Annotated in this window: 103 protein-coding genes and 1 pseudogene (1 of these 104 only partly in view); 59 read left to right on the top strand and 45 right to left on the bottom strand. The window is 59.0% G+C overall.

Annotated features, from left to right (window positions below):
* From QCBJ_RS08270 to QCBJ_RS08250, 5 genes are all read left to right on the top strand, one after another.
* On the top strand, positions 1 to 1,022 hold the 3' end of the coding sequence (locus tag QCBJ_RS08270; protein WP_145994225.1) for a hypothetical protein. 2,932 nt of this gene lie to the left of the window's left edge; 1,022 of the gene's 3,954 nt are visible here — the last part of the coding sequence; the start codon falls outside the window, past its left edge; the stop codon is at positions 1,020 to 1,022.
* A gap of 92 nt (positions 1,023 to 1,114) precedes the next feature.
* Complete coding sequence (locus QCBJ_RS08265; protein ID WP_102060510.1) at positions 1,115 to 3,163, top strand: ATP-dependent endonuclease; 2,049 nt, start codon at positions 1,115 to 1,117, stop codon at positions 3,161 to 3,163.
* The gene (locus QCBJ_RS08260; RefSeq protein ID WP_102060509.1) at positions 3,160 to 5,187 is read left to right on the top strand and encodes a UvrD-helicase domain-containing protein; all 2,028 of its coding nucleotides are present in this window, start codon (positions 3,160 to 3,162) and stop codon (positions 5,185 to 5,187) included. Before QCBJ_RS08265 ends, QCBJ_RS08260 begins: the two co-directional genes overlap by 4 nt.
* 683 nt (positions 5,188 to 5,870) lie before the next feature.
* The gene (locus QCBJ_RS08255) at positions 5,871 to 9,941 is read left to right on the top strand and encodes a P-loop NTPase fold protein (protein WP_102060508.1); all 4,071 of its coding nucleotides are present in this window, start codon (positions 5,871 to 5,873) and stop codon (positions 9,939 to 9,941) included.
* Between the two features lie 193 nt (positions 9,942 to 10,134).
* Positions 10,135 to 11,238, top strand: a complete 1,104-nt coding sequence (locus QCBJ_RS08250; RefSeq protein WP_102060581.1) for a hypothetical protein — start codon at positions 10,135 to 10,137, stop codon at positions 11,236 to 11,238.
* A 267-nt stretch (positions 11,239 to 11,505) separates the two neighbouring features.
* On the opposite strand, the gene QCBJ_RS08245 is transcribed toward QCBJ_RS08250, so the two are convergent.
* The 5 genes from QCBJ_RS08245 to QCBJ_RS08230 all read right to left on the bottom strand — a co-directional run bounded on the left by QCBJ_RS08245 (position 11,506) and on the right by QCBJ_RS08230 (position 17,427).
* The gene (locus QCBJ_RS08245; protein ID WP_102060507.1) at positions 11,506 to 12,747 is read right to left on the bottom strand and encodes a hypothetical protein; all 1,242 of its coding nucleotides are present in this window, start codon (positions 12,745 to 12,747) and stop codon (positions 11,506 to 11,508) included.
* 190 nt (positions 12,748 to 12,937) lie between these two features.
* Positions 12,938 to 14,701: a chemotaxis protein gene (locus QCBJ_RS08240; RefSeq protein WP_256581469.1), complete on the bottom strand. Its 1,764-nt coding sequence runs from the start codon at positions 14,699 to 14,701 to the stop codon at positions 12,938 to 12,940.
* Positions 14,698 to 16,461 (bottom strand): hypothetical protein, encoded by a 1,764-nt coding sequence (locus QCBJ_RS08235; protein WP_102060506.1) that lies wholly within the window; start codon positions 16,459 to 16,461, stop codon positions 14,698 to 14,700. Before QCBJ_RS08235 ends, QCBJ_RS08240 begins: the two co-directional genes overlap by 4 nt.
* Before the next feature lie 379 nt (positions 16,462 to 16,840).
* On the bottom strand, positions 16,841 to 17,041 hold the full coding sequence (locus QCBJ_RS30025) for a hypothetical protein (RefSeq protein ID WP_143483301.1): 201 nt from the start codon (positions 17,039 to 17,041) through the stop codon (positions 16,841 to 16,843).
* Positions 17,042 to 17,145: 104 nt separating this feature from the next.
* Complete coding sequence (locus QCBJ_RS08230) at positions 17,146 to 17,427, bottom strand: helix-turn-helix domain-containing protein (protein WP_096138972.1); 282 nt, start codon at positions 17,425 to 17,427, stop codon at positions 17,146 to 17,148.
* A gap of 85 nt (positions 17,428 to 17,512) precedes the next feature.
* Between QCBJ_RS08230 and QCBJ_RS08225 the strand changes: the two genes are divergently transcribed.
* Positions 17,513 to 17,956: a hypothetical protein gene (locus tag QCBJ_RS08225; RefSeq protein WP_102060505.1), complete on the top strand. Its 444-nt coding sequence runs from the start codon at positions 17,513 to 17,515 to the stop codon at positions 17,954 to 17,956.
* 514 nt (positions 17,957 to 18,470) lie between these two features.
* Here the strand turns inward: QCBJ_RS08225 and QCBJ_RS08215 are convergent.
* The 5 genes from QCBJ_RS08215 to QCBJ_RS08200 all read right to left on the bottom strand — a co-directional run bounded on the left by QCBJ_RS08215 (position 18,471) and on the right by QCBJ_RS08200 (position 24,347).
* Positions 18,471 to 20,585 carry a hypothetical protein gene (locus QCBJ_RS08215; protein ID WP_102060503.1) on the bottom strand — a complete coding sequence of 705 codons (2,115 nt, stop codon included), beginning with the start codon at positions 20,583 to 20,585 and terminating at the stop codon, positions 18,471 to 18,473.
* On the bottom strand, positions 20,572 to 21,360 hold the full coding sequence (locus tag QCBJ_RS30650) for a tyrosine-type recombinase/integrase (protein WP_371916656.1): 789 nt from the start codon (positions 21,358 to 21,360) through the stop codon (positions 20,572 to 20,574). The genes QCBJ_RS08215 and QCBJ_RS30650 overlap by 14 nt, the downstream gene beginning before the upstream one ends.
* On the bottom strand, positions 21,309 to 22,112 hold the full coding sequence (locus QCBJ_RS30325) for a hypothetical protein (RefSeq protein ID WP_256581467.1): 804 nt from the start codon (positions 22,110 to 22,112) through the stop codon (positions 21,309 to 21,311). Before QCBJ_RS30325 ends, QCBJ_RS30650 begins: the two co-directional genes overlap by 52 nt.
* 11 nt (positions 22,113 to 22,123) lie before the next feature.
* Positions 22,124 to 23,377: a site-specific integrase gene (locus QCBJ_RS08205; RefSeq protein WP_102060502.1), complete on the bottom strand. Its 1,254-nt coding sequence runs from the start codon at positions 23,375 to 23,377 to the stop codon at positions 22,124 to 22,126.
* Positions 23,378 to 23,597: 220 nt separating this feature from the next.
* Entirely contained in the window at positions 23,598 to 24,347 is a 750-nt protein-coding gene (locus tag QCBJ_RS08200; protein ID WP_012724229.1) for an SDR family NAD(P)-dependent oxidoreductase, read from the bottom strand.
* 99 nt (positions 24,348 to 24,446) lie between these two features.
* Here QCBJ_RS08200 and QCBJ_RS08195 point away from each other — a divergent pair, with 99 nt between their 5' ends.
* Positions 24,447 to 24,806, top strand: a complete 360-nt coding sequence (locus QCBJ_RS08195; RefSeq protein ID WP_012724228.1) for a helix-turn-helix domain-containing protein — start codon at positions 24,447 to 24,449, stop codon at positions 24,804 to 24,806.
* 60 nt (positions 24,807 to 24,866) lie between these two features.
* Here QCBJ_RS08195 and QCBJ_RS30645 read toward each other — a convergent pair whose 3' ends face one another.
* Together QCBJ_RS30645 and QCBJ_RS30640 are read right to left on the bottom strand one after the other, a co-directional pair.
* The gene (locus QCBJ_RS30645) at positions 24,867 to 25,592 is read right to left on the bottom strand and encodes a methyl-accepting chemotaxis protein (protein ID WP_370636041.1); all 726 of its coding nucleotides are present in this window, start codon (positions 25,590 to 25,592) and stop codon (positions 24,867 to 24,869) included.
* A gap of 132 nt (positions 25,593 to 25,724) precedes the next feature.
* Positions 25,725 to 26,480 (bottom strand): annotated as a pseudogene (locus QCBJ_RS30640) (MCP four helix bundle domain-containing protein); the annotation flags it as partial.
* 157 nt (positions 26,481 to 26,637) lie between these two features.
* Between QCBJ_RS30640 and QCBJ_RS08185 the strand changes: the two are divergent.
* Positions 26,638 to 27,846, top strand: coding sequence for a multidrug effflux MFS transporter (locus QCBJ_RS08185; protein ID WP_102060501.1), 1,209 nt, complete (start codon positions 26,638 to 26,640; stop codon positions 27,844 to 27,846).
* Positions 27,847 to 28,037: 191 nt separating this feature from the next.
* Positions 28,038 to 28,895 (top strand): glucose 1-dehydrogenase, encoded by an 858-nt coding sequence (locus tag QCBJ_RS08180; RefSeq protein WP_012724225.1) that lies wholly within the window; start codon positions 28,038 to 28,040, stop codon positions 28,893 to 28,895.
* A gap of 445 nt (positions 28,896 to 29,340) precedes the next feature.
* Here QCBJ_RS08180 and xerC read toward each other — a convergent pair whose 3' ends face one another.
* Positions 29,341 to 30,255, bottom strand: a complete 915-nt coding sequence (gene xerC / locus QCBJ_RS08175) for a tyrosine recombinase XerC (RefSeq protein ID WP_012724224.1) — start codon at positions 30,253 to 30,255, stop codon at positions 29,341 to 29,343.
* Positions 30,256 to 30,363: 108 nt separating this feature from the next.
* The gene (locus QCBJ_RS08170) at positions 30,364 to 31,188 is read right to left on the bottom strand and encodes a M949_RS01915 family surface polysaccharide biosynthesis protein (protein WP_102060500.1); all 825 of its coding nucleotides are present in this window, start codon (positions 31,186 to 31,188) and stop codon (positions 30,364 to 30,366) included.
* Positions 31,189 to 31,601: 413 nt separating this feature from the next.
* On the opposite strand from QCBJ_RS08170, the gene arnC reads away from it, so the two are divergent.
* From arnC to QCBJ_RS08115, 12 genes are all read left to right on the top strand, one after another.
* On the top strand, positions 31,602 to 32,627 hold the full coding sequence (gene arnC / locus QCBJ_RS08165; protein ID WP_093544486.1) for an undecaprenyl-phosphate 4-deoxy-4-formamido-L-arabinose transferase: 1,026 nt from the start codon (positions 31,602 to 31,604) through the stop codon (positions 32,625 to 32,627).
* Between the two features lie 2 nt (positions 32,628 to 32,629).
* Complete coding sequence (gene arnA, locus QCBJ_RS08160) at positions 32,630 to 34,621, top strand: bifunctional UDP-4-amino-4-deoxy-L-arabinose formyltransferase/UDP-glucuronic acid oxidase ArnA (protein ID WP_102060499.1); 1,992 nt, start codon at positions 32,630 to 32,632, stop codon at positions 34,619 to 34,621.
* Positions 34,621 to 35,505, top strand: a complete 885-nt coding sequence (gene arnD / locus QCBJ_RS08155) for a 4-deoxy-4-formamido-L-arabinose-phosphoundecaprenol deformylase (RefSeq protein WP_102060498.1) — start codon at positions 34,621 to 34,623, stop codon at positions 35,503 to 35,505. Before arnA ends, arnD begins: the two co-directional genes overlap by 1 nt.
* Positions 35,502 to 37,157, top strand: a complete 1,656-nt coding sequence (gene arnT, locus QCBJ_RS08150) for a lipid IV(A) 4-amino-4-deoxy-L-arabinosyltransferase (protein WP_102060497.1) — start codon at positions 35,502 to 35,504, stop codon at positions 37,155 to 37,157. The genes arnD and arnT overlap by 4 nt, the downstream gene beginning before the upstream one ends.
* Positions 37,154 to 37,501 carry a 4-amino-4-deoxy-L-arabinose-phosphoundecaprenol flippase subunit ArnE gene (arnE, locus tag QCBJ_RS08145; RefSeq protein WP_012724218.1) on the top strand — a complete coding sequence of 116 codons (348 nt, stop codon included), beginning with the start codon at positions 37,154 to 37,156 and terminating at the stop codon, positions 37,499 to 37,501. The genes arnT and arnE overlap by 4 nt, the downstream gene beginning before the upstream one ends.
* Entirely contained in the window at positions 37,498 to 37,911 is a 414-nt protein-coding gene (gene arnF / locus QCBJ_RS08140) for a 4-amino-4-deoxy-L-arabinose-phosphoundecaprenol flippase subunit ArnF (RefSeq protein ID WP_093544495.1), read from the top strand. Before arnE ends, arnF begins: the two co-directional genes overlap by 4 nt.
* Positions 37,908 to 39,299 (top strand): UDP-glucose/GDP-mannose dehydrogenase family protein, encoded by a 1,392-nt coding sequence (locus QCBJ_RS08135; protein WP_046034161.1) that lies wholly within the window; start codon positions 37,908 to 37,910, stop codon positions 39,297 to 39,299. The genes arnF and QCBJ_RS08135 overlap by 4 nt, the downstream gene beginning before the upstream one ends.
* A gap of 3 nt (positions 39,300 to 39,302) precedes the next feature.
* Positions 39,303 to 40,925 carry a glycosyltransferase family 39 protein gene (locus tag QCBJ_RS08130; protein ID WP_102060496.1) on the top strand — a complete coding sequence of 541 codons (1,623 nt, stop codon included), beginning with the start codon at positions 39,303 to 39,305 and terminating at the stop codon, positions 40,923 to 40,925.
* A gap of 169 nt (positions 40,926 to 41,094) precedes the next feature.
* Positions 41,095 to 41,331: a type VI secretion system contractile sheath small subunit gene (locus QCBJ_RS30020; RefSeq protein WP_139237994.1), complete on the top strand. Its 237-nt coding sequence runs from the start codon at positions 41,095 to 41,097 to the stop codon at positions 41,329 to 41,331.
* Between the two features lie 174 nt (positions 41,332 to 41,505).
* A complete protein-coding gene (locus QCBJ_RS08125) occupies positions 41,506 to 42,216 on the top strand; it encodes an HPP family protein (protein ID WP_102060495.1) in 711 nt (236 codons plus the stop codon).
* 141 nt (positions 42,217 to 42,357) lie between these two features.
* Positions 42,358 to 43,461, top strand: coding sequence for an enoyl-CoA hydratase/isomerase family protein (locus tag QCBJ_RS08120; protein ID WP_102060494.1), 1,104 nt, complete (start codon positions 42,358 to 42,360; stop codon positions 43,459 to 43,461).
* A gap of 3 nt (positions 43,462 to 43,464) precedes the next feature.
* Positions 43,465 to 44,613 (top strand): acyl-CoA dehydrogenase family protein, encoded by a 1,149-nt coding sequence (locus tag QCBJ_RS08115; protein WP_102060493.1) that lies wholly within the window; start codon positions 43,465 to 43,467, stop codon positions 44,611 to 44,613.
* Between the two features lie 94 nt (positions 44,614 to 44,707).
* Here the strand turns inward: QCBJ_RS08115 and QCBJ_RS08110 are convergent, their stop codons facing one another.
* Genes QCBJ_RS08110 through QCBJ_RS08095 form a run of 4 tightly spaced genes read right to left on the bottom strand, consistent with a single transcriptional unit; the run spans position 44,708 to position 48,594 of the window.
* Entirely contained in the window at positions 44,708 to 45,481 is a 774-nt protein-coding gene (locus tag QCBJ_RS08110) for an enoyl-CoA hydratase (RefSeq protein WP_012724210.1), read from the bottom strand.
* Positions 45,482 to 45,492: 11 nt separating this feature from the next.
* Positions 45,493 to 46,620 carry an acyl-CoA dehydrogenase gene (locus QCBJ_RS08105; RefSeq protein WP_102060492.1) on the bottom strand — a complete coding sequence of 376 codons (1,128 nt, stop codon included), beginning with the start codon at positions 46,618 to 46,620 and terminating at the stop codon, positions 45,493 to 45,495.
* Positions 46,621 to 46,629: 9 nt separating this feature from the next.
* The gene (locus tag QCBJ_RS08100) at positions 46,630 to 47,814 is read right to left on the bottom strand and encodes an acetyl-CoA C-acyltransferase (RefSeq protein WP_093544509.1); all 1,185 of its coding nucleotides are present in this window, start codon (positions 47,812 to 47,814) and stop codon (positions 46,630 to 46,632) included.
* Between the two features lie 12 nt (positions 47,815 to 47,826).
* On the bottom strand, positions 47,827 to 48,594 hold the full coding sequence (locus QCBJ_RS08095) for an SDR family NAD(P)-dependent oxidoreductase (RefSeq protein ID WP_102060491.1): 768 nt from the start codon (positions 48,592 to 48,594) through the stop codon (positions 47,827 to 47,829).
* Positions 48,595 to 48,794: 200 nt separating this feature from the next.
* Here QCBJ_RS08095 and QCBJ_RS08090 point away from each other — a divergent pair, with 200 nt between their 5' ends.
* The 6 genes from QCBJ_RS08090 (at position 48,795) to QCBJ_RS30320 (ending at position 58,601) form a co-directional block, all read left to right on the top strand.
* A complete protein-coding gene (locus QCBJ_RS08090; protein WP_102060490.1) occupies positions 48,795 to 49,688 on the top strand; it encodes a bestrophin family protein in 894 nt (297 codons plus the stop codon).
* 76 nt (positions 49,689 to 49,764) lie between these two features.
* The gene (locus tag QCBJ_RS08085; protein WP_102060489.1) at positions 49,765 to 50,823 is read left to right on the top strand and encodes a tetratricopeptide repeat protein; all 1,059 of its coding nucleotides are present in this window, start codon (positions 49,765 to 49,767) and stop codon (positions 50,821 to 50,823) included.
* Between the two features lie 144 nt (positions 50,824 to 50,967).
* The gene (locus QCBJ_RS08080; RefSeq protein WP_102060488.1) at positions 50,968 to 52,470 is read left to right on the top strand and encodes an ATPase domain-containing protein; all 1,503 of its coding nucleotides are present in this window, start codon (positions 50,968 to 50,970) and stop codon (positions 52,468 to 52,470) included.
* Positions 52,467 to 54,137, top strand: coding sequence for an ATP-binding protein (locus tag QCBJ_RS08075; protein WP_102060487.1), 1,671 nt, complete (start codon positions 52,467 to 52,469; stop codon positions 54,135 to 54,137). Before QCBJ_RS08080 ends, QCBJ_RS08075 begins: the two co-directional genes overlap by 4 nt.
* A gap of 186 nt (positions 54,138 to 54,323) precedes the next feature.
* On the top strand, positions 54,324 to 58,091 hold the full coding sequence (locus QCBJ_RS08070; protein ID WP_256581466.1) for a hypothetical protein: 3,768 nt from the start codon (positions 54,324 to 54,326) through the stop codon (positions 58,089 to 58,091).
* A 27-nt stretch (positions 58,092 to 58,118) separates the two neighbouring features.
* Positions 58,119 to 58,601: a YopT-type cysteine protease domain-containing protein gene (locus QCBJ_RS30320; protein WP_256581465.1), complete on the top strand. Its 483-nt coding sequence runs from the start codon at positions 58,119 to 58,121 to the stop codon at positions 58,599 to 58,601.
* 103 nt (positions 58,602 to 58,704) lie between these two features.
* Here QCBJ_RS30320 and QCBJ_RS08065 read toward each other — a convergent pair whose 3' ends face one another.
* From QCBJ_RS08065 to QCBJ_RS08045, 5 genes are all read right to left on the bottom strand, one after another.
* Positions 58,705 to 59,082, bottom strand: a complete 378-nt coding sequence (locus tag QCBJ_RS08065; protein WP_012724201.1) for a response regulator — start codon at positions 59,080 to 59,082, stop codon at positions 58,705 to 58,707.
* A gap of 79 nt (positions 59,083 to 59,161) precedes the next feature.
* Positions 59,162 to 60,355, bottom strand: coding sequence for a hybrid sensor histidine kinase/response regulator (locus tag QCBJ_RS08060; protein ID WP_102060486.1), 1,194 nt, complete (start codon positions 60,353 to 60,355; stop codon positions 59,162 to 59,164).
* The gene (locus tag QCBJ_RS08055; RefSeq protein WP_012724199.1) at positions 60,349 to 60,954 is read right to left on the bottom strand and encodes a chemotaxis protein CheB; all 606 of its coding nucleotides are present in this window, start codon (positions 60,952 to 60,954) and stop codon (positions 60,349 to 60,351) included. The genes QCBJ_RS08060 and QCBJ_RS08055 overlap by 7 nt, the downstream gene beginning before the upstream one ends.
* The gene (locus QCBJ_RS08050; RefSeq protein WP_012724198.1) at positions 60,951 to 61,781 is read right to left on the bottom strand and encodes a protein-glutamate O-methyltransferase CheR; all 831 of its coding nucleotides are present in this window, start codon (positions 61,779 to 61,781) and stop codon (positions 60,951 to 60,953) included. The genes QCBJ_RS08055 and QCBJ_RS08050 overlap by 4 nt, the downstream gene beginning before the upstream one ends.
* Complete coding sequence (locus QCBJ_RS08045; RefSeq protein WP_043205341.1) at positions 61,782 to 65,279, bottom strand: response regulator; 3,498 nt, start codon at positions 65,277 to 65,279, stop codon at positions 61,782 to 61,784.
* Between the two features lie 240 nt (positions 65,280 to 65,519).
* Between QCBJ_RS08045 and QCBJ_RS08040 the strand changes: the two genes are divergently transcribed.
* Both QCBJ_RS08040 and QCBJ_RS08035 read left to right on the top strand, forming a co-directional pair.
* Entirely contained in the window at positions 65,520 to 65,885 is a 366-nt protein-coding gene (locus tag QCBJ_RS08040) for a response regulator (RefSeq protein ID WP_046034176.1), read from the top strand.
* Positions 65,886 to 66,043: 158 nt separating this feature from the next.
* Positions 66,044 to 67,444 carry a DUF1254 domain-containing protein gene (locus QCBJ_RS08035; RefSeq protein ID WP_064055130.1) on the top strand — a complete coding sequence of 467 codons (1,401 nt, stop codon included), beginning with the start codon at positions 66,044 to 66,046 and terminating at the stop codon, positions 67,442 to 67,444.
* Positions 67,445 to 67,705: 261 nt separating this feature from the next.
* Here QCBJ_RS08035 and QCBJ_RS08030 read toward each other — a convergent pair whose 3' ends face one another.
* Both QCBJ_RS08030 and QCBJ_RS08025 read right to left on the bottom strand, forming a co-directional pair.
* Positions 67,706 to 68,377 (bottom strand): DUF3313 domain-containing protein, encoded by a 672-nt coding sequence (locus QCBJ_RS08030; protein ID WP_102060485.1) that lies wholly within the window; start codon positions 68,375 to 68,377, stop codon positions 67,706 to 67,708.
* Between the two features lie 143 nt (positions 68,378 to 68,520).
* On the bottom strand, positions 68,521 to 69,015 hold the full coding sequence (locus tag QCBJ_RS08025) for a hypothetical protein (protein WP_102060484.1): 495 nt from the start codon (positions 69,013 to 69,015) through the stop codon (positions 68,521 to 68,523).
* A gap of 199 nt (positions 69,016 to 69,214) precedes the next feature.
* Between QCBJ_RS08025 and ccoN the strand changes: the two genes are divergently transcribed.
* The 3 genes from ccoN (at position 69,215) to QCBJ_RS08010 (ending at position 71,636) form a co-directional block, all read left to right on the top strand.
* A complete protein-coding gene (gene ccoN, locus QCBJ_RS08020) occupies positions 69,215 to 70,642 on the top strand; it encodes a cytochrome-c oxidase, cbb3-type subunit I (RefSeq protein ID WP_102060483.1) in 1,428 nt (475 codons plus the stop codon).
* 1 nt (position 70,643) lies between these two features.
* Positions 70,644 to 70,853, top strand: coding sequence for a cbb3-type cytochrome c oxidase subunit 3 (locus tag QCBJ_RS08015; RefSeq protein WP_012724191.1), 210 nt, complete (start codon positions 70,644 to 70,646; stop codon positions 70,851 to 70,853).
* Between the two features lie 90 nt (positions 70,854 to 70,943).
* Positions 70,944 to 71,636, top strand: a complete 693-nt coding sequence (locus QCBJ_RS08010; RefSeq protein ID WP_102060482.1) for an aspartate/glutamate racemase family protein — start codon at positions 70,944 to 70,946, stop codon at positions 71,634 to 71,636.
* Here QCBJ_RS08010 and QCBJ_RS08005 read toward each other — a convergent pair.
* Positions 71,633 to 72,145, bottom strand: coding sequence for a GNAT family N-acetyltransferase (locus QCBJ_RS08005; RefSeq protein ID WP_046034181.1), 513 nt, complete (start codon positions 72,143 to 72,145; stop codon positions 71,633 to 71,635). The genes QCBJ_RS08010 and QCBJ_RS08005 overlap by 4 nt on opposite strands.
* 238 nt (positions 72,146 to 72,383) lie before the next feature.
* Between QCBJ_RS08005 and QCBJ_RS08000 the strand changes: the two genes are divergently transcribed.
* From QCBJ_RS08000 to QCBJ_RS07985, 4 genes are all read left to right on the top strand, one after another.
* Complete coding sequence (locus tag QCBJ_RS08000) at positions 72,384 to 73,355, top strand: helix-turn-helix transcriptional regulator (RefSeq protein ID WP_102060481.1); 972 nt, start codon at positions 72,384 to 72,386, stop codon at positions 73,353 to 73,355.
* Positions 73,356 to 73,457: 102 nt separating this feature from the next.
* Positions 73,458 to 74,333, top strand: coding sequence for a transporter (locus tag QCBJ_RS07995; protein ID WP_046034183.1), 876 nt, complete (start codon positions 73,458 to 73,460; stop codon positions 74,331 to 74,333).
* Positions 74,334 to 74,355: 22 nt separating this feature from the next.
* On the top strand, positions 74,356 to 75,540 hold the full coding sequence (locus tag QCBJ_RS07990; RefSeq protein ID WP_256581464.1) for an MFS transporter: 1,185 nt from the start codon (positions 74,356 to 74,358) through the stop codon (positions 75,538 to 75,540).
* Complete coding sequence (locus tag QCBJ_RS07985) at positions 75,537 to 76,649, top strand: class II histone deacetylase (RefSeq protein WP_102060480.1); 1,113 nt, start codon at positions 75,537 to 75,539, stop codon at positions 76,647 to 76,649. The genes QCBJ_RS07990 and QCBJ_RS07985 overlap by 4 nt, the downstream gene beginning before the upstream one ends.
* Here the strand turns inward: QCBJ_RS07985 and QCBJ_RS07980 are convergent.
* Positions 76,646 to 77,788 (bottom strand): glycerate kinase, encoded by a 1,143-nt coding sequence (locus QCBJ_RS07980; protein ID WP_102060479.1) that lies wholly within the window; start codon positions 77,786 to 77,788, stop codon positions 76,646 to 76,648. The two genes, QCBJ_RS07985 and QCBJ_RS07980, sit on opposite strands and share 4 nt — an antisense overlap.
* Positions 77,789 to 77,879: 91 nt before the next feature.
* Positions 77,880 to 78,986 carry a sugar diacid recognition domain-containing protein gene (locus QCBJ_RS07975; protein WP_046034186.1) on the bottom strand — a complete coding sequence of 369 codons (1,107 nt, stop codon included), beginning with the start codon at positions 78,984 to 78,986 and terminating at the stop codon, positions 77,880 to 77,882.
* A 161-nt stretch (positions 78,987 to 79,147) separates the two neighbouring features.
* Here QCBJ_RS07975 and QCBJ_RS07970 point away from each other — a divergent pair, with 161 nt between their 5' ends.
* Entirely contained in the window at positions 79,148 to 80,458 is a 1,311-nt protein-coding gene (locus tag QCBJ_RS07970) for an MFS transporter (protein WP_012724182.1), read from the top strand.
* A gap of 55 nt (positions 80,459 to 80,513) precedes the next feature.
* Here the strand turns inward: QCBJ_RS07970 and QCBJ_RS07965 are convergent, their stop codons facing one another.
* Complete coding sequence (locus tag QCBJ_RS07965; RefSeq protein WP_102060478.1) at positions 80,514 to 81,218, bottom strand: SDR family oxidoreductase; 705 nt, start codon at positions 81,216 to 81,218, stop codon at positions 80,514 to 80,516.
* Between the two features lie 101 nt (positions 81,219 to 81,319).
* Between QCBJ_RS07965 and QCBJ_RS07960 the strand changes: the two genes are divergently transcribed.
* From QCBJ_RS07960 to rarD, 3 genes are all read left to right on the top strand, one after another.
* A complete protein-coding gene (locus QCBJ_RS07960; protein WP_102060477.1) occupies positions 81,320 to 82,222 on the top strand; it encodes a LysR family transcriptional regulator in 903 nt (300 codons plus the stop codon).
* A 79-nt stretch (positions 82,223 to 82,301) separates the two neighbouring features.
* The gene (locus tag QCBJ_RS07955; RefSeq protein ID WP_012724179.1) at positions 82,302 to 83,312 is read left to right on the top strand and encodes an aldo/keto reductase; all 1,011 of its coding nucleotides are present in this window, start codon (positions 82,302 to 82,304) and stop codon (positions 83,310 to 83,312) included.
* A 172-nt stretch (positions 83,313 to 83,484) separates the two neighbouring features.
* Positions 83,485 to 84,366 carry an EamA family transporter RarD gene (rarD, locus tag QCBJ_RS07950; protein ID WP_043206249.1) on the top strand — a complete coding sequence of 294 codons (882 nt, stop codon included), beginning with the start codon at positions 83,485 to 83,487 and terminating at the stop codon, positions 84,364 to 84,366.
* Positions 84,367 to 84,426: 60 nt separating this feature from the next.
* Here the strand turns inward: rarD and hppD are convergent, their stop codons facing one another.
* Positions 84,427 to 85,503, bottom strand: coding sequence for a 4-hydroxyphenylpyruvate dioxygenase (gene hppD, locus QCBJ_RS07945; protein WP_012724177.1), 1,077 nt, complete (start codon positions 85,501 to 85,503; stop codon positions 84,427 to 84,429).
* A gap of 244 nt (positions 85,504 to 85,747) precedes the next feature.
* A complete protein-coding gene (locus tag QCBJ_RS07940; protein ID WP_102060476.1) occupies positions 85,748 to 86,671 on the bottom strand; it encodes a DMT family transporter in 924 nt (307 codons plus the stop codon).
* Between the two features lie 77 nt (positions 86,672 to 86,748).
* Here QCBJ_RS07940 and QCBJ_RS07935 point away from each other — a divergent pair, with 77 nt between their 5' ends.
* The 3 genes from QCBJ_RS07935 (at position 86,749) to QCBJ_RS07925 (ending at position 89,820) form a co-directional block, all read left to right on the top strand.
* Entirely contained in the window at positions 86,749 to 87,618 is an 870-nt protein-coding gene (locus tag QCBJ_RS07935) for a LysR family transcriptional regulator (RefSeq protein WP_012724175.1), read from the top strand.
* A 96-nt stretch (positions 87,619 to 87,714) separates the two neighbouring features.
* Entirely contained in the window at positions 87,715 to 89,256 is a 1,542-nt protein-coding gene (locus QCBJ_RS07930; protein ID WP_102060579.1) for an EAL domain-containing protein, read from the top strand.
* Positions 89,257 to 89,454: 198 nt separating this feature from the next.
* Positions 89,455 to 89,820: a histone-like nucleoid-structuring protein, MvaT/MvaU family gene (locus QCBJ_RS07925; RefSeq protein WP_012724173.1), complete on the top strand. Its 366-nt coding sequence runs from the start codon at positions 89,455 to 89,457 to the stop codon at positions 89,818 to 89,820.
* Positions 89,821 to 89,943: 123 nt separating this feature from the next.
* On the opposite strand, the gene QCBJ_RS07920 is transcribed toward QCBJ_RS07925, so the two are convergent.
* Positions 89,944 to 90,480 (bottom strand): DUF4946 domain-containing protein, encoded by a 537-nt coding sequence (locus QCBJ_RS07920; protein ID WP_012724172.1) that lies wholly within the window; start codon positions 90,478 to 90,480, stop codon positions 89,944 to 89,946.
* A 195-nt stretch (positions 90,481 to 90,675) separates the two neighbouring features.
* Here QCBJ_RS07920 and gloA point away from each other — a divergent pair, with 195 nt between their 5' ends.
* Positions 90,676 to 91,197 carry a lactoylglutathione lyase gene (gloA, locus tag QCBJ_RS07915; protein ID WP_012724171.1) on the top strand — a complete coding sequence of 174 codons (522 nt, stop codon included), beginning with the start codon at positions 90,676 to 90,678 and terminating at the stop codon, positions 91,195 to 91,197.
* A 50-nt stretch (positions 91,198 to 91,247) separates the two neighbouring features.
* Here gloA and ahpF read toward each other — a convergent pair whose 3' ends face one another.
* The 3 genes from ahpF to QCBJ_RS07900 form a co-directional block, all read right to left on the bottom strand.
* Complete coding sequence (ahpF, locus tag QCBJ_RS07910; RefSeq protein WP_102060475.1) at positions 91,248 to 92,813, bottom strand: alkyl hydroperoxide reductase subunit F; 1,566 nt, start codon at positions 92,811 to 92,813, stop codon at positions 91,248 to 91,250.
* Between the two features lie 127 nt (positions 92,814 to 92,940).
* Complete coding sequence (gene ahpC / locus QCBJ_RS07905; protein ID WP_010210361.1) at positions 92,941 to 93,504, bottom strand: alkyl hydroperoxide reductase subunit C; 564 nt, start codon at positions 93,502 to 93,504, stop codon at positions 92,941 to 92,943.
* Positions 93,505 to 93,648: 144 nt separating this feature from the next.
* On the bottom strand, positions 93,649 to 94,581 hold the full coding sequence (locus tag QCBJ_RS07900; protein WP_012724169.1) for a site-specific integrase: 933 nt from the start codon (positions 94,579 to 94,581) through the stop codon (positions 93,649 to 93,651).
* Positions 94,582 to 94,751: 170 nt separating this feature from the next.
* Here QCBJ_RS07900 and QCBJ_RS07895 point away from each other — a divergent pair, with 170 nt between their 5' ends.
* On the top strand, positions 94,752 to 95,759 hold the full coding sequence (locus QCBJ_RS07895) for a DNA-binding protein (RefSeq protein ID WP_093544550.1): 1,008 nt from the start codon (positions 94,752 to 94,754) through the stop codon (positions 95,757 to 95,759).
* Here the strand turns inward: QCBJ_RS07895 and gorA are convergent, their stop codons facing one another.
* On the bottom strand, positions 95,760 to 97,118 hold the full coding sequence (gene gorA / locus QCBJ_RS07890) for a glutathione-disulfide reductase (protein WP_012724167.1): 1,359 nt from the start codon (positions 97,116 to 97,118) through the stop codon (positions 95,760 to 95,762).
* A gap of 105 nt (positions 97,119 to 97,223) precedes the next feature.
* The gene (gene galU / locus QCBJ_RS07885; protein ID WP_003173830.1) at positions 97,224 to 98,063 is read right to left on the bottom strand and encodes a UTP--glucose-1-phosphate uridylyltransferase GalU; all 840 of its coding nucleotides are present in this window, start codon (positions 98,061 to 98,063) and stop codon (positions 97,224 to 97,226) included.
* Between the two features lie 310 nt (positions 98,064 to 98,373).
* Here galU and QCBJ_RS07880 point away from each other — a divergent pair, with 310 nt between their 5' ends.
* Both QCBJ_RS07880 and QCBJ_RS07875 read left to right on the top strand, forming a co-directional pair.
* Positions 98,374 to 98,559, top strand: coding sequence for a hypothetical protein (locus tag QCBJ_RS07880; RefSeq protein ID WP_012724166.1), 186 nt, complete (start codon positions 98,374 to 98,376; stop codon positions 98,557 to 98,559).
* 142 nt (positions 98,560 to 98,701) lie between these two features.
* Positions 98,702 to 98,983: a hypothetical protein gene (locus QCBJ_RS07875; RefSeq protein WP_012724165.1), complete on the top strand. Its 282-nt coding sequence runs from the start codon at positions 98,702 to 98,704 to the stop codon at positions 98,981 to 98,983.
* Positions 98,984 to 98,992: 9 nt separating this feature from the next.
* Here the strand turns inward: QCBJ_RS07875 and QCBJ_RS07870 are convergent, their stop codons facing one another.
* From QCBJ_RS07870 to QCBJ_RS07855, 4 genes are all read right to left on the bottom strand, one after another.
* Positions 98,993 to 99,223, bottom strand: coding sequence for a hypothetical protein (locus tag QCBJ_RS07870; RefSeq protein ID WP_012724164.1), 231 nt, complete (start codon positions 99,221 to 99,223; stop codon positions 98,993 to 98,995).
* A 77-nt stretch (positions 99,224 to 99,300) separates the two neighbouring features.
* A complete protein-coding gene (locus QCBJ_RS07865) occupies positions 99,301 to 100,224 on the bottom strand; it encodes a c-type cytochrome (protein WP_177410647.1) in 924 nt (307 codons plus the stop codon).
* A complete protein-coding gene (locus QCBJ_RS07860; RefSeq protein ID WP_102060474.1) occupies positions 100,221 to 100,868 on the bottom strand; it encodes a c-type cytochrome in 648 nt (215 codons plus the stop codon). The genes QCBJ_RS07865 and QCBJ_RS07860 overlap by 4 nt, the downstream gene beginning before the upstream one ends.
* A 173-nt stretch (positions 100,869 to 101,041) precedes the next feature.
* The gene (locus QCBJ_RS07855; protein ID WP_012724161.1) at positions 101,042 to 101,395 is read right to left on the bottom strand and encodes a hypothetical protein; all 354 of its coding nucleotides are present in this window, start codon (positions 101,393 to 101,395) and stop codon (positions 101,042 to 101,044) included.
* 213 nt (positions 101,396 to 101,608) lie between these two features.
* Between QCBJ_RS07855 and QCBJ_RS07850 the strand changes: the two genes are divergently transcribed.
* From QCBJ_RS07850 to ada, 4 genes are all read left to right on the top strand, one after another.
* Positions 101,609 to 101,911 (top strand): DUF1883 domain-containing protein, encoded by a 303-nt coding sequence (locus QCBJ_RS07850; protein ID WP_003191319.1) that lies wholly within the window; start codon positions 101,609 to 101,611, stop codon positions 101,909 to 101,911.
* A 23-nt stretch (positions 101,912 to 101,934) separates the two neighbouring features.
* A complete protein-coding gene (locus QCBJ_RS30185; protein ID WP_012724160.1) occupies positions 101,935 to 102,102 on the top strand; it encodes a hypothetical protein in 168 nt (55 codons plus the stop codon).
* Between the two features lie 4 nt (positions 102,103 to 102,106).
* Positions 102,107 to 102,772, top strand: a complete 666-nt coding sequence (alkB, locus tag QCBJ_RS07845) for a DNA oxidative demethylase AlkB (RefSeq protein ID WP_102060473.1) — start codon at positions 102,107 to 102,109, stop codon at positions 102,770 to 102,772.
* A gap of 75 nt (positions 102,773 to 102,847) precedes the next feature.
* Positions 102,848 to 103,894 (top strand): bifunctional DNA-binding transcriptional regulator/O6-methylguanine-DNA methyltransferase Ada, encoded by a 1,047-nt coding sequence (ada, locus tag QCBJ_RS07840; protein ID WP_102060472.1) that lies wholly within the window; start codon positions 102,848 to 102,850, stop codon positions 103,892 to 103,894.
* On the opposite strand, the gene QCBJ_RS07835 is transcribed toward ada, so the two are convergent.
* Positions 103,891 to 104,469 (bottom strand): ABATE domain-containing protein, encoded by a 579-nt coding sequence (locus QCBJ_RS07835; RefSeq protein WP_046034194.1) that lies wholly within the window; start codon positions 104,467 to 104,469, stop codon positions 103,891 to 103,893. The genes ada and QCBJ_RS07835 overlap by 4 nt on opposite strands.
* 173 nt (positions 104,470 to 104,642) lie before the next feature.
* Here QCBJ_RS07835 and QCBJ_RS07830 point away from each other — a divergent pair, with 173 nt between their 5' ends.
* From QCBJ_RS07830 to QCBJ_RS07795, 8 genes are all read left to right on the top strand, one after another.
* Positions 104,643 to 105,521 carry an alpha/beta fold hydrolase gene (locus QCBJ_RS07830; protein ID WP_102060471.1) on the top strand — a complete coding sequence of 293 codons (879 nt, stop codon included), beginning with the start codon at positions 104,643 to 104,645 and terminating at the stop codon, positions 105,519 to 105,521.
* Positions 105,522 to 105,630: 109 nt separating this feature from the next.
* The gene (locus QCBJ_RS07825; RefSeq protein ID WP_102060470.1) at positions 105,631 to 106,689 is read left to right on the top strand and encodes a nitronate monooxygenase family protein; all 1,059 of its coding nucleotides are present in this window, start codon (positions 105,631 to 105,633) and stop codon (positions 106,687 to 106,689) included.
* A gap of 119 nt (positions 106,690 to 106,808) precedes the next feature.
* The gene (gene modA, locus QCBJ_RS07820) at positions 106,809 to 107,567 is read left to right on the top strand and encodes a molybdate ABC transporter substrate-binding protein (protein ID WP_012724154.1); all 759 of its coding nucleotides are present in this window, start codon (positions 106,809 to 106,811) and stop codon (positions 107,565 to 107,567) included.
* Positions 107,568 to 108,248: a molybdate ABC transporter permease subunit gene (gene modB / locus QCBJ_RS07815; RefSeq protein ID WP_102060469.1), complete on the top strand. Its 681-nt coding sequence runs from the start codon at positions 107,568 to 107,570 to the stop codon at positions 108,246 to 108,248. It abuts the gene before it with no gap.
* Positions 108,249 to 108,253: 5 nt separating this feature from the next.
* Positions 108,254 to 109,333, top strand: a complete 1,080-nt coding sequence (modC, locus tag QCBJ_RS07810; RefSeq protein ID WP_102060577.1) for a molybdenum ABC transporter ATP-binding protein — start codon at positions 108,254 to 108,256, stop codon at positions 109,331 to 109,333.
* A gap of 78 nt (positions 109,334 to 109,411) precedes the next feature.
* Positions 109,412 to 110,449 carry a DNA topoisomerase IB gene (locus QCBJ_RS07805; RefSeq protein WP_012724151.1) on the top strand — a complete coding sequence of 346 codons (1,038 nt, stop codon included), beginning with the start codon at positions 109,412 to 109,414 and terminating at the stop codon, positions 110,447 to 110,449.
* A gap of 123 nt (positions 110,450 to 110,572) precedes the next feature.
* Positions 110,573 to 112,195: an ABC-F family ATP-binding cassette domain-containing protein gene (locus QCBJ_RS07800; protein ID WP_102060468.1), complete on the top strand. Its 1,623-nt coding sequence runs from the start codon at positions 110,573 to 110,575 to the stop codon at positions 112,193 to 112,195.
* A gap of 69 nt (positions 112,196 to 112,264) precedes the next feature.
* The gene (locus QCBJ_RS07795; RefSeq protein ID WP_012724149.1) at positions 112,265 to 112,969 is read left to right on the top strand and encodes a YoaK family protein; all 705 of its coding nucleotides are present in this window, start codon (positions 112,265 to 112,267) and stop codon (positions 112,967 to 112,969) included.
* Between the two features lie 143 nt (positions 112,970 to 113,112).
* On the opposite strand, the gene QCBJ_RS07790 is transcribed toward QCBJ_RS07795, so the two are convergent.
* The 3 genes from QCBJ_RS07790 to QCBJ_RS07780 all read right to left on the bottom strand — a co-directional run bounded on the left by QCBJ_RS07790 (position 113,113) and on the right by QCBJ_RS07780 (position 114,645).
* A complete protein-coding gene (locus tag QCBJ_RS07790) occupies positions 113,113 to 113,466 on the bottom strand; it encodes a hypothetical protein (protein ID WP_043205334.1) in 354 nt (117 codons plus the stop codon).
* 175 nt (positions 113,467 to 113,641) lie between these two features.
* Positions 113,642 to 113,953 (bottom strand): AzlD domain-containing protein, encoded by a 312-nt coding sequence (locus QCBJ_RS07785; RefSeq protein ID WP_012724147.1) that lies wholly within the window; start codon positions 113,951 to 113,953, stop codon positions 113,642 to 113,644.
* The gene (locus tag QCBJ_RS07780) at positions 113,950 to 114,645 is read right to left on the bottom strand and encodes an AzlC family ABC transporter permease (RefSeq protein ID WP_012724146.1); all 696 of its coding nucleotides are present in this window, start codon (positions 114,643 to 114,645) and stop codon (positions 113,950 to 113,952) included. The genes QCBJ_RS07785 and QCBJ_RS07780 overlap by 4 nt, the downstream gene beginning before the upstream one ends.
* Between the last annotated feature and the right edge of the window lie 29 nt (positions 114,646 to 114,674).

Here is a 114,674-nt window from a genome sequence, read left to right as displayed (position 1 = left end):
ATGAGGCGGAGGACGCTGCCATTCACCGTGTGATCTTCGACGGATACCCCAACTGTAGTTATTGGCGGACGCCGACGTCCACGCTGGCCGTCAGCCGCCTCCTGTTGAAGTTCCTGTTCCAGCGCACCCCTTTGATGCAGGGGCACTTTGAGCGCGTGTGGCCGGACACCGTAAAAGTATTGAAAGCCGTTTCGTTGTCGGATGAACCAGGCGTCGAGACGACCCTTTTGGAATTGCTCACGGACGCTGAAGGTACACGCTGGGTTGATACCATCAGGCACGAGCTTGAGCTCTACAGGCGAGATGTCCGATCGCAAACACAGAAGCTACTCTGCCCGACAGATCTGGCAAAGGTGCTCAGCGGCAGAGGCCCTATCAATGCGCAGGACCTGAAGGCCTTGGTGCTGTTGATCCTTGAGGAAGTCGCTGCCGAGTTGCAGCCGTCTCCACACAATCTGTGGAGGCTTTTTTGGGACAACAACAAGCCCAAAGTCGAGAACGATTGCCGAGACGTGCTGGCCGGCAAGCTTAGGGACAAACTTGGCTTTTTCGGTAGCTTCGAGGTGTCCCCTGAAGCGGCGTCATCCGGCGGAACGCGGGCGGACCTGCTTGTTACCCACGGTCCATTTACCGTGCCGGTCGAAGCCAAACGGACGAGCCATACACATCTCTGGTATGGGCATAGCGGTCAGCTTCAGACCTATACATTGGCGGACAGTACCGAAAGTCAAGGCATTTATGTGATCTTCTGGTTCGGCAAGGCGCTTAGCGTGACGCTGCCTCCGGCCGGCATAAAACCCGAAAAACCTGAAGCGTTGAAGATGGCACTGGAAGGTCTGCTGCCAGCCGAACTGGCTGCTACAACGTCAGTGGTGGTACTGGATGTCTCCAATGCCGCGCAGGCAGCGAAAGTGCGAAAGGACAGCGAGCTCAATAAGGCGAAAGCAACCAAGCCACGGGCCCCCAAAAAATCGAAAGCTGTGGCAGAACTACCCCAAGGAAGTGAAGGCAAAGGCACCTAAGAGGTGCCTATCTTGCTGAAGCCACTCGCTAAACCCCGCGTGCTACTGCGTGCGCGTATCGTGCCAAAACCTTTTGCGACAGGAAAACACGGATGTATTTGTCAGCGCTCACGATTCAGAATTTCCGGCAGTTTGGAGCTGGGCAGCAGGGGTTGGTAATTCGCTTCAACAAGGGCGTCACAGCGCTGGTAGGCGAGAACGATGCGGGCAAGTCGTCCGTAATTGACGCACTTCGGTTGGTGCTGCAGACCCGGGATGGGGAGTACGTACGCTTGCAGCCTGACGACTTCCATATCCCTGAGAATGGCCAGCAGGCCCATCAGATCAAGATCGTGGCAAAGTTCTCCTACCTGTCGACTGCCGACCAAGGTGCGCTGTCGGAGTACGTCACGTTCAACAAGCAAGAAGCTGTGGTCTACGTGCACTGGACTGCACGCCGACTAAATGACGACCAGTTGGCTCGTCGCTGGGTTGATATCGCGGTCCGTAGTGGCCATGACGGGGGAGGGCCAAGCTTGGACGTCAATGTGCGTCAGTTGCTAGCCGCCGCGTACCTGCGGCCGCTGCGCGATGCTGAGCGCGAGATGTCGCCTGGCCGTGGGTCTCGACTGTCCCAGGTGCTGAAAAACTTTCCTGACATTAAGCGCGGTGCTGATTTTAACGCTGACCAGCCTCTTGCAGACCTCGATCCTGCCAGCCTGAGCCTTGCGGGCTTGGCGGAGTATCTGCGTCATCTGGTCAACCTGCACGGGGGCGTGAAGAAGGCCCAGGACACGATCAACGATAACTACCTTTCCCACCTAGGGTTGGAGGGCGATGATCTGCATAGCCACATCAACTTTGTAGAGGGCGGGTCGGAGTCATCGCGCTTGCGCCAGATCCTTGAGCGCCTGGAACTCGGGCTATTAGATCAGCAATCTGGTGATGCGCAGGGTTCCTACGGACTCGGTTCCAACAACCTGCTGTTCATGGCCTGCGAGCTGCTACTTCTGGGTAGAGAGCCTGACGGGCTCCCTTTGCTGCTGATCGAGGAGCCGGAGGCGCACCTGCATCCTCAGCGGCAACTGCGGTTGATGGAGTTTTTGGAAGCGGCGGCTAAACCAATAGCATGCAAGCTTGAAGAGTCCAAACTGGAAGAAGCCAATCAGCAGCGTCCCGTGCAGGTCATCCTGACCACTCACAGCCCCAACCTGAGTTCCAAGATCGCATTGAATAACCTGGTGCTCATGCATCGGCACAAGGCCTACTCGCTCGCGGAGAAGCAAACTAACCTTGATGCCACCGATTACCGGTTTCTGGCGCGGTTCCTGGACGTCACCAAAGCTAACCTGTTCTTCGCGCGAGGTGTGCTCATCGTTGAGGGGGATGGGGAGGCGATCCTGCTGCCGGCACTGGCGAAGATCATGGGCCGGGATTTCACCAGGCACGGGGTTTCCGTGGTGAATGTGGGCGGTACCGGGCTCGGTCGATACTCCCGCATACTGCAACGGGCAACACCGGAGGAGGGTACGCTCAATATCCCCGTCGCCAGAGTCGCAGACATGGATGTGATGCCAGACTGCGCGCCGGCGATCCTGGGACTGGTGGACGATGACAATGATCCCAGGTGGAACGGGAAGCACCGTCGGTGGAAAGCCATGAGGCATTTCGGGGATGATGAGAAAACCCGTGATGAAGCCCTAGCGGCTCGTCGCACAAACCTCAAAAGCGACGATGCCCAGAACGTTCAAACCTTCGTCGCGAATCACTGGACGCTCGAATACGACATGGCATACGCGGGCCTGGCGAAGGAACTTTTGGTAGCTGCCAGGCTCGCGGCAAATGATGACGCGCTGAACATGGAGCGGAAAAAGGTCAACGAGGTCGTCCAGGCGGCAGAAGCAGAGTTTGAGCAGCTTCGCCAGTCAACTGACACCCATGCCCATCTCTGCTCACACATTTACAGCCTGTTCACGTCCAGGACTGCGTCCAAAGCCATCACTGCACAATACCTGGTCGACTTGTTGGAGGATTGCCTGCAGCGCCAGGTGCTCAGCCGCGAGCAGATTGTGGGTTGGCTGCCAGGGTATCTAACCGAGGCGATTACCTACGTGACAACGCGTCTCGAGTTAACTCAAGAACCGTCAGGAAATGGATCATGACCGCGTTTCGAGATTTGGTGTCCGAGATTACGGAGGATGACGTTGCTTGGGTCATTGAGCTCATGAAGCTCAAGGAGCTCGATGCGCCTCGAATCGAGTTCCTACGATCGCGTGAGACGCTGGATGTCTCCGCATGTCCTGGGAGCGGAAAAACGACGATGGTCGTCGCGAAGCTAGCTATTCTCGCGCGCAAGTGGACGAGCCGTACCCGCGGAATCTGCGTCTTATCCCATACGAATGTTGCGCGTCACGAAATCGAGCACCGGCTCGGGAACACCGAAATGGGACGGCGGCTGCTCAGCTACCCTCACTACATCGATACGATTCACGGCTTTGTCAGCCGATTCCTCGCCACGCCATGGCTGCTTTCTGCCGGTTTTCGTTTCACAGCTATCGATGATGAGCTGACGCATCGCATGCGCTTCAATTGCATGACGTTCGCTGAAAGAAAAAAAGTCCGTGGATATTTCGAGCGTAGCAATTTCAAAGCTGAGAGTCTCAGGCTGACCAGCACCGATTTCACCGACCCGCTCAAAGGCAATAACTTTCCCTGTGGTCCGGATGCTGACAGCTACAAAATCATGGCAGCCGCGATGGGTGAGGCCGCCAGGCGTGGTTACTTTTGCTATGACGAAATCTTCGTTCTGGGCAAGGCACAACTAACCGAACGACCGGGCGTTGGCGCATCTCTTCGGCACCGTTTCCCCTGTGTACTTGTTGATGAAATGCAGGACACGTCTGATCTTCAGAACGAATACCTCAGCACCATTTTCCCCCGGGGAGATGGGAGCATCTGCGTGACACGAGTAGGCGATCCCAACCAGGCTATTTTCGACTCTGATGCAAGCTCCCAAGGCAGCGATTTCCCAGATGTCGACCAATCGCTGGACATCGCCAGCAGCTTTCGATTCGACGAATCAATCGCGCTGCTCGCTAACCCTTTTGCGTTTCATCCCGTCGCGCAGGGCCTTAGAGGGCTTCGCGCGAGAGGGAATGAGCAACGGCTACCCCATACCATTTTCGTTTTCCCGGATGGAGATTGCGGCGAGGTGCTCGATGCTTATGGTCGCCACGTACTCAAGCACCTTCCTGTCGAGCTGCTTCAGAAAGCGACGATCACTGCTCTGGGCTTCACGCACAAGGACATCGACCCGGAAGACCAGGATGAGCATTACCCTAAGACAGTGGCGCATTACTGGGGGAAGTACGACCGCAACGCCGGCGGCTCAGGTTACAAGCCACCTACACTGGTGGAGCGACTACGTTTAGCTAGGCATCACCTTACCAAAGGGGAAACGGCGCATCAGGCGGTGGAGGAGATGGCTCGTGCGTTGATCCACCTGGCGAACCTGTCTGATCCTCGTATGAGGATCAAGCCCGGAGCGCGGCAGCACGTCCAGATACAACAGCTGTTGATCAAGCCAGATGATCTGGAGCAGTACCAAACCCTGGTAGTGGAGGCTTTGTTCAGCTCTGAAACGATCAGCCAGCGTCGCTGGAGGGTACTGGGACATCGCTTCTCATCACTTGCGAAGGTGCTCGCGGCTACCAACGAGCTATCGGAGGCTGGAAAGGACTATCTGGGTTGGGTTGAAAACGCTCAGGAGACTATCCAAGAGGAGATCGTCGCGCCGTCACTGAATACATATCGATGCGTGCACGAGCAAAGAACGGTCGACATCAAGCTTGGCTCCGTTCATTCGGCCAAGGGCCAAACACATACCGCGACACTGGTTCTGGAAACTTATAACTACGACCATGTACTCAACAGCCTGATGCCCTGGATGCTGGGGCAACAGTGTCATGGCGGAAAGTCTGTGAAGATTCGGCAGAGGAGGCGCCTTCTGGCGATGTATGTCGCCATGACTAGGCCAACACACCTGCTGTGTTTGGCGATAAGCAAGCGATCACTGGGAGAAGGTGAAGCGTTTGAGCAGAGTCGCCAGATGTTGATCGACCAAGGCTGGAACGTTCATCAGATCGTACCCAGAAGCACGGTCAATAGCGTTGATCCAACTGCGTGAAAACCTGCGTTTTTGGTAGCCTCCCATAACGTGGAAGTTATTCGTCTTGAATTTTTTCGACCAGTACCAGAGGCTATACTTTTGAGTTGTCAGGACTACAAGCTCAATCAAACGATGACGATGTTTTTTGATTGGGCTGTCATTGCCGCACTGCTTTTCGCGGGCCGTGTGTATGCGTCCGGGTAACACGCCTTCCTTGCTCCAACGTCTAGTTATTGCGCACAGGCCATAGCCACTTATTCTCCGCGCGCTGGAGTCCTAATAAAAAGCGAGTAGTAGGCCATCGGCTACACGCTAGCGATAAAGCCCAGTCAACAGGCCTTACCCAGTAAACGTCGCCAATACATCTTGGGGTGTCAAACGACCGCCTGAATGCTCTTCCTTCAAACTTACGCCGGTTGATCACGCCAGTGCGCAGCCCGCATAGCAGCAACATTGCGAAACGGTTCACGAAGACGACCAAGGGCGGGTATTCTCTCCACGGAGCCATCAGGCATATCAACGCATGTTGATTTGAGGCTACTAAGGGCCAGGCGATGACGGTCTTTGCGATATAGCTTTGATGCTCAGCACGAGTACATGCCCAATTGTGCACTGAGGGCAAAGTTGTACTGCTCTCCATCCTTCCAGTAGTCTTGGCTGATAGTGGCAGCCCGCCAGTAATACGTTGAAGGACGCAACGCATGCCTGAATCCTACAAGCCGATGCCGGCAGTGCTAGATCGACAAATCGAAAACGAAGCTCATGATGCATTTGGTCACAGGCATTTTTCCCAGGCACTCCAAAGCCTAATTGAGGCCGAACACTATAAGCCTCCGTTCAGTATTGGTTTGCTCGGCGGATGGGGTACCGGGAAAAGCTCTATCAAAGAGCTCTACACCCAAGGCCTCGCCGACGGCGCATCCGACGGCTCTGGTAAACCCTCGCGCAGATCTCGCATCAAGAGCATCACCTTTAATGCCTGGCGGTTCGGCGGGAAAGATCAGGACATTAAACGCGCGCTTCTGCGCCATGTTTTCATCGAGCTTGGGGGAGATGAACAGGCGCTTCATGACAAGCTTTTCCGCAACGTCACGCAGGTCGAGCATCAGTGGAAGGGATTTCCAGAGTACGCTCGTCAACTGTGGCGCGCGTGGTCGATGCCGTTACCTGCCTTCCTGGTGGCCATGGTACTGCTTTTCGGTTTGCTGTGGGTTGGGCTGGTGGTTCTCCCTTGGAGCGACCCCTATGTTCGATCGGCCTTCATCTTGGCAATCAGTGGAGCCTACAGCTATTTGCTTAAGAACCTGAAGCCATCCAAGGTTGACAGCTTCCGCTCGATCACCAAGGTTTCTCTTCCCAGTGCCAGCGCAGAACAGTACGAAGAGATGCTGCTCGAACAGTTGAAAGCGTTCAAGGAGCCCTCGGGGATATTTGGGAAAGCAGACCCTTGCGAGCGCCTGGTGATCTTTGTCGATGATCTGGATCGGCTCTCTGCAGAAGAAATGGTGCTCGGCCTCGACGCCGTTCGGGCGTTCATGGAGATCCCTTCGGAAAAGCTTCCGCATGGATTGGGCCTGGTGTTTGTGATCTCGTGTGATGAAGCAAAAGTTGCCGATGCGCTGGCGCGGGGCCGCGGCAAAAATCCTGAGCAGCCCGGTACCGTTTTCACGCATATGGACGCCCGTCGGTACCTTGACCGCATCTTCCAGTTTCGACTTGAAATCCCGCCAGTACCCCGGGGCGACATGAGGCAATTCGCGCTGAAGAATCTGCTGTCATTTACTGAGATTGTCAGCGACCTGAAGACTTCGGGCACCAGCCCGGAGCAAGTTATTGATCGGATGATCCACGTGAATGTCGCGGATCCTCGGAACGCTTTGCAAATCGTCAACGCTTTTGCACAGTCCTGGTGGTTGGCGAAACGTCGTGAATATGAGGGCAGTGCAGGGGAGCGGCCAGGCGGTCTGCACGAGGGATCGGTGACTGCCCACCCCATCTCCTTGGGTGCACTCAGTGCAGCACGGGTGAGCTTCCCGGACTTCTATCGCGATCTTCAGGATGACCCCTTGCTGCTCGGTCGACTGACCCTGTTGCTGGTGAATGAAGGTTCGCTCCTGGATCAACCAGTTGAGGCCCAAGCGTTACTGGGTAAGCGTTATGTAACCTTGGACAAGGACAGCAAGACAACGACCATTCGCGATGACTGTAGGGAGCTTCGTCAATTCCTGTCCAGCCTTGTTGGTATTCGTTGGCCGGACTCTCTTCAGAGTCTGCTTCTGCTGTCTGAAGATCCAATAAGTCGAAAATTTGGTGCTGGTACCAGCGTTCTCTACAACCTGCTGATGTCTGGCGATACTCGTGGTGTGGTTGAGCAACTGTCCACGCGCGCTGATAATGCCGCCCTAAGCGATGACCACGCTCACCTGCTCCACGAACTGGTCAGTGATCTGCACCTGGAGACGACTGCCCGCCGTCATAATGCAATGCGGGTAATCGCCAACCTCCTTGATCGCCTACCACCGCGGACAGTGCGTCTGATGCTGGGCAAACTGTGCAACGAGCTCACGGCGTCACTCGATCTCCGGTCAATGATTGGTCTGGACAGAATTGGCAACGTCGTATCAAGTGCCAATACTCAGGAACAACGCCAAATCGCCGCAGAGTTGATTGACGATCTACTCTCGACCAGCCAGACCATCGAATTTCGCCTTGAAACCATGCAGACTCCGAGCCTGGACGAAGCCCGGGTGATGGTTAGTAAGGCCTGTGACATCGTTCTCAGCGTCCGCGCAGAGCACGGACTGCCCGCTGCTCAGGAACGCAAGCTGATCGATTGGCTCAAGGTCAGAGATGTCAATCTCAGTGGCGGCTCCTACCAGTTCGAGTTCCAAGAGCTGGAGCGGTGGCTTGATGATCATGAAGCTATGCTGCTATCGATGTTGGGTACGGACTACGTGACACTTGTTGCCGACGAATTGGATGCAAACCGTGGCGAAGTGATGAAGTTGCCAGTGGTGGCAGGGCGAGTGGGTCGTCTGTTTGCCGAGTTGGTGTCCCAAGGTGAAGAGAGCAGATCCATTTTGTGGCCACTCGTGCTGAGATATTTGGCTCTACCGCGAATTGAGCTGCAGGCTTGCGCACTGACTGTGCTAGAGGCAGCACATCAAAGGGCTGACGCACAAACGCTTTCGGGATGCGTGATCGCGGTGGCGAAAAACCTTGTGGCTCATCCAAAACCTGAGATCGATTACCGTCGAGGGTTCCAATGGACAATGGCTATGGCTTCAGCTCGTTTTGGTGAGCTGACAACGGACGCACAATCGAATCTTGTTTTACTGTGCAACAACCTATCAACTGGAGAAGACTATCAAGTCGATGCGGTAGCGCTTTTCGAGCTAATCATCCAGCGTGCCCCTGAGCTTGCCGCCCAGGTCAGCACGAACTGGGTTGAGCGTTTGGCTGACGAACTGCCGATAGAATGCTGTCGCTCCCTGATGAAGGGCTTCGACAAATTGCCGGACGCGGTTCAAGTTCAGATCACTACTTATTTCGACTCCGGGTTTACCGCTCCGATGCCTGAAGGCTTTGGCGAGATTTACACGATGGCCTCCGAGGAAATTCCGAGTCAATCCTGGACTACTGGGAACCTGCAAGCACATCTTGATAGCGCGCTGAGCCGGCTGCCGTCATTCGTATCACGATCAGCCGATGATCTCGACAGCGTTATGGTCGGCCTTTCAAAGATCTACCTCAATGGGTCGCCGGCGACGATCGCAGCCTGTTTGCGAGATACGTTTTCTTCCGCTGGCAGCTACCCCGCTCAGAATAATCAGCTCCATCAGTATTTCGCACGGACATGGCCATCGGTCGAGCAGGTACATCCGGGCTACGTGCCCGACACGATTTTCACGGAGGCGATCAGCACCGGCAGGCGTAACCTCAAAGAAGCGAAGCGCGGTTTGCTGGCCTCACTTGACTCCATGATCACAGCCAAACGGGTACCCGCCGACCGTGAAGCCGAGCTCATAGAATTCGCCTGCCAGGTATGGCAAACCCATCCAGCCGAGGCGGAGCATTTCTTCACCACCGCCGCCAGGCCTCTTTCGCCAAGTCAGATTGTCCTGCTACCAACGCCCATCAGTTGGGATTCGGAGCAAGAGGTGGCGTGGTTGGCAGCAGCGTGGAAAAAGGCGGTATCGGTGCTGGATTTGCCGCAAAGTGTCGCATCGACATTAGAGGTGCTTGCGCTAGGGCATTCCGGCACTGTGGAGGCGCCCGACCAGGTGCTGTCGCTGTGGTCAAATTGCTTGGACAAGACGGCTTATCAAGTACTGGCGCAGACCCTCCTTACCGTCGAAGCCACCGACGATGGACGACGCCGACTCTGGCGCCAGATCACATCACTTGATCCAATGTCGTCGCCTCAAGAGCTCATTGAGCTTGGTATCCGGATATTGGCATTGGGAACTGCACCGGAAACTGCCAGCTCAGTTAACGACAATCTGGAGTCTTTCTGCGGCCGCCTGACCAACCAAGAGAGCAAACTCGCTACCGCCCATACCTTATTGGAAACGCTGCCGCGTTGCTCCTCGATCAAGATCAAGACAAACATGGCTCGTTTGTCCTATAGCCTCGGTACCCATGCAGCGTTGGCATCGGTCGACGCATCCACACTGAGCGAAGAGGACATGCAGATAATCTCAGACGCGTTTGGGAAGGGGCGTGAATTGACCAAACTGAAAAGCCGATTCGACAAGGCCTCAGAAGAATGACGAACAGCGTTATCAACGCTGGAGCGTGTCTCCGATGCAAATGACAGTTGGCAAGCTCGCCGACTACCTTGCTGCCACAGCGGAGGTTATCCACTTGCACAGAGGACGGTCTGGCATTCAGACCTGAATCGCTCCGGGCTTCGTGTGGGTTCTTGGCTGCGTGGTAGTTTTCAAAGAGAGGGGGAAAGTGGTGATGAACATCGAAGAGGTATTCAAACGCTGGAAGGCGACACTGGATCGGCGCTACGGGCAAGGTTTCCCAGCCGAGTTCGTTGAAAAAGCTCATGAGAACCTGTTGGATGCCTATGCGAGCTTTGATGCCAGTGGGTGCGCGGACTCTCAGTTTCTTACAGAACTGTGTTCTGCCAGCGCCAATAAGTCTGCCCAGCGCCTGGGCGAAATACTGCTATTTGAGCGTCTGAAGCATGCGGGCTATGACCCTAAGCCTTCGCCTAATAGCTGGGGGCCGGATTTCCTGATACAGCAGGATGGAAAGCAAATCTGTCTTGAGCTAATAACTCCGTCGACCGGCGACGACGTAAAAATTAATGAGCTTTTCACGTCTCATGATCCCCTGAATCCTTGCCCTAACGCCGCGACTGAGTTGCGGCAAAGGACACTGCTCAGAATGACTGCGGCGATTGCGGAGAAACTCGGCAAATACGAAGGGTACCTTAGGGATGGGGTGGTCGGCTCTCAGGATGTGCTTGTTATCGTGGTGAACGATGCCCTCCTATGTCCTGATGTATTCTTCTACGGAGTGAGTCACAACGCTGACGCGGGGGTAGGTGGCCAGTCGCTTGCTGAGCACGCTGTTTATGGCTTCGGTCACTCTATTTGGGAATCGGACAGCGAGGGTGGTAACTATGTTAGGAAGAGCACGTTCAGGGAGATCGTGGACAACCGTCCGGAACCTGCAAGAGATGCTAGTCCTCGTGGCCCAGTACCTGTGAGTCTATTCGGAACCCCCGTTCAACCGGAGGCTGCCGAAATCGCTCACCGCGCGTCAGTAATTTCTGCGGTGCTACAGGTGACCCTGAGGGAGGATTACGGTTTCATGATGCTTCTGCGCGAGAAGGCAGAGATTGAGGACCGGCTCGTTGAAGGCCTGTTGCGCCCAGGTGCTCTTGTTATCAATCCGCGAGCTGCAAACCCTCTGTACGTTTCCCTTCAGCAAGGCCTGATGAGAATCGTCGATGCTCCAGCTCTCTCTTTAAAGGAAGCATGGGATCTGAAAAATCGTGAGCTGAAACTGCTTTTCGGCGAAGGCTACAAAGAGCAGCCTTTCCCCGGCTAGAGCTGATAACAAAACTCAGATCCCAGGTTTTGCGGTGCGCTCGCCTTACGTAAACTGTAAGCGTCCGGCCAAGTTACCTTCCGAACTCCAGCATTAAGGCCGATGGTGTCCGCGTAAATCAGGTGGACACCATGGCCTTCAGCGTGGTTGGGAGGGGGGGTTGACCGGACGGGCAAGCTTCACCGACCGCCAGTGGAAGTACATCGACCAGTGAATCGCCCCGGGTTTTCTAGACATTCCCCGAGGCGCAAACAGCGCGCCGGCTGGCTAGCCGACGCCTAGATCCTGATTCCAGTCCATATAGGCCCGTGTGCCCATGAACTGAAGTCCAGTCTCTGTACCTACCACCTTCAGTGCTTGTTTGTAACCATAGAACGCGCCGAAGTCGTCTACTTCGGGAATCTTGTCAACGCCGTTGACTACAGCGGTATTCCCGCCGTACCTCAGCATGCGCGGGGCATACGGTATTGAACTGTCGGAGACGTACAGGATGGGAGGACATTGGTCTCGCGACGGCCTCCACGAGAAGTATGAATGAACTACGCCTGCAAGGACTTCACTCACCTGATCGTTTCTGGAGAAAAAAACGATGTAGGGGCGCCACCGACTCTCATGTTCACTCGCCACACCGAGGGAGAAGTTTCGTTCCTTCAACGCCCGAATCAAATCAAAAACGGTGTCTTTCGCTATTTTGGAAGACTCTTCTGGGCTGGTAGGCGCTTGCTTGGAAGCATCATCGCCTGCCCAGGCAGGCCATGAAAATTGTGGGGCAATGCGGTATGCCGCCTCGTTCACCGAATAAAACGGAATGACAGGGAAATTGCCGGAATCATGTACCTGCGAGCGTGATTTGGCGTTCTCATGGGCAGCTACTTCCAATCTATTTCCCCAGCCAATTCGCTGCAGTGCTGTGTCAAGTTCAGGAGGCAGCACATTGTTGATTGCATCGACCCAGCACCTCGCCGAGGTGCTCAGCGCTACGGGAAGATTACTCTCACGCAGGTCTAGCGAACGGAATCCTTCGAGTAGTTCTTCCATCCCGAGTTGCTGAACAGCGTCGAATATCAATGTGTCCTGGACAGTGGACGCTTCTGTTTCCACGAGTATGAGGCCAGGTAAGTTCATCAAACTCATTTGCTCAAGAAACAGAACCAGTGCAGGGAGTATCGAGTGATGTTGCTCGCCGGTGAAAACGACGGGACCGTTCTCGGTGTATTCCAGATTCAACCTGTAGAGTGCGTTGAGCACGCTTTGGTGTGTATCGTTGCGACCCAAAATTTTCCAGAAAGGGGCCTGTTTATCCATACCGAGTCGCTGGCCAAGTTTTTCGACCTCCGCCAACGAACGAAATCCTCGCGAAACGGCCACGGCATGCTGACAAACCTTGAGTGGGAACTCGGTTCCAAAGACGAGGGCAGAGTGCTTCTGAAGACGCTTGGCATCGCGTTTTAACGTCGAAACATTGCGTATGACAGACGAGGTAAGACTGCGAATCAAGGTGATCGCCATAGAGTTTCCCTTGGTGCTTTTCATAGGCACCTTTCGGTTCTGAAATTTGGCGCTGGATGAGGGGTTAGCTCATAAACGACAGCGCCTACAGTGTTGCTGTGCGTCCCTCCCGGGTTTCATGCGCCGCACTGGCACACCAACGACAGTAGCCGAACTTCCTGGGTGAAAGCAAGATGGGAGACGATTGCCTCTATCTTGGTTTTGTCATCACAGTCGTGTGAGCATCGACCTCTACAGTAGACTCGATTGGCAAAGAGCAATCCCTCACATTTTTCAGCAACGGTAGCCATAAATGAGGAGGGATAGGTAGTCGGTGGTGCCGACAAGCCATCACAAGAATCGGCCAATGACCGAGCTTGATGGCGGATAAATTATTGAAATGTTTGTTACATGCGGCTTCAGACTCCAGCATATCCACGATGGCATTGCCATCCGATGTGATAGGCACGTCAGTCAAAACCATGCCGTGGCCTGCAAGTCCATTATAAATTTGCGCCTCGCTATCTGCCCCAGGTATCCAGAATTGCATGTTGCAATGTTTGAGTTTTTCCTTCGCGAAATGGGAAAACTCTCGGGAATTAACTGTTTCACCTTGTGATGACGCCCATGCGGATATTAACGGTAGTAGGGTGCTGCCCTTTGTTTGGTTTTTTCTATACTCTTCGGTTTGCTCCTGAGGGTGGCTAATCAAGTTTTTATAGCTTCCGTATGTGGTCGGATACTTCCCATGAGTGCTATAGGACAAAAGATAACTTTCCAATAAATGATCGCAATAATTTTGGGCTAAAGGTTGCCATTTCTTCATCATCGATAAAAAAATTACCGTTATTGCGATATCGATAGAGTGCTCGTCCGAAATGGGGCTAAGCAGGCAACGATTATTGTCAATCAGGTTGCGCACTTGGGAAGCTAGTACTTCCGCCTCTTGGCGGCTGTCAAGGTAGGGGGCAGGAACTGTATCGCCCCAACTTTGATGCCAGAGTATCCATAAGCCGCGCTGGGCAATCCTACCAAGTATTTCGAAGAGCTTGAGGTTTACATCCACAGGTGTCGAAGATTTTACTGAGGATGAGATTCCGTGGCGAAGATGTACGTACGGCAGTATCTTTTTACCTAGTAGCTCGTCCCAAATTTGAAAATGAAGATTTACCAGTTCGGCAAAAGTGGCTCCTATGTCTTCAGATAGCTTTTTGCCGGTTTCTATGTCGCCTTTAATGTGATCCCACGCTTTGAGAATAGCAAGTTCGCTAGACCGGTACGGCGCTTCGAGATTTCCGGCGTCACGGGCCCACACAAATAGAACCCAAAGGCAAATGTATGCTTGACGGAGGCTGGTCAGACGAGACTGGGGCGTCAAGTTATCCGTAGAGAGTAATCCGTTGAGCAAATGGGAGAAGTGTTTATACGCGATATCTGGTTCATCCAACATCGCGACGGATTTTTGGAAACTGCCTCGTAGCTTTTTGTCGACCAACTGTTGGCGGAGCACACCTTTGCTCAATTGCCCTGCCAGGTAATCGCCGTTCCACTCCTGGAACGAAATCTGATCGTTGGTGAGTGACTTTGTAAACTGTGTCAGGTTGTCTCGGACAGCCTCATGAACGTCCCCACCAAAACATAAGCAAATTACAATTTTTAGTTGCCTGTGCTGCTCGGCAATCCGCACGCGAATGTAAAAATCGATGATGTCGTTTATTGAGCTTCGCAGTGCTTGCGGGGTGCCATCCCAGTCCGCTCGCAGCAAATCTCCTTGTTTGATGGAGAAAAGAAATATTTTTTCTTCACCGTCATCGTCCAAACCAATGGCCGCTACGTCCACGCCGAATTGACGTGTCCCAACAGAAGGGGGAGAAATGACTGTGTAGCCCAATTCGCTAAGTAAATCAGGCAGGACGACGTCTAGCTCGCGACGCTCGCGAAGAGAGGCAAGGTACTCTCTGAAAACAAGCTTCATTCCGGACGACCTTCTAGCTTGAAGTTGAGCAGTTTCATACGAAGGCCTGTCGGATCGAGCACTTCTTCTCGCGGTATCTCGTATTGATGGCTGAAGTTGGCAAGCGTTTGCTCCATCCTCCTTCCAGGGCTGGCGCTCCGATCATCGTTTCCCTCAACAGGATTGTCTTTGATCCAAGTAACCATTCCATTTCCGTACAACAGAACTCTTTCGGCAAAGATACCTGCAAAAGGCGAACTTTTTTTCGATTCCCGCATGCTGTCATTCATCGAATCTGAATGACGCTGCCACTCCAGTTGTCGCTCACGCTCAGACGGCTGAAGCTCGGGAATGAAACCAATCTCACCTAGCGAGTCGCAGTATCCTTTCAAATCAAGAAGGGCTTTTTTCACCATCTGGGCTGCTTTGTCTTGAGCATCATCAGCGACCGTCCGAAGGTGTTTATCGGCGCTGGTATAGTTTACGAGGAGTGGGTCAAACAAGAGATCACTTAGAACATTAGACTGGGTCTGAGAAGCACAACGGCCTAATGAGATAATAAGCGCCGCTGCTATCGCTGGTTTTATGAAAAAAACGGCAATCGCCCTGCGTGCAATGAATCCATACTCCATACCTGATAGATCGAACCGCGCGAAGTCCGATTGGAATTTGTACTCTTCTTTAGTTGCGAATAGACCGTCGCTTAGCTCTTGACAGAGTTTATAGGGTGCTGTTCGGAGCCACGAGACAACCCAATCCTCCAAGCACTCAGCTGGCCCTTCATGAAGCTTTGAGATGACAGAGTCGAAATTTTCGAATGAGATTTTTGAATCTGGGTGCAGAATCAACTCCGCAATATGATCCCGAACACGTGTGACTTCTCCCGCTTCAATAAAATGCGCCAAACCGTAGTCGATGAGGTTGAGAGTATCCGGTTCAGGACGGACAAGTCGGAGGAGCGAATGCAGCGCGCCGGCCACCGTAGAGTTAAAGTCTTTGAAGTTAAATGCCAAGGCATATGCAATGTCGCGTGCGACTGCAGGCGTGGTAGGGAGCGCAGCTTTGGAGATAAGTCGATGAAGCTCATGAGTAAGTATGGGAGGAGCAGTTTTGAACCAAGTCAGAAGGGTTCTTGTTTGCGCGCTTCGGATTTCATCAGCCGTCTCCTGCTCCACTGAAGCACTGAAAGCGTTCAATCCTCTTTGCCAATCCGCATCCTGGCTAAAGGGTGGCTCGGATAAAGCCTGGATCACTTGTACTTTCTGCGTCTCTGTGCCATCCGCGATGAACGTATAGGCGCGTTCAGCGAAATACGACATATCGACTTTAAGTCCCGATCTAATTGCTATCGAAAGACTGTAGAGTTTGCATCCATCGACCTGCTTAGTATCGATGAGGGTGAGAAGCTCTTTTGGGCGCGTTCCAGATGCTCCGCACCATGCGCTTAACGTATCAGTAACCTCATACGTCTCCGTGCCTTTTTGGCCTGATAGCCCTTCTAGAGCGGTAATAAGTGCAGGAGCTGAGATATCGAGCTTTCTGAGCACCAGGAAATAGATTCTTCTTCCTAAGTCAGCCTTATAGCCATGAAAGGCATCTATGGCACCAGAAGCAAGCAGACTAAGTAGATTGATGTCCCCATCGTTCTGCGCTTGCGCAAGCTGCTCGGCCAGAGCGTCGCAGTGCTGAAATCGGGATTCCCATAGATCGTCGAAGATTGCATTTAGCAAGGTGCCATTTTTAGCGTGGCCAATAATTTCGGCGCGTGAGGGAAGAATCATCCATGAGCTCCTGAATGCGAGTGTGCTGTATAGGAACGGATTCTAGCGATCTGCCGGTGATAGCGGAACTTCTTTAGGTCTGCGACGGTGAGAGCGTGGTTTGTGTCAAGCAGTTTTCGAGGTGGGTTACGATAGGTAACCGACCGCTATTGGCCGATAGCTACCCATCATCAAAATTCAGAATGCCATCGTTAGGGTTGCCTAGCGTGAACGCCGGTGCGATTGGCGAGGGGTTGGAAAAAGTGCAGTCAACCGCATGCCAATAAGAAGCCTCCTATCCTCCCATAAAGTAGACAGCAGATTGCAGTCTGGTGCATCACGCCGGTGGAGGGACACTTCAAGCCGCAGCAGTATTTCAAGAGAGAAGCCATACTTTTGCTTATCGGGCAAATTCCGGAGGCAGAATGCGTTGACGGCGCGCTCCAGCAGGTTTTTTCATCACCTCTTTCAAACGCTGAGCAGATGCTTCTAGCTCGGACGGCGACGCAAGGCTGATAGAAAGCATTAACGCATCACGACGTTTCTGCTTACCCTCCAAAATTTTAGAGAGGCTATTTTCCGGCTGAACTGGGTGTTTCATCGTTGCGGACCTCGATCTTCGGATCATTGGATGCTAGCACACGCCTTACAACCCGCAGTCTTCCGTTGATCCCCTTTGCTTGTGGAACATAATCCGTCAGATGTTCACTTTATCTCGCTTGGCAGTTCCGTTCGAACTCGGGAAAACAGTTCGTCTAACGAAGTCTGATTGTCCTGAAGCAGATAACAGCCTACGAGTATGGTCAGCGGATGAACGTCCATTACAGTTGCCAGCTCGTCTACCTTCTCGATCGTAGGGCTCTTCAGACCGCGCTCTAGGGTGCTGAGATAGGTACGACTACTGACGTCGGAGAAATCTTCCTGGGAAAGCTTCCTCTCCGATCTCAGCTTTTTCAGGGCCGCGCCAAATGCCTGTTTCAGTTCCATAGTGCCGACCTCGCAAAAGGAACGATGAAGCCTTCGCGAGCTCTATAGGGCTACAATCTATAGTGTTCACTTTTGGGATGGCGCTATGTTCATCACTCACAAACCAGCAGAGATTTTCCTCGGCGCGTACCTGGGTGAGGACATCATCCAGTACTGGCAGTACGTTGAGCAGACCACTCATTGCCCCTGGTTTTACGTCAAAGTAGGTCGACAGCAAGGCACTGAAACGTTGAATAGCATGGTTCTGATTCCCAGCATTTCAGTGCTTGAGCAGTTACTTAATGAACAAGGAGCAAACATCTGGCTGTTGGATGTGCAGTTGGTTTCCCCGGCTTATCTGAACGGAAGTGAGGGGTGGAAGATGGAGAGGCTGTTAGAGGTGTGCGAGACGGTGGATGACATCAGTGAGGAGGCGGCCTATGTGTATAGCTTGGAGGGAGGGCATATCTACACTGAAGCCTTGGGGTCCTGCAGATCCGATTTGCAAAGTCCTCGCATCATTTTTTCGGCCACACAGGCAACTCGGTGAGCGTGAGCCCAACACGCTTGAACGATTAACGGCATCTTTGATGCGCTAGCGGTTAGGAAATCTTGCCTGTCCGCGGCGTCAGTCAGCGGCGTTGGCAGCCTTTCTGCCACTTACCGCCCTCGCAATGGAGTCAGTATGTTTTCGACATCCAATCCTTTCAGCAGACAGTTTTGCGCAATTGCCGACAGTGCTTCATAGAGCTGGTCTCGCTGCTTTATCAAGTCAGCATTCTCTGCCTGCAGATGAGCAATTCGTTCTTCGAGGCTTCTTCGGCGGCGGGCACCGTCTGGATCTCTCCCACTCTGCTTGAGTTGTGCAATACGGGCGGACTCAATTCGCCTCCCACGATCACCTACTAGGGTAGCGCGGCTCGTCAGGCCCAATCGACGCTGCACTTCGGGGCGTGAAATAGGCGCGAGCTCCAGTCCTAAGCTAATCATTTGAGCGAGGAGGGCGTCGATAGCCTCGTCCAAGGTGCCGCCCCTCAAGATCTGTCGTTGCGCCATGGTCGCCTCTAATCATCCGAAACTGAACTGTGCCGTTTGTCCGAGTCCGCAACCGTCATTGGATGCCCGTTGGGAAACACGCGTTGCACACCTACATTGGTATCGCGTGCGAGGACGGAATTTAAATTGTTGAGCTTGTCTTCCTGGTCCGCCAGCCATACATCGCTGCCTGCCTCTCCAGCGCCGGCATCGCGCATGATGGTGATTGCCATCGTCAGATTCTCGGCTTGTTTCTCAAGGTAGGCCCGCTCCGATGGAGTGCCCATCAGATGGAGATGCGAGCAGCCATTCCAGCACTGAAGATGCTTAGGGCAGGGAGCTTGGGAGAAGTCGTGAATGCAGCCTCCAAAGGGTGTCACGTGCAGCGCCGTGGCGTGTACGGTGAGGAATGCTTCTGCAGTTGTCGTGCCTTTATCTGACAGCAACGCATGGTAACTGTCGGTCAACGCGCCCTGAATGCGTTTATCTCTTATGCCTGTATGCAGAAAATCGATGCGCTCGCGATGGCTATTGAACGCCAAGAACTCGTGATGCGCAGCAGTGTTTTCCTCAATGCTCGTGTGTTGATAGTAGACATTCTGGTCGAGGCGTTTTCGCCCTAAGGCCAGTGCTTGCTGAACATCACTCATGCCGGTCAGATGGTAAATAGTGTTTCGCCAGTGTCGGGGTTGGTGGCTTGTTAACCTAATCGGAGTGCCATCGGATTCGGTTAATAAACGACGCGAAAAAATAGACGCATATTTTTCATCGTCACCTAACGCGTGATTGATATCCACGATGGTGACCCGACGCGGGACCGCACGAAACACATTTGCCTCACGTCCACCGAAACGAAATTGCCCGTCGAAAGCGATGGCAAGAGTTTCGCTGGTTCTGAGTAGGATACGGAGCTCTCCTCCAACATTTTCTGTTAGTACCGCGTGTCCACGGAGCTTCGGCACGATCAGTCTTTCAATCTCACCCGCAACGTAGCGTCGCTTTAACGACCTTCCTCGTTTCTCATCTGGCTCATCGTCGAACGGATGGACGCCGTTGCGCGTGAGGAAAAGGTATAGATTTCTGTTTGCACTCTTTGTTTCGCTGAAACCTAGCCAGTCCAAGACCAATGCATCGGAGACTACCGACTGAGGAGGGTAGCTCCAAATACGTCCTGGGTGGAGTTCTTGCCAGGCGGCAATCTCTCGCTGCTCTTTGGTTAGCGTCTTTAATCGCTCTACCGCTCGCCTGGCTAAAGGAACGTCGCTTTCTGCCAACCAATGAACACGGGATTGAAACTCCTTTTCCGCAAAGTACCTAATTCCACATTCGACCAGAGGCTCGCCATTGGCATCTACAACTACCTCTCCTGTCGTCCCTTTGATCGGCCTTTCGACCCAACAATCATAGGGGATTACTGCTACTTCATTACCTCGTTGCCCAGTCGCAATCAATAAATCGATCACCCGTAGCAAAATTTCTTCGCCATCACTGAGCGGGTTGTTCGAACATAGGGCATATGCTTCCATCGCCTCACGAGAAGGCAATCTATCATCAGATTTACGCTGTTTTACCGCACGATCAGGATCGTGGAGTGAAATGTACTCGTGACGGCGTTTCTCTGGTTTTGCATCATGCACAAAGTGGATGGCGGTCTCAGTTAATTGCAGTTTATCAATCGTATCCGCTATTACCTGAAGATGAGAGATTGCGTCGTAAAGGTTCTTGTAGCCACTTTCGCGAAGAAATCCTACGACGCGGTCAAAATCACCCCGCGTCAACTGTGTGGGATCGGATACGCCTCGCTCAAACAATGGATTGTAAAGCCGCCGGGCGGCAATATTGTAGGCCGCGACCATCGAAAACTTTAGGCTCCGGGTACGCTGCAGATATACGATTAATGCCTTACAAAAGTCTTGGTAATCCAAGGGGAGGGCAGCTTTAGGAGGAACAGAATAGCCATTCTTCTCAAGCGATTGTCGGTGTGTTTCAAAGGTTATGGTCTGTTGCTTCAGACGCTGTGGCAGCCAATGCTCGACCGACCAAAGCGTTGACTCCCATGGAGTTGGAATCGGTAATGATCGAAAAACCACTTGTTCCTGTTTAATGAAGTCTTCGAGATTCGGCCTTGCCCTAGATGGCGTCATCTGCGGCACCTTCCGTGTGCTGCCGGCAGCGCTCGATGGTAGCACTTACCGCCAGGATGGTTGTTTGATGCTGCGCGAGAGGCCGGTTGTGAACGAGGTCGCCGGCTTGTTGCGCCATGTCAATGAACCGTTGGGCTTCTCGTTGCAGAGCTTCTTTGACCTGCTCATGACGGCCGTCAGCAAAGGGGTGAAACTTCTTGCAGGTGTAGCAGGCATAGACGGGATTGTAGGGACAGTGTGAATGAACTGGGAGAGCACATGCACCAATGTCCCCGATGAACTGTGTGTCGATCACTCCACGGATCGCTCTTTCGGCAGCGGTATCGCGTCGTTTCACGACTTCCCCGGTCAAGAGACTGCGCATAATGCGCTGATAGGCGGGACTCTTGCCGAGTGCTTTTTCTTTGATCCGGGCAATGTTAGGGGTTGCCGTGACGTAAGCACGCGCTGCAACCGTGGTGTTGTGGCCAAGAAGTTCGGCAATCATGTCTGCCGGAGTTCCCTGGTCCGCCAGACCTTGACCGAGATGATGTCGGAGCAACCTGGTCACCTGGTTAGGCTTGTCTATCCCAGCCTCACTCAGTTCATGTTTAAGTCCTGTTATGATTTCAGTTACAGACAGCCGTGTTCCGTTAAAATTTACAAATAAGGGTTCACAGTTGCTACCAAAGCGGCGTTGAATTTCCGAGATATGCTGTGAGATCTTATCCCCCAGTCTGGTCGTTACTTTGCGCGGCCGTCGCTCAGGCCTGCGTTGGCCGACCTTTTTGGCCATAGGTAGCCATAGGTAGCCATAGGTAGCCATAGGGTGTAATATTTATCTTTATTAGTGCTTTCAATAAACTCAAAGTCTGAAATATCAAGGGAGTGAAATTGTATCGAACGTGGTGCAAGTTCAAAGCCCAAATGAAGCATTACATTGAGCTGGACTTCCTCCCAAGATCCCGATGAAATATTTCGTTCAATACGCTTGAGCAGCCGAACTTCTTCCTCAAGATCTAAACCCGTTTGCGAGAGAAAAATTCGCGAATATGGATCTACACGATCTAATTTTACATCCTTGATTTTAAGATAGGTGCTTGAATCAAAACCTTTAATCCCTCTATCAACTCCCCAGCGATAGAGCCTGCGGAACCCGATAAGATTATGTCTAGAACGTTTGAATCCATCTAATTGGGCGATTAAATTTTGATGATCCCAAGGAAAGTGACGGGCGAGGTTGGTGCCTGATAAATAGGCAAGAGACCTTACAAACATAAACGCTGTCTGGGGAGCATACTTCTCCAGCGCGTATGCCATAAAGCCTTTGGCTATTTCATTAAACTCTGGAGTTAAGTCAAGCTCGGCCCAATCAATTTTCAGTGCGACCCCACCGTCGTACCATGTCCACACATTCAACCGGGTATTGACGTAGCGTGGCTGGTCATTGGTACGTGTTCGAATGGCAACTTGAGCCGGGCCCTGAAACACATAAGCAGCTAAAGAGGAGGCGGGTGAAGGGTGACCTCGACCGGCGGATTTAGACACAGCAAACCTCCTTAATTTTCACGGCGGGTCCAGGCTGCCGAGGCTCGTTCGGCGTTATGGCGATTGGCCGACTCTGCTAGATAACGACTTGCATAACGTCGTGGCATGGTCGAGGCATCGGACCAGCCACATACCCGTCGGAGTTCATCCGTAGCCCGCTCCAAATCATAACCGCGTGTTTCGACCAGATAGGCCAAGAAACGGTCTGCGAAGGTGTGGCGAAAGTCATGCGCAGAGAGTGTAGGCAACAACCCAGGATGAGCCAGCTCAATGGTCAGAAATAGCCGATCTAGGACGTTAGACAGTGCGCGAATCGACAACGGGCGGCCTCGGTCAGAGATGAACAAATAGCGATACAGCAATTTCATCGGTTTTCCGTCACGCAGTGGGCGTCGCTCGCTCTGGATATAGCGCTCGTAGACCTCATACAACTGTGTGGAGATACCTACGGTCCGCCCGTGTGTTTTCAGTGCAGGCTCTTCAGCGCGCGGATCTCCTGGGTCATGTTCGCGGTCATTGATGCTGAGATAAGCATGCTGAGAACCCTGATTGATGTCCGTGGCGTAGAGCTTCAGAAGCTCTCCGCGGCGAATACCAGTCTCCAGCAGCAATTCAATCATTAGCCAATTGCGCAACTGCAGTCGTTCCGGAAACGGATTCTCCGCAGCGCCCGGGACAATCAATGTGCGAATGATCTGGAGTTGCGTATCTGTCAGACTGCGGTAACGAGTGCGGTCGGGACGAACATTGATGATATGGCTCTCAAAGCGCCGCTCAATGACGTCGGCGACATCTGCAAATACAACTTCGATGTGAGCCAAGGTGGTTGAGTTATGACGGGCGCGCGGGATGTAACGAGTGACGCACCAGGACAGGTACTGCTTCAGCAACCGCAGGTACTGGTCACGGGTACGCGGATCGATCTGCGGAAAAGTTGCCGTTTCAGCTTTGCCGATTCGCGCGATCAGATTGTCAGCTTGACGGCCGCTTTGGAGCCAGATGGCGTAACCGTCTAGTAAAGACAGAATCGCCTCAAAGTGGCAGGCCAGGATGGCCTCATCGATATCCAGATCTCGGCTTCTGGCATAGGCATAGAAAGCCTGGATAGCACGTAGGTGCGCTGCGGTAGTGTTAAATGCACGATGCCTGAGCTTGAGCTGGACATAGATGAACGGAACGAGCTTGGGCAACGGCGCCGCATCTCCGGTCTGCACGAGCAGCGGTACACGCTGACCAGAAGCGTAACGGCACTGAATCAGCTTCATCGGCAGCCACCTCATACAATGGTTCACCATGAACACAACGTACATGGCCCGTTGAGAGAGTGGACGTCAGAAGCGGGATTGTCGAATCAGGGCTTTAGGCTGCTCATGAACATATCTAACATAGCACCTCGTTTAACATAATATACATTATGCGCAATACGATACTGTGTAATCAGGGGCAGTGCCCGTCAGATTTCAACAGACAAAACCCCTATCTGACTCAAACCTGAGCAAAGCCCCCATCAACAAACATTTCACTGCCTGTCATGAAGCTGCTCTCATCCGATGCCAGGAACAACGCTGCTGCTGCAACTTCTTCAGGCTTGCCGATACGACCCAAAGGAAGCTGCGCAGTCATGTCGTCGATGATTGCTTCCTTTTGTCCCGTGCCTGAAAGCGCCAGGTCAAGACCCGGTGTCGAGATCGGCCCGGGTGAAAGTACGTTGACGCGAATCCCCGTGCCTTTCAGATCCAGTGCCCAGCTCCTGGCGAAATTACGCAGCGCCGCCTTGGTGGCGCTGTATACGCTGAACGCCGGTGTGCCCATGGTGCCTGTGGTCGAACCGGTCAGGATCACTGAGCTGCCGGCGTGCATGAGTGGCAACGCCGCCTGCACGGTAAACAGCGTGCCTTTGACGTTGATGCCGAATGTACGGTCAAACGACTCCTCAGTGATCGATCCGATCGGCTGGAAATCTCCCAGGCCCGCGTTGGCGAACAGTACGTCAACTCGGCCTTTATCGGCTTTGACTTGAGTGAAAATGCGCTCGAGGTCGTCCAGTCTTGAAATGTCACCTTGTATGGCGATGGCGTCAGCGCCGATCAGGTGTAGCGCCTTGTCCAGTTCTTCCTGCCGGCGACCGACGATCACCACCTGTGCGCCTTCAGCCGCAAAGCGAATGGCGGTTGCCAGGCCGATGCCGCTGTTGCCGCCGGTAACCACTGCAATTTTGCCGTTGAGCCTGTTCATGATGAACTCCAAAGAATGTTGAGGCCCAACTGTAGATCTACGCTATTCTTTTGAATAGTATGCACCTTTCAGTAAGTACCCCCTGGAGCCTGTATCCTGATGGCCAACAACTCATTCAACTGTGGTCTCGAAGCCGCCCTGGCGATGATTGGTGGTAAATGGAAGCCGCTGGTTCTGTTCAATCTGGCCCAGAACGTTCATCGATATGGCGAATTAAGACGCGCGATTGGCGGCGTGACCGATAAGGTACTGATCCAGCAACTCAAGGAGTTGGAGCGCGATGAGATCATTGCCCGCGTGGATTTCCAGGAAATACCGCCTAAAGTCGAATATTCCCTGACGCCCTTCGGGCAGTCCCTGGCCACGGCGCTGGGCGCGCTGTGCCAATGGGGCACGGAACATATGCAAACAGTTGAGCGCATCGCCGAACGACGTACGTCTGCCCTCGCCCAACCGTGAGCCCCCTGCCCCGACAGCCAACTCAACTAAATGACTATTTAGTTGAGTTAAATCAATAACTTATAACCTGAATCGATCAACAGACTGCGACAGCTTGCCTGCCAGGTTGGACAACTCGTCCGTGGTCGACGCCGTCGTGGCGATCACCCGGCTATTGTTCTGCGACATGCCCGCAATCATCTCCACCTGATGGGCAATTTCATTGCTGGCCAGGCTCTGCTCACCGATAGTGCGGGAGATATCGTTGACCATTTCCGTGGTATTCAAGGTGGCCTGGAGGATCTCGCGGATCGCGCGCTCCACCTCGGCGGTCACCGCCATGCCCTTATCCACTTGGGCAACGCCCTCCTCCATGCTGGTGACGGCTTCCCGCGTGCTTTGCTGGATGCGGCCGACCATGCTGGCAATTTCCTGGGTCGAGGCGCTGGTACGCCCGGCGAGGCTGCGTACTTCATCAGCGACCACGGCGAACCCGCGGCCCTGCTCACCGGCGCGTGCAGCTTCGATCGCGGCATTCAAGGCCAACAGGTTGGTTTGGTCGGCGATCCCTTTGATCACCTGGATAATGCTGAAGATCGCCTCGGACTCCTTGTCCAGCGTGCGGATCACCTGGGCGGATTGCTGAGCGGAGCGCGCAATGCCGTCCATGTCACTGACCACCTGATGAATCACCCGCCCGCCGTCCTTGGCCAAGGTTTCGGCCTGGTTCGCCATCTCGAGTGCGCGTCCGGCATGCCGGGTGATTTCCTCGATACTCGCCGTCATTTCACTTGCGGCGGCGGCCATGGTCGTGGCTGCTGAGCTTTGCTGCTGGCTGCTGCCGGCCACTTCATGGCAGCCGTGGCTGAGTTGCTCGCTCATGCCATTGACCCCTTGCGCGTTGCTGCGCACCACTTCGATCATGCCGCGCAGATCCCGCTGCATCGTGGCGAGGCTGCGAATCAATGCGCTGGCTTCGTCCTTGCGGCGGGGCTCGACAATCGGCTCACTCAAGTTGCCATGGGCGATGCTGTCGGCAATGCGGCTGGCCATTTGCAGCGGCCCCATGATGCTGAGCATGACCCAGCGGCCTTGGGCCAACAGCAGCAAAAGACTGGCGATCAACACCGCACCCAGGGTGAGATTGGCGTTGCTGATGGTCTGCCGGGTGCCCACACTGGTTTGCTGGGTGTTGTTTTCGATCAGCTCGCTCAGCGTCGCCATTTGATCTTCCAGGCGGGTGAACGCGGTATTGAACGTATCCAGTTCAGCACGCGCGGCTTCGGGATTGTCCAGCGCGAGGGTGACGATACGCTCACCCGCGGCGATGTAGCTTTCCAAGCTGGGTTTGATTTTTTCCAGGTTGGCCTTAAGCGTATCGTCCAGCGGCAGCTTGAGGTTGTCCGCCAACACCTGGCGAAAATGCTCGGCGTGTTCCTTGAGCGAGCTGTTGACTTCGGCCTTGGTGCTGGTGCTTTTACCCAGGCCGACCAACATGGCCGACAGCACATCGGCGCGCAGCGCATCGTGCATCATGTCGGCTTCCATATGGTTGCGCAGCACGGTCATGCTGACCTCGCTGTCCTGCACGGCGTCGCCCATCCGGTTATTTCCCAGGTAACCGGTCAAGCTCATGATCAAGGCCGTGAGCAACCCGGTCGTAATCAACAGCATCAAGCGTAGTTTGATCGTCATGCATATATCCCCATGCCTGGTCAGCCGGTTGGGATGCCAACCGTAGAAGCCCCGCTGGTCATGTTATCGGCCACGCGTGCAGCTTATTGAAGCCTAAGTTTGCGGATCTGCGCGGATCCCTTAAGCTGACCGACCCTTGCTCCACCCGGAACTGCCCATGTCTCGAAGTATCGCCCACCTCGCCCTGCTGCTGGGCTTGATCACCGCCGTCGGCCCCTTTGCCATCGACATCTACCTGCCGGCCCTGCCGACGCTGGGCGCGAGCCTGCAGGCCTCGCCGGCGTTGGTACAAATGAGCCTCACCGTGTTCTTTGTCATCATCGGTGTGTGCCAGCTGTTCTACGGGCCGATCAGTGATGTATTCGGGCGTAAACCGCCGATCTATGCCGGCCTGGTGATTTTTGCCGTAGCCAGCGTCGGATGTGCCTTGGCGCCGACCATCGAATCACTGATCGCCTTTCGTGCGCTGCAAGCGTTCGGTGCGTGCGCAGGCATGGTGATTCCCCGGGCTATCGTGCGGGACCTGTACACCGGGCATGAAGCGGCAAAATTGATGGCCTTGTTGATGCTGGTGATCAGTGTCTCGCCGATCCTTGCGCCGCTCGCCGGCAGCCTGGTGATCGCGCTGTGGAGCTGGCGTGAAGTATTTGCCGTGCTGGCGGTCGTCGCGGTGGCGTGCCTGGTGATGACCATCGTGCAATTGCCCGAAACCCACCCGGCCGAACGTCGGCTGGGCAAGACCTTGGGCAACGCCTTCAGCAGCTATGGCGCGTTGCTGCGTGATCCGGTATTCATTGGCTTGTCGGTGGTGTGCGGTTTTGGCCTGGCGACCTTCTTCGTGTTTATCGGCAGCGCGCCGTTCGTGTACATCGAGCATTACGGCCTGACACCCACTCAATTCAGCCTGGGGTTTGCCCTGAATGCCGCCTCGTTCTTCGCCATGAGCCAACTCACTGCCCGCCTCAGCGCGCGCTTTGGCCTGGCGCCGCTGATTCGTGGGTCGGTGGTAGCGGTGGCGGCGGTGATGGCCGTGCTCGCGACCACCACGCTATGGGTCGATAGCTTGGCCTTGATGATGACGATGCTGTTTATCGGCTTCGGCTTTCTCGGTTTACTGCTGCCGGCGGCCGGGGTGTTGTCACTGGAGGATCACGGCGCAGTGGCCGGTTCTGCCTCGGCCTTGCTGGGGGCGATCCAGATGATTACCGCCGCAGTGTCCATGACCCTGGTCGGCGTGTTCGCCGATCACACACCCGCGCCGATGTTGATAGGCATCGCACTGTGTGGCATCGCGGCGATGCTCACCACACTGTGGACGCTGCGTCGTCTACCGGCTCACTTGGCGAGTGCCCCGCCCTCCTCCTGATCGCTGCCCAATTGCGCCAGGTACGCCCACGGATAAATCCCGCGCGGGTGACCATCGTTGGGCAGTGGAAATACCGTTTTTGCAAAAGCTTAAAGCTAACCACTCGTCGGGCTTCGGCGGCATCCGTTACAACTATCGACCGGCGGGTAACTACTAATCCCATAGCCCCTTTGCAAACTATGGAGATTGATATGACTGATTACCCTCGCCCACCCTTCGCCCCTCAAGCTCAAGCTGTTCCGGGTGCGCAGAAGAAAATGGACCCGTATCCCGATTGCGGCGAGAAAAGCTACAGGGGCTCCGGCCGACTCGCCAACAAGATCGCCCTGATTACCGGGGCCGACAGCGGCATCGGGCGCGCCGTGGCCATCGCCTTTGCCCGTGAAGGCGCCGACGTGGCCATCGCTTATCTGGATGAGCATGAGGATGCCCAGGAAACCGCACGCTGGGTCGAAGAAGCCGGTCGCCAATGCCTGTTGCTGCCGGGTGATATTGCGCAGAAAAGCGTGTGTCAGTCGTTGGTGGATAAAACAGTCGAACAGTTCGGCCGCATCGACGTGCTGGTGAACAACGCCGCGTTCCAGATGAGCCACGAAACCCTCGAGGAAATCGAGGACGAGGAATGGGTGAAAACCTTCGATATCAACATCACGGCGATGTTTCGCATCTGCAAGGCGGCCTTGCCACATATGAAGGCCGGCAGTTCGATCATCAACACCAGCTCGGTCAACTCCGACATGCCCAAGCCGACGCTGCTGGCCTATGCCGCCACCAAAGGCGCGATTGCCAACTTCACCGGTGGCTTGGCGCAGTTGCTCGGTAGCAAAGGTATTCGGGTCAACAGTGTGGCACCGGGGCCGATCTGGACGCCGCTGATTGTGGCGACGATGCCCGATGAGGACGTGAAGAGCTTTGGCAGCGAAACCCCGCTGGGGCGTCCGGGTCAGCCGGTGGAAGTCGCGCCGATTTATGTGCTGTTGGCGTCGGATGAGGCCAGCTACATTTCGGGTTCGCGTTATGCGGTGACTGGCGGTAAGCCGATCCTCTAATGCCTCACTGTGGGGCTGGCTTGTCTGCGAAGGCGGCCTCACAGCTGACCGGGATGTTGGGTTAGACGGAGTACATATCCGTTATTTAGGTAGCGGCCACTTAGGGTTCCGCCCTTACGGCGGGTCACTTTCGAAAAGCGCGAAAGTAACCAAAGCGCTCTTGCCCCAACACTCGGCGCCTCGCTTAGGCTCGGTGTGCCCTCACTCCGGCTTGAATCCGTGGGCCGCCGTCATGGGCCATCCTTGGCCCAGGACGGCTAACCCGGCGTCCTGCCGGGTTACCCACCGATTCAAGCCTGCGTTCGGCCAGCGTGTTTGACGGGGCGCCTGAGATCAAGATCAAGATCAAAAGCAAGAGCACGGCGGCCTAGTAGCCGACCTGAGTGGTTGAAGCAAGAGCAGGTGCGTGTGGGAGCTGGTTTGCCGGGGATTGCGTTCGGCAATCCTACAGGTCGAACCGATCCACCGCCCTCCGCCGCTCATTGTCGTCGCGCACGTCGTAGCTGGCGGTGGTCTGGATGTTGGTGTGGTGCGCCAGTTTCTGCGCAATCGACAGGTCATGCTCCTCGATAACCCGCGTGATGAACGAGCGGCGGAAGTCATGGGGCATGATTTTCACGCCTACTTGCTCGCCGCGTTGGCGGGCAATGTAGTAAATCGCATGTTTGGTGATGCGTTCACGGGTGATGTGGCTGCCACGGCGGATGCGGTTGAACAGGAAGTTGTCATCCTGCTCTCCGTCCTTGAGTTGCTCACGCCGAAAGGTAAGCCACGCCTGCAGTTTGGCGAATGCCCAGTCCGGCGCGTATTTGATCAGCTCCTTGTTACCCTTGCCGATTACCCTCAGGCTGCGTTCTTCGAAATTGATCTGCGCCAGGTCAAGGTTGACCGACTCCGACTTGCGCATGCCCGAGCCGTACAGAATGCCGATCACCGCTGCATCCCGCAGGCCCTGGGGGCGTGGGTCGGCGGCGCAGACTTCCATCATTTCGCGGATCAGGCTGCGCCGCAGGTTGCGGCCCTGACCCAGGCGCGAGCCCGGCGTGGCCTTGACGGTGCGCATGCGTAACAGGTGTTCCTGGCTGATCAGGTTCAAGCGCCAGGCTTCGTTCATCACCCCGCGCACGGCATTCACGTACAACGACGAGGTATTGGGCGCATAGCCGTCTTCGCGCAAGGCGGCGACCAGGGCGATCACGTGTTCGGGTTGCAGCAGGTGCCAGTCGATGTCTTCGAGGTTGATGTCTTCGAAGCCCAGGCGGTCGGCGGCATCTTGCAGCACGTAGCGCATGGTCAGTTGGCTTGAGGGTGCCAGGCGGGTGAGGTAAAGGGTCAGCGGGTTGCGGATAGACTCAGTCAAGGTAGATCAGCCTTTGGATTAAATAACTCGAACAAGCCTTTGTTTAATCGAGCTATTTAGTGAATTGGCGAAGGCCGAGTCTAACCCAGTGACAGCCTTCGCACAAAATCATGGGGCCGTGTCGTCTTCCTCAGTAGGCTCCTGGGGCTGGACCTGGGTCTGGCTCCATTCGCTGTCCTGCTTCTGCATCAGCGCGAACCAGTGCTGGCGCATGAACGTCAGGTACGCCTCAGGCGCCTTGGCGAAGTCTTTCTCGTCGCCATAACACCCTGGCAACGGCAACTCGGTGCCTTGTTCCTTGTACTGGCTGACCAGCGCCTGCTGCCCGGCGACGCTGCAATCCTTGGGCAGCGGCATGCCACGCAAGGCGCCGGCCTCTTCGTCCCACCAGGCCGCGCCGACCCGGTCGACACCGCGCAGACGGTATTTCTGCGACTTGCCGACATGCATGATCAGCTTGAACTCATTGGGGCTGACATCGCTGGTGCAGGTGCGCGAATAGCCCACCGTGGCCTGGGTGATGCCATCGCCGGTGAGGTCGGTGACCTTGGTCGCGGCCCTGTCAAAGCGCAGCGAGGCGTCGAATTCGCAATGCTGCACATCGTCGTAGAGCATCCACACGCGCTTGGGGCGGTTGCCGTCGATCAGGTACTGGGCCGCATACACGAACGCCGACTGGGTGCCGTCGTCGTCGCGCTCGCTGATTTGCTCGGCGAGCACCAGCAGGTTCTTGCCTTGTTTATCGTCCCAGGTATAAGCGGCGATCTGCTTGCCGCGTACTTCAACACCCTCCGGCACCTGGTCAATGCTGGTGAGCGCCACCCCGTCATCGGCCTGGACTGTCGTGACCCACGCCACGCTCATCAACAGCCCGATCAACGATCCTATCAAAGCAGGCCGCAACTGGCCGCGTAAAAGCTGCACGCTATTCATCCGATCACCCTGGCAAGAGACGGCTTACTTTACCGGCACTTGGGACGCATTGCAGAGAAGATTCTTTACTTAAATTTCCTGGCCGAGCGTGCGCGTCCACGTTAAACCAAACGTCCTACAAACAGTTCCCATTTCGCCAGCCAACTAAAGCCTACAGGCCCCTAGTTGTTTAGCTGAACCCTAGCTGTCTACCTGTCAAATAAACGAGTTTTTCATCTGCCTTTCATATCTGTTCCACATTTTTACGCTTAATCTTTAGCGCAGTACTTCATAGCAAACCGCGCTATATCGTCTAACCTCTTGATTACGCTTCACCTTTGGCGCCGTTTTCTTAATCTGCGGTATGGACATTCGCCCAATGATTGCTGCTGTTTTCACGCTCCAAGTTGCTCTAACCCCGAGGTCATGAATCTTTGAAACCCTACCCTATTCATTGCGTGTCGATCGTAATCCCGGTCTACAACGAACAAGAGAGCCTGCCTGAATTGCTGCGCCGTACCACCGCAGCCTGCAAGCAACTGGCCTACGAATACGAAATCATCCTGGTCGATGACGGTAGCCGCGACAATTCAGCCCAACTGCTGGAGGACGCCGCCGCTGAAGACGGCAGCAACGTGGTGGCGGTGATCCTCAACCGTAACTACGGCCAGCATGCAGCGATCATGGCCGGTTTCGAGCAATGCCGAGGCGAAGTGGTGATCACCCTCGACGCGGACCTGCAAAACCCGCCCGAAGAAATTCCGCGCCTGGTCGAACAAGCCGCCCTGGGCTATGACGTGGTCGCCACCGTGCGCAACAATCGCCAGGACTCGGCCTTTCGCCGTTGGCCGTCGCGCCTGATCAACCTGGCTGTGCAGCGCTCCACCGGCGTGGCCATGACCGACTACGGCTGCATGCTGCGCGCCTACCGCCGCACCATCGTCGACGCGATGCTCGCCTGCCGCGAACGCAGCACCTTTATCCCGATCCTGGCCAACGGCTTTGCCCGTCACACCACCGAGATCCTGGTGCACCACGCCGAGCGTGAGCACGGCGAATCCAAATACAGCGCCATGCGCCTGATCAGCCTGATGTTCGACCTGCTGACGTGCATGACCACCACCCCGCTGCGCCTGCTGTCCATCGTCGGCTTCAGCCTGGCGGCGCTGGGCATGCTGTTTGCCTTCGCGTTGATCGTCATGCGCCTGGCTTTCGGTGCCGACTGGGCCGGCGACGGCTTGTTCGTGCTGTTCGCCGTGCTGTTCGTCTTCACCGGCGGCCAGTTCATCGGCATGGGCCTGCTGGGTGAATACCTGGGCCGCATGTACAGCGACGTGCGTGCCCGCCCGCGCTTCTTTATCGAAAAAGTGCTGCGCAACCAACCGGCAGCACCGGCTCCCGTGGTCGTCGTTGACGGCCTGGTGTCCTCCCATACCTCTACTTCTGCTGATCAGGTCTAAACATGAGTTCAAAAGCTGTTGTATTCGCGTATCACGATATTGGTTGTGCAGGCATCGAAGCGCTGCTCAATACCGGTTACGACATTGCCGCTGTGTTCACCCATGCCGATGACCCGAAGGAAAACAACTTCTACGGTTCCGTCGCCCAGTTGTGCGCGCGCAATGGTATCCCGGTGCACGCTCCGGAAGACGCCAACCACCCGCTGTGGATCGAGCGCATCGCCAAGCTGAACCCGGACTACCTCTTCTCGTTCTACTACCGCAACCTGCTGAGCGAGCCGCTGCTGGCCACGGCGCGCAAAGGCGCGTTCAACCTGCACGGCTCGTTGCTGCCTAAATACCGTGGCCGCGCCCCGGCCAACTGGGTGCTGGTCAACGGTGAAACCGAAACCGGCGTGACCTTGCACCGCATGGTCAAGCGTGCCGATGCCGGCGCGATCCTGGCCCAGCAGAAAGTCATCATCGAGCGCAGCGACACCGGCCTGACCCTGCACGCCAAACTGCGCGACGCCGCCAGCAACCTGCTGCGCGACGCCCTGCCGCAACTGGCCCAAGGCAAACTGGCGGAAACCGCCCAGGATGAAAGCCAGGCCACGTACTTCGGTCGCCGCACCGCTGCCGATGGCAAGTTGGAGTGGAAAAAACCGGCTGAGGAACTGTTCAACCTGGTGCGCGCCGTGACCCAACCTTACCCAGGTGCCTTCTGCGCCGTGGGCGAGCACAAGCTGGTCGTGTGGCAGGCCGACGTGGTCAAGGGCAACGAAGGCCTGGCGCCGGGCCGTGTGATCAGCGTCAACCCGCTGCGTATCGCGTGCGGTGAAGACTCCCTGGTAATCAAGTTCGGCCAGCGCAACGACAATGGCCTGTACCTGGCCGGCCCGTCCCTGGCCAACGAATTGGGCCTGGTCGACGGTTCCGTGCTGCGCGGCGCCGAGTCCGGCCGCAAACCGCGCCGTACCCGCGTGCTGATTCTGGGCGTGAACGGCTTTATCGGTAACCACCTGTCCGAGCGCCTGTTGCGTGACGACCGCTACGAAGTCTACGGCCTGGACATCGGCTCCGACGCCATCGAGCGCCTGCGCAGCCACCCGAACTTCCATTACGTCGAAGGCGATATCAGCATCCACACCGAGTGGATCGAGTACCACATCAAGAAATGCGACGTGGTCCTGCCGCTCGTGGCCATCGCCACACCCATCGAATACACCCGCAACCCGCTGCGCGTGTTCGAGCTGGACTTCGAAGAAAACCTCAAGCTGGTGCGCTACTGCGTCAAGTACAACAAGCGCGTGATCTTCCCGTCGACCTCCGAAGTCTATGGCATGTGCCAGGACCAGTACTTCGACGAAGACACCTCCAACCTGGTGGTTGGCCCGGTCAACAAGCAGCGCTGGATCTACTCGGTTTCCAAGCAACTGCTGGACCGCGTGATCTGGGCCTACGGCGCCAAGGGCCTGAACTTCACCCTGTTCCGCCCCTTCAACTGGATGGGCCCGCGCCTGGACCGCCTGGACTCGGCACGCATCGGCAGCTCCCGCGCCATCACCCAGCTGATCCTCAACCTGGTGGAAGGCACGCCGATCCGCCTGTTCGACGGTGGTGAGCAGAAGCGTTGCTTCACCGACATCGCCGACGGCATCGAAGCCCTGGCGCGCATCATTGATAACGACAATGACGCGTGCAATGGCCAAATCATCAACATCGGCAACCCGGAAAACGAAGCCAGCATCCGCCAGTTGGGCGAAGAGTTGCTGCGTCAGTTCGAAGCGCACCCGCTGCGTGACAACTTCCCGCCGTTCGCCGGCTTCCGCGATGTCGAAAGCAAAGCGTTCTACGGCACCGGTTACCAGGACGTGGCGCACCGCAAGCCAAGCATCGAAAACGCCAAGCGCCTGCTGAACTGGGAGCCGACCGTGGAGATGAGCGAAACCATCGGCAACACGCTGGACTTCTTCCTGCGTGAAGCCATGCTTGAAATCGCGGACAAAAAGTAATGGAGGCAGGTCTTCGCATCGACGTCGACACCTACCGTGGCACCCGTGAAGGTGTGCCGCGGTTGCTCGAAACCCTGGATGAAGCTGGGGTAAAAGCGACGTTCTTCTTCAGTGTCGGGCCGGACAACATGGGGCGCCACCTGTGGCGCCTGATCCGCCCGCAGTTCCTGTGGAAGATGCTGCGTTCCAACGCCGTGGGCTTGTATGGCCTGGACATTTTGCTGGCCGGCACCGCCTGGCCGGGCAAGCCGATCGGCCGCGACCTGGGGCACTTGATGCGCCAGGCCAAGGCGGCCGGGCATGAAGTCGGCCTGCACGCCTGGGATCACCATGGCTGGCAGGCCAACACCGGGCGTTGGAGCGAAGCGCAGCTGGTCGAGCAGATTCGACGCGGCGTGGAGACCCTGAACGACATCCTCGGCGAACGCATCGACTGTTCAGCGGCCGCCGGTTGGCGCGCCGATGAACGCGTCGTGCAAGCCAAGCAAGGGTTCAACTTTCGCTACAACAGCGATTGCCGGGGCACCAGCCTGTTTCGTCCAACCCTGGCCGATGGCAGCGCGGGCACCCCACAAATTCCGGTGGACCTGCCGACCTTCGACGAAGTCGTCGGGCCGGTGGTGGCTGCCAAAGACTTCAACACCTTCATCCTCGACCGCTTTGGCGCGTCGAAGCTCAACGTCTACACGATCCACGCAGAAGTAGAAGGGATTCTGATGGCCAATGATTTTCGCCAGTTGCTCGCCCAGGCAAGGCAGCGCGGCATCGACTTCAACCCCCTGGGCGACCTGTTGCCTGCCGACCTGACCTCCCTGCCCCAGCAACAGCTGGTGCGCGGCGCCTTGCCCGGCCGCGAGGGCTGGCTCGGAGTGCAGCAGGCATGATCCGCCGTTGGGCCCTGCCCCTGCTCCTGTTGGCGTTTGGCGTCTTCTACCTGCTGCCATTGGCCACCCACGGCCTGTGGATCCCGGATGAAACCCGCTACGCACAGATCAGCCAGGAAATGCTGCTGACCGGCAAGTGGGCGTCGCCGCACTTCATGGGCATCCGCTACTTCGAGAAACCGGCGGCGGGCTACTGGATGATCGCGCTGGGCCAGGCAATCTTCGGGCAGAACCTGTTCGGTGTGCGGTTTGCGTCCGCCTTGAGCACCGGCTTGAGCATCCTGCTGGTGTACCTGGTATCGCGCCGGCTGTGGAATGACCCGCAGAAAAGCCTGGTCAGCACCGTGCTCTACATGAGCTTTGTCAGTGTCGCGGCGCTGGGCGGCTACGCCAACCTCGATCCGCAGTTCACCTTCTGGGTCAACCTGACCGGCGTGGCCTTGTGGTTTTGCTTCGACAGCACCACGCGCAGCGGGCGGCTGGGGGCCTGGGCGCTGCTGGGCCTGGCCTGTGGCATGGGCTTCATGACCAAGGGTTTCCTGGCCTGGTTGCTGCCGGTGTTGATCGCCCTGCCCTACGCGATCTGGCAGAAGCGTTTTCGTGAGCTGCTGGGCTACGGCGTGGTCGCCGTGGTGGTGGCGATTGTCGTCAGCCTGCCATGGGCGCTGGCCGTTCACCTGCAAGAGCCCGACTACTGGAACTTCTTCTTCTGGCACGAGCATATTCAACGTTTTGCCGGCGACGACGCCCAGCACGCCGAGCCGTTCTGGTATTACCTGCCGCTGCTGGTTGCGTTCTGCCTGCCGTGGGTGGCGTTGTTGCCGTCCACGCTCAAACAGGCTTGGCTGGACAAACGCAGCGCGAAAATCGGCTTTGTGTTGCTGTGGCTGTTGATGCCGCTGGCATTCTTCAGCCTGGCCAAGGGCAAGTTGCCTTCCTACATCATGCCGTGCCTGCTACCGCTGGCGTTGCTGATGGGCAACACCCTGGCCGACAAACTGGCCCAGGGTCGTTACCGTGCATTGCGTATCAACGGCTGGCTGAACCTGGTCATTGGCGTGGTGGTGCTGCTGGCGTTGAGCTGGTTCCAATTGAAAAAACCGGTGTACGAACACGGGCAGGAAACCCTCAGCCTGGTGCTGGTGTTCACCTTCCTGTTCGGCTGGATCCTGGTCAACCTGCTGCAGGCCGCCCAGCCATTGCGCCTGTGGGCGGCGCCGATTCTCGGCAGCTGGCTGATGGTCGCCCTGTTGCCGGCCGCGTTGCCGCACTCGGTGGTGTACAACAAGACCCCTGATCAATTCATCATCGACCACCTGCAGGAACTGCAACCTGCCACCGCCTTGCTGAGCAATGACCTGGGCGCGGCGTCCGCGCTGTCGTGGCGCCTGGCACGCCCGGACGTGACGCTCTACAACACCGTCGGCGAAGTCAAGTACGGCCTCGCCTACCCGGATGCCGGCCATCACAAGGTGGATGTCACCCAGGTCCAGCAGTGGATGACCGAGGCGCGCAAACAAGGTGCGGTCGGCGTGGTGATGCGCGTCAAAGGCGACGACGAAGTGGCCGAAGTGGCATTGCTGCCCACCGACGGCAAGCGCTATGAACAAGGCAATATCGTGATTCTGATCTTCCCGCAGGTGACGCCTTGATCACCCTGCTGCTGTTATTGGCTGCGTGCCTGCTGACCTGCATGGGCCAGGTATCGCAGAAGTTCGCCGTGGAAAGCTGGCGCGACCTGCCGGAGGGCTGGGCACTGAAACTGCGTTCGCCGTGGTTGTGGTCGGCGCTGGTATGCCTGGGCCTGGGCCTGCTGGTGTGGCTGCTGGTATTGCAGCGCCTGGAAGTGGGTATTGCCTACCCGATGCTCAGCCTCAATTTTGTGCTGGTCACGCTGGTGGCGCGGTTTGTCTTTCATGAACCCATCGATGCCCGCCACTGGCTGGGTGTGGCGTTGGTGATCAGCGGTGTCGTGCTGCTGGGGCGTCACGTATGAGCCGGGTCCAAGGGTTTGCCCTGGCCCTGGGCAGCGTCGGCCTGGTCAGTGCCGCCCAGCTGGGGATGCGCTGGAGCATGACGCGCTTGCCGCTGCCCAGCGAATGGCTGGACGCGTTCACCCACAACAGCATCGACCTGGGTGCGCTCGGCATGGTGATCCTGGCGATCCTGGCCTACGCGCTGTCGATGCTTTGCTGGCTCGGCGCGCTCAAACACCTGCCGCTGGGCCGTGCCTATTCACTGTTGAGCATCAGCTACGCCCTGGTCTATCTGCTGGCGGCCAGCCTGCCGGTGTTCAACGAAGATTTTTCGGTTTCAAAAACCCTGGGGGTGGCGCTTGTCATCCTCGGTGTGCTGGTTATCAACTCTCGCCGTGCTAGCGCTACAAGTCCCAGGAATGCCCCATGAAAATCAGTGTATTTGGTAGTGGTTACGTCGGTCTGGTGCAGGCCACCGTATTAGCCGAAGTCGGTCACGATGTCATCTGCATGGACGTTGACAAAAACAAGGTCGAGTCTTTACAGAAAGGCCATGTGACGATCTTCGAGCCGGGGCTGGCAGCGATGGTCAAGGAAAACCTGGAAAGCGGGCGACTGCACTTTACCCATGACGAGAAACTCGCGGTCGAACACGGCGAAGTGCTGTTTATCGCCGTGGGCACGCCGTCGGACGAAGACGGTTCGGCGGACCTGAAGTACGTGCTGTCGGTGGGCGATGCGGTCGCCCGTCACCGCCAGGAGCCGGTGATCCTGGTGGAAAAATCCACCGTGCCCGTCGGCACCGGCGACACCCTGCGCGCACATATCGAAAAAGCCTTGCACCTGGCCGGCCGGCACTTGGACTTCGATATCGTCTCCAACCCGGAATTCCTCAAGGAAGGCTCGGCGGTTGCCGACTGCCGCCGCCCGGACCGCATCATCATCGGCTGTGAGCGCGAAGAAGTGCGCGACGTGATGCGCGACCTGTACGCACCGTTCAACCGCAACCATGACCGCATCATCTTCATGGACCTGCGCAGCGCCGAGCTGACCAAATACGCCGCCAACTGCATGCTGGCGACCAAGATCAGCTTTATCAACCAGATCGCAGAACTCGCCGAACACCTGGGGGCGGACATCGAAGCCGTGCGCCTGGGCATCGGTGCCGACTCGCGCATCGGCTACCACTTTATCTACCCCGGCTGCGGCTACGGCGGTTCGTGCTTCCCCAAGGACATGCGCGCCCTGATCCACAGCGCCAAGCAGGCCAACTGCTCCAGCGACCTGCTTGAAGCCGTGGAAGCCATCAACCAACGCCAGAAGAGCAAGCTGTTCGAGCGGATCAATGCGTTCTTCAAGGGCGACCTGCGCGGCAAGACCTTCGCCTTGTGGGGCCTGGCGTTCAAGCCCAACACCGACGACATGCGCGATGCACCCAGCCGTGTGCTGATGGAAGCGTTGTGGGCCGCCGGCGCCCATGTACGTGCGTTCGACCCGGAAGCCATGCAGGAAACCCAGCGTATCTACGGCGATGATCCACGCCTGATGCTGATGGGTACGCCGGAATCCACCTTGGGCGGCGCCGATGCGCTGATCGTCTGCACCGAATGGCAACAGTTCAAGGCGCCGGACTTCGACCTGATCCACCAGCGCCTGAAAACCCCGGTGATCTTTGACGGCCGTAACCTCTACGACGGCGAACGCCTGGCGCGCAAAGGGTTCCAGTATTACCCGATCGGCCGTGGCGACTCCTGCCAGTTGCCGATTCCCCAGCAGCAGTGGGTGGCTCAAGTGGCAAAACAGGTCGTGGAAGCCTGATACGTGAACAAAGACCGACCGCCCCTGTTAAACCCAGCGATCCGCCGCCAATCCCTCGGTTTGGGATTGCTGGCGCTGCTGCTGTTTATCGCCGGCAGCTGGCACCAGGCGATCATTGGCTTCGACTCACGCTTCGTGCTGTTCGCCCAGGAGATGCTGCGCCATGGTCCAGGCTTTTTCCCCACCACCTATGGGCAGCCTTATGCGGATTACCTGGCCACCTCGACGCTGCTGACGTGGCTGCTGTCAGTGCCGCTGGGCCAGGTCACCAGCCTTACCGCCTGGCTGCCCACGGCGATGGCGTCGGCAGTCATCGTCATGCTGGTGTATCGCCTGACGGCGCCCTACTCCCAGCGTTGGGGCTTGCTGAGCATTGCGATGCTGTTGCTGAGCAGCAGCTTTATCAGCGAAACCCGCGCGGTGTCCCTCGACCAGATGCTGGCCGCCATCGCCCTGGCGGTGTTTTACCTGGGTTATGCCCACGATCACTTTGAGGCGGGTAAACGTCTGCACTGGATTTACCTGTTGCTGATCGTCGGTTTTGCGATCCGTGGGCCGATCGGCCTGGTGATTCCGACCGGCGTGCTGTGCAGCTATTACCTGATCAACCGGCAATGGCGGCAACTGTTCAGCTTCGGCTTATTGGCACTGGCATTGCTGGTGGCGTGCGTTGGCCTGCTGTTGCTGATGGCCAAGCTCAGCGGCGGCGAGCGCTTCATGCAGGACGTGATTCGCATGCAGTTCCTCGGCCGTATGGATGGCAGCGAAGGCTCCAGCGGCGTGCTGTATTACTTCACCAGTTCCTTGGGCAACTATGCCATGGCCTATCCCATGGCCGTGTTGGTGCTGCTGGCAATGGTGATCAGCGGGCGCCGTGCGCCGGGGCCGGCGTTGCAGTTGGTGTGGTATTGCGCGGCGGCGGCCTTGCTGGTGATGCTTGGCCTGTCGATTCCCCAGGCGAAAAAGGCGCGTTATGTGCTGCCGATGTTGCCGATGGCGGCGATCATCGCGGCGTATCCGTTCCAAGTTGCGCACGGGCGGCTCTTTGCCTGGCTGCGTGTTCTGATGCTGGGTATCTGGACGTTGCTGCCGACACTGTTGATCGCCGGCTTGCTGTTGGCGCGACCGCGCTATCCGGAGCAGTTGAGCCACCTCGGGTGGGTGTTCGGCGTGCTGGGGGCGCTGCAGGTGTTGGCGCTGTTGACGTTATTCAAGATCCGCTGGCGCCCAGTCGGGCCAGCCTTTGCAGCAGTGCTGGCGGTGTGGGCCACGTATATTCTGGTGGTCGAACCGCTGGAGCGCAGTGTCTACGACACACGCACGTTTACCCTGCAGGTGCATGAACAGGTGATGCAGCAACGCGCGCCAGTGGTGTTGCACGGTCTGGGCAAAGACGCCAAGGCGATCAAATACATGGTCAACCTCGACTGCGACCAGGTGCCTTTGTTTACCCAGCAAACGGCCGACCTGAAGCCGATCCAAGGTCCCGCCTGGGTAGTGATGAGCGAAGCGGATTACGAAGGCATGACGGACCCGCGTTTTCGCTCCATCACCCCGACCTTGGCCGGTGAATTTGACCGCAACCCTTACGTGCTGCTGCACCTGGTCAAAACCCCGCAACCTTGAGCCCTGCGCCGGCGCTCCCCGGCGCAGAGAACTCCTACGTAGCTTTACGTAATGGCTGATGCCATTTCACTTTCCTGCGTCCAAAACCCGACTGTAAACTCGCCTGCGTGCGGTATTCATTTACCGCCACAGGTCATGGATTACAACAAGGACGTTGGAGGAGAGCACCGTGCCAGATAAAGTTTCGCTTGATCCCGCTGCTTCCTGGACCCGTGATGGGATGCCTTCGGGCTACCTACCCGTGCCGTCGTTGGATCGATTGATGGGTTTGCGTGATGCCCTGGTGGCGCTGAACGGGCCGCTGGCCAGTGAGCCAGGGCTACGGGAAAACCTGCAAAGACGCTTTTTGGATGAAGACTTCAATAATCGCGTGCTGGGTAAAATGTGCAGCTCGCTGATCGGATAGCCCCCTACAACTCAATATTCTTGCATTCAACCCTCATTAATATGCATTGGCGCCCTGCTTCCCAGCCCGGCACACTGCAGCTGTTCCTTCCCCCAAATGTTGGAACGTTCAAAGGGCTTCTCCGGGCGACCAGACAAGCCTTTTTTTTGCCCGCTGTTTATGGACGCCCTTTCAATGCTCGCTCGCTGGTTCCCTGCTGCTATCAACACCCGTCCCACCGAATGGAGCCGTGCCGCGATCGGCATGGCGCTGGGCACCCTGTTCAGTGTCTGGCTATGCGCCCAAGTATTTGGCATGGACGTGGCCCTGCATCTGCTCGGCCCTCTCGGCGCGTCGGCCGTGTTGTTGTTCGCGGTGTCATCAGGCGCTTTGGCGCAGCCGTGGTCGATCATCGGCAGCTACCTGTGCGCGGGTGTCCTGGCGTTGCTGGTGGCTCGCGTCCTCGGGCCTTCCCTGGGCGGCGCCTGCCTGGCGGCGGGCATGACGGTGGTGCTGATGTGCTGGTTGCGCTGCCTGCATCCGCCGGCCGGGGGCCTGGCCATGACGCTGGTGCTGGCCGACCCGGCCTCCGCCGCCTTGGGCTGGTATGAGTTGGGCGCGGTATTGCTGGGCGCCGGAGCCTTGCTGACGTGTGCACTGGCTTACAACAATGCCACGCGCACGCGCTACCCCAAGGGTGCCATCGAGTCCTCGCCGGTTATCTTGAACGATCCCAAGGCCGGTCACGACCCTGCAATCACCGCTGCCGACCTGAAACTGGCGCTGGCTGAAATGGAGCAGTTCTACGATGTGGAACCTACGGCGCTGGAGCAGTTGATCCACGCGGCGGAGACCCACGCCAGGCGCCGCAGTATTGGTGAGGTGCTGGCCAGTCGGGTGCCTTGAGGCCACCATTCTTTCCCTGCATAAATGCAAAAACGACCTGCATGATTGAGGGTTGTACTGTGCAAATTTGCACTGGTACGATCACACGATGGTTCGTGCGCGAACATATTGATAAAGAATAATAAAAGCAGGGAGTTATCGATGACTGCTCAGGTTTCAACCGAGGCAAGCCACGCAGCAATACTTCAGGACGAAGTCCTCGCCGAAGTCCGCAACCACATCGGGCACCTTACCCTCAATCGCCCCGCCGGCTTGAATGCCCTTACCCTGCAGATGGTCCGCAGCCTGACGTCCCAGTTGCAGGCATGGGCGGATGATCCACAGGTGTATGCCGTGGTCCTGCGCGGCGCCGGCGAAAAAGCCTTTTGTGCCGGCGGCGATATTCGTTCGCTGTACGACAGCTTCAAGAATGGCGACACCCTGCACCAGGACTTCTTCGTCGAGGAATACGCGTTGGACCTGGCCATCCACCACTACCGTAAACCGGTGCTGGCGCTGATGGACGGCTTTGTCCTGGGCGGCGGCATGGGCCTGGTGCAAGGCGCCGATTTACGCGTGGTCACCGAGCGCAGTCGCCTGGCGATGCCGGAAGTAGCCATCGGTTACTTCCCCGACGTAGGCGGCAGCTACTTCCTGCCGCGTATTCCCGGCGAGCTGGGGATTTACCTGGGGGTGACCGGGGTGCAGATCCGCGCGGCCGATGCGCTCTATTGCGGGCTGGCTGACTGGTACCTGGACAGTCACAAACTGGCCGACCTTGACCAGAAGCTCGACAACCTGAGATGGCACGACTCGCCGCTCAAGGACCTGCAAGGCGCGCTTGCCAGGCTGGCGGTGCAGCAATTGCCAGATGCGCCCCTGGCCGCTTTGCGCCCCGCCATCGACCACTTCTTCGCGCTGCCGGATGTGCCGAGCATCGTCGAGCAATTGCAGCAAGTCACCGTTGCCGATAGCCACGAATGGGCACTCAACACCGTCAGCCTGATGCAGACGCGCTCGCCCCTGGCCATGGCCGTTACCCTGGAGATGCTGCGCCGTGGCCGGCGCCTGTCGCTGGAACAGTGTTTTGCCCTGGAGTTGCACTTGGACCGTCAATGGTTCGAACGCGGCGACCTGATCGAAGGCGTACGCGCGTTGATTATCGACAAAGACAAAAGCCCACGCTGGAACCCGCCCACCCTGCATGGGCTGGCCCTCAGCCATGTAGAGAGCTTCTTCCATCACTTCGAGAAGGTTGTGAAATAAGCCATGCAAGACCTTGAATATACAGAAGAACAAGTGATGATCCGCGACATGGCGCATGACTTCGCCCGTGGTGAAATCGCTCCCTACGCCCAAGCCTGGGAAAAAGCCGGCTGGATCGACGACGCCCTCGTGGCGAAGATGGGGGAGCTGGGCCTGCTGGGCATGGTGGTGCCGGAAGAATGGGGGGGTACCTACGTCGATTACGTTGCCTACGCCCTCGCCGTCGAAGAGATTTCTGCCGGTGACGGTGCTACGGGCGCCCTGATGAGTATCCATAATTCAGTGGGTTGCGGGCCAATCCTCAACTACGGCTCAGATGCACAAAAGCAAACCTGGCTGGCAGACCTCGCCAGCGGCCAGGCGATTGGCTGCTTCTGCCTGACCGAACCCCAGGCCGGTTCAGAAGCCCACAACCTGCGCACCCGCGCCGAGCTGCGTGACGGCCAGTGGGTGATCAATGGCGCGAAACAGTTCGTCAGCAACGGCAAGCGTGCCAAGCTGGCCATTGTGTTTGCCGTGACCGACCCTGATCTGGGCAAGAAAGGGATATCGGCGTTCCTCGTGCCTACGCACACTCCGGGGTTCGTGGTGGACCGCACCGAACACAAGATGGGCATCCGCGCCTCCGACACCTGCGCCGTCACGTTGAACCAGTGCACGGTGCCCGAAGCCAACCTGCTGGGTGAGCGTGGCAAGGGCCTCGCGATTGCCCTGTCCAACCTGGAAGGCGGGCGCATTGGCATTGCCGCCCAGGCGCTGGGGATCGCCCGTGCAGCGTTTGAGGCCGCCTTGGCGTATGCGCGTGATCGCGTGCAGTTCAACAAGGCGATCATCGAGCACCAGAGCGTGGCCAATCTGCTGGCAGACATGCAAACCCAACTGAATGCCGCACGCTTGCTGATCCTGCACGCCGCACGCCTGCGCAGCGCCGGCAAGCCATGCCTGTCGGAAGCCTCCCAGGCCAAGCTGTTTGCCTCGGAAATGGCCGAGAAGGTCTGCTCCTCCGCGATGCAGATTCACGGTGGGTACGGGTATTTAGAAGATTATCCGGTGGAGCGTTACTACCGGGATGCGCGGATCACGCAGATTTACGAAGGGACCAGCGAGATTCAGCGAATGGTCATTGCGCGGGAACTGAAGAATTACTCATAAAAAAACGGGTTACTCTAACTGTCACACCGCATAAACCCTGTGGGAGGGGGCTTGCCCCCTCCCACATTTGACATCCAGTGTTTGTCAGGCCGGGTTACTTATCCTTGAACTCGGGTGCACGCTTGGCCACAAACGCCGCCATGCCTTCCTTCTGATCCTGCGTCGCAAACGCTGCATGGAACACCCGGCGCTCAAAACGCACACCTTCGGACAGGCTCACTTCAAACGCGCGGTTCACGCTTTCCTTGACCATCATGCTGATCGGCACCGACTTGCCGGCAATCAGCGTGGCAACTTTCAAGGCTTCCTCCAGCAGCTCATCGGCCGGCACGATGCGCGCGACAATCCCACAGCGCTCCGCTTCCACCGCGTCGATAAAACGCCCGGTCAGGCACATTTCCATGGCCTTGGCCTTGCCCACCGCGCGGGTCAGCCGCTGGGTGCCGCCCATGCCGGGCAGCACGCCGAGGTTGATTTCCGGCTGGCCGAACTTGGCGCCGTCACCGGCCAGGATGAAGTCGCACATCAACGCCAGTTCGCAGCCGCCGCCCAGGGCGAAGCCGTTCACCGCCGCGATGATCGGTTTGCGGCGATTGGCCACGCGGTCGCTGTCGCTGAACAGGTCATCGAGGTAGATCTGCGGGTAGGTCAGCTCGGCCATTTCCTTGATGTCGGCCCCGGCGGCAAAGGCTTTTTTCGAGCCGGTCAACACGATGCAGCCGATGTCAGGGTTGGCTTCCAGGCCGTCCAATGCCTGGTTCAATTCGCTGACCAGTTGCGCATTCAGGGCGTTCAAGGCGTTTGGACGATTGAGGGTAATCAGCCCGACGCGGCCTTGGACGTCGAGCAAAATGGTTTCGTAACTCATGTATCGGCTCCTTAGAGATTGCGTGAGATGACCATGCGTTGGATGTCGCTGGTGCCTTCGTAAATCTGGCAGACCCGCACGTCGCGGTAGATCCGCTCCAACGGGAAGTCGCTCAGGTAACCGTAACCGCCCAGGGTTTGCAAGGCGGCCGAACAGACTTTCTCGGCCATTTCCGAGGCAAACAGCTTGGCCATGGAGGCTTCCACCAGCGCCGGCTTTCCGCTGTCGCGCAGGGCGGCGGCATAATGCACCATCTGCCGGGCGACCGCGATTTGCGTGGCCATGTCCGCCAGGCGGAAGGCCACGGCCTGGTGCTCAATGATGGGCTTGCCAAAGCTTTCGCGCTCGCGGGCATAGTCACGGGCCGCCTCAAAGGCGGCGCGGGCCATGCCGACCGATTGCGAGGCGATGCCCACGCGGCCGCCTTCGAGGTTGGCCAGGGCAATCTTGTAGCCTTCGCCCTCCTCCCCAAGCCGATTGGCCACCGGCACTTTCACGTCTTCAAACAGGATCTGGCACGTATCGGACGCATGCTGGCCGAGCTTGTCTTCGACGCGGGCCACGGTGTAGCCCGGCGAGTCGGTCGGTACGATAAAAGCGCTGATTCCGCGCTTGCCCGCCGCCAGGTCGGTCACGGCAAACACAATCACGACCCCGGCGTTCTGCCCGGAGGTGATGAACTGTTTGCAGCCGTTCAGCACGTAGTGGTCGCCTTCCAGGCGCGCACGGGTTTTCAGGCTGCTGGCGTCGGAACCGGCCTGGGGCTCAGTGAGCGCAAAGGCACCCAGCATGGCGCCGCTGGCCAGCGGCTTGAGGAAGTGCTCTTTCTGTTGGTCGTTACCGAATGTGAGAATCGGCACGCAACCGACCGAGTTGTGCACGCTCATGATGGTGGAGCAAGCGCCATCACCCGCCGCGATTTCTTCCAGGGCCATGGCGTAGGCCAGGTAACCGGTGTCGCAACCGCCCCACTGTTCCGGCACCAACATGCCGAAAAAGCCCAGTTCGGCCATCTCACCGATGGCTTCCTTGGGGAAACGGTGCTCGCGGTCCCATTCGGCGGCAAAGGGTTTCAGGCGTTCCTGGGCAAAGTGCCGGGCCGCGTCGCTGATCTGCAGTTGTTCGTCATTGGGCAGCATCTGGGCTCCTTAATACAGGCATTCGACGGCCATGGCCGTGGCTTCACCACCACCGATGCAAATCGCGGCGACGCCGCGCTTGAGGCCTCTCTGGCGCAGGGCCGAGAGCAAGGTCACCAGGATCCGCGCACCGGATGCGCCGATCGGATGGCCCAGGGCGCAGGCGCCACCATGAACATTGACCTTGGCGTGGGGGATTTCCAGCTTGCTCATGGTCACGAGGCTGACCACGGCAAAGGCTTCGTTGATCTCGAACAGATCAACCTCATCCAGGTTCCAGCCAGTCTTGGTCATCAGTTTGCGAATTGCCCCGACCGGCGCCACCGGGAACAGACCCGGCTCATCGGCAAACGCGGCATGCCCGTGGATCACCGCCAAGGGCTTGAGGCCACGTTGCTGCGCCTCGGACTGGCGCATCAGCACCAACGCCGCCGCGCCATCGGAAATCGAGCTGGAGTTGGCCGCTGTCACGGTGCCGCCTTCGCGGAAGGCCGGTTTCAGGCTGCCGATCTTGTCCAGTTTGGCCTTGGGCGGCTGCTCATCATGCTGGATGGTTTTCTGTTCTTTGCCCACGGTGACCTGAACCGGGACAATCTCGGCGGCGAAGCTGCCATGGGTAATGGCCTCTTGTGCACGGGTCAACGAAGCAATGGCGAACGCGTCCTGGGCTTCACGGCTGAAACCGTTGTGCAGGGCGCAGTCTTCGGCAAAGGTGCCCATCAGGCGGCCTTTGTCATAGGCGTCTTCCAGGCCGTCGAGGAACATATGGTCCAGCACCTTGCCGTGACCCATGCGGTAGCCGCTGCGCGCACGGTCCAGCAGGTAGGGTGCGTTGGACATGCTTTCCATGCCCCCGGCAATCACCACGTCGACACTGCCGGCCAGCAGTGAATCGTGAGCCAGGATCGCCGCCTCCATGCCCGAGCCGCACATTTTGTTGAGGGTCGTGCAGCGCGTGGCCTTGTCCAGCCCGGCGCCCAGGGCAGCCTGGCGCGCCGGTGCCTGGCCGAGGCCGGCGGGCAGTACGCAGCCGAACAGCACTTCATCCACGGCATCGGTGGCGATACCGGCGCGCTCGACGGCGGCACGAATCGCGGCGGAACCCAGCTGCGGCGCAGTCAGGCTCTTGAGATCGCCCTGGAACCCGCCCATGGGCGTGCGCACGGCGCTGACAATAACGATAGGATCAGTCATGCGGGTTGCTCCTTACTTCGCAGCCATGCGCAGGGCGCCGTCGAGACGGATCACCTCACCATTGAGCATGCTGTTTTCGATGATGTGCCGCACCAGCGCGGCGTATTCGTCGGGTTTGCCCAGGCGTGGCGGGAACGGCACACCCGCCGCCAGGGAGTCGCGGACTTCCGGGGTCATGCCAGCCATCATCGGCGTTTCGAAGATGCCGGGGGCGATGGTCATCACGCGAATGCCAAAACGCGCCAGTTCACGTGCGGCAGGCAGGGTAAGGCTGGCGATGGCGCCCTTGGACGCGGCATACGCCGCCTGGCCGATCTGCCCGTCAAACGCCGCCACCGAGGCGGTGTTGATGATCACGCCGCGCTCGCCGTCGGTATTCGCCTCGGTTTCAGCGATAACGACGGCCGCCAGGCGCAACAGGTTGAAGCTGCCGATCAGGTTGACATTGATCACCTGGGCAAAGCTCGCCAGGCCGTGGGGGCCGTTCTTGCCGAGGATTTTCTCGCCACGCACCACGCCGGCACAGTTGACCAGCCCATGCAGGCCGCCAAAGGCTGCGACGGTGGCCTGCACGGCGGCTTCGGCCGCCGCTTCCTGGCTGATGTCCGCGACGCAGCTGCGGGCATTGTCGCCCAGCTGCTTGGCCTTGGCGGCCACGGCATCGGCATTCAGGTCTACCAGCATCACCTTGGCACCCGCAGCAATCAGCATCTCGGCAGTCGCTGCACCGAGGCCCGAAGCACCGCCGCTGACCAGGAAGATCTTGTTTTCAATCTGCATTGTTGTTTCCTTGAACGGTCCGAATCGTCGAAATAGTCGCCCCGCAGCGCTGTAGCGGCAATGGTCAAAGCCCTCAACCTGGCTGACTGTTTTGGCCAGTCATCGAGCTCGCCGATCAACCGGTCGGCCCAAGCGATTGGACGGCTGGGGTGCTTGCTTCTAACCTGATGGCCTGCGCCACTCACGAAGCCCGCCCCTGAATGATAGTCCGCCCCAAACCCAACCTGCTGGGCATCCTGTTTTCCCTCAAGGGCTCGATCGCCAAGCGCATCGCCCTGCGCAGCCTGCTGGTCACCTTGCTGGCCTCGGTGATCGTGCTGGTGGAAACCCTGCACCCGGCGTATTTCTCCAAGGTCAATGCCACGCCGTTCACGTTGCTGGGGTTGTCGCTGTCGATCTTCATGAGCTTTCGCAACAACGCCTGCTATGACCGCTGGTGGGAGGGTCGCAAGCAACTGGGGCAGATGATCATCGATGTGCGCTCGTTGATTCGCGAAACCCAGGTGCTCAGTGACCCGGCCGAACGTGCGGGGTTGCTGCGCAGCCTGTGTGGCTTCGCCCATGGCCTGATCGCGCGGTTGCGCCACGAGGATGAAGCCCAGGCGATACAGCCTTGGAGCACGTTCCAGCCGCACCACCCCAACCTCCCCGACAATGTCCTGCAACAGGTGGGGGCCCGGTTTTCTGCGTTGGCCGCGCAAGGTGCGATCAGTGAATGGCGCTACACCCAGCTGGAAGCGCGACTGGTCAGCCTCAGTCAGGTGCAGGCGTCCTGCGAGCGGATCAAAAGCACGCCTCTGCCCTTCCCCTACACCCTGCTGCTGCATCGCACCATCTACCTGTTCTGCATCCTGCTGCCATTCGCCATGGCTGAGCCGCTGGGCTGGTTGACGCCGGTGTTCACCGCCATCGTCAGCTACACGTTTTTCGGGCTGGATGAAATCGGCGATGACCTTGAGGACCCGTTCGGCTTTGATGAGAACGACCTGCCCTGCAATGCCATCCTGCGCACCCTTGAGCGCGAAGTACTCGCGGCCCTCGGTGAAACCGCGCTGCCGCCGACGCTGGAACCGGTGGAATACGTGCTCACCTGAGAGGGGTTTGACACTCGCCGTGGTCTGACCGAAGCTGGTGGCTTTGTATTAGCTGCCTTAGCTTTCGGACGCCTGCATGTTAAAGTCACGCCGTTACTCCATCATCGGCCTGTGCGCCCTGTTATTGATTGTGCTGTTCACTTGGTATTTCTCCCGCTCCACCCCAGTGGCCGTGCCTCCCGCCATTGCCCACGGTTACGCCAAAGCCTTGAAACAGGCGCATAACGGTGAGCCTGGGGCGGCGCGCGTGCTGTATCAGCAGTTAGGCCGCCCAGACCTGACGCCCGAACGCCGGGTGGCGCTGCATGCCGAGCTGCCCAACTACCCCAGCCCCCAAGCCTTGAAGCTGGCCGACAAAGACTTGAGCAGCGATTCACCCCAGGTACGCGAGGCCGCTATCCACAGTATTGTCGGCCTGGTGCCGACCGGTCAGCGCACACTGTTGCTCGGCCCGGTGCTGGATGATCCTGAGCAGGAAGTACGGTTTGCCGCCGCCAATGCATTGCTGGGCTTGTCGCCCGACACCTTGGGCCTGTATTTCGGGCCCTTGCAGCAAGTGCTGGATGAGTTTGTGAAAAAGCTCAAGGCCCAGCCCGAAACCGCCGAAGGCTGGATTCAGCTGGCGCGTCTCTACATCCACAGCGCCCTGTTGCCGGACGCGCAACATGCGCTTGAGCAGGCCATGCGCTTGCAACCGGACAACCTGCAAGCCGTGGTAGCGCAGATCGAACTCCTCGACAAACAGGGCAAGTCCGAAGAGTCCCGCCAATTGTTGGCGCGCCAACTGGCGGCGCACCCTGAATCAGCCTACCTGCAACACGCCCTTGGCCTGTGGCTGTTGCACCATGGCGAACGCCCTTACGCACTGCTGGGCCTGTCGAAAGCGGTGGAGCTGGAGCCGGACAATCAGGACTACCGCTACGACCTGGCCACCACCCTGCACGCCCAGCAGGAATTGGAAGCGGCCCAGCGCCAGTTGGAAGAAATCATCCAGCGCCACCCGGCCAATCGCAAGGCGCGGGTGCTGCTGGTCAATTACTGGAAGGAAAGCGGCCAGTTGCAAAATGTCCAAGTGCTGCTCGCGCAACTTGAGCAACAGAACCCGGACGACCCGGCACTGCAGCAGGGCTTATAGCGTGGCCACCATTTTTGTAAAACGTGGCCTCGCGCTCATTTCCCCAGTAAAAGGTTGAACCGCCGCAAAGCACTACGGTCAAGAGAATATGGCGCGTCCACATGGCCGCGCATCCTCTACTCGTATGTGACCTGAGGGCACTTCTTGTCTACATCCAAAGCGCAACTATCCGAAAAAGCGGCCATTGGCATTGAAGGTCTTGATGACATTCTTGCCGGTGGACTCTCGCGCAGCCACCTGTTCCTGCTGGAAGGTGAGCCCGGTACCGGTAAAACCACGGTCGCCCTGCATTTCCTGCAGGCGGGGGCGAAAAGCGGCGAGCGATCGCTGTACATCACCCTATCGGAAACCGAGCGCGAGTTGCGTCAAGGTGCCACGTCTCACGGTTGGGACCTGGATGACAACATTCATATCTTCGAACTGACGCCGCCGGAAAGCCTGCTCAACGCCGACCACCAGCAAAGCCTGCTGTATTCCTCCGACCTGGAACTGGGCGAGGCCACCCGGCAGATCTTCGAGGTGGTGGAACGGGTGAAGCCGACCCGCGTGGTCATCGACAGCCTTTCGGAAATCCGCCTGCTGGCGCAAAGCTCCCTGCGCTATCGCCGGCAGATCCTGGCGATCAAGCACTACTTTGTGCGTTACGACGCCACCGTCCTGTTGCTGGACGACCTCACCACCGAATCCCTCGACAAGACCGTGCACAGCGTTGCGCATGGCGTCATCCGCCTGGAAGAGCTGACCCCCAACTATGGCGCCGAGCGCCGCCGGGTGCGGGTGGTGAAGTACCGCGGCCAGAAATACCGGGGCGGCTTTCATGACTTCACCATCATGCAGGATGGCGTCCATGTGTTCCCACGCTTGGTGGCCGCCGAGCATCGCGGGGGCTATAAACGCGAGACCTTGAGCAGCGGCATTGCCGCGCTGGATGCGTTGATGGGCGGCGGGGTCGAGACCGGCTCCAGCAGCCTGATTCTCGGCCCGGCCGGTACCGGCAAGTCGCTGATCTCGATGATCTTCGCCGCCGCTGCCGTGGAGCGCGGCGAAAAAGCCGCACTGTTTATTTTCGATGAAGAGCTGGGGTTGTTGTTCGAACGCATGAAAAACATGGGTATCGACCTCACCGCCCTGCAGGAAACCGGCAACTTGCTGATCGAACAGGTCGATGCCGCTGAGTTGTCGCCGGGCGAGTTCTCGCACCGGGTGCGGCGTTGCGTCGACGAACGCGGAATCAAAACCGTGGTCATCGACAGCATCAACGGCTACCAGGCGGCAATGCCCGAAGAAAACGCGCTGATCCTGCATATGCACGAACTGCTGCTGTACCTCAATCGCCGGGGCGCAGCGACCTTTATGACGGTCGCGCAACACGGGCTGGTCGGTGATATGCAGGCCCCCGTCGACATCACCTATCTGGCGGACACGGTGATCCTGCTGCGCTACTTCGAAGCCTTGGGCAAGGTGCGTCGAGCCATCTCGATCATCAAGAAACGCACCGGCACCCATGAAGCCACCATTCGCGAATACCGAATTGGCAGCCAGGGCATGACCGTTGGCGAGCCCCTTGACAACTTCCAAGGCGTGTTGCGCGGCATACCGACCTACATGGGCGCAGGCTCCCCTTTGCTCAAGGATGAGGGGGTGTGACGGCGCTCTCTCCCGTCTCCGAGCGTGCGATCGTCCTTGCGCCAATGGGCCGTGACGGGTCGCTGGCGTTGATGATGCTCAACGAGGCTGGCTACGCTGGCGTCACTGTCGGCAGCCTGGTGCAACTGTGCGAAGCGCTGGAGCAAGGTGCAGGCTTACTGATCATTGCGGCTGAAGCGTTGCGCGGGGTTGATCTGGAACCCTTGCTGGAGTACTTGCATCAGCAGCCGGCCTGGTCGGATTTGCCCATTGTGCTGATGACCCATCACGGCGGCAGCGAACAGAATGGCTCATCCCACTTAAGCGGCTTGTTGGGCAACGTGACGTTTCTGGAGCGACCGTTCCACCCTGTGACGTTGATCAGCCTGGTGAGTACCGCCCTGCGCGGTCGGCGCCGTCAATACGAAGCACGTGACCGCCTGATTGACTTGAGCGAGAGTGAACTGCGCTTGCAGCGCACGCTGGAGACCCTCGAGCAGCAAGTCGAAGAACGTACGGCGCAATTGCGCAGCAATGAAGAAGCCTTGCGCCAATCGCAGAAAATGGAAGCCGTCGGCCAATTGACCGGCGGCATCGCCCACGACTTCAACAACATGCTCACCGGCATCATCGGCAGCCTGGAATTGCTGCGCAGGCGTGTATCCCGGGGCAAGTTGGACGATCTGGACAGTCTTATCGACCTCGGTGTGACCTCGGCCAACCGAGCGGCGGGCCTCACCCATCGACTCCTGGCGTTTTCCCGTCGCCAATCACTGGATTCAAAACCCGTAGGGATCAACCAACTGGTGTTCTCCATGGGCGAGTTGCTGCAGCGCAGCATCAACGAGAGCATTACGCTGGACATGCGCCTGAATGACCAGCTCTGGACCGCCGAAGCCGACCCGAACCAGTTGGAAAGCGCCCTGCTCAACCTGGTTATCAACGCGCGAGACGCGATGCCCGGTGGCGGCAAGCTCACGGTCGAGACCGCCAATCGCCATCTCGACAATGTGTTCACGGCGGCCTATGGCACCCTGAAACCCGGTGACTACGTGGAATTGAGCGTCAGCGATAACGGCTGCGGCATTCCGGAAAGCGTGATGGGCCGCGTGTTCGATCCGTTTTTCACCACCAAACCGATTGGCCAGGGCACGGGCCTGGGGTTGTCGATGATCTACGGGTTTGCGCGCCAATCCCATGGCCATGTGACGATCCACAGTGAAGTGGGAAAAGGCACCACGGTCAGCCTGTTTTTGCCACGGTTTGTCGGTGAAATGGCAACGCACGAAGCGGTCAACCCGACGTTATTGCCATTCGCCAACGCGGGTGAAACGGTGCTCATCGTCGAAGATGACCCCGCCGTGCGTGTATTGGTCAGTGCGGTACTCAAAGAACTGGGCTACGCCTTTGTCGAGGCTGGCGATGCCGATACGGCGCTGCCGATCATCGAGTCCGAGCAGCGTATCGACTTGATGATCAGCGACGTGGGCTTGCCCGGCATGAACGGCCGACAGCTGGCAGAAATCGGCCGGCAGATCCGGCCGGAACTCAAGGTGCTGTTCATTACCGGGTATGCCGAGCACGCCGCCGTACGGGGAGGTTTTCTGGACCCGGGCATGCAATTGATCACCAAGCCGTTTACCTTTGACCTGTTGACGGCGAAGGTCAGGGAGATGATTCAGGCGTGAGGTAGGTTGTGTGACGTCAACCACCAGGCGGGCAATTTTCGAGCGTGACCTGAAGGAGGTAAAAGACAGAAACAAAAATACGGTTCAGTACTGGAATCATAGGGGCGCTTGAGGCACGTAAAGTTACCGCTGGGAGTTAGAATTTTTCCCGGCAGACTTTAATCCTGACGATTGAGCCGCCGCCCTATGAGCATTTCCAGCAGTTCTGTACGTGCATTCCCTTCCCCCGTTCGCCTCGAAGCCCCCGCCACCGAGGTTTCGGCCATAGTAGGCGTGGTATCGGAACCTGCCGGCCCCCCATTACCCAGCGCTACTGATTCCCTACGCACCAAGAGCGACGCTGAACTGGCGCAAAACTACGCTAAAGCGTTGTTGGGGTTTACGGGGGCTAAGGTCAACGACAACGCCATCATGGTTGATGTCCCTCCGGGCTCGACGTTCGGCCAATGGTGGACTCAGTTGGGCAATGCTGCTCAATCTCGGGATTTTGTTGAATGGCGGCGATATGTCAGAGCCCTTCCAGGATCAATTGAAATTCTGCCGAAAACTGGTCAGATCAGCTACAAGGTAGCGCCGGATGTCTCGCTCACGGCGTCTATGCAGAAGCGCGGTAGCGAGGACCCGCGATGGTCTGCTGCCAGGGCGCCGTTAGTGGATGCAGGTCTGGTCATATCCGACAAAAACATGCCTTTCCCGCTGCCATCGCCTGATTCCCCCGACCGTGCGCCAGCTTGGCTGGTTGGGCGCTTCTACTTTGAGCAACAACAAAACACAGCCTTGGAATTTCAACAACGTTCAGCTGAACTTGAACAGGAAAAGACTTTTGGTTTACTGGACCCGGCTCATTTCCCTGGCGTTCAGGAGCAGCGTAGCGAGGATGCCTTAGACAATCAGAAAGTTGCACTTGGCAACATGAACAACCGGCACGACGTGGCGGTGTCGCTCAAGCACCTGGTTTCAGTTTTGGAGACTGGCAACCTGGAGGTTTCGGAGATTCCCAAGTATTTGCGTGATACCACCTTCACTGTTCATCCCGACTCGTCATATGAACGGGACAGGGGGCTGCCGGAAGGGGAAGCCGTCAGCCTGCAGGACTTTCTTGAGTACCACGGCTTTGATAGTCCAGTCACCGCAGAGGATGCGCAGAACCTCAGGTCGTTGCTCCTCGCTCCGGCACCCCGCAGCCCGATATACGGCAACTACGGAGGTGCAACGTCCTGGCCTCGACCGCTTGACGAGGGGGCGCAACGGCAACTGTCTGCGTTCTTGCTTTACGGTGATGTCGGCAACCTGAACCTCGCGTCCACTCGCTGTGTGTTGGAGTCGTTGATGCGGGGCATTGCGTTTGAACCGTCCGAGCTGCGTAACCCGCAGCAAGTGCTCGACCGAATCATCCAATCGCCGAAGGGGCAAGCGTTGGGCGAGGCGATCAAAGCCAGGTTTGACGCGCTGTCGGTCTCCGGCAGCGCCAATGACTGGTTGATGGCCGCCTTGAACCTGCAGTTGCATGACGCGCCCGAAGCCGCCCGCTCAGCACTGCCGGCAAAGCATGTCGACGGCTTTGACTTGGCCGGGCAGCAGCTCAAAGGCCAACCGTTATCCAAAACCGCCCAGAGCGTGGCCGATTACCTTTATTTCCAAACGCGCCGAGCCTCAACCCCCGAAAAAGCATTGATCCAGGCCCACTTGCTGTTGGCCTCAAGGGCGCCGGAGTTACTGGTGAAGGATATTCCTCCGACGGTCACCCATGGCTCCATCGCCCACGTCAACTTCAGTATTGCGGTGGCGCGCATTGAGGCTGAGGCGCCTGGTCGCGCCGCGACGATGACATACGGGGAGATCATGTTGAATGCGCAGATCCAGCCAGTCTCGGCGGCTCAACGCCAGATCGAATACATCGCGCATCATGAAGCGCTCAAGGAATGGGGCATTACCAATAGCATCGTCACCCAGGTGACTTCGCCGGAAGACATGAACACAGTGGCGCAGGCCTACAACGAGCAACTCATCGAATTGAGACACGCATCCGAAGCGCAAAGCGCGCCTGTGCCGGCTTCCCGCAGGGAAATCGCCTTGGCGGAGTTGCGCAAGGTTTTGGGCGATGATGTGCGCCTGGAGCTCAAATGCATAGTGCTCGCCACTTACGATAAAGATCGGCCGGGGCCCTACTCGATACTGGACCTATATATCGAAGGCATGCTGCAAAACCCTCCGATGCGGCCCTATCATCCTCGTCTCCCCGACAGATCCAAAACGCCTAACAGCTGGGTGCTTGAGCCTTATACGCCCCCAAGCAGAAGCCCAGGCCGCTCTGAAGCAAACACACCCAATTTCACGATTGACAGTGTATTGAGCAAGACTCAATCGCTGAGGGATGTCAATCAACAGTTCCATGTTGAATTTGCACAATTCGGCCAGGCCCTTGATAAAAGCGTCGCCACGCAAGTCAAGAACCTGATATCGCAGTTGCCCCTGGAAGACCGCAAAAATATTGAATACGGGAGTCTATCGCTCTTCCGGGAATTTAAAGGCACGACGCGTGTTGGCCAGGGTCAGATGATCTTCCGGGCGATGTCGGCAGGCAACCCTGTCCTGTTGAAAGTGGTGCGTGACGGGGTTTCGCACACCTACGAAGTGAACGTGCAAAAGAACACGCTCGAAAAGCGCCGGGACCTGGGTGACTTCCAACCGGGTTATCAACCTGGGCTGGGTATTGAAGGGGGCGAGCGGCGAAACATCAACACGCCCTACACGGACATGGTACCGGTCACGCTTTCCATCCGCGATGAAAGCAAGCCCAATCAGCGAGAGCAGCTCGCACACGCGAAAACGGATACGGGCGGCCCGCTGAATAGCTTTTCCAGCCCCAGAACGTCAGCCATCGGTGCCACGGTGGCCAAGGTCACCAGCTTCTGGCAAGCGCTGGAAACCGAGGCGCGAGGGGTTACCACCGTTGAATCCGAAGTGCCCTTTTACAAGAAATTCAATGAATTCGTTCTTAACCTGATTCCGCTCAGATCAGCCATCAAAAACTTTACCGATGGCAATATCGGTGAAGGCATCGTCGACTTGTCGCTCGACATATTCGGCATTCTGACGGCAGGTGCAAACGTCGTTGGTAAAGCCGCGAAAGTTGCAAATGGCACCCTGTCAGCCGGTGGTAAGGCGCTGCGCATTACAAAGACCCTGGGGCGTGGAACGCTCAGCTTGATCAACCCCTTGGACGGCGCAACCGACTTACTGCGAGGCGCTGGGCGCGGCGCGCGAAACGTGGCGAGGCACATCATTGCTGACGTGGGCCAGGATATCCGGCAGTTACGAGGCGCGAGGACGAGCTATGACATGGTGAGCGCGAGTAAACAGTTCGATCGCGCTTCAATCGGCACATTCAAACTTGACAGCGATTTTGCAGAGGGGGCCGCGGTCTTTAAAAATAACAACTGGTACGCCTACAACCCCATTACCCGGCAACCCTATGGTCCCGCGTTAAACGATTTCCTGCCTTCAGCACGCTTAGAGGCGGGTTCTTTCGCAACGTGGGCGACCGCGAGCGATGGTCGCCGGAAGATTGAGGACTCCCTGATTGAAAACTGGGGGAAAAAAGTGGCGAAACATCGCAATGGTCCAGAAAGCGCTGATTTTGATGAAGGCTATAACACTGGAACATTACAGAGTGTGAAAGGTTTATCCAGCGCTAAAAGTATCAAGGATCTGATGGAACTGGCCAACAAACAAACGTTGACGGCAAAGCAGCTGGGGACTCTGGTCAGGAAATACGATGATATTGCCTATGCGTTCGGCCGAAAAGCGTCGGCGCGTTTCATCAGCGTTATAGAACCTGGCTTCGGCAAGGTCGTCCCTATCCCACAAGTGATCTACCTTTCCCAAACCGCTCAACTGTCTGACGGACAGTGCGCCGCTCTTTCACGGGCCATGGCGAGCGCTATCGAGTAAGGGAAGGAAAAAGTGCTGATAAGAAATATGTACACCGCTGCCGCTTTCCCCAAAGCTCCCGCCTCCAGGCAGTTTATGAAAGCGCTAAATAAGCTTCAAATCCAAGTGGGCCCGAAGACTGCTTTCCATGCGGGGAAATCTACCCGGCAGCTCTCCTATCAAGACATGGTAAATGAACTCGCCAACTCTACCGTTTCAAAATCAATCATGATTGATTCTCCCCGCCATGCAATGGCCGCCGGTATCAAAATAGAGGGCACGGAGAAGTCATTTTATTTTTATGACCCCAACTTGGGTATCGCGACCTTTTCGAGTGCCGATGCCATGGAGGCAGGCCTGAAAAAACTCTTTCACGATAAAAAGTTGGGGGCGACCTATAGAACCCACAGCAATGATCGTAACAAGCTGGAATTTAAGGTCTTCGATCATGATGACGAATGGCAGGTGAAAAACAGTGTCTTCAGTCCAGAGCTCAAAAAACTGTATGACGCCCCTATCACATCGTCCTAAGCATCACGGACGCCTTGGAACACGGCGCTGGAAGGAAATCCGGACAGTCTGAACCCACTCGATTCCCGAGAAATGAGCGGAGCCCTGGTTGGCTCCGCCATGTTTAAGACAACAATCGCTGGATATGCTCTTGCAGCGTATCCAGATCAAACGGCTTGGCCAGGATAGGCGCATTGCGCGTGATCGGGCTGTTACAGTCGAGGATTTCCTGCGGGTAGCCGCTGATGAAGATCACTTTCAGTTCAGGCCGTAACATGATCGCAGGCTCGGCGATCTGCACCCCGGAAATCCCACCCGGCAGGCGGTAGTCGGTGACCATCAAGTCCAGGTGTGGCTTGGTCGCCAGGATTTCGAAGGCCTGCTCCCCATCAATCGCCTTCAACACCCGATAGCCCAGGCCGGCCAGGTACTCACCCAGCACAAACATAATGGATTCGTCGTCCTCGACGATCAGAACGACATCTTGCGCATCTTCACTCATGGGAAGCCTTTGTTCGGTCAATTGCTGCAATTACGACCATGGGGTCACGCAGAAGGTTGCGTCGAAATGACGATTGATTTCATGCCGACGGTTCAAGGGGCAGGCACACCCGAAACAGGGCGCCCTCGCCTATCTGGCTTTCGACCTCGATGGTGCCGCCATGGGCTGCAACGATCTGCTCGGAAATAAACAGTCCCAGGCCCAGGCCTGCGGCCACCTGACTGGCGGACACACGCTCGAACTGTTGGAAAATACGTTTCTGGTTGTCTTCGCTGATGCCGATCCCGTGGTCGCGCACTTCCACGCGAGCTTCGCCATGTTCGCTGTACACGCGCACCTCCACCGGGCTCTTGGCCCCGTAGCGCAGGGCGTTGGTCAGCAGGTTCGTGACCACCTGCTCAATGCGGAACTCGTCCCAGTTACCTTCCACAGGGCCGTCCACAATCAGCTGCATGGACGATTCCGCAGCCGCCACTTGCGGCGCAAAGTTCTCTACCAAGTTGCTCACCAACTGCGCCAGGTCGAAGCGCGCCGGGCGAATGGACAGCTTGCCGGTGCGAATGCGCGACACATCCAGCATGTCTTCGATCAGGCGGATCAGGCTCTGGATCTGCCGCTCATCGCGGTCGACCATCGCGTGCATCTTGTCGAGGGCGAACGCCGCGGCGTTGTCCCGCGCCAGGTGCATCTTGCGCAGTTGGGTCTCGAGAATCAGGCCATTCAGGGGCGTACGCACTTCGTGGGCGACGATCGACATGAAGTCGTCGCGCATACGTACCGCCTGTTCCAACTCGGCCTGGGTGGCCTGCAGGCGCGTGAGCAGCAGTTCCTGCTCGCGACGGCTGCGCTCCAAGGCTTCGACTTGTTGCTTCATCGCCTTGCTCTGGCGATACAGGTCGACGAACACGTTGACCTTGCTCTTCACCGCATGGATATCCAGCGGTTTGTGCAGGAAGTCGACGGCACCGCTTTCGTAGCCTTTGAAGGCGTAATTGAGTTCGCGGCCGGCGGCGCTGACGAACACAATCGGGATGTTCTTGGTTTTCTCGGTACCGCGCATCAATTCGGCCAGCTCGAACCCGTTCATGCCGGGCATCTGCACGTCGAGGATCGCCATGGCGAACTCGTGCTCCAGCAACAGGGACAAGGCCTCGTCGCCGCTCAATGCCTTGAACACCTGGCGGTCCTCGCGCTTGATCAGCGCTTCGAGGGCCAGCAGGTTTTCCGGCAGATCGTCGACGATCAGCAGTTTGGCCTGGACAGTACTTAACATGGGGAATATTCCAGGGAAGCCAGCAATGAGCCAATGCGGCTCAACGTCAGAATGTGGTCGGGTGTGTGCAGCGCCAGCGCAGCCCGGGGCATGACGTCGACACGTGCTTCAGTGGGGTCTTGCACCACGGTGGTTCCACCCTGTCGCTTGACGTAGGCCAGGCCCCGGGCGCCATCGTGGTTGGCGCCGGTCAACAGGATGGCCATCAGGCCTTTGCCGTAGGCTTCGGCGGCGGACTCGAACAGGAAATCAATGGCCGGTCGCGAATGGTGCACGCGGTCTTCCTGGCTCAGCGACAGGCTGCGATCCTGCTCCACCGACAGGTGATAGCCGGGACCGGCAAAGTACAGGGTGCCCGGCTTGAGCGTTTCCTTGTCGCGCGCCTCCACCACCGGTATGGCGACGCGCCGGTCAAACACCTCGGCTAATTGGCTACGGCGCTCATCCGGCAGGTGCAATACGGCGACGATAGGCAAGCCGAAATCTGCCGGCAATTGGCCAAATACAATCAGCAACGCCTCTACGCCACCGGCGGAGGCGCCGATGACGATAGCCTCTATACCCCGGACCTTTGCCGGGCTGGCAGCCGCTTGATTCATAGTTTTCGGTAGATCCGTTCCTGTTTGACCAAGGGTTCGAACTGCTTGCCGTACGCGGAGAAGTCCAGGGTTTCCTTGCTGCCCAGCACCAGGAAGCCGCGATGACACAGCGACTCATGAAACAAACCAAATGCGCGATCTTGCAATTTTTTATTAAAGTAAATCAATACGTTACGGCATGAAATTAATTGAGTTTCTGAGAATACGCTATCGGTCGCCAGACTGTGGTCAGCGAAGGTGACATTCTCGCGCAACGTTTTATCGAAGATCGCGTAATCGTAGGCCGCTGTGTAGTAGTCGGCAAATGAACGTTGGCCGCCGGCCTGCTGATAGTTGGCGGTGTAGGCGCGGACGTTCTCCAGCGAAAAGATGCCCTGCTTGGCCTTGTCCAGCGACGCCGGGTTGATATCGGTGGCGTAGATGATCGTACGCTCCAGCAACCCCTCTTCGCGCAACAGGATGGCCATGGAGTACACCTCCTCGCCCGTGCTGCAGCCGGCGATCCAGATCTTGATCGACGGATAGGTCTTGAGCAGCGGCACCACCTCTTGGCGGATCGCCAGGAAGTGCGACGGGTCGCGAAACATCTCGCTCACCGGAATCGTCAAGAACTGCAGCAACTGCATGAACGCCGCCGGGTCGTGCAGCACGCGCTCCTGCAAGGCGGAAATCGTCGCGCAATCGAACTGGCGCAACGCATGAGCCACACGGCGCTTGACCGACGCCCCGGAGTAATCCCGGAAGTCATAGCTGTACTTGAGGTAAATCGCCTCGATCAACAGGCGCAGCTCAATGTCGCTGCTTTTTTCCAAAAAACTTCGCTCCACTTAAATGCGTTCCATCTTCGGTAGCCATACGCGAATGAGTGAGAACAGACGATCCAGATCAATCGGCTTGGCCAGGTAATCGTTGGAACCGGCCGCCAGGCAGCGTTCCTGGTCGTCCTTCATGGCCTTGGCCGTCACCGCGATGATCGGCAGCTTTTTCCAGCGCGGGTCCTGGCGGATCAAGGCGGTGGCCTCGTAACCGTCCATTTCCGGCATCATCACGTCCATCAGCACCAGGTCGATATCGTCGACTTCATTGAGTTTGTCGATGGCTTCACGGCCGTTACGGCCGATCACCACCACCGCGCCCTTGTGCTCCAGGGCGCTGGTCAGGGCGAAGATGTTGCGCACATCATCGTCCACCAGCAGGATTTTTCGCCCCTCGAACACCTTGTCGCGGCTGCGGGCGGTCTTGAGCATCTTCTGGCGGTCATGGGACAGCTGGGATTCGACTTTGTGCAGAAAGAGTGTGACTTCGTCCAACAGGCGCTCCGGCGAGCGGGCGCCCTTGATGATGATCGAGCGCGAATACTTGCGCAGTTCGGCCTCTTCATCGCGAGTCAGGTTGCGCCCGGTGTAGACGATCACGGGCGGGAACGAACAGATATCCTCGGTGGCCATGCGCTTGAGCAGCTCGTTGCCGAGCATGTCCGGCAACTTGAGGTCGATGATCATGCAGTCGTAGGCATTGGTACGCAGCAGGTCGAGGGCTTCCTGGGCAAAACCGACGGCGGTGATCTCGATGTCATCGTCGCCGATCAGGCGGGCAATACTGTCGCGCTGCAGGTCATCGTCTTCCACCAGCAGCACGCGCTTGACCTTCTGGGTCAGCTTGGCCTCCAGGCGCGCAAACACGTCCTTGAGCTCTTCGCGGGTGGTGGGCTTGACCGCATAGCCAATGGCGCCCATGTGCATGGCGGCTTCGACGCGGTCTTCCACGGAAATCACATGCACCGGGATATGGCGGGTGTTGGCGTGCTCTTTCAGGCGCTGCAGAACAGTGAGCCCGGAATGGTCCGGCAAGCGCATGTCCAACAGGATGGCGTCGGGAATGTATTCCTCGGCCAGGCTGTAGCCTTCGTCCGCGCCGTGGGCCACCAGGCAGTGGTAGCCCAGTTCATGGGCCAGGTCGAAGAGGATACGGGCGAAATTCGGCTCGTCTTCCACCACCAGAATGCAGCGGGTGGTAAACGGGGTCTTGTCGCGGTCGTCGGCGAAGCGCGGAATCAGCTTGGCGTCGGCCACCGGCAACGGTGACACCTTGACGGGGACCGGTGCGGGTGCCATCACCACTTGGCGCGGCGGTTCGACAGGGGCGGCGTCTGCCTCGCGCTCGACATACTGCTCCGGCAACACCAGGGTAAAGATACTGCCCTTGCCTGGCTCGCTGGCCACACTGATGTAGCCGCCCAACAGCGCCGCCAGGTCGCGGGAAATCGACAGGCCCAGGCCGGTGCCGCCATAACGGCGATTGGTGGTGCCGTCGGCCTGGCGGAAGGCTTCGAAGATGCTTTCCTGCTGGTCCGGGGCAATGCCGATGCCGGAGTCGCGAACCGTGAAGGCAATGCCCTCCCCCGGTGCACGCGACACAGAGAGGCTTACGTCGCCCTGCTCGGTGAACTTGATCGCGTTGGACAGCAGGTTCTTGAGGATCTGTTCCAAGCGCTGGCGGTCGGTAAACAGCATGGTCGGCGAACCTTCCTGCACGTCCACTTGGAAGCCCAGCTTGCGATCGGCCGCCAGCGGTTCGAACATGCCGCGCAGGCCGTCTACCAAACGCGCCACACTGGAGTTTTCCGGGCGTACTTCGAGCTTGCCGGCTTCCACCTTGGAAATGTCCAGGATGTCGTTGATCAGGTTGAGCAAGTCATTGCCGGCGGAATAGATCGATTCGGCAAACTTGACCTGCTCGGCGCTGAGATTTTCCTGCGGGTTCTCGGCCAGCAACTTGGCCAGGATCAACGAACTGTTCAGTGGCGTGCGCAGCTCGTGGGACATGTTGGCGAGGAATTCGGATTTGTACTTGCTGGAGCGCTGCAACTCTTCGGCACGGTCTTCCAGCTCGAGCTGGGCCTGGTTGAGTTCGACGTTCTTGCGGTCCATGGCGTCGCGCTGCTCGGCCAGGGTCTGCGTCTGTTCGGCGAGTTGCTCGTTGGTCTGCTCAAGCTCCGCTTGCTGGGTTTCCAGGTGAGCCTGGGACTCCTTGAGGATGCGCGACTGTTCCTCCAGCTCTTCGTTGGCGGTCTTGAGCTCTTCCTGCTGCACTTGCAGCTCTTCGTTGAGCTGCTGGGTCTCGGCCAGCACTTCCTGCAGGCGCTGGCGATAACGGGCGGCCTCGATGGAGGTGCCGATATTGCCGGCGATCAGTTCCAGCAGCTCCTCGTCGCGTTCTTGCAGCGGCCGCAGGAAACCCAGCTCGAGCACGCCATTGACGCGATCATCATCGCTGGTGGGCATGACCAGCACACTGCGTGCAGCACCCTCACCCAGGCCGGAGCTGACCTTGAAGTAGTCCACCGGCACATCGTCCAGGCGAATCAGGCGATCCAGCTGGGCCGCTTGGCCAACGATGCCTTCATCACTGTAGATCGCTTGCTCACGCTGTTCCTGCTCGCGGGAGAAACCGTAGGTGGCCACGCGCTTGAGGCCGCCGTGCTCTTCGCGCACATACAGCGCGGCGACGACCGAGCCCATGTATTGGGCAAAGAATTGCAGGATATTGCGGCCCAGCATGTTCAGGGTCAGCTGGCCGAGCACCTGTTCAGCCAATTCAGTCTGGCCATTGCGCAACCAAGCCTGTTGCTCCAGCCGCCGCGCGATCTTCTGTTGGGACGCGAGGTTTGCGCTGTAACTATCTGATAAAGAAACTAAATTCTTACGACCAATGTAAGCCAGAAAGCCACTCAAACCGAGTACAAAGGCCAGGTACAGGGTGACGCTGATCACGGTGGTGCGGGTGACTTCTTCATTGCGGGCGATGCGGAACTGCTGTTCCATCGCCACCGCATCGTCATATTCCTTGCGGATCTCATCGGTCAGGCGCTTGCCGCGGCCGGCCTTGACCGCACTGCGGTAGTCGCCACTGCTGCGCTGCATATCAATCATCGACTGGGCGTAGTTGTTCCACTCGGCCTGCATGGCCTCCAGGCGTTTGAGACGGTCCACTTGCTGCGGGTTGTCCGCCACCAGTTCCTGCAAATTGCGCAGGTCGGCAATGATTCGCGGCTTGGCCACTTCGTAAGGGTCGAGGAAATGCTCGTCACCGGTGATCAGGAAGCCGCGCATGCCGGTTTCCAGGTCCACCGTCAGCTTGGACGACTCATTGAGGTTATTGATAACCCGGTCGGTGTGTTCCACCCACTGGATGACCGACAGCAGGTAGGTGATCAATACGACGAAAAATACAGCACTGAGCACGCCCACACCCAGGGGCAACGCCACGTTTCGGCTCAGTAGTGTACGGAAGCTCTTTTCATCGACGGACGAAGCGGGAGTCATGGGCATGCCTTGGCCAAAGGTGGAAAAACCGGGAGTTTGCCCCAAACGGGCGGGCAAGACTATTTTTCTAGAACGGGTTTGTACAGATTCCTACATGGGAACAGGCTATTCTCTATGGTCTTTTCTAACGCATTGTTTTTACGGCCTGCGGGAACTTGTCACGAGTGCGCGCTTACTCAAGGAAGAGGCCTGTCAGAACGGCCGCGTGTAAACCCTCGCCTTTTTTGGGAATTTCATATTATGTCCGCAGTCACTTCCACCATCCTTGTCGTTGAAGACGATGCCATCGTGCGCATGCTCATCGTCGATGTTCTGGAGGAGTTGGCGTTCAGTGTGCTGGAGGCTGCCGACGCGGCAGAAGCGCTGGCAATCGTGGAAAACACCGAACATGTCATCGACCTGATGATGACCGACGTCGGCCTGCCGGACATGGACGGCAAGCAGCTGGCCACCAAGGTGCGTGAACTGCGCCCTACCCTGCCTATCCTGTTCGCCAGCGGCTATGCGGAGAATATCGACGTGCCCGCCGGCATGCAGGTGATCGCCAAACCGTTTTCCATTGATCAATTGCGCGACAAGGTCAAATCGATGCTGCCCGCCGCCTGAGACCCCCTCTTGGCGTGTGCGCCGTCCCGCCAGGGCAACGATTTGCGCACAGATGGCGCTTGTTTGCAGGGATTAACGTGACGTTCGGCCAATAAACCGGTTAACTCGGCGGTTTAATCCCATGCCCTCAAAAAAGATCTCTGGAAGGACGCAACAACATGATTGGAAAACCGACGCGCCTGCTGTTGGCGAGCCTCTCGATATTCATGAGTACCGGCGCCTGGGCCGACTTCACCGCAACGCCCAGCGAAGCGCGGGCCATTGCCAAGGAAGCCTACCTGTATGGCTTCCCGGTGGTGGAGATGTACAAGACGCTCTACACCCAAGCCGTTGACAAGGGCGGTGCCAATTTCAAGGCGCCGATCAACCGTATCGGCCACTCCGCCCAGGTATTTACGCCCAAGGACACCGGGGTCGTCACACCGAACCCGGACACGCCCTACTCCTTCGTGTGGATGGACCTGCGCAGCGAACCGCTCGTACTGACCCTGCCCAAAATCGAAGACGACCGTTACTACTCGGTGCAGTTGATCGACCTTTACACGCAGAACTTTGCCTACCTGGGCACTCGCAGTACCGGTAATAACGGCGGCCACTACATGATCGCCGGCCCGGACTGGAAGGGCCAGCAACCGGTGGATGTGGACCGCGTGATCTACAGCGAAAGCAATATCGCCTACGCCCTGTACCGCACGCAGCTGTTTGATGAAAAAGACCTGAACAAGGTCAAGCAGATCCAGAGTGGCTATAAAGTGCAGTCGCTGAGCAGCTATGTGAAGCTCGCCGCACCGGCCAAGGCGCCGAAAATCGAATGGCCGAAGCCGACGGCGACCATGAGCGACAGCCCACAATTGTTCCGCTACCTGAACTTCATGCTGGCGTTCGCCGCGCCCCAGGACAGTGAAAAAGACCTGCTGGCACGCTTTGCCAAGATCGGTGTCGCGCCAGGTGCACCGTTCAAGGTCAACCAGCTGACCGCCGAACAGCGTAAGGCCCTCGAAGACGGCATCGCTGATGGCAAGGCCGAGTTTGCCGCGTTCAAGAAAGACAAACTGGACACGCAACAAGTCCCCAGCGGGGAGCTGTTCGGTAGCCGCGACCACCTTAAAAACAACTACCTGTACCGCTATGCGGGTGCCGACACGGAGCTTTTCGGCAACTCCACCGACGAGGCGGCTTACTTGACTTACGTCGTCGACAGCGAGGGCAAACCGGCCAACGGCGCACGCCATAGCTACACCGTGCACTTCGCCAAAGACCAGTTACCGCCAGCCGACGCGTTCTGGTCGCTGACCATGTACGACGCCAAGACCAAGCTGCTGGTGCCTAACCACAAGAAACGCTACCTGATCAACTCGCGGATGCTCTCCAGCCTCAAGCGCGACGCGGATGGCGGCCTGACCCTGGCGCTGCAGCACCACGAGCCGCCAAAAGCGGAGCAGAGCAACTGGTTGCCGGCCCCGCCGGGCCCGTTCTATGCGGTGTTGCGCATTTACCTGCCCAAGCCTGAGGTCGGTAGCGGTCAATGGAAGCTGCCTCCCCTGACCCCGCTCAAGTAACACCCATGCCCGGCCGCAACAGCGTCAGGCCGGGCATGTCCTAATGCCAGTCAGTTAAGGGTGAGCACCGTAACTGTGGCGAGGGAGCTTGCTCCCGCTGGGTCGCGAAGCGGCCCCAGCTTTTTGTTTCAAAAGACTGGGACTGCTGCGCAGTCCAGCGGGAGCAAGCTCCCTCGCCACGGGTTACTTTTCGCTCTTGCTGCTTCTTAACTGACTGGCATTAGGGCATGTCCCTCCGATACAAGGCCAATCCCTGCGGGTTTATAGGCGTTTGAGCTTGAGGTACGACTGATGCAAGTCGGACGCCCAACCATCAATCACGCCTTTTACATCGTCAGCTTTCATCACCTGCGAGTCATTGGCCAATGGCTTGCCGGTGCCTTTGCGCACCACTTGGGCAAGTACCTTGCCACTTGAGCCGTCGAGAAACTGCGCCTCGGTGCCCAAGGTGGTTTCCTGATCACGGATGCCGGTGCCGGTACTCACCGCCGCGGCAACCAGAGCCACGGGGATGAACTCATAAGGCTTGAGGCCTTCGGTCTTGCTGCTGACGGCGGTGATCGCCGCACGTACCACCATCACGCCGGGGCCAGGACCATTGGCCAGGGGCAGGGATTTTTCCAGCTCCCGCCTAAGCGCCTGGCTGTAGTAGGCGTTGATACCAGTGAGGGTACTGTCGGGGATTTTCGCGGTCGCCTGCGGTTTGGGATAGAACTGGGTCGGTTCGATGTACACCGCGGTGTAGCGGCTCAGGTCCAGTTTGGGGTCGACCCAGCGCATCACTTCGGCACCCGAAGGGGATTTGGCTTCCTTGAGCTGGCTGTAGTCCGAGAGGAAGCCGGAATACTCATCCGGTTGAGTGACCTTGCTGGCACAGCCTGCCATCGCGATTGACGCAACGCCCAGCGTGCTGATCAGTAGCCTTAGTTTCATCATTGAACTCCCTGGCAGTCATCATCGAAATGTTGAGCTGTAGGTATAGCCAATCCTGAAAAATTAGCGTTATTGCACGAGTCGGTTTGACCGGCCGGCGATGCTCCAGCAGCCCAGCGGTCGTGGCGACCCCGCGCTGACACTCAGCCGCGTTCGCGTGGAATCAGGCTTTGCAACTGCGAGGCCAGGAAGTTGGCGTCGAAGCCAAAGGTGTCGGGGTCTTTCAGGCCATTGGTTTTCTTCCATAGCCAGTCGTTCTTGTCCGCGGGCAGCACCAAGGAAACGCTGCCGTGCCGCGCAGCGGTCAAGCCCATGACGGACACGGAGATCAAGCCACCCACTCCCATCACATCGGGCACGAACTCGACCGGCTTGCCGGTGATCTGTACGGTCAGTTTTTCGGTCTTGAAGGTCGATGTCTCCACCGGCACGCTCGGGCCGCTGGCAACGTAGCCCTCGCGATGCACCTCCAGCAGTCCCACGGTCTTTACCGGTTCCAGCCACTGCTCGATCTGCCCGAACAGCTCTGCGAGCTTTTGCGCCCAGCGGGCCGATTGCACATCGAATTGCTGTTTCTTGTGCGCTTCGCTATCGGCGTAGTGACGAAGCATCTCGCCCAGTTGCTGTACATCGTCCATTGCGGATTTCCTTGGGTGGGCCAGGTAACTAGCGTCGATCATGGCAGATGCAGCCACTGGCCGTACGATTAACGGCTTTTTTGTAATGAGCCCGGCGGCTCCAAGCAAGCTGATCCGCCGTAATGAGGTATTTCTGAGTCTGTTTTGTTTTGCCCACACTTCCTAAAGTGCCGCCACTTGGAACCGTGGGAGGACAAGCATGAGCACCGCAACCATCGGGCAGGCCTATAACTACACAGTCGTGCGCCAATTCGTAATCGCCACCCTCGTCTGGGGCGTGGTCGGCATGGCGATGGGCGTGTGGATCGCCTCGCAACTGGTCTGGCCGGAAATGAACCTGGATCTGCCCTGGACCACCTTTGGCCGGTTACGGCCCTTGCACACAAGCCTGGTGATCTTCGGCTTTGCCGGCAGCGCACAGTTTGCCGCCAGCTATTACGCGGTGCAGCGCACCTGCCAGGTTCGGCTATTTTCCGACCGCCTCGCTGCGTTTACGTTTTGGGGCTGGCAGTCGGTGATCGTGATCATGCTGATCAGCTTGCCGCTGGGCTATACCACCACCAAGGAATACGCCGAGATCGAATTCTCGGGCGCGGTGTGGATGGCGGTAGTGTGGGTGGCCTATGCCGTGGTGTTCTTTACCACGGTGGTGCGACGCAAAACCCAGCACATCTACGTGGGCAACTGGTTTTTCAGCGCGTTTATCCTGGTGATCGCCATGCTGCACGTGGTCAACCACCTGGCAATCCCGGTGGACGGGTTCAAGTCGTACCCGGTGTATTCCGGGGCCACCGATGCCATGGTGCAGTGGTGGTATGGGCATAACGCGGTAGGGTTTTTCCTGACGACCGGCTTTCTGGGGATGATGTATTACTTCGTGCCCAAACAAGTCGGCCGACCGGTGTATTCGTATCGCTTGTCCATTGTGCATTTCTGGGCGTTGATCACCCTGTATATCTGGGCCGGCCCGCACCATTTGCACTACACCGCGCTGCCGGACTGGGCGCAGTCACTGGGCATGGCAATGTCGCTGATCCTGCTGGCGCCGAGCTGGGGCGGGATGATCAACGGCATGATGACGTTGTCCGGAGGCTGGCATCAGTTGCGCACCGATCCGATCCTGCGTTTTCTGGTGCTGTCGCTGGCGTTCTACGGTATGTCGACATTTGAAGGCCCGATGATGGCGATCAAGACCGTCAACGCCCTCTCCCACTACACCGACTGGACCATTGGCCACGTCCATGCCGGGGCGTTGGGCTGGGTGGCGATGATCACCTTTGGCTCGCTGTACCACATGATCCCCAAGGTATTCGGGCGCGAGCAGATGCACAGCGTGCCGCTGATCAACCTGCACTTTTGGCTGGCGACCATCGGCACCGTGCTGTACATCGCCTCGATGTGGGTCAATGGCATAACCCAGGGCCTGATGTGGCGGGCAGTCAACGATGACGGCACCCTCACCTACTCGTTTGTCGAAGCCTTGCAGGCCAGTCATCCGGGGTTCGTGGTGCGTTTTGCCGGGGGCGTGTTCTTTCTGACCGGGATGGTGCTGATGGCCTACAACACGTGGCGCACGGTGCGTGTCGCCGACCTGAGCGTGGCTCAACTTGACGCGCGGATTGCCTGATATGGGCGGCTTACTGATGGTGGTGTGCCTGTATGGCGCGGTGGAATACTGCTTGCGCGGTCAGTCTGAGCAGAGCCTGGACGACGCCAGCCTGATACCTTTTGCCGATGACCCGCAAGTGGCGCGGCGCGTAGAGCGAGCGACCGGCAAGCAGATCAACGCCGTGGCACCGGAAGAGGCCAAGCCGGGCTGGATCAACCTCGACCTGTAGAACTGCACCGGTCATTTCGTCGGTAACTGCGTATGACTAATCAACGGCTGATGCGTAAGGTGAAGCGACTTTCCTTGCCAGGAGCACCGCATGCGCACCATCGGCCTTATCGGCGGCATGAGCTGGGAGTCCAGCGCCGAGTACTACCGCATCATCAACCAACGCGTGCGCGACCAACTCGGCCCGCTGCGTTCGGCGCAACTGCTGATGTACAGCGTAGATTTCGGCCCAGTGGAGCAGGCTCAACACGCCGGCCGCTGGGACGATACCGCGCTGATCCTCGAAGATGCCGCGCGCCGCCTGCAGGCCGGCGGTGCGGAGTGCGTGGTGCTGTGTACCAACACCATGCACCTCGTGGCGCCGCGTATTGAAGCGGCCGTCTCGATTCCGTTCCTGCATATCGCCGACGCAGCCGGCGCGGCGGCCGTGGACGCCGGCACGCTCACAGTCGGCCTGCTCGGCACCGCGTTCACCATGGAGCAGGATTTCCTCATATCCCGCCTGGCGGCCCAAGGCCTGACCGTGCTGGTGCCCGAGGCGGACGCACGCCAGGCGGTGCACCGGATCATCTATGAAGAATTGTGCGTCAGGGTGATCAGCGACACATCACGCCAGGTCTACCAACGGGTGATCGAGTCCCTGGCCGCACGCGGTGCCCAGGCGATCATCCTCGGCTGCACGGAAATCAGCCTGCTGATCAAACCCGAACACAGCCGCCTGCCGCTGCTGGATACCACCGAGCTGCATGCGCAGGCTGCGGTGGCGTTCGCCTTGCAGGATTAAGCCGACGTGCGCAGGCGCGCCATGCTCACGGTGTCGACAAACCGACCGTCACGCAGGGCGTAATCGCGCAACACGCCTTCAACTTCAAAGCCGAATTTGCGGTACAGCGCCTGCGCCGCTTCGTTGTCGGCGTACACCGTGAGTTCCACCCGGCGCAGGTTCATCCAGTTGTCGGCCACGTCCAGCGCTGCCGTCAACAACCGCGAGCCGACGCCCTTGCCCTGCCACGCCGTCGCCACGCCCATGCCGAACGAGCCGACGTGGGCCTGGCGCACGCGCAGGTACTGCTCCAGGCCAAGCTGGCCAATCACCTCGCCGCCGTGCACCGCCACCAGTTGTAGCCGCCGCTCGTTGTCCATCACCAAGCGCTTGCGCCACGCCTCGACCGACTGGAAAGGCATCTGCAGCACCTGACGGCACACGGCCGGTTCGTTATAGAGCGCGGCGACCCCCTCAAGGTGGGCCTCGGTAAAGCGCTGGATCACGATATGAGGTTCAGGCGTGTGCATTGTGTTTCATCCTTTGAAAGACAAGTGACCGGCCAGTGTAGGGGGAAAACCGGAAGGGGGAAAAGCGCCGTGGCACCTCCCGAAAGATCCCACACACCCATCGGCCGCATCCTGCATCTGAACGATAGCGATCGTACTCGGCTGCACCGATACTTGGCCCAGGCCCTGCCACGTCATTTCACCGTACCGGCCTTCACCCTGTGACCAGAACAATAAAAAGTCGCACAGAGGAACACTCATGAGCCGTCCTGACCCTTCGGGCCTGTTGCAGGCCTTCAGCACCCTGATCCTGGATCTGCAGCGATTGGCCCAACACCAGGACATCGAGCACTTCCAGCACCACGCGTTGGCGCGCGTCAGTCAGTTGTTGCACTTCGACAGTGCCTGGTGGGGCCGCGCGGCGCTGATCGGGGATTTGCCGGAAGAACACAGCAGCTGCCTGTACCACTTGCCGCCGGCTTACTTGACCGACTGGCAGTCCGTCCGTCATCTGGATGTGACCGTCGGGCGCGTGCATGCTCAGCCCGGCGAGGCGGTGATCATCGATATGTCGGACCCGGCGAGCGGCACTGGCTTGAACTGGCTGGCCGACCGGTACGGCATCGGCGAACTGTTGTGTGTCATCCACATTGACCCGCAAACCAGCCTCAGCGATCACCTGACCCTGTATCGAAAGCCCGGAGCGCAACGGTTCGCCGAACAAGACTGCCAGCTGCTCAACCACCTGATGCTGCACTTGGTGGCAGCGGTCTCGGCCAACCAGATCCGCACGCTGGTGGCCACCCGCGAAACCCTGATCAGCCCGCGCAACCTGGCCTTGGCGGTGTGCGGCCCGCACGGCGTGTTGCAGTGCGCCGAACGCGGCTTTATAGACGTGCTGCTCAGCGAATGGCCGCAATGGAGTGGTCCAACCTTGCCGGTGCCACTGGATGAGCGTGGCCATGAGGGCAAGCACATCCATATCCAGGTGTCCGCGGTGGGCGACCAGTTCCTGTTGGCCGCGCGCGTCAACCGAGCCCTGCCCCAGCTCAGCCCACGGGAGAATGCTGTAGCCCAAGGCTTCGGCGAGGGCAAGACCTACAAGGAAGTCGCCCGCGACCTGGGGCTCTCGCCCAATACCGTGCGCCATCACTTGCGCACGATCTACAGCAAGCTCGGGGTCAGAGACAAAGCACGCATTGCGCACTTGGTGCACGCCCCACCTGAATAATCCCGCGTTTTTTTAGTTTCTTTGCGCTGCCCGTTTTGGCGGCCACGGGCGGCTTTTGCCCAACTTTCAGTCCCTGCCCTCACCCATAAGAGACACCTTGCCATGACTCAACCCACCCTGCGCACCTTGCCTTTACTGCTCGGCGGCACCTTACTGTGCCTCGACAGCCAGGCTGCCGACCTCAATGCCCGGGATTTCTTCAGTGCACCGCCCGGCACCCAACTCGGTGTGCTGTACCTGCCGGCCACCCGCGCCGGGGACTTTCACGGCCCGGCCGACACCACCGGCAAGGCCGAACTCAAGGTCAATGCCGTCGCTTACCGGCAGGTGTTTTTCACCGATGCCTGCGGCACGCTCTGTACCCCGCAGTTCATTGTGCCGTTTGCCGATATCGATGCTCGCCTGCCGGGCGCGACCCGGCACACCGGAGAAAGCGGGTTCGGCGATCCACAGGTCGGCGGCACGCTGTTTTTCATCAATGACCCGGCGTCCCGCACCTACAGCGGCCTGCTGAGCCTGATCACCGTGCCGGTGGGCGAATACCACCGCAACAACCCCGACGTCTCGCCCGGCGGCAATCGCTGGGGCGCGACCTTTGTCTACAACTACACCCAGGGCATCGGCGAAAAATGGGTGCTGGAAGCCAACCTCGAAACCCAGCTGTACGCCACCAATGACGACTACTTTGGCAGCGAACTCAAGCAAGACCCGCTGTATCGCCTGCAAGCGTTTGCCTCCTACGACTTCAGCCCTGCCACCTACGGCGCATTTCGCCTGATCCAGGCCGAGGGTGGCGCGCTGCGCATCAACCGTCAGCGAATCGACGACACCCGCAAGCGCTACACCCAGCTGGGGTTCGAGGTCGGGCATTGGCTGGATCAGCAGAACCAAGTGATGTTCAGCCTTTCGCAAAACGTCGCGGCATCCAACGGCTATGCCGGCACCGAGGCCTTGCTGCGCCTGGTCCACGTGTTCTGAACCCCCTTTCCGGAGCCTGACCATGCACACTCATTCCCACGCAACACAGGATCGGCCTCGCCCAGCGTCCGTTTCCTGGAACCTGCTCGCGGCCATCGTGCTGTTTGCCGCGATCACCCCGACCATCCTGATGACCGCGCCCGCCGTGGCCGCGCAGTTGGGCGCCCAGTGGCAACTGAGCCCCTCGCAGATCGGCGACTTGTTTTCGGTGGAGCTGGGCGCAATGAGCCTGGCGACCCTGCCCGCCCTGTGGTGGCTAAGGCGCGTGAACTGGCGGTTGGCGGCCCTGGCCGCTGCCGGGTTGTTTATCGCCGCCAACCTGCTGTCGATGCTTGCCGACAGCTACACCCACCTGCTGACCCTGCGCTTCGCCAGTGCCTTGGCGGGCGGCTCATTGATGATTATCTGCCTGGCCAGTGCGGCCACCACCGCCAACCCCAGCCGCGTCTACGGGTTGTGGGTGATGGGGCAACTGGTCGTGGGCGCCATCGGCCTGGCGGTATTGCCCGGTTTGTTCGAGCGCTATGGATTGGGTGCCTGCTACCTGATCCTCGCCGGCCTGATGACCCTGTTGTTACCCCTTGCGCGCAGTTTTCCCAACGCCGCCCCGGCGCCACAAACAGCCGAAACCGCGCGGGTGCCCGGCTCGCGATGGCACGCCGCGCTGGGCGTCGGTGCGGTGCTGGCCTTTTACATCAGCCTTGGCGGGGTCTGGACGTTTATCGGCGCCCTGGGCGCCCGTGTCGGGATATCGCCGCAAGACAGCGGCGAGGTGCTGGCCGTTGCGACGGTCATGGGGATCGCCGGCGCCGCCTGTGCGTCGCTGATCGGCCCACGCCTGTCGCGCCTGCGATTGTTGCTGGTGGGCTATGCCCTGATGGCCGCCGCCGTGTTGCTCCTACTGGGCCAACCGACGCTGATGCGCTTCGCCCTGGCAGCGCTGCTGTTCAAGTTCACCTGGACCTTCATCCTGCCGCTGATCCTCGCGTGCCTCGCTGACCTGGATCACAGCGGCAAGCTGATGAATGCCTCGAACCTGGTGATCGGCGGCGGCCTGGCCATCGGCCCGGCAATCGCCGGCCGACTGATCGAGATCAGTGGCAGCTTTACGGCGCTGTTGATCGGCGGCGCCGTGATCACCTTGTTGTCGCTGGCAATGATCCTCGCCAGCCGTCCCAAACCCGTCGTTGAAATGGAGCCTGTATGAACCGAACCACCGCGTTTTTCTTTGATGAAATGAGCCTTTGGCACAGCGCCAGCGCCCATGCATTGACCTTGCCCGTGGGTGGCTGGGTGCAGCCACCGGCCGGCAGCGGGCATGCCGAGTCCCCCGAAACCAAACGGCGCATGAAAAGCCTGCTGGATGTGTCTGGGTTAAGCCATCACCTGGACATCCACAACGCTGCGGTCGCCAGCGAAACCGACTTGTTGCGCGTCCATGGCCGCGAATACCTGCAGCGCTTCAAGGCGCTGAGTGATGCCGGTGGTGGCGAGCTTGGGCCGCAGGCGCCGATAGGTCCGGGCAGCTACGAGATTGCCCGGCTCTCCGCCGGCCTGACCATGGCCGCCGTTGACACCGTGCTCAAGGGCCTCGCGGATAACGCCTATTCGCTGTCTCGCCCACCTGGCCATCACTGCCTGGCGGACAGCGCCATGGGCTTCTGTTTCCTGGCCAACATCGCCATCGCCATCGAAGCCGCCAAGGCCCGCAGCGGACTGGGCAGGGTCGCCGTGATCGATTGGGACGTACACCATGGCAACGGCACGCAAGCGATTTTCGAGGCGCGGGCGGATGTCTTGACGATCTCGTTGCATCAGGACGGTTGTTATCCGCCGGGCTACAGCGGTGAACAGGATCGTGGTCGCGGCGCCGGGCGGGGAGCGAATATCAATATTCCCTTGCCGCCGGGATGCGGCCACGACGCTTACTTGCATGCGATGACGCGCATCGTGGTACCGGCGCTGGAGCGCTTCCAGCCGGAGCTGATCATCGTCGCCTGCGGCTTTGACGCCAACGCCGTCGACCCACTCGCGCGGATGTTGCTGCACAGCGAGTCGTTTCGCCTGATGACCCGTTGCGTGCGCCAGGCTGCCGAACGCCTGTGCCAGGGGCGCCTGGTGCTGGTGCATGAAGGCGGCTACAGCGAAGCCTATGTGCCGTTTTGCGGCTTGGCGACGCTGGAGGAATTGTCCGGTGTGCGCACAGCCGTGGAAGACCCGATGCTGGCACTGGTCGAGCTGCAGCAGCCCAAGGCGGCGCTGCTGGAGTTTCAGAAGCGGTGGGTTGATCAGTTGGCAGCGGGCTTGATTGATTAGCGGGTGCGCACCGCCAATCGCCACACCCGCGCAATATCCGACGCCCGCTCACGCAGCAGGCGCGGCGCCTCGCTGCACGCTTGCTCAAGGCTCATCGGCCCCGAAGGCAAGGCGAAAGCGGCATCCACGCCATGGGCATACATCTGCTCATAGCCCTCGCCCAGCGTGCCGGCAATCACAATGACCGGCACGTTGTGCTGCCGGGCGATACGTGCCACGCCGAACGGGGTTTTGCCGCGCAGGGTCTGGGCGTCGAAACGGCCTTCGCCGGTGATCACCAGGTCGGCGCCACGCACAGCTTCATCCAGGCCGACCAATTCGGCGACCACGTCTACACCGGCACGAAACTGCGCGCCCAGGAACGCCTTGGCGGCAAAGCCCAAGCCGCCGGCGGCGCCGCTGCCGGGTTCGTCGCGCACGTCGTTGGGCAGCACGCGGGCGCAGTGATCGGCAAAGTGACCAAGGGCGGCGTCCAACTGTTGCACTTGCTCGGGATTGGCGCCCTTCTGCGGGCCGAAAATCGCCGACGCGCCGTGGGGCCCGCACAGCGGATTGTTGACGTCCGCAGCGATTTCGAAGCGGACCTGCGCCAGGCGCGGGTCCAGCTGTTCAAGGCTGATATGCGCCAGGCGCGACAGGGCCAGGCCGCCGGGTGGCAGCCGTTGCGCCTGTGCATCGAACAGTTGCACGCCCAGCGCCTGCATCGCGCCCGCGCCACCGTCGTTGGTGGCACTGCCGCCAATCGCCAGGATGATGCGTTGGGCGCCGGCATCCAGGGCTGCGCGGATCAGTTCGCCGGTGCCGTAAGTGGTAGTGACACAGGCATCGCGCTGTTCCGGCGGCAGCAGTTGCAGGCCGCTGGCCTCGGCCATTTCGATGATGGCGGTGTGGCTGTCAGCCAACCAGCCCCAACGTGCTTGAACCGCTGCGCCGAGCGGGCCTCTCACGGTGTGGCGCCGCAACTCGCCGTGACATGCCGCCAGCACCGAATCCACCGTGCCTTCACCGCCATCCGCCATTGGACACTGGACCAACTGTGCATCCGGCCAGACCTGCGCCAGCCCGTCAGCAATGGCCTGGGCGACGCCTTCAGCACTCAGGCTGTCCTTGAACGAGTCGGGGGCGATGATGATTTTCATGGGCTTTCTCCGGTTTTTATAACGCCCATGCTGCCAGTTGGCACGGCCGCTGACGCCGGTCCGGTGCACAAGTGCGGATGCGCTTTGTTGTTCATTCCGACAAAGCCTGGGGCAGCAACTGCACGCCGAGGTAGAGCGCAAGCATGCCGTCCAGGGTCAACGGGTCGACACCGCTGAGTTCGGCAATCCGCTCCATGCGGTAACGCAGGCTGTTGCGGTGAATGCCCAGCGCATCGGCGCAGGCCTGGCTTTGTCCGTCGTGTTCGCACCAACTGCGCAGCGTGGCCTGCAGTTGGCCATTGCTGTCTTTGGCCAGCACTTTGCGCAGGGGGTTGAGCAGTTCGTCGAGGGCATCGTCGTTGCGATGGCGCCAGAGCATCACGGGCAGGCGATAGCGGTTGAGGGTCAGCAGCCGTGACTGCGGCAGCACATCGCGGCCATAGGCGAGCAAATCACCGACGCGTCGATAGCAACGGCGCAGACCCGCCAACCCATCCGCCTGCCCGCCAACGGCGACGCGCAGGATATGCCAGCCGAGGCCTTCAAGCTTTTCCAGCAGCCGTGGGTTGTCGACCTGTATCGCGGCCGGACGGCACCATAACAATGAATATTGCGCCGAGCTGACGCACCAGCTGTCCGGGTAACGCGAGGTCAGCCAGGCACTCAAGGCTTCCGCCGATTGCCCCGCGCCCAGTTCGAACAGGTACGGTGTACGCGCCATCTGCGGCTTGAGCCCCAGCTGTTGAGCTTCGTCCACCAGGCGCGGTGAGTCGCCGGTATCGGCCAGCAGCAAGGCCAGCAGATCGTCACAGCGTTGGCGCCGCCATTGTTGCTCGGCCTGCTGGTGGCGATGGCTCACCAGCATTTCGGCGGTCATGCGCACCAGCTCGGCGTAGGTGCGCAGGCCTTCCGGCTCACCGGTGATGCCGAGCACGCCGATCAAGCGGCCGTCATGCAGCAGCGGCAGGTTGATGCCCGGTTGCACGCCTTTGAGGTGCTTGGCGGTCTGGCCGTCGATTTCCACCACGCGGCCATTGGCGAGCACCAGTTGTGCGCCTTCATGGCGAGTGTTGATACGCTCGGGCTCACCGCTGCCGAGGATCAGGCCCTGGCTGTCCATGACGTTGACGTTATGGGGCAGGATCGCCATGGTTCGATCGACAATATCCTGTGCCAGGTCATGATCCAGCTCGAACATGGGGCTAATTTCCTAGAAAACGATGGTTGTTCACAGGCACAGCGCAATAGCGGCTTCACTGTGCGCACGCACAAAGACAGCGGCCTGCCAGGTGGCCGAGACTCAGTGGGCGATCAACGTTAACCTCGCATCGCAAAAAATCATAATAAAGAGAGACTCCCATGTCACAGAGCGCCGCCGTCACACTGGCCACCGATGACGATAAAAACGCCATCTACAAGCGCGTTACCCTGCGCTTGATCCCCTTCATTTTCATCTGCTATCTGTTCAATTACCTCGACCGGGTAAACGTTGGCTTTGCCAAGTTGCAGATGCTCGATGCGTTGAAATTCAGCGAAACCGTGTACGGCCTCGGCGCCGGGATCTTCTTTATCGGCTACGTGTTGTGCGGTGTGCCGAGCAACCTGGCGCTGACCAAGTTCGGTCCACGGCGCTGGATTGCATTGATGATGATCGTCTGGGGCACGCTGTCGACCTGCCTGCTGTTCGTCACCACACCGACCCACTTCTACACCCTGCGCCTGTTTACCGGTGCCGCCGAAGCCGGCTTCTTCCCTGGCGTGGTGCTGTACCTCTCGCAGTGGTTCCCGACCTTCCGCCGTGGGCGGATCATGGCGCTGTTCATGTCGGCCATTCCGGTTTCCGGCCTGCTGGGCAGCCCGTTCTCCGGCTGGATCCTCAACCACTTCGCGGCGGGCCAAGGCGGCCTGGCCGGTTGGCAGTGGATGTTCCTGCTGCAAGGTATCCCGACTGTGATTTTGGGCGCCCTCGCCTATTTCCTGCTCAGCGACAGCTTTGCCCACGCCAAATGGCTCAAGCCGCACGAGCGCGCAGTGCTGGAAGCCGACCAGGCGACCGATCTGGCCAACAAGCCGAAAACCACGACCGATTCGCTGGCCGAAGTGTTCAAGAACCCAGCGATCTGGGCGTTCGGCCTGATCTACTTCTGCATCCAGAGCGGCGTGTACGCGATCAACTTCTGGCTGCCGTCGATCATCAAGAACCTGGGCTTCAGCGATAACCTGGTGATCGGCTGGCTCAGTGCGATCCCTTACCTGCTGGCGGCGGTGTTCATGTTGCTGGTGGGTCGCTCCGCGGACTTGCGCAAGGAGCGTCGCTGGCACTTGGTGGTGCCGATGTTGATGGGCGCCATTGGCCTGGTGATCGCGGTGAACTTCGCGACGACGCCGGCCATTGCGATCCTCGGCCTCACCATCGCCACCATGGGTGCGCTGACCGGCCTGCCGATGTTCTGGCCGGTGCCCACCGCGATGCTCAGTGCCGGTGCGGCGGCGGGTGGCCTGGCGTTGATCAACTCCATGGGCCAGATGGCCGGCTTCCTCAGCCCGTACATCGTGGGGTTTGTGAAAGATGCCACCGGATCAACGGATGTGGCGCTGTACCTGCTGGCGGCGGTGATCGTGGCGGGTAGTGTGCTGGCGTTGCGGATGACGCGTACCCTGAAGGTCTAACGCAGTCACATGTGGGGAGTGGTGTGACCACCCCCCCGCATTGTTTGTGCGGTGTTTACAACAGGCCGCCGCCGTCGATGTCGATCACGGCGCCGGTCATGAAGCCATTCTCCATGGCCAGCACATACCCCGCCGCGACCTCCTCCGCCTGCCCTACGCGCCCGACCGGCAAAGCACCGCCAGCCTTGGCAAACATCGCCAGGCGCTGTTCTTCAGCCAACCCCGCATACGCCGGTGTGTCAATCACGCCTGGACTGATCACGTTGACCCGGCGCGGTGCCAACTCCTTGGCCAATTGCTTGCCCAGTGCTTCAGTCGCGGCGTTAATGCCGGTTTTGATGAACTGGCCCGGCGCCAATTTACGTCCCAGTTGCCCCGAGGTCAGGCTGATGCTGCCGTGTTCGTCAAGAAAAGGCAGTGCCCGCTGAATCGCTCGCAGCGAGCCCCAGAGCTTTACGTTGAAATTTTCCTGGGCTTCGGCCAGGTCGGTCTCAAGCAAGGTCTTGGCGCGTACCGTCGGCCCCGAGGTGTAGACCAGGTGGTCAAAACGTCCCACGGTCTCGAACAGGCGTTGCAGGGAGGCTGCATCGGTGACGTCCACCGGTTCGCTGCGCAGGCCGTTTTCGTTGCCGGAGACCAAGCGCCGCCCGGCCAATATCACTTGTGCACCCCGCGCAGCGGCAGCCTGGGCCACGGCGGCGCCGATGCCGCTGCTGCCGCCGATCACGATGACGGTTTTGCCGTTGAGGGAAGAAGTCATGGGGAAAATTCCTGCTCGAGAAAATGAGCGTTCATCTTCCCAGCTTGGCAATCAGCGAAAAATCCCGGTAAAACGACAAGATCTTTAAAGGATTTTTACAAATGAGCTCAACCCTCGACCTTGAAGTCTTCGTGCGCACCGCCGACACCGGCAGCTTGTCCGCCGCCGCGCGCGGGCTTGGCTTGACCCCGGCCGCCGCCAGCATCGCCCTCAAACGCCTGGAAACGCGCCTGGGCATCCGCCTGTTGGCGCGCTCCACGCGCAGCATGCGCCTCACCGAGGAAGGTCGGCGCTACCTCGAAAGCGTGCGGGTAGCGCTGGAGGCGCTCTCGGAAGGCGAACAGGCGATAAAGCAGCAGGGCCAGAGTCTCAGTGGTTTACTGCAACTGGCGGCGCCTTCGGATTTCGGGCGCAATGTGCTGCTGGGCTGGCTGGACGAGTTCAAGCTCGAACACCCCAACATCCGTCTGCAATTGCTGCTCAACGACAGCAATGCCGACCTGTTCCGCGACACCGTCGACATTGCCCTGCGCTTTGGTGTGCCCAGGGACTCCAGCCTGGTAGCACTGCCGGTGGTGCCTGGGCACCACCGCATCCCCTGCGCCAGCCCGGACTACCTGGCGCGCCATGGCACGCCCCGAACACCGGCCGATCTGGCGCAACACAACGCACTGCGCTACATGCGTCAGGGCCGGGCCAACAGCACGTGGTATTTTCGCCAGGGCACGGCGCTGCAGGAGGTTGAGGTGACGGGCGATTACTTGAGCGATGACGGCGAAATCGTGCGGCGCTGGGCGCTGGCCGGCCACGGCATCGCCTACAAAGCCAACCTGGATATTGCCCGTGACATCCAGGCCGGTCGGCTGGTGCCCTTGCTACCTGATTGGCAGGGCGAACCGACGCCGTTCAACCTGATGTGCCCCCACCGCCTGCAAGTATCGGAACGGGTGAAAGTGTTGCATCGCTTTTTACAGGGGCGCTGTCAGGCGTTGCTGAGCGCGTGAAGAAACGCGTGCGGGGCTTGTCCCAGAGCCTTGGAGTCTGGTATTGCATGGCGTACGTTTCGGCCAAGAGGAGCTATCCATGATCTACCGCACATTGGGCCAGTCCGGGTTGAAGGTCAGTGCCTTGACCCTGGGCACCATGATGTTTGGCAAACAGACCAGCACCGAGGACTCGCTGCGCATCATCGACAAGGCCTGGGACCAGGGCATCAATTTTATCGACACGGCGGACGTCTACACCGGCGGCCGCTCCGAGGAAATCGTCGGCGAAGCGATCGCCCGTCACCGCGAGGATTGGGTGGTGGCGTCCAAGGTTGCCATCGGCCCCACCGACGGGTTGCCCAACCGTAGCGGCCTGAGCCGCAAGCGTATCTTCAATGCGTTGGAAGCCAGCCTGAGCCGCCTCGACACAGACTACCTCGACATTTACTACCTGCACCGTGAAGACCACACGACCCCGCTGGAGGTGACGGTGTCGGCAATCGGCGACCTGATCCGCCAGGGCAAGATCCGCTACTGGGGCCTGTCCAACTATCGCGGCTGGCGCATTGCCGAAGTGATCCGCGTGGCCGAGCGCCTGGGCGTGGACAAACCGGTGATCAGCCAGCCGCTGTACAACATCGTCAACCGTCAGGCTGAGGTCGAGCAGATCACCGCCGCAGTCGCCTACGGCTTGGGTGTAGTGCCTTACAGCCCATTGGCGCGTGGTGTGCTCAGCGGCAAATACGCCCCGGATGTAGCGCCCGAAGCCGGCAGCCGTGCGGCGCGCCAGGACAAACGCATCCTGGAAACCGAATGGCGCGTGGAATCGCTGCGCATCGCCCAGCAGATCCAGCAGTACACCCAAGGCCGTGGCGTGGGGATTGTGGAGTTTGCCATTGCTTGGGTGTTGAACAGTTCGGCGGTCAGTTCGGCGATTGTTGGGCCGCGCACCGAGGAGCAGTGGGACGCCTACCTTGGCGCGTTGGACGTGAAGATCACGGCGCAGGATGAAGCGTTCATCGACTCGCTGGTGACGCCGGGGCATTCCTCCACGCCCGGGTTCAATGATGTGGAGCACTTCGTCTCGGGCCGCGTGGCGCGCGGTTAATCTGCAAGCCCCCTGTGGCCCACAGGCCACAGGGCGGATCCCAACGGATCCACGGCGAGAAATTTTCCTGAAAAACGCCCCAAAACAGCGCAACCCTCTCACGCTAAAAGCACCATAATCCCCTCCTGCAATCCCCCTCTTTTTTGTACCCATGGTTTTTCGCGAGGACAGTGTGTCTAAAGGTGTTGTGTTATCGGTCTCGGCCTCGGCGTTGTTCGCTGTGATGTATTACTTCACATCATTGCTCACCCCCTTGAGCGGCCTGGAAATTTTCGGCTGGCGCATGCTGCTCACCGTGCCGTGCATGACGGTCTTCATGATCGTCAGCGGCGAATGGCGGCGGGTGTGGGAGCTGGTACGGATGTTAGCCGGCAAGCCCCGTCTGATCGCGGGTGTGCTGCTGTCTTCAGCGTTGCTCGGCGTGCAGCTGTGGCTGTTTATGTGGGCGCCGCTGAATGGGCGCAGCCTGGATGTGTCGGTGGGGTACTTCCTGTTACCGCTGACCATGGTGCTGACCGGGCGCCTGGTATGGGGCGAGCAGCTGTCGTATTTGCAGCGGGTCGCGGTGTTTTTTGCAGGCCTCGGCGTGCTCAACGAGCTGTACCAGGCCGGCGGTTTCTCCTGGGCAACACTGGTGGTGATCATCGGTTACCCGCTCTATTTCATCGTGCGCAAATACCTCAAGACCGACCACCTGGGCGGCCTCTGGCTGGATATGGCGCTCATGCTGCCGGTGGCCTGGTGGTTTGTGCAGAGCGGCGAGCAAGGCTTTGCGGTGATGGATGCGCACCCGAAGCTGTATGCGTTGATTCCTATGCTGGGCCTGATCAGTGCGTCGGCGCTGGTGAGCTATATCATTGCCAGCCGTTTGCTGGCATTCAGCCTGTTCGGGCTGCTCAGTTATGTGGAGCCGGTGCTGTTGCTGGGCGTCGCTCTGATCTTGGGTGAAGGGATCAAGGGCGGCGAGTGGTTGACCTACATCCCGATCTGGTTGGCGGTGATGGTGCTGGTGTTTGAAGGGTTCAAGCATTTGGTGCGTCAGCGTAGAGCCTGATGCGCAGGCAATAAAAAGCCCGGCCGAGACATTCTCTCGGTCGGGCTTTTTTACGCTTGCTTAGTCGGTGGCCAATACACCACGACGCACCTGGTCGCGCTCGATGGACTCGAACAGCGCCTTGAAGTTGCCTTCGCCAAAGCCATCGTCACCTTTGCGCTGGATGAACTCGAAGAACACCGGGCCCATCAGGGTTTCCGAGAAGATCTGCAGCAGCAGGCGCTTGTCGCCCGCAACGGACGAGCCATCCAGCAGGATGCCGCGCGCTTGCAGTTGATCCACCGGCTCGCCGTGGTTCGGTAAGCGGCCTTCAAGCATTTCGTAGTAGGTGTCCGGCGGTGCGGTCATGAAGCGCATGCCGATCTTCTTCAACGCGTCCCAGGTCTTGACCAGGTCGTCAGAGAGGAAGGCCACGTGCTGGATACCTTCACCGTTGAACTGCATCAGGAACTCTTCGATCTGCCCGGCGCCCTTGGACGATTCTTCGTTCAGCGGGATGCGGATCATGCCGTCCGGCGCACTCATGGCCTTGGAGGTCAGGCCGGTGTACTCGCCCTTGATATCGAAATAGCGCGCTTCACGGAAGTTGAACAGCTTCTCGTAGAAGTTGGCCCAGTAGGCCATGCGCCCGCGATAGACGTTGTGGGTCAGGTGGTCGATGACCTTCAGGCCTGCGCCTTGCGGGTTGCGCTCCACGCCTTCGAGGTAGACGAAGTCGATGTCGTAGATCGAGCTGCCTTCGCCGAAACGGTCGATCAAGTACAGCGGCGCACCACCGATGCCCTTGATCGCCGGCAGGTTCAGTTCCATCGGGCCGGTTTCGATGTGGATCGGTTGGGCGCCAAGCTCGAGGGCACGGTTGTAGGCTTTTTGCGAATCCTTGACGCGGAAGGCCATGCCGCACACCGACGGGCCGTGCTCGGCCGCAAAGTAGGAGGCGATGCTGTTGGGCTCGTTGTTAAGGATCAGGTTGATCTCGCCCTGGCGGTACAGGTGCACATTCTTGGAGCGGTGGGTCGCGACCTTGGAGAAGCCCATGATCTCGAAGATCGGCTCCAGGGTGCCCGGCGTCGGCGACGCGAATTCGATAAATTCAAAGCCCATCAGGCCCATTGGGTTTTCGTATAGATCTGCCATGATTTGGCGCCTCATCATTCTTGTAGTGACGGATTCAATTGCCAGCAAGGATGAGGTGCACAGGCGGCGCACAGGAGAGGCCTCGCACGCTGCGGGCGAGGAAGTCACCAAAGATGAGGGGGGAGCCGAGTAGCTTCATGGTGTCATCGGTCTCTGACGGCTTAAGCTTGCGTGAGCGCAAGTCCATATTCTTGTATGCGTAAATCGATTCTACACAGCGTAACAGTGTTTGTCCGTACTCTTATCAAATCCCCATTGCCTTGGCCTGCGCAAGGGGTTTGTTGCACAGGTAGATGCCCAGCAGGATCACCGCACCGCCGATCAGCATTGGCGCGGTCAACTGTTCGCCCAGCAGCAAGGCGCCAAAGATCACGGCCGTGAGTGGGTTAAGCGCGATGAATACCCCGGAGCGGGTCGCGCCGATACGTCGGATGCCATCGTAGTAGCCGATATAGGCCAGCGCCGACCCCAGCACACCCAGGTACAACAGGCTCATGACCTGCGAAAAATGCAGTTGGCCAATGGCCTCGACGCTAAAACGGCCCGTGATCAGCGAGGTCACGGTCAGCATCAGGGTGCCCAACAGGATTGACCAGGTGACCGTCTGCAGCGGCCCGAGGCTCTGGTTCAGTTCGCGGGAAAACAACGAGTAGATGCCCCACCCCACCACGCAACCAAAGATCAGCAGATCGCCCCGCCAGTTGCCGGCCCCTTCGCCCAGCAACTGCGGGTTGCGGCTGATGATGACCACGGCGGCGCCCGCCAGGCATAAGGCAATGCCCATGACCTTGATGCCGTTCAGGCGCTCCTTGAATAACCACCAGGACGCCAAGCCAATCACCGCCGGGTTCAGGGCCACGATCAATGAGGCGCGTGACGCGTTGGTGTACTGCAACCCGTAGAAGAAACACAGGTTGTAGAAAAAGATGCCGAAAAAACCCAGCACCAGCAGTTGTGCGGCCTGCCGCGGGTTTGGGCGTGCCAAGGGAATACGTGCGCCCCCCATGAACACCAACAATGCCAGGCTGGCCAGGCAAAAGCGCAGGCTAGCGGCCAGCAGAGGGTCAACTGCCTCACTCAGGTAGCGACCGGCGACGAAGGTACCGCCCCAGATCATGGTGACAGCGGCCAACTTGAAGTAAGTGATGCGATCCGAGGTTGAATACACGGGCGGTGGCTCTAATGGCTTGAGGGTTAGCCCATTGTTCTGGTAATACAGAGTCATCGTAAAATGAGCTTTCACTCATGACCCTGACTCAACTTGAAATATTCTCCCTGGTGGCCGAGCTGCAAGGTTTTACCAGCGCCGCCCACCGCCTGGGCATCAGCCAATCGGCGGTGTCCCATGCGATCAAGGGGCTGGAGGAGGAACTGGGCGTGGCATTGTTCAGGCGGCACCAGGCCCAGGTGGAACTCAGTGATATCGGCGCGCAGTTGCTGGGACGCGCCCGCGCGATGCTGGGGTTGGCCAATACACTGCAACAAGAGGCCGCGGACGCTCGGGGCATGAAACGCGGGACGTTGCGCATCGGCTCCTTCGGACCGACGTCCTCGACCTACCTGCTGCCGAAGATCCTCAACCGGTTTCGCCTGGAGTATCCCGGCATCGAAGTGCATGTGGACGAAGGGCCGGACAGGCAAGTCATGCAATGGCTCGACGAACGCCGGATTGATATCGGCTTTGTGGTACTGGAACAGGAACGTTTCGACACCTTCGCGCTGTTCGAGGACCAGATGGTAGCGCTGCTGCCGGCCGACCATAAGCTGGCGGCCCGCGAGCAGGTCAGCCTCAAGGAATTGTGCAACGACCCCTTTGCCCTGACTGAGGCCGGCTCGTCTGAATTGGTGCTGCGGCTGTTCAACGAGGCGCGGCTGACCCCTAACGTGCGTTTTCGCTGCTCGCAGTTGCTAAGCACCCTGGAAACCGTGGGTCGCGGGGATGCCGTGAGCGTGGTGGCACAGTCATCGTTGCCGATTTGGCGCGATCAACGCTATGTACAGCGCGCGCTGTCACCGCGTGTGCCGCGCCGGGTGGGCCTGGCCGTGCTGGACCGGCGGCACGCCTCCCCTGCGGCCCTCGCCTTCATTCGCATTGCCCAAGCTTTGGCGTGGTAGTGGCAGCTACTGGCTAAACGCTAGGTACCGCGAGCTTATTTTGGCCTGGACCTCTATCATCAATTGAATCTGATCCTGCAACAGGCCGTTCACTTCATGCCCCTCACCGTCAACGGCCCGCGAAAACGCGCCACTCGCAACGTGATCACCGCGCTCAGTGCGGTGCTGCCGATTGCACTCGGGGTGGTCATTCTGCATTGGCAAGCCGAACGCACCCTGCAACAAAGCACCGCCCAGACGGCGCAGGAAGCCGTGCGCCAATTCGACCTGATGCTCGACAACACCGCCCTCGCCGCCCAGGCCTTGCTGCCATTGGCGGGACGACCCTGTGATGACGCTGCGCAGTTGGCGCTGCGCGAACAGGTCACGCGCCGGCCGTTCGTGCGGGCGACCACTTTGTCCTGGCAAAAAAATATCTACTGCAGTTCGCTGTTCGGCAGCACCTATGCGTCGCCGGTCAACCCGGACGACTATGTGGATGGCCGCTTATGGCTGATGAATGGCAACCCGGTGACGCCGGACACGGCACTGCTGGTCTACCGGCTGGTCGACGGCGACAAGGCCGCCTTTGCTTCGATTGATGGTTACCACCTGACCAACGCGCTGCGCCTGATCAGCCGTTACGCCGACCTGGTGCTGCAGGTTGGCCCGAATTGGCTGGGGGCGGATGGAAAGGTGCACGACACGCAGGTGCCCGTATTCGCCGTGGCCCATCATCGCCTGGCGTCCGAGCGGTTTCACTACAGTGTCGACGCGGGCATGCCGGCCGGCGAAGTTTGGCGGTATATGCAGGCCCGATACCCGGCACTGTTCAGCCTGGTGGTGTTCTTTGGCGTGCTGGCGGGCGTGTTGGCCCATTGGCTGCAAAAGCGCTCTTCGGCGCCGACCCATGAACTGCAACGGGCGTTGGGTGCCCATGAATTCATTCCGTATTTCCAACCGGTCGTACGCGGTGATACCCGTGAGTGGGCCGGTTGTGAAGTATTGATGCGCTGGCAACACCCTAAAGAAGGCCTGGTGCGCCCCGACCTGTTTATCCCGCTGGCCGAACATTCGGGCCTGATCGTCCCCATGACTCGCGCCCTATTGCGTCAGACCGCTGCACAACTGGCGCCCCACGCGGCGCGGTTCCGCGCTGGATTCCATATCGGCGTGAACATCACCGCACGCCACTGCCAGGACTTGGCACTGGTGGATGACTGTCGTGAGTTCCTCGCCGCGTTTCCTGTAGGCCAGGTGACACTGGTGCTGGAGTTGACCGAACGCGAGCTGATCGAACCCACCGACATCACCCGTCGCTTGTTCGATGCGTTGCATCAACTGGGCGTGATGATTGCCATTGATGACTTCGGGACCGGGCATTCCAGCCTCGGTTACTTGCGTAATTTCAATGTGGACTATTTGAAGATCGACCAGAGTTTTGTCGCCATGATCGGCGCAGATGCACTATCAGGGCATATTCTTGACAGCATCATAGAACTGTCCGGGAAGCTCGACTTGGGTATCGTCGCCGAAGGTGTGGAAACCGCTGAACAGTGTGAATACCTGGCGGCCCAGGGCGTGGATTTCCTGCAGGGCTACCTGTTCGGGAAGCCATTACCCTGCAATGAATTTATTAAATCCCTGGTCGGCCATTGAATAGCCATGCACTACCGGTGTTGAAATAATCTTATTTAGACAAAAGACATGATTTACTCGTAGCGGATTAACTACTACAATTTTTCCTGCCTGTGCAGAATTCGCGGGACGACTTCTTTCTTGGGTCGCCTTAAAGCGCTTGGCTTATAGCTTTGTCTGCAGTTGATATCAGCCAAATACACTATTGGAGTACAGATTTTGTCCAGACTCGCCGAATTTCGCGCAGCAGAAAAAGCCCTTCAAGAACAGCTTGCCCAGCTGGAATCCCTGAAGAACGACGCCGGCCTGAAGAAAGAAATCGAATTCGAAGAAAAGCTTCAAGCCCTGATGAAGACCTATGGCAAAGGCCTGCGCGACATCATTTCCATCCTTGATCCAAACCCGGGCAAGTCCAGTGCTGCTGCCGTTGCCGCACCAAAACAGCGCCGCGCTCGCGTGGTCAAGGTTTACCAGAACCCGCACACTGGTGAACTGATCGAAACCAAAGGTGGCAACCATCGCGGCCTCAAGGCCTGGAAAGAACAGTACGGCGCCGCCACTGTAGACTCCTGGCTTCGCGGCTGATTGCACTGCACTAACAAAGAGCCCCGCTTAGGCGGGGCTTTTTCATTTCTTTTTCATTTCAATGGTTCGAAACCGAACTTAAATAACGTTTCATCATGTTCAGAACCCACGGGCATTACATACTTAAAGTTTCAGGCTATCGCGCACCGAACTGACTTCGTCCTTGCTGGCGTCGTACGCTTGCGCCTGCCCGGCGTATGAAAAAACATAGGCGTTATCGGTATCGACCGCACCCACCAATGTTTGTGAAAGCACGTGACGGCCGTTTTCGGTAATCACACAAGTAGTTTCCAGTGCTTCAAGGCGACTCAAGGTTGTAGGGTGCATCTTGCTGCACACACTTTGATAACCCCCCTGGGCAAAATCTTTCTGGATGGACTTGCGCATCTCCAGCAATACACCTGGGAGATTAACCTTATGGCCCGGCTCAATGGGCGTGCCGGTCAATTCGATGACCATCAAGGTCGCGCCATTTTCATCATTCTTGATCGCGCGCTGCCGGGACACGGGCCGTGGTGTGGCCGGCGCCTCTCCATCCGCCACGACTTCTTCGACTTGCCAGCCGCTGGGCCAATGAATTTCAGGGTCGGCGGCCATGACGAAGGGGCTGGCCAACAGCAAACACACAGCACTCAACAGCGGTTTACGACGTTCGATCATGACAAAAAACACCCAAGGTTCAAGCGCCAAAGTTTGAGCCCCAGGCCCATGGGTCGCAAGGCCTGCGTGGGCTTTTTCATTTGGCGCCGGGGGCGCGCCTTGCGTATCATGGCCCGGCTGCACGGATGCCAGCCGCAAGCCAAGGAACCGCTCACGTCTTAGAGCCGCGTTTGCCCCATTTTTTCTGGAGGGCCCATGAGCCTGCACGAACTGAACACTTTCCCGGGCGTCACTGCCCAACCTGACACCGCCACCGCCAACTTCGTGTTCAACCACACCATGCTGCGGGTCAAGGACATCACTAAGTCGCTGGACTTCTACACGCGCGTCCTGGGCTTTTCCCTGGTTGAAAAGCGTGACTTCCCGGAAGCCGAATTCAGCCTGTATTTCCTGGCCCTGGTGGACAAATCCCAGATCCCGGCCGACGCCGCCGAGCGCACCCAGTGGATGAAGTCGATCCCGGGCATCCTGGAACTGACCCACAACCACGGCACCGAAAACGACGCCGACTTCGCCTACCACAACGGCAATACCGACCCACGTGGCTTTGGCCATATCTGCATCTCGGTGCCGGATATTGTCGCGGCCTGTGAACGTTTCGAAGCCCTGGGCTGCGATTTCCAGAAGCGCCTGAGCGATGGCCGCATGAAGAGCCTGGCGTTCATCAAGGACCCGGATGCCTACTGGGTCGAGATTATCCAGCCCGCACCGCTGTAACGAAAAAACCCCATGATCGCTCATGGGGTTTTTCATTTCCGGGCTCGGTATTACGCCGGAGCGGAGGTGCGGATCAAATGGTCGAACGCACTCAAGGAAGCCTTGGCGCCCTCACCCACCGCAATCACGATCTGCTTGTACGGCACCGTTGTTACGTCACCGGCAGCGAATACACCGGGCAGTGACGTTTCGCCACGCGCATCGACAATGATCTCGCCGCGAGGGGTCAGTTCCACGGTGCCTTTGAGCCAGTCGGTGTTGGGCAGCAAACCGATCTGCACAAAGATCCCTTCCAGGTCGATGGTCTTGAACTCGCCGCTGTCGCGATCCTTGTAGGCCAGGCCGGTAACTTTCTGGCCATCACCTTTGACTTCACTGGTCAGCGCGCTGGTGATCACGTCAACGTTCGGCAGGCTGTAGAGCTTGCGCTGCAACACGGCGTCGGCGCGCAATTTACTGTCGAACTCAAGCAAGGTGACGTGGCTGACGATACCGGCCAGGTCGATGGCCGCTTCAACGCCGGAGTTACCGCCGCCGATCACCGCCACACGCTTGCCCTTGAACAACGGACCGTCGCAGTGCGGGCAGAAGCACACGCCCTTGGCTTTGTATTCCTGCTCACCCGGCACCCCCATTTCGCGCCAGCGGGCACCGGTGGCGAGGATCACGGTTTTGGACTTGAGGGTCGCACCGCTTTCGAAACGAATTTCGTGCAGGTCACCGGCGTTTTTCGCCGGGCTCAGGCTACTGGCGCGCTGCAGGTTCATGATGTCCACGTCGTACTGGCGTACGTGGGCTTCCAGGGCGCTGGCCAGTTTCGGGCCTTCGGTTTCCTGTACCGAGATGAAGTTCTCGATGGACATGGTGTCCAGCACTTGACCACCAAAGCGCTCGGCAGCGACGCCGGTACGAATACCTTTACGTGCGGCGTAGATCGCCGCCGCCGAACCGGCTGGGCCACCGCCGACGACGAGCACATCAAAGGCGTCTTTGGCGCTGATTTTTTCGGCGGCTTTTTCAATGCCGCTGGTGTCGAGCTTGGCGAGGATTTCTTCCAGGCCCATGCGGCCCTGGCCGAAGTTCACACCGTTCAGGTAAACGCTGGGCACTGCCATGATCTGGCGTTCGTCGACTTCTGCCTGGAACAGCGCGCCGTCGATGGCGACGTGGCGGATGTTCGGGTTGAGCACGGCCATCAGGTTCAGCGCCTGGACCACGTCCGGGCAGTTCTGGCAGGACAGCGAGAAGTACGTTTCGAAGCTGAACTCGCCTTTAAGGGCGCGGATCTGTTCAATCACTTCGACACTGGCCTTCGACGGGTGGCCACCGACTTGCAGCAGGGCCAACACCAGCGAAGTGAATTCATGGCCCATGGGGATGCCGGCAAAACGCAGGCTGATATCGGCACCCGGGCGGTTGATGGAGAACGAAGGCTTGCGCGCATCATCACCATCGGTTTTCAGGGTAATCAGCGTAGTGAGGCTGACAACATCCTGCAAAAGGGCAAGCATTTCCTGGGATTTCGCGCCGTCGTCGAGGGAGGCGACGATCTCGATCGGCTGGGTGACCCGTTCCAGGTATGACTTCAACTGAGCTTTAAGATTGGCGTCCAACATACGGGCGATTTCCTGTTCATTCGGTTTATTGCAGACAAAAAAACGCCCGAGCGAATCTCGCCCGGGCGTTTTGAGGGCGGATGCAGCTTACTTAAGTGCGGATTCCCGCCCTTGAGACTTCACAGACTTAGATCTTGCCGACCAGGTCCAGGGACGGAGCCAGGGTGGCTTCGCCTTCTTTCCACTTGGCTGGGCACACTTCGCCTGGGTGGGCAGCGACGTACTGGGCAGCCTTGATTTTGCGCAGCAGCTCGGAAGCGTCACGGCCAACACCGCCGTCGTTCAGCTCAACGATCTTGATCTGACCTTCTGGGTTGATCACGAAAGTACCGCGGTCTGCCAGGCCAGCTTCTTCGATCAGTACGTCGAAGTTGCGGGAGATGGTCAGGGTTGGGTCGCCGATCATGGTGTACTGGATTTTGCCGATGGCTGGCGAAGTGTTGTGCCAGGCAGCGTGGGCAAAGTGAGTGTCGGTGGACACGCTGTAGATTTCGACGCCCAGCTTCTGGAATTCGGCGTAGTTGTCAGCCAGGTCTTCCAGTTCGGTTGGGCAAACGAAGGTGAAGTCGGCTGGGTAGAAGAACACAACGGACCACTTGCCTTTCAGGTCGGCGTCGGACACATCTACGAAGTTGCCGTTTTTGTAGGCGGTCGCTTTGAACGGTTTTACTTGGCTGTTGATGATAGGCATCGTTGACTCTCCGTCAGGTTTGTAAAATGGGTGAAGAAGTTGATGAAGTGAATCCTACCCACTCTCTCGGCGGATGGCTCATTGGCAAACCTGATGCTGACGATTGGTTTTCCCTATCAGGTGACTGTATTAATAGAAGAAATCTCAAAGCAGCGGCTGGGTCGCCAAGGTCATGCCAATAAAGGGCGTGGATTCAACATAGCGCATGGCGGATTTCATGTCGCTCCAGCCGACGTAACTCATCAACGACTTCAAATCCCAGCCACTGCGATGCGCCCAAGTCGCAAAGCCACGGCGCAATGAGTGGCTGGTGTATTGCTCGGCAGGGATGCCGGCGCGCTCCAGCGCCTGGCGCAGCAGCGGGATCACACTGTTGGGGTGCAAGCCCTCCTCCCCCAGGTTGCCCCAGCGATCGATGCCGCGAAACACCGGGCCGCGTACCAGGGCCGAGGCGCTGAGCCATTCGCTGTAGGCCTGCACCGGACACAACCGCAACAGTGCCGGGGTGTGGTAGGTCTTGCCGAGGTTGTCGCGGTCGCTTTTGCTGCGCGGCAGATACAGGCTGATCCCGGCGCCGGGCGTCGCCTGCACATGTTCGATGTCGAGGCGGCACAGCTCATCGCTACGGAAGCCGCGCCAGAACCCCAGCAGGATCAGCGCCGTGTCGCGCTTGGCGCGCAGCAATCGGGGCTGATCCTGCGCCTGCGTTGCCGCTGTCGCCTCAACCTCAAGAGACGCCACCACCTGCTCCAGATGCTTGAGCTGCAAAGGCTCGGCTTGCTTCTCCTGCGCCGGGTGCACGGCGCGGATGCCCTTTAAGACCTTGCGCACCACCGGCGCTTTAGTCGGGTCGGGAAAGCCCTGGCTTGTATGCCACTGCGCCAGGGCCGAGAGCCGCAACTTTAAGGTATTCACTGCCAATACCCCCGCATGAGCGACCAGATAGCGCGCCACGCTATCGCTGGTCGCCGGCAGGAACCCGCCCCAACTCACTTCGAAGTGCTCGATGGCCGCGCGATAACTGCGGCGGGTGTTATCGCGGGTGGCGGCGTTGAGGTAACGATCCAGATCGCTCATGGGAGGCCTTTGTGTACTGCTGGCAGGTGTATGTGCCGGTTAAATGCGTATGACACGGGATAATACGCCAATATCCCATCTGTTAATTGATGAATTTCAACAGGTTTTTATTTGTGATATAGTATGTATATACATACCATGTACCACACTACGAAATCGACGGAGACCCTATGGCTCGCGGCGGCATTAATAAAGCAGTAGTTCAAACGGCACGCCTGGCGATCCTCGCCCGCGGCGAGAACCCCAGCATCGACGCTGTACGCATCGAGATGGGCAACACGGGCTCGAAAACCACGATTCATCGCTATTTGAAGGAGTTGGATGAGAGCGAAACCCGCGTCACCATCACCGAAGCACCGATCGACGACGAGCTTGGCGAGCTGGTGGCGCGACTGGCTCAACGCCTGAAAGAGAAAGCCCAGGAGCCAATCGACTTGGCCTTGGCACAGTTCGAGCAACAAAAGACCGCCCTGCTCGCCCAAGTAGAGGCGCTGGAAGCCGCCCAAAGCCAACTCCAGCAACAACTCGATATCCAGGCCGCAGCCCTGGCAGAAGAAAGCGCCGCCCTGCAAACCGCCACTACCAGCCTGCAGACCGAACAAACCCGTAACGCCGGGCTTAACCAGGCGTGCAGTGATTACGAGTTACGGATCAACGACAAGGACGAACAGATTCGTTCGCTGGAAGAAAAGCACCTGCATGCGCGCGACGCCCTGGAGCATTACCGCAATGCGATCAAGGAACAGCGCGAACAGGAACAGCGCCGCCACGAAGGCCAATTGCAGCAGGTACAGGCCGAGCTGCGCCAGGCACAGCAGAGCGCCATGGTGCGTCAGGATGAAATCACCCAACTGCATCGCGACAATGAGCGACTGCTGATCGAGCATCGGGTGACGGCGAAGGAATTGACGGCGCTGCAGGAGCAATCCCGCAAGGATCAGGCCCAACAGCTCAAGCTAAGTGAACAGGTCAGCCTGATTGATAACGAACGCACCCTGCTTCAGGAACGCCTGCGGGTGGCAGTGCTGGAGAGCCAGTCACGCCAGGAAGCGCTGACCGAACACCAGCACACCAACAAGACCTTGGAGCTTGAGCTGATCAAGGCCCAGGCAAGTATCGAGGCATTGCGCCTGGCAGCCACCGTTGCGGCGGCGCCCGAGGCAACCCCCAACGCCTGATCAGCCCGCCACAGGCGTGCGCAGGGTGACGAACTCTTCCGCCGCCGTAGGGTGCACGCCGATGGTTTCATCGAAATGCCGCTTGGTCGCGCCTGCCTTGAGCGCGATCGCCAGGCCTTGCACGATCTCACCCGCGTCCGGGCCGACCATGTGGCAACCCAGCACTTTGTCGGTGTCGGCGTCGACGACCAGCTTCATCAGGGTCTTTTCCTGGCACTCGGTCAGGGTCAGCTTCATTGGCCGGAAACGGCTTTCAAAGATCTGTACCTTATGGCCCTGCTCTTTCGCTTCTTCTTCGGTCAGGCCTACGGTGCCGATGTTCGGCAGGCTGAACACCGCCGTCGGAATCATCGCGTAATCCACCGGGCGATACTGCTCAGGCTTGAACAGACGACGCGCCACAGCCATGCCTTCGGCCAGGGCAACCGGTGTCAGTTGCACACGACCGATCACGTCGCCAATGGCCAGGATCGATGCCTCGGCGGTCTGGTATTGGTCATCCACCTCAACGAAGCCGCGCTTGTCGAGTTTGACGCCAGTGTTCTCCAGCCCCAGGTTGTCCAGCATCGGGCGACGCCCGGTGGCGTAGAACACACAGTCGGCTTCCAGCACGCGGCCGTCTTTCAACGTCGCCTTGAGGCTGCCGTCGGCCTGCTTGTCGATGCGTTCGATATCGGCATTGAACTGCAGGTCCAGGCCGCGCTTGGTCAACTCTTCCTTCAGGTGCGTGCGCACCGCACCGTCGAAGCCGCGCAGGAACAGGTCGCCGCGATACAGCAGGGTTGTCTGGGCACCCAGGCCATGGAAGATCCCCGCGAACTCGACGGCAATGTAACCCCCACCGACGACCAGCACGCGCTTGGGCAACGCCTTGAGGAAGAACGCTTCATTGGAGCCAATGGCGTGTTCACGTCCCGGAATCTCCGGAATCTGCGGCCAGCCGCCGGTAGCGATCAGAATGTGCTTGGCGGTGAAACGTTCGCCGTTGATCTCGACTTGGTGCGGATCAACCAGGCGCGCATGCCCTTCATGCAGGGTTACGCCGCTGTTCACCAGCAGGTTGCGGTAGATCCCATTGAGACGGTTGATCTCACGATCCTTGTTGGCGATCAGGGTCGCCCAATCAAAGTTCGCTTCGCCCAGAGACCAGCCAAACCCGCTGGCCTGTTCGAAATCTTCGGCAAAATGTGCGCCGTACACCAGCAGCTTTTTCGGCACGCAGCCGACGTTCACGCAGGTGCCACCCAGGTAGCGGCTTTCCGCCACTGCCACTTTGGCGCCAAAGCCTGCGGCAAAGCGCGCCGCGCGAACACCGCCGGAACCGGCGCCAATTACATACAGGTCAAAATCGTAGGCCATTTCACTCTCCTCGGCAGGACATCAGCATACCGACTTAGATGGGGCTGAAAAACGAAAAAGCCACCCGAAGGTGGCTTTTTCAGAGCAGGCGACGTTTACCGTGAATCAGTAAGCCTTGCCAGTCTTGTAGAAGTGCTCGTAGCAGAAGTTGGTCGCTTCGATGTAGCCTTCAGCGCCGCCGCAGTCGAAACGCTGGCCCTTGAACTTGTAGGCAATCACGCAACCGTCTTTGGCTTGCTTGAGCAGGGCGTCGGTGATCTGGATCTCGCCGCCTTTGCCTGGCTCGGTTTCTTCGATCAGTTTGAAGATATCCGGGGTCAGGATGTAACGACCGATGATCGCCAGGTTCGAAGGCGCGTCTTCCGGTGCTGGTTTTTCAACCATGTCACGTACGCGGATCAGGCCATCGCCAATGTCGTCACCGGCGATAACGCCGTACTTGTTGGTTTCGGTCGGGTTCACTTCCATCACTGCAACGATGGTGCAACGGTATTTCTGGTAGAGCTTGACCATCTGGGTCAGCACACCGTCGCCTTCCAAGTTCACACACAGGTCGTCCGCCAGTACCACGGCGAACGGCTCGTCGCCGATCAGTGGACGGCCGGTGAGGATGGCGTGGCCAAGGCCTTTCATCTGAGTCTGACGGGTGTAGGAGAACGAGCACTCGTCGAGCAGTTTGCGGATACCGACCAGGTATTTTTCCTTGTCGGTGCCCTTGATCTGGTTTTCCAGCTCGTAGCTGATGTCAAAGTGGTCTTCCAGTGCGCGCTTACCACGACCGGTCACGATGGAGATTTCGTTCAGGCCGGCATCCAGTGCCTCTTCGACGCCGTACTGAATCAGTGGCTTGTTCACCACCGGCAGCATCTCTTTGGGCATGGCCTTGGTCGCTGGCAAGAAGCGAGTGCCGTAACCGGCTGCTGGGAACAAGCATTTCTTGATCATATGAGTCCTTACAAAGGGCTGTGCGTACGGAATTCGGCGCAGTCTAATCAGGCCGCAGTCACCTTACAATGGGTCCTGCTGGCGTTGCGATGTCATCATAGAGAAAAAATGTCGGCGTAAGTTCCGCTCACGTTGTTGAGGGAATGTTCACCGGCACGGCAAAAAATGCCTGCACCTCCTGTTTTCAGAGGGCTGCAACCTTTTTAGCATGCTTTCAGGCTCAGAACACTGACCGAGAATAACTTGCGCGGCCCCGCGACATTTGGCGCTATCATTACGCCCTTGAACCAGACCACGAGATACTTGATAGATGTCAGAACCAAAAGGCGTGAACGGCTACCTGATCACCAAGCGAGCGGACGGCTGGCACCTGATCAACTTCCACGGCGACAGCGTCGCTGGCGCATTCGCGAGCGAAAGCCAGGCTATTGCCGTAGCCGAAGTGTTTGTGGATGAAGCGGGCCACGCATCGAGCAAACGGCCCAAGGGCAAGTAAGCGTCAACGCCCTGCGCAAAAAGCCCCGATGAACGGGGCTTTTTTGTGTTTGTCTGTACGTAGATGGCAGTTCGCTATAATCTCGCCGGAACGCCCCACGACAGTGTCAGCGCCCCTCCAACACCCTCGATGATGAACCTATATGAACAAGATTCTGGCACTGACCGCGGTACTGACCCTGGCCGGGTGCACCACCACTTCCGACGTCTTCCTGAAAAACGGCGAACAAGGCCTGACCATCGACTGCTCGGGCGAAGCCAATTCCTGGGCCAGTTGCTACGAAAAGGCTGACGCTTCGTGTGCGGGCACCGGCTACCGTATCGTCGGCACCGAAGGCACACCCTCGCTCAAGGAAAGTGAAAAGACCCTCGGCCAGGATGTGGGCAACTTCAAAAGCCGCAGCGTGGTGGTGGTCTGCAAGTAAGCGTTACGCCTACAGCTGAATATCGGCAAACTTGATTCCCAGGCCACGGATAGTCTCCACCAGTTCATCCAGACGCGGGAAAGACTCGACTTCATCCTGATCGTCTACCAGGAAAAAACTGCGGCCGCCGCTTTTCTTGAAGAAAACGATCCACTCCCCCAGGTCGGCTGGGTTCTGGATGATGTGAGTGGCCGATATCTGGCCTTCGGCCTGGCGCGCCCTGACGTGTTCACGCTTCATGAAAGACTTCCCTAAAAAGACAAATGCCGCACAAACCGAGAGTTTGCGCGGCATTTTTGCATTGATTGACCGAGAGTTTAACGGATGCCCTGCCCAATCAGCACGCCTTCTACGGTTTGGCCGTAAAGATTGATCCCGTCATTGGCATGGAATTTAACCCGGGTTTTCTCCACGGAACCCTCCACCAGTCGCGGATCCTGCGGCCGTTCGCGGCTGTTGATGTAGGCGGCCACATCCCAGGCTTGCTGATCACTCAGGCTGCCGCCCTTGCCCAGCGGCATGTTGTGCTTGATGAAAGACGCCGCCGTATTGATACGGTGCATCCCCGCGCCCCAATTGTAGGAATCCTTACCCCAGAGCGGTGGCATTACGTAGCTGTCACCCACCTTCTGGCCCTGCCCCTCGGCACCGTGGCAGACGGCGCATTGCTCTTTGTACACCTGCCCACCTTGGGACAGGTCATAACCCTTGGCCGGCTGGACCACGTCCGGGTAACCACGGCCCGGTAACTCCACGCCCAAAGGTGCCTTGCTCGCCAGCCAGTAGGCGTACACGGAGAGTGCGGTAATTTCGGGGCTATCAGCAGCCGGCGGGGTGCCACCGTTCATGCTGAACTGGAAACAGCCCTGCAACCGCTCGGCAAAGGTATTGACCTTGTCATTCTTCTTTCGATAGGCCGGGTACATCGGGTAGGCCGCCCACAGCGGCGCCGAATGGGCCAACCGGCCCTGATCCAGATGGCAATTGCTGCAATTGAGTCCGTTACCGACAAATGTCGGCGCCAAGCGCTTGGTATCCACGAACAGCGCGTAGCCTTGCTTGACCAGCTTGCCGTAGGCGTTGTCAGGCAGCTCGCGCTCTTGAGGCGGTTGGAATTGAGCGACCGCCGCGTGGCTGGCGGATGGCGGCAACTGCGACTGACCTTCCATGGCAATCGTGGCGGCATGCGCTGACGACAGACCGTACGCCGCCAGCACCAAGCCATGCATAAACGGGCTCATGGCTTGGCCTCCTGTTTCAGCGACGCGAAATACTCGGCCACGCCCTGTGCTTCCTCCGGCGTGAGGGATTTGGCGATGTGGCCCATCAAGTCATTCGGGTCATTGTGACGAGTTCCGTTTTGCCACGCCGTCAACTGGGCGGCCAGGTAGGCTGCGGGCTGGCCCACCAGCGGTGGAAACGCGTCGCCTACCCCCGTACCGGCGGGGCCATGGCAACTGGCGCATGGCGGAATTTGTCGCTCCCACGCGCCCTGCTGTGCAAGCTTTTGCGCAGCACCGAGGGGCATCTCGCTGCGCTGGATCGGTTCGGGGACAAAGGCCGGCATCGCCGCCAGCGCCTCGCTGACGGCTTCGACTTCAGCGTCGGTGAGGGCGTTCGCCAGCGGCTGCATCACCGGATTGACGCGACTGCCGCGCTTGAAGTCCTCCAGTTGTTTACGCACATACGCCGCCGGCAGCCCCGCCAGCCTGGGGAAACCCGCTGCGGCAATACCCGCGCCATCGGCACCATGGCAGGCGACGCAGGGCATGGCGCCCGGTTGCGAGCCGCCCTCGGCAAAGATCTTCTTCCCCTCCAGCGCGTGAGCGTTGCCCAACAGCAACATCAGCGCACAGCCCATCAGCACTCGTCCCAGAGACATCATCACCCCTCCATTTTATAGTTATAAGCTTAGGCGTTTATGGCATAAGCCTACAAATGGTAGGGGAATGAGCCCGTCGCGACAACACTCAAAACGTGTCATAAAAAAAGCCCGGCCCCACGCGTGCGGGGCCAGGCTCTTTTATCGGATTCGAGTCGCGGGTGAAGCGCGCTGTATCAGCCGGAAATGCACTCTTCGCCAGCCTTTTTCACGTCACCCGGACGGATCGGCACATTGGACATGCTCTCGTAGAGCTTGATGCTGCTACCGCTGGAACGTTCATCAATTTCAAAAATCGCCGATGGGTCGGCTGAAAACTTTTGCGGCACGATCACCTGCACGCCACCGTCCTTATGCGGTTCGATCTGCGGCGGCCGGCGGGTCGCCGACAGTTTCTGCACCACACACGCGGCGTATTCCTGAGGTTTCTTCCCGGAAATGACCGCCAAGGTCGGCGGGGTCTGCTTGATATCTGCAACCGAAGCACACCCACCAATCGCCAGGGCCAGAACCAACACACTCCACTTCATATAAAACCTCCGATAAAGACCCTACGACAGCGGGGATGGTATTTTTCTCCCGCCCACGTAGGATTTATCCCTGATAACTCGGTAAATAACTGTTTTAAATTGTCGACGTCGTTGAAGACGGGCCGATAATAAACGCGCTGGGGCTGATAAACTCCATCTTAACCTACGTATCGTTCTGATTTTTCAGAAAAAGCCCTTCTGGAGACACCCCCAATGAAATTCATCCACCAGCGCGAGCACCTCAACGAGGGAGACATTGTTGTCATCGAATGCTCGCAGACTTGTAATATTCGTCTGATGAGCGATGCGAATTTTCGCAGCTTCAAGAACGGCGGCCGCCACACTTACCACGGTGGCGCATTTGACAAATTCCCAGCCAAAATCACCGCGCCGAGCACCGGTTTCTGGAACATTACCCTGGACGTCGTCACGCGCCGCGCCATCAGCGTGACCCGCAAACCCGCGCTGTCCCACAAGATCCGCATTGTGCGTCGTACCAGCTCCAAGCTGAGCTGATCCGCCATCCAAAGGAAATAGCCGTGACTGCCACCACCAAATACGTGATCAAGTACAAGCTCAACGGCGAACGCCGCTTTGAGTTCGCTCAACTGCAGACCAACAGCGTCGAAGAAGCCAAGCAAGCCCTGGCGAAGATTCACGATGCCAGTGATGAAATCACCGACATCAATGTGAGCAAGGCGCTGTAAGCCGATGCCCGGCCCCACCGCTGACCTGTTCGCCGATGACGCCTTGCAGCAACCCGCTGGGCGCGAACAAATTGGCGAACAGTCCTACGTGCTAAGGGGCTACGCCCTGCCCTGGATTGAGCGCCTTCTGCCGGAGTTACGGCAGGTGCTGGCTCAATCACCGTTCCGGCAAATGGTCACACCCGGTGGCTTCACTATGTCGGCCGCATTAAGCAGCTGCGGCGACCTGGGCTGGACCACCGACACTTCCGGTTACCTCTACTCACCACTCGACCCGCGCACCCAGCAGCCCTGGCCGCACATGCCGGACACCTTGCGGCAATTGGCTGTGCTGGCGGCGGCAGACGCCGGCTTTGTCGACTTTGCCCCCGACGCCTGCCTGATCAACCGTTATGTTCCGGGTGCAAAGATGTCCCTGCACCAGGACAAGAACGAGCGCCGCTACAGCGAACCGGTGGTGTCGGTGTCGCTGGGGTTACCGGCGATTTTTCTGTTTGGCGGGCATGAGCGCAGTGCCAAGGCTCAGAAAGTCTCGCTGTTCCATGGCGACGTGGTGGTCTGGGGCGGTGTGGACCGCCTGCGTTTTCACGGCGTGATGCCGATCAAGGATGGCGTGCACCCGGTCATGGGGCCGCAACGCATCAACCTGACCTTTCGCACCGCCGGCTGATTTGACCGCAAGCTTCAGAGTGCCATGGGTTCACGGCATGACTAATCTGGCCAGGAACCGTCAAGAGTGCCGACCATGAGTATCGAACAAGATCCGCGCTGGGCAGCCATTCTCGCCCGCGACCCCAAGGCCGATGCGTTGTTCGTCTACGGCGTGAAGACCACCGGCGTGTACTGCCGCCCCAGCAGCGCTTCGCGCTTGCCGCGCCCGGAAAATATCGAATTCTTCGACACCCCGGCACAGGCCGAAGCCGCGGGTTATCGCGCCAGCAAGCGCGCGGCCGGGGACCAGACCCAGCTTGCGGCGCACCATGCGCAACTGGTGGCCGACGCCTGCCGCCATATCGAACAGTCCGACACCCCGCCCAGCCTGAACACGCTGGCCACGCACGCCAAACTGAGCCCCTTCCATTTTCATCGCGTGTTCAAAGCCATCACCGGCCTGACCCCCAAGGGCTACGCCAGTGCCCATCGTTCACGCAAAGTGCGCGATGGCCTCAAGGGCTCGCACTCGGTGACGGATGCGCTGTATGACGCAGGTTTCAATTCCAACAGCCGTTTTTATGAATCGGCCAATCAATTGCTCGGCATGACGCCCAGTGACTACAAGGCCGGTGGCACTAACAACGCGATTCTGTTTGCCGTCGGGCAGTGCTCGCTGGGTGCGATCCTGGTGGCACAAAGCGCCCGTGGCGTGTGCGCGATTCTGCTGGGGGATGACCCGGACCAACTGGTGCGCGACCTGCAGGATCAGTTTCCCAAGGCCGAGCTGGTCGGCGCCGACCCGCGCTTCGAACAGTTGGTCGCACAGGTCGTGGGGTTTATCGAAGCGCCCGCGCTCGGCCTGGACCTGCCGCTGGACCTGCGCGGCACGGCGTTTCAGGAGCGGGTGTGGCAAGCCTTGCGTGAGATTCCTCCGGGGAGCACAGCCAGCTACGCGCAGATCGCTGAGCGCATCGGCGCGCCAAAGTCCTTCCGCGCCGTGGCCCAGGCCTGTGGTGCAAACAGTATCGCGGTGGCAATCCCCTGTCACCGCGTAGTACGCAGTAATGGCGAGCTCTCCGGCTACCGCTGGGGCGTGGAGCGCAAGCAGCAATTGCTGGCGCGTGAAAGCGAGGCCTAACCCAGCTTGCGCTTGCGAAACTCGGCGACTTTATGACGGTTGCCACACAACGCCATGCTGCACCAACGACGCTTATGCGCCTTGGTACGGTCGTAGAACCACAACACGCAGTCGGGATGCTCGCAGGTGCGGATCAAGTTGAAATCTGCGTCCACCAGCAAGGCGGCAGCCGCTTCGGCAATCGGTGAAAGAAACTGCTCCGGCGTTTGTCGTTTGCGTTGACGCACCAGGTGCACTTCACCCGGCGCCGGCCAGCTGAGCTGCGGATGGCTGACCGCCTTGCGCAAAAAACCATTGAGCGCGGCGGGGTCGGCCTGCTCGCCCGCCTTGCGTGCCTCAAGCAACACTCGAATCACTTCCCGCAGCGTCCTGGCCGTCGCCAGTAAAGCCCCCGCGTCAAACGCCGGCACCTCGCCCTCTTCCACCCAGCCCAAGCGCACCAGCCAGCGCTCGACATCGGCGTCGGCCTGCCAGAACTCAAAGGGCTCACCGTCGACATTGGCGCGGGTATTGAGCATGTCCAGTACCGGGTCATCGGCAAGGACATAGGGTTCCGGAAGTACGTGGGTGGTCATGGCGGATCCTCTTGAGCATCTGCGGATCGTAACCTGTATTTCTTCTCAAGGGTAGTTACAGAAAATGATTTTATAACCTGAATAAAACGTTTGACAGGTTACCTATTCAGGCGCAGTTTTTAAAAACGGTAACCCGTAAATCAATTTAATCTAGTTACTAAGGTACAGACCTCATGACCACTCCAGCCCCCGTCATCCATTACCGTCACGTTGATGTCGACGGCGTACGCATGTTCTACCGTGAGGCCGGTGCTCCGTCGGCCCCGGTCATGTTGTTGCTGCATGGCTTCCCCAGTTCGTCGCATATGTTCCGCGACCTGATCCCTTTACTCGCCACGCGATTCCGGGTGATCGCCCCGGATTTGCCGGGTTTCGGGTTTAGCGAGGTGCCGGCCGAACGCGATTACCTCTACAGTTTCGATAACCTGGCGATCACGGTGGGGCATTTTGTCGAGGCGTTGGCGTTGAGCCGCTACGCCCTATACGTCTTCGATTACGGTGCGCCGGTCGGTCTGCGCCTGGCGGTGGCGCACCCGGAACGGGTCAGCGCGTTGGTGTCGCAAAATGGCAACGCCTACCTGGAAGGCTTGGGCGATGCCTGGGCGCCGATTCGTACCTACTGGGCCGAGCCGAGCCAAGCCAACCGTGAAGTGATCCGCAACGCCGTGATCAGCCTCGAAGGCACGCGCTACCAGTACCTGCATGGTGTGAATCAGCCCGAGCGGGTGGCGCCCGAAGCCTACATGCTCGACGTACTGCTCATGCAGCGCCCCGGCAACGACGAGATCCAGCTGGACCTGTTCCTCGACTACCGTAATAACCTGACGCTCTACCCGGCATTCCAGGCCTTCTTTAACGCCACGCAAGTGCCGACACTGGTGATCTGGGGCCAGAACGATCCGTTCTTCATCCCGCCAGGTGCGCACGCCTATAAAACCGACAACCCCAACGCGGTGGTGGAACTGCTGGACACCGGCCACTTCGCCCTGGAAACCCATGCGGCGCATATCGCCGAGCGGATTCACACGGTACTGGGCAACGCCATCAACTGATGGCGCACCACGAACGCACACGTTCGTCCAGTGAATAAAACAGACTGGCCGGGTGCCAATGGCCCTGTTACAACAGCGAAAAGCCTCACTGACGCTGGAGACGCATTCCATGAGCACCTGGCCAGACACCCGAATTCTCGACCTGCTGGGCATCGACGTGCCGATCATCCAGGCCCCCATGGCCGTCGGCACCACCACGGCCATGGTCATCGCCGCCAACGCTGCGGGTGCGCTGGGTTCATTACCGGCGGCCGCGCTGAGCATCGAGCAACTGCGCGACGCGCTGAGCACTATCCGCCAGGCCGGCGCACGGCCGATCAACGTCAATTTCTTCTGCCACCAACCACCCGCGCCCGATGCAGCGCGTGATCAACACTGGAAGGCGTTGCTGGAGCCCTACTACCGCGAATTGGGTGCCGACTATGACGCGCCAACCCCGGTCTCCAACCGCGAACCGTTCAACGAAGCGGCTTGCCAGGTGGTTGAAGAGTTTCGCCCAGAGGTGGTCAGTTTCCACTTTGGCCTGCCGGAAAAATCCCTGTTGGACCGAGTAAAAGCCACGGGTGCGAAAGTGCTGTCCTCGGCCACCACCGTCGAAGAAGCCCTCTGGCTGGAACAGCACGGCTGCGATGCAATCATCGCCATGGGCAGTGAAGCGGGTGGGCATCGTGGCTTGTTTCTCAGCGATGACCTCAACACCCAGATCGGCTTGTTCGCCCTGGTGCCGCAAGTGGTCGACGCCGTCAGCGTGCCGGTGATTGCCGCCGGCGGCATCGGTGATGCACGTGGGATTGTCGCGGCATTCGCCCTGGGCGCCTCGGCGGTGCAGATTGGTACGGCGTACCTGTTTACCCCCGAAGCCAATGTCACCGCGTCCCACCATCACGCACTGCGGCACGCCCAGGCCAGCGAAACCGCGCTGACCAACCTGTTCACCGGTCGCCCGGCACGCGGCATCGTCAACCGGGTCATGCGTGAGCTCGGTGCGATCAACCCGGCCGCGCCGGCCTTCCCGACCTCCGGCGGTGCGCTGATACCGCTCAAGGCCAAGGATGAGGCCGGCTTCAGTAACCTGTGGTCCGGCCAGGCCCTGCGCCTGGGCAAAGACATCACCACGTATGAGCTGACCCGCGAACTGGCGGAGCAGGCGTTGGCCAAGCTCAACTAGAACCTTCACCTGTGGCAACTTTGCACTGTACCGGCAATGGCCAACCGCTATATATTCCCATACATAGCGGTAAGGCCTTCTCCCTATAACAAGCCGTACAGATTCAAAGGAGCTGCTTCATGAAGATTCACGCCTCACGCTTGGCCGTCCTGGTCGCTGCCCTCGCCTTCGGTTCGGCGCAGGCCGATGAAGTCCAGGTGGCCGTGGCCGCCAACTTCACCGCACCGATCCAGGCGATTGCCGCCGACTTCGAGAAAGACACCGGCCACAAGTTGGTCGCCGCCTACGGTGCCACCGGCCAGTTCTACACCCAGATCAAGAACGGCGCGCCCTTCGAAGTGTTCCTGAGCGCCGACGACACCACGCCGCAAAAACTCGAAACCGAAGGCGACACTGTCAAGGGCTCACGCTTCACCTACGCCGTCGGCACCCTCGCGCTGTGGTCGGCCAAAGAAGGCTACGTGGACGCCAAAGGTGACGTGCTGAAGAAAAACGAATTCCGGCACCTCTCCATCGCCAACCCCAAAGCCGCACCCTACGGCCTCGCCGCCACCCAGGTGTTGGCCAAGGAAGGTCTGACCGAGAAGGTCAAAGACAAGCTCGTTGAAGGCCAGAACATCACCCAGGCCTATCAGTTCGTGTCCACCGGCAACGCCGAGCTGGGTTTTGTCGCCTTGTCGCAGATCTACAAAGACGGCAAAGTCACCAGCGGTTCGGCCTGGATTGTTCCAGCCGCGATGCATGACCCGATCAAACAGGACGCAGTGATCCTCAACAAGGGCAAGGACAGCGCGGCTGCCAAGGCACTGGTTGAGTACCTCAAGGGGCCTAAAGCCGCTGCCGTCATCAAGTCCTACGGTTACGAGCTGGCCAAGTAAATGCCGTTATCGAGTGCCGATTTTTCCGCTATCTGGCTGACCATCAAGCTGGCGTCACTGACCACCGTGATCCTGCTGGTTATCGGCACTCCGATTGCCCTGTGGCTGTCGCGCACCCGCTCCTGGTGGCGCGGCCCCATCGGCGCCGTCGTCGCCTTGCCGTTGGTGTTGCCACCGACGGTGATCGGCTTCTACCTGCTGTTGACCATGGGCCCCAATGGCTATTTCGGCCAGTTCACCCAGTGGCTGGGCCTGGGCACTCTCACCTTCAGCTTCGCCGGGCTGGTCATCGGCTCGGTGATCTATTCCATGCCGTTTGTGGTGCAGCCGTTGCAAAACGCCTTCTCCGCCATCGGCACGCGCCCGCTGGAAGTGGCGGCTACCTTGCGCGCCAATCCCTGGGATACGTTTTTTAGCGTGATCCTGCCCCTGGCGCGTCCAGGTTTCATCACCGCTTCGATCCTCGGTTTCGCGCACACCGTCGGTGAATTCGGCATGGTGCTGATGATCGGCGGCAATATCCCGGACAAGACCCGGGTGGTGTCCGTACAGATCTACGACCACGTGGAAGCCATGGAATATGCCCAGGCCCATTGGCTGGCCGGCGCCATGGTGGTGTTCGCGTTCCTGGTGTTGCTGGCGCTCTATTCCAGCCGTAAAACCAAGATGGGCTGGAGCTGATGTCGATGATTGATGTACGCCTGCACCTCCAGTATTCGGGCTTTGCCCTCGACGTCGACCTGCACCTGCCCGGCCGCGGGGTGACCGCGCTGTATGGGCATTCCGGCTCCGGCAAGACCACGTGCCTGCGCTGTATCGCCGGACTGGAGCGCGCCGGAGACGGTTTTATCCAGATTAACGATGAAGTCTGGCAAGACAGCCGCAACGGGCGGTTTGTCCCCCCGCATAAGCGCGCGCTAGGTTACGTGTTTCAGGAGGCCAGCCTGTTTGCGCATCTGTCGGTGCGGGACAACTTGGCGTTCGGCCTCAAGCGCATTCCTCGGCAGCAGCGCCGTGTGGACATGGCCCAGGCCACCGAGTTGCTGGGCATCGGTCACCTGCTTGACCGCCATCCCCAGCACCTCTCCGGCGGTGAACGCCAACGCATCGGCATCGCCCGCGCGTTGCTCACCAGCCCAAGCCTGCTGTTGATGGACGAGCCACTGGCCGCCCTCGACAGCCAGCGCAAAGGCGAGATCCTGCCGTACCTCGAACGCCTGCACGATGAGCTGGACATCCCGGTACTGTATGTCAGCCATGCTCAGGATGAGGTGGCGCGCCTGGCCGATCACATCGTGTTGCTCAGCGACGGCAAGGCCTTGGCCAGCGGCCCCATCGGCGAAACCCTGGCGCGGCTGGACCTGCCCCTGGCGTTGGGCGACGACGCAGGTGTGGTGATCAACGGCACGGTCAACGCCTACGACGATCACTACCAGTTGCTCACCCTGCAGCTGCCCGCCAGCGCCCTGCACATGCGTGTGGCCCATGCACCGCTGGCCGTGGGCAAAGCGCTGCGCATCAAGGTGCAGGCGCGTGATGTCAGCCTGAGCCTGCAGGCCGAGGAACACAGCAGCATCCTCAACCGCTTGCCGGTGACGGTCATTCAGGAGATCTCGGCGGACAACAGCGCGCACGTGCTGGTGCGCCTGGACGCGGGGGGCACGCCGTTGCTGGCGCGCATCACGCGCTTCTCCCGCGACCAACTGCAATTGCACCCCGGCCAGACGCTGTGGGCGCAGATCAAGGCGGTCGCCGTGCTGGCGTAAACAACCTTTTGGCACGACCGCATACGGCTGCGGTCAATCAGACATACCGGCCTGATTTGTTGCCAAGGAACCCGTCCCATGTCCGACTCTGCGCTGCCCCGCGACCTGCATTACGTTGACGACACCCAGCCTGGCATCCGTCGCAAGACGGTGCGCGGCAAGTTCCAGTATTTCGACCCCAAGGGCGTACGCATCACCGACGCCGATGAGATCAAGCGCCTCAACGCCCTGGCGGTCCCACCGGCCTACACCGATGTGTGGATCTGCGCCGACCCGCGCGGCCACCTGCAAGCCACCGGCCGCGATGCACGCGGGCGTAAGCAGTACCGCTATCACGCGCGTTGGCGTGAAGTGCGCGACAGCGACAAGTACGCTCGGCTGCAGGAATTCGGCAATGCCCTGCCGACATTACGCAAACAATTGGAAGCGAAAATCGCCGAGCCCGGTTTCACTCGCGAAAAAGTCTTGGCCACCGTGGTGATGCTGTTGGACGCTACGCTGATCCGCGTCGGCAATACCCAATATGCGCGGGACAACAAATCCTACGGGCTGACCACCCTGCGCACCCGCCACGTGGATGTGAAAGGCAGCGAGATCCAGTTCCAGTTTCGCGGCAAGAGTGGCGTGGAGCATCAGATCAGCGTCAAGGATCGGCGCCTGGCCACGGTGGTCAAGCGCTGCCTGGAATTGCCGGGGCAGAACCTGTTCCAGTACCTGGACGAAGACGGCGAGCGGCACACTGTCAGCTCCCAGGACGTGAATGAATACCTGCACAGCCTCACCGGTGCGGACTTCACCGCCAAGGACTACCGCACCTGGGCCGGCACGGCCATGGCGCTGGCGGTGTTGCGGGAATTGGAGTGGCAGCCTGAGTCCGATGCCAAGCGACACGTCGTGGCGATGGTCAAGGACGTCGCCAAGCAGTTGGGCAACACCCCGGCGGTGTGCCGCAAGTGCTACATCCACCCCGCCGTACTGGAGCATTTCAGCCTGGGCGAACTCTCCAAGCTGCCTAAGCCGCGACTGCGCAAAGGGCTCAAGGCCGAAGAGGTCGCCTTGGCGATGTTCCTTGAACAACTGGCGGCGGACTTGCCGAAAAAAGCCAAGGCGGGTTAGGCTTTGCCTCCCTTCTGATTCGCAGGACGATCGCCGACGTGAACCACTAAGCCTTCCAAAATGTATCTGCAACAAGCCGCCTGGCGCGCTTGTTGGCCTGTCCGACATTTTTTGGAGGTGCTGATGACTGACGTCAACCGGCTGCCCGCGCTTGTTTCCCTGCAACACCTGAGTGTCCAGTTCGCCAATGGCGAGACCTTGCTGGACGACCTGAGCCTGTCCATCGATCACACCCCCACCGGCATTGTGGGGCGCAACGGATGCGGTAAGAGCGTCCTGGCCCACGTGATCGCCGGGCTGCTGTCGCCCTCCTCCGGCACCCGCAATGGTACGGCTACTGTGGTTTATGTGGCGCAGAACCCCGTGGTTGCGCCAGGCGCGAGCATTGCCGACCTCACCGGCACCACCGCGATCTTGTCAGCCCTTGGGCGCATGGCCCAAGGCACGGCGCAGGTCGATGATCTTGAGTTGATCGACGACCGTTGGGACCTGGCCGAACGCTTGCGCAACGCCCTGGATGCAGCGGGCCTGGAAGCGCTTGGTGTCGACACCCCGGCCGATACACTCAGCGGCGGTCAGTTGGCACGGATTGCGGTTATCGGCGCGCTATTGGCTGCGCCACACCTGCTGGTGCTCGACGAGCCCACCAACCACCTCGACAGCGATGGCCGTGCATGGCTGCTGCGCCAGCTCAGTGAGTGGCGCGGCGGCCTGGTGGTGGTCAGTCATGATCGACAATTGCTCAACACCATGGCACGCATCGTTGAACTGTCGCCCCTCGGCGTCCACGTGTATGGCGGCAACTACGATGCCTATCGGCACCAGCGCAATGCCGAACAACAGGCCGCCGTCTGCGCACTGGAACACGCCCGCCTGGCGCGCAGCCGCGAACGTCGGCGCCTGCAAAAAGATCATGACAGCCTGCAGCGCAATGCCGCTCGCTCACGCAAACACGCCGAGACCGCCAACGTCGACCGATTCACCCAGGCACGCTGGAAAGGCGCCGCCACGGAAATCGTCCACACCCTGCGCAGCGCGCACGAGCAGCGCAAACATGACCTGGATGCTCAGGTGCGCGAGGCCTACGAACGGGTCATGGAGGAAACGCCGACGCTGTTGGCGTTGCCCGCTTCCGCAGTGCCCGGCGGTCGCCAGGTGGTGTCCCTGATAGACCTAGAATTGCCTTGGCTGCCGTCGAGCCGCCTCAACGTCCAACTCGCCGGCCCGGTGCGCGTCGCGGTGCGTGGGCCCAACGGCTGTGGCAAGTCCACACTGCTCAAGGTATTGGCGGGAGCATGGCGGGCGGTGAGCGGGGAGTGCCGGGTGACGGTGCCCACTGCCTACATTGATCAACACCTCGCACTGCTGGACGATCAAGGCTCCATCGTTGAACAGCTCAACCTGCTCGACACGCCACTGGCCGAAGCCCCATTGCGCACGCGCCTGGCTTTGCTGCAACTGGATGCCTTGCGGGTGACCCAGCCGGTCGGGCAGCTCAGTGGTGGCGAACGATTAAAGGCAGCCATGGCCATTGCCCTGTGGCGCGAGGAGCCCGCGCAGCTGCTGTTGCTGGACGAGCCGACCAACCACCTGGACCTGGAATCGGTGACGGCGGTTGAGCAGGCGCTGCAGGGGTTTACCGGGGCAATCATTGTGGTGTCCCATGACCCGGCGTTTGTGCAAACGATCAGGCCGACGCATTACCTCGACTGGCATCGCACGGGTTGGTCCCTGCAGTGTGTTTGAGGTCATTGCATACGCGCTGAAAGCGTCCTACGGTAGTGGCCGTATAATCTCACCGAGGAACCCGGTCCTATGCTGCCTTCGCCCCGCAAGCCCTACGCCAACGCTGCACTTGCCCATCGACAGCGCTGGCGTGGTCGGGTCGGGCTGATGCTGGTGGCCAGCCTGTCGGTACTGGCGGGCATGACCGATGCCATCGGTTTCATGGCAAGCGGCGACTTTGTTTCGTTCATGAGCGGCAATACCACGCGCCTGGCGGTGGCAATCAGCGCGGGAGAGCTTGGCCTGACCGGGCGCCTGTTGTTGCTGGTTGCGACATTTATCGTCGGCAACGCCTTGGGGGTAGTGGTCAGCCGGCTGAGCCGCCGCCATGCGTTGCCCTTGCTGTTGTGTATTGCCGCCCTGTTATGCGGTGCGGCATTCCTGCCGTTCGCCGATACGTTGCCCGCGCTGCTGGCGGCGATCGTCGCGATGGGCATGCTCAATGCCGCTGTGGAAGAGGTCAACGGGCTGCCGGTAGGGCTGACTTACGTCACCGGCGCGCTTTCCCGCTTTGGTCGCGGGCTGGGACGCTGGCTGCTGGGGGAGCGCCGCAGTGGCTGGCGTGTGCAGTTGATCCCGTGGGGCGGGATGTTCGTGGGGGCAGTCATTGGCGCGCTGTTGGAGCAGCAGCTGGGCCTGAAGGCGCTGCTGGTCAGCGGCGTACTGGCGGGGTTGCTGGGGCTGATCTCGCTGAAAATCCCGCGCCGTTGGCACCTGGGTTACATGCCGCGCTGAAAAAAGAAGATGCTCGCCCGACGTTTAGGCCTCGACGTCCGTGTACTGGTAAAGAGCCATCATGTCGGGCGAGCCGGTGAATCATAAGCTAATGCCTCGCGGCTGTCGTGCCAGGCATTTCCTAAAACGACTAAGGCATTCGCCTACAGGCAGGTCGCGAGTGCGGCCAAACGACGCTTGGCCGGCATGTTGTCTTGTGCGGCGTAGTAGTTGATGGTCGAACCGGTACCCGCGCTTTGCACGTCGGCGAAGTAATCACCCGCGGTGGTGTAGACGGTAAAACCGCCCGCGCCGATCGGCTCCTTGAAGCCACCGGCGTCAACGCCGAAGACGCTTTCGTCCTGCCAGCCGAACTGGACGCATTCGGCAACTACCAGGGTGGCCTTGTCCGAAGCCAGGGTCTTGTAGGGCGTGCCTGCACGCGCCTCTTTCATCTTCGAACCCGCGCAACCGGCCAGGGCCGCCAGTACCAGTGCGCCAATTACCACCTTGTGCATGCCATTGCTCCGTTGGAAAAAACGCGACTGTACCATTGCCGCGCGCCGGACTGCCGGATGCATGAACTTTGTTTCACTGTAAAGACGGAAAACGCGGCCTATAGTGGCCACGCTCATTTTTAGAAGTATCCCTTCTGCCCGCTCTCCCGCGGGCTTTTTTTTCGCTGGGTGGTTGTCAGAGCAACCAGCGGAACAGGTAGAACAACGTCATGCTCAGCAGCACGGTCATCAGCACGTTACGCGTCCAGAACATCAACGCCACCGCGCTGATACCCGCCAGCAAATAAGGGTTGGCCGGGCTCAGGTTAAGCTGGTGGTCGGCGAGAAAGATGATCGGTCCGCAAATCGCCGTGAGCATTCCCGGCACCGCAAACCCGAGAAACTCCCGCGCACCGCGGTTGAGACGCACCGGCAGGCGCGGTTCGATAAACAGGTAACGGTTGAGGAAGACCACCAGGCCCATCGCCACAATCATGATGTAGATCATCGCTGCCCCACTCCCAGTCGCTTGCAGGCATACCCTGCGCTCATGCCCAGCACGCCGGACACCACCACCGCCGACTCCCACTGCAGGAAACTCAGCCACACCGAAAACAGCAGCGACACCGCCACGCAGACCACCGTGGGGATGTCACGCACCACCGGCGTAATCAACGCGATAAACGTCGCAGCGATGGAAAACTCCAGGCCCAGTTGATCGAGGCCGGGAATGCTTTTACCGAGCACGATGCCGGCCAGGGTGAACAGATTCCAGGCGATATAAAACGTCAGGCCCACGCCCAGGGCGTACCAGCGATTGAACGTCTCGCGGTCGTAGTGGCTGACCAGGGCGAAGAATTCATCGGTGAGCAGAAAGCCCAGGCTCATGCGCCAGCGGGTGTTGAGGGGCGACAGGATCGGGCGCAAGTGCATGCCGTAGAGCAAATGCTGGGAGGTGAGCAGCAAGGTGGTCAGCACAATGGAAATCAGGCTGGCGCCGCTCTTGACCATGCCGATAGCGACCAGTTGCGCAGCGCCGGCAAACACGATGGCGGACAAGCCTTGGGCTTCCAATGGGCTGAACTGCGCATCAATGGCCATGGAACCGGCGAGCAGCCCCCACGGCGCACAGGCCAGGGACAGCGGAATCACGGCGATTGCGCCGCGAGCGAAGGCGTAATGAGGTAAGGCGGTAGGCATGGAAACGGCTCATCAACAGACAGTCGACA

This window comes from Pseudomonas sp. QC2 (assembly GCF_002859085.1).
Lineage (GTDB): Bacteria > Pseudomonadota > Gammaproteobacteria > Pseudomonadales > Pseudomonadaceae > Aquipseudomonas > Aquipseudomonas petroselini.
Note: the sequence above shows the minus strand (reverse complement) of the source record. Positions and strands in the feature narration are given on the sequence as shown.

Bases quoted from the DNA above. Each gene is read 5' to 3' on its own strand.
- QCBJ_RS08115 (WP_102060493.1), top strand. From the start codon at position 43,465: ATGCAAGACCTTGAATATACAGAAGAACAAGTGATGATCCGCGACATG.
- QCBJ_RS08105 (WP_102060492.1), bottom strand. From the start codon at position 46,620: ATGCTGCCCAATGACGAACAACTGCAGATCAGCGACGCGGCCCGGCAC.
- QCBJ_RS07800 (WP_102060468.1), top strand. From the start codon at position 110,573: ATGACTGACGTCAACCGGCTGCCCGCGCTTGTTTCCCTGCAACACCTG.
- modC (WP_102060577.1), top strand. From the start codon at position 108,254: ATGATTGATGTACGCCTGCACCTCCAGTATTCGGGCTTTGCCCTCGAC.
- QCBJ_RS07920 (WP_012724172.1), bottom strand. From the start codon at position 90,480: ATGATCGAACGTCGTAAACCGCTGTTGAGTGCTGTGTGTTTGCTGTTG.
- QCBJ_RS08170 (WP_102060500.1), bottom strand. From the start codon at position 31,188: ATGAATAGCGTGCAGCTTTTACGCGGCCAGTTGCGGCCTGCTTTGATA.
- QCBJ_RS08100 (WP_093544509.1), bottom strand. From the start codon at position 47,814: ATGACTGATCCTATCGTTATTGTCAGCGCCGTGCGCACGCCCATGGGC.
- QCBJ_RS07855 (WP_012724161.1), bottom strand. From the start codon at position 101,395: ATGAAGTGGAGTGTGTTGGTTCTGGCCCTGGCGATTGGTGGGTGTGCT.
- QCBJ_RS07970 (WP_012724182.1), top strand. From the start codon at position 79,148: ATGTCACAGAGCGCCGCCGTCACACTGGCCACCGATGACGATAAAAAC.
- QCBJ_RS08260 (WP_102060509.1), top strand. From the start codon at position 3,160: ATGACCGCGTTTCGAGATTTGGTGTCCGAGATTACGGAGGATGACGTT.
- QCBJ_RS08085 (WP_102060489.1), top strand. From the start codon at position 49,765: ATGTTAAAGTCACGCCGTTACTCCATCATCGGCCTGTGCGCCCTGTTA.
- QCBJ_RS08070 (WP_256581466.1), top strand. From the start codon at position 54,324: ATGAGCATTTCCAGCAGTTCTGTACGTGCATTCCCTTCCCCCGTTCGC.
- ccoN (WP_102060483.1), top strand. From the start codon at position 69,215: ATGAGCACCGCAACCATCGGGCAGGCCTATAACTACACAGTCGTGCGC.
- QCBJ_RS07865 (WP_177410647.1), bottom strand. From the start codon at position 100,224: ATGAGCCCGTTTATGCATGGCTTGGTGCTGGCGGCGTACGGTCTGTCG.
- QCBJ_RS07880 (WP_012724166.1), top strand. From the start codon at position 98,374: ATGTCAGAACCAAAAGGCGTGAACGGCTACCTGATCACCAAGCGAGCG.
- QCBJ_RS30320 (WP_256581465.1), top strand. From the start codon at position 58,119: ATGTACACCGCTGCCGCTTTCCCCAAAGCTCCCGCCTCCAGGCAGTTT.
- QCBJ_RS08060 (WP_102060486.1), bottom strand. From the start codon at position 60,355: ATGTTAAGTACTGTCCAGGCCAAACTGCTGATCGTCGACGATCTGCCG.
- QCBJ_RS08120 (WP_102060494.1), top strand. From the start codon at position 42,358: ATGACTGCTCAGGTTTCAACCGAGGCAAGCCACGCAGCAATACTTCAG.
- QCBJ_RS08215 (WP_102060503.1), bottom strand. From the start codon at position 20,585: ATGACGCCATCTAGGGCAAGGCCGAATCTCGAAGACTTCATTAAACAG.
- QCBJ_RS07980 (WP_102060479.1), bottom strand. From the start codon at position 77,788: ATGAAAATCATCATCGCCCCCGACTCGTTCAAGGACAGCCTGAGTGCT.
- QCBJ_RS08025 (WP_102060484.1), bottom strand. From the start codon at position 69,015: ATGGACGATGTACAGCAACTGGGCGAGATGCTTCGTCACTACGCCGAT.
- QCBJ_RS07850 (WP_003191319.1), top strand. From the start codon at position 101,609: ATGAAATTCATCCACCAGCGCGAGCACCTCAACGAGGGAGACATTGTT.
- QCBJ_RS08185 (WP_102060501.1), top strand. From the start codon at position 26,638: ATGTCTCGAAGTATCGCCCACCTCGCCCTGCTGCTGGGCTTGATCACC.
- ahpC (WP_010210361.1), bottom strand. From the start codon at position 93,504: ATGCCTATCATCAACAGCCAAGTAAAACCGTTCAAAGCGACCGCCTAC.
- QCBJ_RS08035 (WP_064055130.1), top strand. From the start codon at position 66,044: ATGATTGGAAAACCGACGCGCCTGCTGTTGGCGAGCCTCTCGATATTC.
- QCBJ_RS07875 (WP_012724165.1), top strand. From the start codon at position 98,702: ATGAACAAGATTCTGGCACTGACCGCGGTACTGACCCTGGCCGGGTGC.
- QCBJ_RS08055 (WP_012724199.1), bottom strand. From the start codon at position 60,954: ATGAATCAAGCGGCTGCCAGCCCGGCAAAGGTCCGGGGTATAGAGGCT.
- arnF (WP_093544495.1), top strand. From the start codon at position 37,498: ATGAGCCGGGTCCAAGGGTTTGCCCTGGCCCTGGGCAGCGTCGGCCTG.
- QCBJ_RS08230 (WP_096138972.1), bottom strand. From the start codon at position 17,427: ATGGAACTGAAACAGGCATTTGGCGCGGCCCTGAAAAAGCTGAGATCG.
- arnD (WP_102060498.1), top strand. From the start codon at position 34,621: ATGGAGGCAGGTCTTCGCATCGACGTCGACACCTACCGTGGCACCCGT.
- ahpF (WP_102060475.1), bottom strand. From the start codon at position 92,813: ATGTTGGACGCCAATCTTAAAGCTCAGTTGAAGTCATACCTGGAACGG.
- QCBJ_RS07955 (WP_012724179.1), top strand. From the start codon at position 82,302: ATGATCTACCGCACATTGGGCCAGTCCGGGTTGAAGGTCAGTGCCTTG.
- QCBJ_RS07975 (WP_046034186.1), bottom strand. From the start codon at position 78,986: ATGTTCGAGCTGGATCATGACCTGGCACAGGATATTGTCGATCGAACC.
- QCBJ_RS30650 (WP_371916656.1), bottom strand. From the start codon at position 21,360: ATGGCCAAAAAGGTCGGCCAACGCAGGCCTGAGCGACGGCCGCGCAAA.
- gloA (WP_012724171.1), top strand. From the start codon at position 90,676: ATGAGCCTGCACGAACTGAACACTTTCCCGGGCGTCACTGCCCAACCT.
- QCBJ_RS07780 (WP_012724146.1), bottom strand. From the start codon at position 114,645: ATGCCTACCGCCTTACCTCATTACGCCTTCGCTCGCGGCGCAATCGCC.
- QCBJ_RS07860 (WP_102060474.1), bottom strand. From the start codon at position 100,868: ATGATGTCTCTGGGACGAGTGCTGATGGGCTGTGCGCTGATGTTGCTG.
- QCBJ_RS08065 (WP_012724201.1), bottom strand. From the start codon at position 59,082: ATGAGTGAAGATGCGCAAGATGTCGTTCTGATCGTCGAGGACGACGAA.
- QCBJ_RS08200 (WP_012724229.1), bottom strand. From the start codon at position 24,347: ATGAACAGGCTCAACGGCAAAATTGCAGTGGTTACCGGCGGCAACAGC.
- QCBJ_RS08090 (WP_102060490.1), top strand. From the start codon at position 48,795: ATGATAGTCCGCCCCAAACCCAACCTGCTGGGCATCCTGTTTTCCCTC.
- gorA (WP_012724167.1), bottom strand. From the start codon at position 97,118: ATGGCCTACGATTTTGACCTGTATGTAATTGGCGCCGGTTCCGGCGGT.
- QCBJ_RS07965 (WP_102060478.1), bottom strand. From the start codon at position 81,218: ATGACTTCTTCCCTCAACGGCAAAACCGTCATCGTGATCGGCGGCAGC.
- QCBJ_RS07835 (WP_046034194.1), bottom strand. From the start codon at position 104,469: ATGACCACCCACGTACTTCCGGAACCCTATGTCCTTGCCGATGACCCG.
- ada (WP_102060472.1), top strand. From the start codon at position 102,848: ATGAGTATCGAACAAGATCCGCGCTGGGCAGCCATTCTCGCCCGCGAC.
- QCBJ_RS08095 (WP_102060491.1), bottom strand. From the start codon at position 48,594: ATGCAGATTGAAAACAAGATCTTCCTGGTCAGCGGCGGTGCTTCGGGC.
- hppD (WP_012724177.1), bottom strand. From the start codon at position 85,503: ATGGCAGATCTATACGAAAACCCAATGGGCCTGATGGGCTTTGAATTT.
- QCBJ_RS08005 (WP_046034181.1), bottom strand. From the start codon at position 72,145: ATGCACACGCCTGAACCTCATATCGTGATCCAGCGCTTTACCGAGGCC.
- modB (WP_102060469.1), top strand. From the start codon at position 107,568: ATGCCGTTATCGAGTGCCGATTTTTCCGCTATCTGGCTGACCATCAAG.
- QCBJ_RS08205 (WP_102060502.1), bottom strand. From the start codon at position 23,377: ATGAAGCTGATTCAGTGCCGTTACGCTTCTGGTCAGCGTGTACCGCTG.
- QCBJ_RS08045 (WP_043205341.1), bottom strand. From the start codon at position 65,279: ATGACTCCCGCTTCGTCCGTCGATGAAAAGAGCTTCCGTACACTACTG.
- QCBJ_RS07805 (WP_012724151.1), top strand. From the start codon at position 109,412: ATGTCCGACTCTGCGCTGCCCCGCGACCTGCATTACGTTGACGACACC.
- QCBJ_RS08135 (WP_046034161.1), top strand. From the start codon at position 37,908: ATGAAAATCAGTGTATTTGGTAGTGGTTACGTCGGTCTGGTGCAGGCC.
- QCBJ_RS08255 (WP_102060508.1), top strand. From the start codon at position 5,871: ATGCCTGAATCCTACAAGCCGATGCCGGCAGTGCTAGATCGACAAATC.
- QCBJ_RS07900 (WP_012724169.1), bottom strand. From the start codon at position 94,581: ATGAGCGATCTGGATCGTTACCTCAACGCCGCCACCCGCGATAACACC.
- QCBJ_RS08240 (WP_256581469.1), bottom strand. From the start codon at position 14,701: ATGAAGCTTGTTTTCAGAGAGTACCTTGCCTCTCTTCGCGAGCGTCGC.
- QCBJ_RS08265 (WP_102060510.1), top strand. From the start codon at position 1,115: ATGTATTTGTCAGCGCTCACGATTCAGAATTTCCGGCAGTTTGGAGCT.
- QCBJ_RS08000 (WP_102060481.1), top strand. From the start codon at position 72,384: ATGAGCCGTCCTGACCCTTCGGGCCTGTTGCAGGCCTTCAGCACCCTG.
- QCBJ_RS07825 (WP_102060470.1), top strand. From the start codon at position 105,631: ATGAGCACCTGGCCAGACACCCGAATTCTCGACCTGCTGGGCATCGAC.
- QCBJ_RS08030 (WP_102060485.1), bottom strand. From the start codon at position 68,377: ATGAAACTAAGGCTACTGATCAGCACGCTGGGCGTTGCGTCAATCGCG.
- QCBJ_RS08010 (WP_102060482.1), top strand. From the start codon at position 70,944: ATGCGCACCATCGGCCTTATCGGCGGCATGAGCTGGGAGTCCAGCGCC.
- QCBJ_RS07795 (WP_012724149.1), top strand. From the start codon at position 112,265: ATGCTGCCTTCGCCCCGCAAGCCCTACGCCAACGCTGCACTTGCCCAT.
- QCBJ_RS08180 (WP_012724225.1), top strand. From the start codon at position 28,038: ATGACTGATTACCCTCGCCCACCCTTCGCCCCTCAAGCTCAAGCTGTT.
- QCBJ_RS07870 (WP_012724164.1), bottom strand. From the start codon at position 99,223: ATGAAGCGTGAACACGTCAGGGCGCGCCAGGCCGAAGGCCAGATATCG.
- QCBJ_RS08040 (WP_046034176.1), top strand. From the start codon at position 65,520: ATGTCCGCAGTCACTTCCACCATCCTTGTCGTTGAAGACGATGCCATC.
- QCBJ_RS08195 (WP_012724228.1), top strand. From the start codon at position 24,447: ATGGCCAACAACTCATTCAACTGTGGTCTCGAAGCCGCCCTGGCGATG.
- QCBJ_RS08225 (WP_102060505.1), top strand. From the start codon at position 17,513: ATGTTCATCACTCACAAACCAGCAGAGATTTTCCTCGGCGCGTACCTG.
- QCBJ_RS07830 (WP_102060471.1), top strand. From the start codon at position 104,643: ATGACCACTCCAGCCCCCGTCATCCATTACCGTCACGTTGATGTCGAC.
- QCBJ_RS07960 (WP_102060477.1), top strand. From the start codon at position 81,320: ATGAGCTCAACCCTCGACCTTGAAGTCTTCGTGCGCACCGCCGACACC.
- QCBJ_RS07895 (WP_093544550.1), top strand. From the start codon at position 94,752: ATGGCTCGCGGCGGCATTAATAAAGCAGTAGTTCAAACGGCACGCCTG.
- QCBJ_RS08015 (WP_012724191.1), top strand. From the start codon at position 70,644: ATGGGCGGCTTACTGATGGTGGTGTGCCTGTATGGCGCGGTGGAATAC.
- QCBJ_RS08235 (WP_102060506.1), bottom strand. From the start codon at position 16,461: ATGATTCTTCCCTCACGCGCCGAAATTATTGGCCACGCTAAAAATGGC.
- galU (WP_003173830.1), bottom strand. From the start codon at position 98,063: ATGATCAAGAAATGCTTGTTCCCAGCAGCCGGTTACGGCACTCGCTTC.
- QCBJ_RS07935 (WP_012724175.1), top strand. From the start codon at position 86,749: ATGACCCTGACTCAACTTGAAATATTCTCCCTGGTGGCCGAGCTGCAA.
- QCBJ_RS08110 (WP_012724210.1), bottom strand. From the start codon at position 45,481: ATGAGTTACGAAACCATTTTGCTCGACGTCCAAGGCCGCGTCGGGCTG.
- QCBJ_RS07990 (WP_256581464.1), top strand. From the start codon at position 74,356: ATGCACACTCATTCCCACGCAACACAGGATCGGCCTCGCCCAGCGTCC.
- QCBJ_RS07785 (WP_012724147.1), bottom strand. From the start codon at position 113,953: ATGATCTACATCATGATTGTGGCGATGGGCCTGGTGGTCTTCCTCAAC.
- QCBJ_RS08245 (WP_102060507.1), bottom strand. From the start codon at position 12,747: ATGGCGATCACCTTGATTCGCAGTCTTACCTCGTCTGTCATACGCAAT.
- QCBJ_RS07985 (WP_102060480.1), top strand. From the start codon at position 75,537: ATGAACCGAACCACCGCGTTTTTCTTTGATGAAATGAGCCTTTGGCAC.
- arnA (WP_102060499.1), top strand. From the start codon at position 32,630: ATGAGTTCAAAAGCTGTTGTATTCGCGTATCACGATATTGGTTGTGCA.
- QCBJ_RS30025 (WP_143483301.1), bottom strand. From the start codon at position 17,041: ATGAAACACCCAGTTCAGCCGGAAAATAGCCTCTCTAAAATTTTGGAG.
- QCBJ_RS07995 (WP_046034183.1), top strand. From the start codon at position 73,458: ATGACTCAACCCACCCTGCGCACCTTGCCTTTACTGCTCGGCGGCACC.
- QCBJ_RS07930 (WP_102060579.1), top strand. From the start codon at position 87,715: ATGCCCCTCACCGTCAACGGCCCGCGAAAACGCGCCACTCGCAACGTG.
- QCBJ_RS07790 (WP_043205334.1), bottom strand. From the start codon at position 113,466: ATGCACAAGGTGGTAATTGGCGCACTGGTACTGGCGGCCCTGGCCGGT.
- alkB (WP_102060473.1), top strand. From the start codon at position 102,107: ATGCCCGGCCCCACCGCTGACCTGTTCGCCGATGACGCCTTGCAGCAA.
- QCBJ_RS30645 (WP_370636041.1), bottom strand. From the start codon at position 25,592: ATGGCCGCCGCCGCAAGTGAAATGACGGCGAGTATCGAGGAAATCACC.
- QCBJ_RS08125 (WP_102060495.1), top strand. From the start codon at position 41,506: ATGCTCGCTCGCTGGTTCCCTGCTGCTATCAACACCCGTCCCACCGAA.
- arnT (WP_102060497.1), top strand. From the start codon at position 35,502: ATGATCCGCCGTTGGGCCCTGCCCCTGCTCCTGTTGGCGTTTGGCGTC.
- QCBJ_RS08250 (WP_102060581.1), top strand. From the start codon at position 10,135: ATGAACATCGAAGAGGTATTCAAACGCTGGAAGGCGACACTGGATCGG.
- modA (WP_012724154.1), top strand. From the start codon at position 106,809: ATGAAGATTCACGCCTCACGCTTGGCCGTCCTGGTCGCTGCCCTCGCC.